Origin of the sequence: Pedococcus cremeus (assembly GCF_900111375.1) — a bacterium.
Lineage (GTDB): Bacteria > Actinomycetota > Actinomycetes > Actinomycetales > Dermatophilaceae > Pedococcus_A > Pedococcus_A cremeus.
Genome location: NZ_FOHB01000009.1, coordinates 57672 through 171293, shown reverse-complemented (window position 1 = coordinate 171293; position 113622 = coordinate 57672). Strand labels below are relative to the sequence as shown.

Annotated in this window: 110 protein-coding genes and 1 pseudogene (2 of these 111 running past the window's edge); 72 read left to right on the top strand and 39 right to left on the bottom strand. The window is 72.7% G+C overall.

The genetic code is table 11. The features are described 5' to 3' along the window. Positions 1 to 327 carry the beginning of an SGNH/GDSL hydrolase family protein gene (locus tag BMW78_RS17240; protein ID WP_091762246.1) on the bottom strand. The gene continues 804 nt to the left of window position 1, outside the view, so 327 of the gene's 1131 nt are visible here — the first part of the coding sequence; its start codon is at positions 325 to 327; its stop codon lies beyond the left edge, outside the window. Between the two features lie 161 nt (positions 328 to 488). On the opposite strand from BMW78_RS17240, the gene BMW78_RS17235 reads away from it, so the two are divergent. Continuing rightward, positions 489 to 1871, top strand: coding sequence for a cystathionine beta-synthase (locus BMW78_RS17235; protein WP_091762244.1), 1383 nt, complete (start codon positions 489 to 491; stop codon positions 1869 to 1871). Between the two features lie 33 nt (positions 1872 to 1904). Here BMW78_RS17235 and BMW78_RS17230 read toward each other — a convergent pair whose 3' ends face one another. Continuing rightward, positions 1905 to 2696 (bottom strand): helix-turn-helix domain-containing protein, encoded by a 792-nt coding sequence (locus BMW78_RS17230; protein ID WP_218144400.1) that lies wholly within the window; start codon positions 2694 to 2696, stop codon positions 1905 to 1907. A 70-nt stretch (positions 2697 to 2766) separates the two neighbouring features. Between BMW78_RS17230 and BMW78_RS17225 the strand changes: the two genes are divergently transcribed. After that, positions 2767 to 3294, top strand: a complete 528-nt coding sequence (locus BMW78_RS17225; RefSeq protein ID WP_091762240.1) for a VOC family protein — start codon at positions 2767 to 2769, stop codon at positions 3292 to 3294. Positions 3295 to 3298: 4 nt separating this feature from the next. Here BMW78_RS17225 and BMW78_RS17220 read toward each other — a convergent pair whose 3' ends face one another. Then, positions 3299 to 4189, bottom strand: a complete 891-nt coding sequence (locus BMW78_RS17220) for a cobalamin-binding protein (RefSeq protein WP_091762238.1) — start codon at positions 4187 to 4189, stop codon at positions 3299 to 3301. On the opposite strand from BMW78_RS17220, the gene BMW78_RS17215 reads away from it, so the two are divergent. Continuing rightward, complete coding sequence (locus tag BMW78_RS17215; RefSeq protein ID WP_091762236.1) at positions 4188 to 4697, top strand: GNAT family N-acetyltransferase; 510 nt, start codon at positions 4188 to 4190, stop codon at positions 4695 to 4697. The genes BMW78_RS17220 and BMW78_RS17215 overlap by 2 nt on opposite strands. A gap of 42 nt (positions 4698 to 4739) precedes the next feature. Here the strand turns inward: BMW78_RS17215 and BMW78_RS17210 are convergent, their stop codons facing one another. Further along, positions 4740 to 5324 carry a YceI family protein gene (locus BMW78_RS17210; protein WP_091762234.1) on the bottom strand — a complete coding sequence of 195 codons (585 nt, stop codon included), beginning with the start codon at positions 5322 to 5324 and terminating at the stop codon, positions 4740 to 4742. Between the two features lie 130 nt (positions 5325 to 5454). On the opposite strand from BMW78_RS17210, the gene BMW78_RS17205 reads away from it, so the two are divergent. The 4 genes and pseudogenes from BMW78_RS17205 (at position 5455) to BMW78_RS21420 (ending at position 7980) form a co-directional block, all read left to right on the top strand. Further along, on the top strand, positions 5455 to 5898 hold the full coding sequence (locus tag BMW78_RS17205) for a MarR family winged helix-turn-helix transcriptional regulator (RefSeq protein ID WP_091762305.1): 444 nt from the start codon (positions 5455 to 5457) through the stop codon (positions 5896 to 5898). 73 nt (positions 5899 to 5971) lie between these two features. Then, positions 5972 to 6496 (top strand): DnaJ family domain-containing protein, encoded by a 525-nt coding sequence (locus BMW78_RS17200; protein WP_091762232.1) that lies wholly within the window; start codon positions 5972 to 5974, stop codon positions 6494 to 6496. A gap of 172 nt (positions 6497 to 6668) precedes the next feature. Then, positions 6669 to 7538, top strand: a pseudogene (locus BMW78_RS21425) (DUF222 domain-containing protein); the annotation flags it as partial. 112 nt (positions 7539 to 7650) lie between these two features. Continuing rightward, a complete protein-coding gene (locus tag BMW78_RS21420) occupies positions 7651 to 7980 on the top strand; it encodes a hypothetical protein (protein WP_245735938.1) in 330 nt (109 codons plus the stop codon). A 20-nt stretch (positions 7981 to 8000) separates the two neighbouring features. On the opposite strand, the gene BMW78_RS17190 is transcribed toward BMW78_RS21420, so the two are convergent. Beyond that, entirely contained in the window at positions 8001 to 8492 is a 492-nt protein-coding gene (locus BMW78_RS17190; RefSeq protein ID WP_091762304.1) for a GNAT family N-acetyltransferase, read from the bottom strand. A gap of 118 nt (positions 8493 to 8610) precedes the next feature. Between BMW78_RS17190 and BMW78_RS17185 the strand changes: the two genes are divergently transcribed. Then, positions 8611 to 9066, top strand: a complete 456-nt coding sequence (locus BMW78_RS17185) for a lamin tail domain-containing protein (RefSeq protein ID WP_091762302.1) — start codon at positions 8611 to 8613, stop codon at positions 9064 to 9066. A 27-nt stretch (positions 9067 to 9093) separates the two neighbouring features. Here the strand turns inward: BMW78_RS17185 and msrA are convergent, their stop codons facing one another. Continuing rightward, positions 9094 to 9798, bottom strand: a complete 705-nt coding sequence (gene msrA, locus BMW78_RS17180; protein WP_425439066.1) for a peptide-methionine (S)-S-oxide reductase MsrA — start codon at positions 9796 to 9798, stop codon at positions 9094 to 9096. A gap of 38 nt (positions 9799 to 9836) precedes the next feature. Between msrA and yczE the strand changes: the two genes are divergently transcribed. The 9 genes from yczE (at position 9837) to BMW78_RS17135 (ending at position 18264) form a co-directional block, all read left to right on the top strand. Further along, a complete protein-coding gene (gene yczE, locus BMW78_RS17175; protein ID WP_091762228.1) occupies positions 9837 to 10475 on the top strand; it encodes a membrane protein YczE in 639 nt (212 codons plus the stop codon). A gap of 34 nt (positions 10476 to 10509) precedes the next feature. Continuing rightward, positions 10510 to 11514 (top strand): GNAT family N-acetyltransferase, encoded by a 1005-nt coding sequence (locus BMW78_RS17170; RefSeq protein ID WP_177180453.1) that lies wholly within the window; start codon positions 10510 to 10512, stop codon positions 11512 to 11514. 31 nt (positions 11515 to 11545) lie between these two features. Continuing rightward, a complete protein-coding gene (locus BMW78_RS17165; protein ID WP_091762224.1) occupies positions 11546 to 12736 on the top strand; it encodes a cystathionine gamma-synthase in 1191 nt (396 codons plus the stop codon). 18 nt (positions 12737 to 12754) lie between these two features. Next, positions 12755 to 14083 carry a glutamate mutase L gene (locus BMW78_RS17160; RefSeq protein ID WP_091762222.1) on the top strand — a complete coding sequence of 443 codons (1329 nt, stop codon included), beginning with the start codon at positions 12755 to 12757 and terminating at the stop codon, positions 14081 to 14083. 9 nt (positions 14084 to 14092) lie between these two features. Then, on the top strand, positions 14093 to 14506 hold the full coding sequence (locus BMW78_RS17155; RefSeq protein WP_091762221.1) for a VOC family protein: 414 nt from the start codon (positions 14093 to 14095) through the stop codon (positions 14504 to 14506). A gap of 105 nt (positions 14507 to 14611) precedes the next feature. Further along, positions 14612 to 15592, top strand: coding sequence for an ATP-binding cassette domain-containing protein (locus BMW78_RS17150; RefSeq protein WP_091762219.1), 981 nt, complete (start codon positions 14612 to 14614; stop codon positions 15590 to 15592). Beyond that, positions 15589 to 16440: an ABC transporter permease gene (locus tag BMW78_RS17145; RefSeq protein ID WP_091762217.1), complete on the top strand. Its 852-nt coding sequence runs from the start codon at positions 15589 to 15591 to the stop codon at positions 16438 to 16440. Before BMW78_RS17150 ends, BMW78_RS17145 begins: the two co-directional genes overlap by 4 nt. Before the next feature lie 52 nt (positions 16441 to 16492). Further along, the gene (gene ilvA, locus BMW78_RS17140; protein ID WP_177180452.1) at positions 16493 to 17716 is read left to right on the top strand and encodes a threonine ammonia-lyase; all 1224 of its coding nucleotides are present in this window, start codon (positions 16493 to 16495) and stop codon (positions 17714 to 17716) included. Then, entirely contained in the window at positions 17713 to 18264 is a 552-nt protein-coding gene (locus BMW78_RS17135; RefSeq protein WP_245735935.1) for a GNAT family N-acetyltransferase, read from the top strand. Before ilvA ends, BMW78_RS17135 begins: the two co-directional genes overlap by 4 nt. 99 nt (positions 18265 to 18363) lie before the next feature. On the opposite strand, the gene greA is transcribed toward BMW78_RS17135, so the two are convergent. After that, positions 18364 to 18855: a transcription elongation factor GreA gene (gene greA / locus BMW78_RS17130; RefSeq protein WP_091762214.1), complete on the bottom strand. Its 492-nt coding sequence runs from the start codon at positions 18853 to 18855 to the stop codon at positions 18364 to 18366. A gap of 232 nt (positions 18856 to 19087) precedes the next feature. Continuing rightward, positions 19088 to 19453, bottom strand: coding sequence for a DUF4307 domain-containing protein (locus BMW78_RS17125; protein WP_091762212.1), 366 nt, complete (start codon positions 19451 to 19453; stop codon positions 19088 to 19090). Positions 19454 to 19523: 70 nt separating this feature from the next. Between BMW78_RS17125 and mca the strand changes: the two genes are divergently transcribed. Genes mca through BMW78_RS17110 form a run of 3 tightly spaced genes read left to right on the top strand, consistent with a single transcriptional unit; the run spans position 19524 to position 21299 of the window. Beyond that, positions 19524 to 20456 (top strand): mycothiol conjugate amidase Mca, encoded by a 933-nt coding sequence (mca, locus tag BMW78_RS17120; RefSeq protein WP_091762211.1) that lies wholly within the window; start codon positions 19524 to 19526, stop codon positions 20454 to 20456. Further along, entirely contained in the window at positions 20453 to 20797 is a 345-nt protein-coding gene (locus BMW78_RS17115; protein WP_091762209.1) for a hypothetical protein, read from the top strand. The genes mca and BMW78_RS17115 overlap by 4 nt, the downstream gene beginning before the upstream one ends. 22 nt (positions 20798 to 20819) lie before the next feature. Continuing rightward, positions 20820 to 21299 (top strand): VOC family protein, encoded by a 480-nt coding sequence (locus BMW78_RS17110; protein ID WP_091762207.1) that lies wholly within the window; start codon positions 20820 to 20822, stop codon positions 21297 to 21299. Between the two features lies 1 nt (position 21300). Here the strand turns inward: BMW78_RS17110 and trhA are convergent, their stop codons facing one another. After that, on the bottom strand, positions 21301 to 21990 hold the full coding sequence (trhA, locus tag BMW78_RS17105; RefSeq protein WP_091762206.1) for a PAQR family membrane homeostasis protein TrhA: 690 nt from the start codon (positions 21988 to 21990) through the stop codon (positions 21301 to 21303). Positions 21991 to 22159: 169 nt separating this feature from the next. Between trhA and BMW78_RS17100 the strand changes: the two genes are divergently transcribed. The 3 genes from BMW78_RS17100 (at position 22160) to BMW78_RS21075 (ending at position 25565) form a co-directional block, all read left to right on the top strand. Then, entirely contained in the window at positions 22160 to 22921 is a 762-nt protein-coding gene (locus tag BMW78_RS17100; protein WP_091762204.1) for an isoprenyl transferase, read from the top strand. 283 nt (positions 22922 to 23204) lie between these two features. Continuing rightward, positions 23205 to 24578 (top strand): RNA 5'-3' helicase PhoH2, encoded by a 1374-nt coding sequence (gene phoH2 / locus BMW78_RS17095; RefSeq protein ID WP_091762202.1) that lies wholly within the window; start codon positions 23205 to 23207, stop codon positions 24576 to 24578. Positions 24579 to 24797: 219 nt separating this feature from the next. Further along, the gene (locus BMW78_RS21075; protein ID WP_245735934.1) at positions 24798 to 25565 is read left to right on the top strand and encodes an aggregation-promoting factor C-terminal-like domain-containing protein; all 768 of its coding nucleotides are present in this window, start codon (positions 24798 to 24800) and stop codon (positions 25563 to 25565) included. Between the two features lie 9 nt (positions 25566 to 25574). Here the strand turns inward: BMW78_RS21075 and BMW78_RS17085 are convergent, their stop codons facing one another. After that, complete coding sequence (locus BMW78_RS17085; RefSeq protein ID WP_091762200.1) at positions 25575 to 27008, bottom strand: class II fumarate hydratase; 1434 nt, start codon at positions 27006 to 27008, stop codon at positions 25575 to 25577. A gap of 37 nt (positions 27009 to 27045) precedes the next feature. Then, a complete protein-coding gene (gene coaA / locus BMW78_RS17080) occupies positions 27046 to 28014 on the bottom strand; it encodes a type I pantothenate kinase (RefSeq protein ID WP_245735933.1) in 969 nt (322 codons plus the stop codon). A gap of 85 nt (positions 28015 to 28099) precedes the next feature. On the opposite strand from coaA, the gene glmS reads away from it, so the two are divergent. From glmS to tsaD, 9 genes are all read left to right on the top strand, one after another. After that, the gene (gene glmS / locus BMW78_RS17075; RefSeq protein ID WP_091762198.1) at positions 28100 to 29959 is read left to right on the top strand and encodes a glutamine--fructose-6-phosphate transaminase (isomerizing); all 1860 of its coding nucleotides are present in this window, start codon (positions 28100 to 28102) and stop codon (positions 29957 to 29959) included. Further along, on the top strand, positions 29956 to 30306 hold the full coding sequence (locus tag BMW78_RS17070) for a holo-ACP synthase (RefSeq protein WP_091762196.1): 351 nt from the start codon (positions 29956 to 29958) through the stop codon (positions 30304 to 30306). Before glmS ends, BMW78_RS17070 begins: the two co-directional genes overlap by 4 nt. Positions 30307 to 30319: 13 nt before the next feature. Continuing rightward, the gene (locus BMW78_RS17065) at positions 30320 to 31789 is read left to right on the top strand and encodes a bifunctional ADP-dependent NAD(P)H-hydrate dehydratase/NAD(P)H-hydrate epimerase (RefSeq protein WP_091762194.1); all 1470 of its coding nucleotides are present in this window, start codon (positions 30320 to 30322) and stop codon (positions 31787 to 31789) included. Positions 31790 to 31864: 75 nt separating this feature from the next. Beyond that, positions 31865 to 33061 (top strand): alanine racemase, encoded by a 1197-nt coding sequence (gene alr / locus BMW78_RS17060; RefSeq protein ID WP_091762192.1) that lies wholly within the window; start codon positions 31865 to 31867, stop codon positions 33059 to 33061. Next, positions 33058 to 34236, top strand: a complete 1179-nt coding sequence (locus tag BMW78_RS17055) for an alpha/beta fold hydrolase (RefSeq protein ID WP_091762190.1) — start codon at positions 33058 to 33060, stop codon at positions 34234 to 34236. The genes alr and BMW78_RS17055 overlap by 4 nt, the downstream gene beginning before the upstream one ends. Continuing rightward, the gene (gene tsaE, locus BMW78_RS17050) at positions 34223 to 34705 is read left to right on the top strand and encodes a tRNA (adenosine(37)-N6)-threonylcarbamoyltransferase complex ATPase subunit type 1 TsaE (RefSeq protein ID WP_091762187.1); all 483 of its coding nucleotides are present in this window, start codon (positions 34223 to 34225) and stop codon (positions 34703 to 34705) included. Before BMW78_RS17055 ends, tsaE begins: the two co-directional genes overlap by 14 nt. 5 nt (positions 34706 to 34710) lie before the next feature. Then, a complete protein-coding gene (gene tsaB, locus BMW78_RS17045) occupies positions 34711 to 35412 on the top strand; it encodes a tRNA (adenosine(37)-N6)-threonylcarbamoyltransferase complex dimerization subunit type 1 TsaB (RefSeq protein ID WP_091762185.1) in 702 nt (233 codons plus the stop codon). 1 nt (position 35413) lies between these two features. After that, on the top strand, positions 35414 to 35869 hold the full coding sequence (rimI, locus tag BMW78_RS17040) for a ribosomal protein S18-alanine N-acetyltransferase (protein ID WP_245735932.1): 456 nt from the start codon (positions 35414 to 35416) through the stop codon (positions 35867 to 35869). Continuing rightward, on the top strand, positions 35866 to 36915 hold the full coding sequence (gene tsaD / locus BMW78_RS17035; protein ID WP_091762183.1) for a tRNA (adenosine(37)-N6)-threonylcarbamoyltransferase complex transferase subunit TsaD: 1050 nt from the start codon (positions 35866 to 35868) through the stop codon (positions 36913 to 36915). Before rimI ends, tsaD begins: the two co-directional genes overlap by 4 nt. Positions 36916 to 36954: 39 nt before the next feature. Here the strand turns inward: tsaD and BMW78_RS17030 are convergent, their stop codons facing one another. After that, positions 36955 to 38301: a glycoside hydrolase family 3 N-terminal domain-containing protein gene (locus BMW78_RS17030; protein WP_091762181.1), complete on the bottom strand. Its 1347-nt coding sequence runs from the start codon at positions 38299 to 38301 to the stop codon at positions 36955 to 36957. 54 nt (positions 38302 to 38355) lie between these two features. On the opposite strand from BMW78_RS17030, the gene BMW78_RS17025 reads away from it, so the two are divergent. Both BMW78_RS17025 and BMW78_RS17020 read left to right on the top strand, forming a co-directional pair. After that, a complete protein-coding gene (locus tag BMW78_RS17025; protein ID WP_245735931.1) occupies positions 38356 to 39372 on the top strand; it encodes a nucleoside hydrolase in 1017 nt (338 codons plus the stop codon). Continuing rightward, positions 39372 to 40205 carry a ribokinase gene (locus BMW78_RS17020; protein ID WP_091762179.1) on the top strand — a complete coding sequence of 278 codons (834 nt, stop codon included), beginning with the start codon at positions 39372 to 39374 and terminating at the stop codon, positions 40203 to 40205. Before BMW78_RS17025 ends, BMW78_RS17020 begins: the two co-directional genes overlap by 1 nt. Positions 40206 to 40217: 12 nt before the next feature. On the opposite strand, the gene BMW78_RS21245 is transcribed toward BMW78_RS17020, so the two are convergent. Next, positions 40218 to 40943: a VldE C-terminal domain-containing protein gene (locus BMW78_RS21245; RefSeq protein ID WP_091762177.1), complete on the bottom strand. Its 726-nt coding sequence runs from the start codon at positions 40941 to 40943 to the stop codon at positions 40218 to 40220. 161 nt (positions 40944 to 41104) lie between these two features. Beyond that, positions 41105 to 42337 (bottom strand): class I SAM-dependent methyltransferase, encoded by a 1233-nt coding sequence (locus BMW78_RS17010; protein ID WP_091762175.1) that lies wholly within the window; start codon positions 42335 to 42337, stop codon positions 41105 to 41107. A 251-nt stretch (positions 42338 to 42588) separates the two neighbouring features. Here BMW78_RS17010 and groES point away from each other — a divergent pair, with 251 nt between their 5' ends. After that, on the top strand, positions 42589 to 42885 hold the full coding sequence (groES, locus tag BMW78_RS17005) for a co-chaperone GroES (protein ID WP_091762173.1): 297 nt from the start codon (positions 42589 to 42591) through the stop codon (positions 42883 to 42885). A gap of 125 nt (positions 42886 to 43010) precedes the next feature. Continuing rightward, entirely contained in the window at positions 43011 to 44630 is a 1620-nt protein-coding gene (groL, locus tag BMW78_RS17000; protein ID WP_091762171.1) for a chaperonin GroEL, read from the top strand. 96 nt (positions 44631 to 44726) lie between these two features. Here groL and BMW78_RS16995 read toward each other — a convergent pair whose 3' ends face one another. Together BMW78_RS16995 and BMW78_RS16990 are read right to left on the bottom strand one after the other, a co-directional pair. Then, positions 44727 to 44951 (bottom strand): RNA-binding S4 domain-containing protein, encoded by a 225-nt coding sequence (locus BMW78_RS16995; protein WP_091762170.1) that lies wholly within the window; start codon positions 44949 to 44951, stop codon positions 44727 to 44729. A 26-nt stretch (positions 44952 to 44977) separates the two neighbouring features. Next, positions 44978 to 45274 (bottom strand): WhiB family transcriptional regulator, encoded by a 297-nt coding sequence (locus BMW78_RS16990; RefSeq protein WP_091762168.1) that lies wholly within the window; start codon positions 45272 to 45274, stop codon positions 44978 to 44980. A gap of 194 nt (positions 45275 to 45468) precedes the next feature. Between BMW78_RS16990 and guaB the strand changes: the two genes are divergently transcribed. The 5 genes from guaB (at position 45469) to BMW78_RS16965 (ending at position 52732) form a co-directional block, all read left to right on the top strand. Beyond that, on the top strand, positions 45469 to 46986 hold the full coding sequence (gene guaB / locus BMW78_RS16985) for an IMP dehydrogenase (RefSeq protein ID WP_091762166.1): 1518 nt from the start codon (positions 45469 to 45471) through the stop codon (positions 46984 to 46986). 346 nt (positions 46987 to 47332) lie between these two features. Continuing rightward, the gene (locus tag BMW78_RS16980; RefSeq protein WP_091762164.1) at positions 47333 to 48454 is read left to right on the top strand and encodes a GuaB3 family IMP dehydrogenase-related protein; all 1122 of its coding nucleotides are present in this window, start codon (positions 47333 to 47335) and stop codon (positions 48452 to 48454) included. 99 nt (positions 48455 to 48553) lie between these two features. Then, positions 48554 to 49357: a polyphosphate kinase 2 gene (gene ppk2, locus BMW78_RS16975; protein WP_091762162.1), complete on the top strand. Its 804-nt coding sequence runs from the start codon at positions 48554 to 48556 to the stop codon at positions 49355 to 49357. A gap of 73 nt (positions 49358 to 49430) precedes the next feature. Further along, positions 49431 to 51023, top strand: coding sequence for a succinic semialdehyde dehydrogenase (locus tag BMW78_RS16970; protein WP_091762160.1), 1593 nt, complete (start codon positions 49431 to 49433; stop codon positions 51021 to 51023). Continuing rightward, positions 51020 to 52732 carry a GMC oxidoreductase gene (locus BMW78_RS16965; protein WP_091762158.1) on the top strand — a complete coding sequence of 571 codons (1713 nt, stop codon included), beginning with the start codon at positions 51020 to 51022 and terminating at the stop codon, positions 52730 to 52732. Before BMW78_RS16970 ends, BMW78_RS16965 begins: the two co-directional genes overlap by 4 nt. 3 nt (positions 52733 to 52735) lie before the next feature. Here BMW78_RS16965 and BMW78_RS16960 read toward each other — a convergent pair whose 3' ends face one another. The 3 genes from BMW78_RS16960 to BMW78_RS16950 form a co-directional block, all read right to left on the bottom strand. Then, entirely contained in the window at positions 52736 to 53179 is a 444-nt protein-coding gene (locus tag BMW78_RS16960; protein ID WP_091762156.1) for an Hsp20/alpha crystallin family protein, read from the bottom strand. A 306-nt stretch (positions 53180 to 53485) separates the two neighbouring features. Further along, the gene (locus BMW78_RS16955) at positions 53486 to 55276 is read right to left on the bottom strand and encodes an ABC transporter ATP-binding protein (RefSeq protein WP_091762154.1); all 1791 of its coding nucleotides are present in this window, start codon (positions 55274 to 55276) and stop codon (positions 53486 to 53488) included. Position 55277: 1 nt separating this feature from the next. Continuing rightward, the gene (locus BMW78_RS16950) at positions 55278 to 56996 is read right to left on the bottom strand and encodes an ABC transporter transmembrane domain-containing protein (protein ID WP_091762292.1); all 1719 of its coding nucleotides are present in this window, start codon (positions 56994 to 56996) and stop codon (positions 55278 to 55280) included. Positions 56997 to 57067: 71 nt separating this feature from the next. Between BMW78_RS16950 and BMW78_RS16945 the strand changes: the two genes are divergently transcribed. From BMW78_RS16945 to BMW78_RS16900, 11 genes are all read left to right on the top strand, one after another. Further along, on the top strand, positions 57068 to 57940 hold the full coding sequence (locus tag BMW78_RS16945; RefSeq protein ID WP_091762290.1) for an SURF1 family protein: 873 nt from the start codon (positions 57068 to 57070) through the stop codon (positions 57938 to 57940). Further along, positions 57937 to 58275, top strand: coding sequence for a DUF3817 domain-containing protein (locus BMW78_RS16940; protein WP_281247097.1), 339 nt, complete (start codon positions 57937 to 57939; stop codon positions 58273 to 58275). Before BMW78_RS16945 ends, BMW78_RS16940 begins: the two co-directional genes overlap by 4 nt. A gap of 71 nt (positions 58276 to 58346) precedes the next feature. After that, positions 58347 to 59936 carry a glutamine-hydrolyzing GMP synthase gene (gene guaA / locus BMW78_RS16935; RefSeq protein ID WP_281247099.1) on the top strand — a complete coding sequence of 530 codons (1590 nt, stop codon included), beginning with the start codon at positions 58347 to 58349 and terminating at the stop codon, positions 59934 to 59936. Between the two features lie 22 nt (positions 59937 to 59958). Continuing rightward, positions 59959 to 60672, top strand: coding sequence for a lysophospholipid acyltransferase family protein (locus BMW78_RS16930; RefSeq protein ID WP_245735930.1), 714 nt, complete (start codon positions 59959 to 59961; stop codon positions 60670 to 60672). Between the two features lie 10 nt (positions 60673 to 60682). After that, the gene (locus tag BMW78_RS16925) at positions 60683 to 61387 is read left to right on the top strand and encodes a hypothetical protein (protein ID WP_143056315.1); all 705 of its coding nucleotides are present in this window, start codon (positions 60683 to 60685) and stop codon (positions 61385 to 61387) included. A gap of 23 nt (positions 61388 to 61410) precedes the next feature. After that, positions 61411 to 62370, top strand: coding sequence for a serine hydrolase (locus BMW78_RS16920; protein WP_143056314.1), 960 nt, complete (start codon positions 61411 to 61413; stop codon positions 62368 to 62370). A 244-nt stretch (positions 62371 to 62614) separates the two neighbouring features. Next, a complete protein-coding gene (locus tag BMW78_RS20910) occupies positions 62615 to 62773 on the top strand; it encodes a hypothetical protein (protein WP_177180450.1) in 159 nt (52 codons plus the stop codon). Positions 62774 to 62860: 87 nt separating this feature from the next. Then, the gene (locus BMW78_RS16915; protein WP_091762149.1) at positions 62861 to 63325 is read left to right on the top strand and encodes an HNH endonuclease; all 465 of its coding nucleotides are present in this window, start codon (positions 62861 to 62863) and stop codon (positions 63323 to 63325) included. Positions 63326 to 63650: 325 nt separating this feature from the next. After that, positions 63651 to 65969 (top strand): hypothetical protein, encoded by a 2319-nt coding sequence (locus BMW78_RS16910; RefSeq protein WP_091762147.1) that lies wholly within the window; start codon positions 63651 to 63653, stop codon positions 65967 to 65969. Positions 65970 to 66032: 63 nt separating this feature from the next. Further along, positions 66033 to 67346, top strand: coding sequence for a Mur ligase family protein (locus BMW78_RS16905; protein WP_091762145.1), 1314 nt, complete (start codon positions 66033 to 66035; stop codon positions 67344 to 67346). After that, the gene (locus BMW78_RS16900; protein WP_245735929.1) at positions 67343 to 68152 is read left to right on the top strand and encodes a type 1 glutamine amidotransferase; all 810 of its coding nucleotides are present in this window, start codon (positions 67343 to 67345) and stop codon (positions 68150 to 68152) included. Before BMW78_RS16905 ends, BMW78_RS16900 begins: the two co-directional genes overlap by 4 nt. On the opposite strand, the gene BMW78_RS16895 is transcribed toward BMW78_RS16900, so the two are convergent. Together BMW78_RS16895 and BMW78_RS16890 are read right to left on the bottom strand one after the other, a co-directional pair. After that, positions 68088 to 69323 (bottom strand): lysylphosphatidylglycerol synthase transmembrane domain-containing protein, encoded by a 1236-nt coding sequence (locus BMW78_RS16895; RefSeq protein ID WP_245735928.1) that lies wholly within the window; start codon positions 69321 to 69323, stop codon positions 68088 to 68090. The two genes, BMW78_RS16900 and BMW78_RS16895, sit on opposite strands and share 65 nt — an antisense overlap. Then, entirely contained in the window at positions 69320 to 70141 is an 822-nt protein-coding gene (locus tag BMW78_RS16890) for a PIG-L deacetylase family protein (protein ID WP_091762143.1), read from the bottom strand. Before BMW78_RS16890 ends, BMW78_RS16895 begins: the two co-directional genes overlap by 4 nt. Before the next feature lie 35 nt (positions 70142 to 70176). On the opposite strand from BMW78_RS16890, the gene BMW78_RS16885 reads away from it, so the two are divergent. Together BMW78_RS16885 and BMW78_RS16880 are read left to right on the top strand one after the other, a co-directional pair. Continuing rightward, positions 70177 to 71307: a glycosyltransferase family 4 protein gene (locus BMW78_RS16885; RefSeq protein WP_091762141.1), complete on the top strand. Its 1131-nt coding sequence runs from the start codon at positions 70177 to 70179 to the stop codon at positions 71305 to 71307. Beyond that, positions 71304 to 72026 (top strand): NUDIX hydrolase, encoded by a 723-nt coding sequence (locus BMW78_RS16880; protein ID WP_091762139.1) that lies wholly within the window; start codon positions 71304 to 71306, stop codon positions 72024 to 72026. Before BMW78_RS16885 ends, BMW78_RS16880 begins: the two co-directional genes overlap by 4 nt. A gap of 29 nt (positions 72027 to 72055) precedes the next feature. Here the strand turns inward: BMW78_RS16880 and BMW78_RS16875 are convergent, their stop codons facing one another. Then, positions 72056 to 72493: a hypothetical protein gene (locus tag BMW78_RS16875; protein WP_091762137.1), complete on the bottom strand. Its 438-nt coding sequence runs from the start codon at positions 72491 to 72493 to the stop codon at positions 72056 to 72058. 3 nt (positions 72494 to 72496) lie between these two features. Continuing rightward, on the bottom strand, positions 72497 to 73990 hold the full coding sequence (locus BMW78_RS16870; protein ID WP_177180449.1) for a PspC domain-containing protein: 1494 nt from the start codon (positions 73988 to 73990) through the stop codon (positions 72497 to 72499). 125 nt (positions 73991 to 74115) lie between these two features. On the opposite strand from BMW78_RS16870, the gene BMW78_RS16865 reads away from it, so the two are divergent. The 3 genes from BMW78_RS16865 to BMW78_RS16855 are packed head-to-tail and all read left to right on the top strand — an operon-like array spanning position 74116 to position 76537. Beyond that, complete coding sequence (locus BMW78_RS16865) at positions 74116 to 75513, top strand: ATP-binding protein (RefSeq protein ID WP_245735927.1); 1398 nt, start codon at positions 74116 to 74118, stop codon at positions 75511 to 75513. Next, entirely contained in the window at positions 75500 to 76177 is a 678-nt protein-coding gene (locus tag BMW78_RS16860) for a LuxR C-terminal-related transcriptional regulator (protein ID WP_091762133.1), read from the top strand. Before BMW78_RS16865 ends, BMW78_RS16860 begins: the two co-directional genes overlap by 14 nt. A 15-nt stretch (positions 76178 to 76192) precedes the next feature. After that, positions 76193 to 76537 carry a hypothetical protein gene (locus BMW78_RS16855; RefSeq protein ID WP_091762131.1) on the top strand — a complete coding sequence of 115 codons (345 nt, stop codon included), beginning with the start codon at positions 76193 to 76195 and terminating at the stop codon, positions 76535 to 76537. Positions 76538 to 76594: 57 nt separating this feature from the next. On the opposite strand, the gene BMW78_RS16850 is transcribed toward BMW78_RS16855, so the two are convergent. From BMW78_RS16850 to BMW78_RS16835, 4 genes are all read right to left on the bottom strand, one after another. Beyond that, complete coding sequence (locus BMW78_RS16850) at positions 76595 to 77680, bottom strand: DNA polymerase IV (RefSeq protein ID WP_091762129.1); 1086 nt, start codon at positions 77678 to 77680, stop codon at positions 76595 to 76597. Between the two features lie 20 nt (positions 77681 to 77700). Continuing rightward, positions 77701 to 78660, bottom strand: a complete 960-nt coding sequence (locus BMW78_RS16845) for a quinone oxidoreductase family protein (protein ID WP_091762127.1) — start codon at positions 78658 to 78660, stop codon at positions 77701 to 77703. Positions 78661 to 78726: 66 nt separating this feature from the next. Then, on the bottom strand, positions 78727 to 79554 hold the full coding sequence (locus BMW78_RS16840; RefSeq protein ID WP_091762125.1) for a uracil-DNA glycosylase: 828 nt from the start codon (positions 79552 to 79554) through the stop codon (positions 78727 to 78729). After that, entirely contained in the window at positions 79551 to 80837 is a 1287-nt protein-coding gene (locus BMW78_RS16835) for an MFS transporter (RefSeq protein ID WP_091762123.1), read from the bottom strand. Before BMW78_RS16835 ends, BMW78_RS16840 begins: the two co-directional genes overlap by 4 nt. 103 nt (positions 80838 to 80940) lie before the next feature. On the opposite strand from BMW78_RS16835, the gene BMW78_RS16830 reads away from it, so the two are divergent. Next, a complete protein-coding gene (locus BMW78_RS16830; RefSeq protein ID WP_143056313.1) occupies positions 80941 to 82227 on the top strand; it encodes an FUSC family protein in 1287 nt (428 codons plus the stop codon). 54 nt (positions 82228 to 82281) lie between these two features. Then, positions 82282 to 84729: a DNA helicase PcrA gene (gene pcrA, locus BMW78_RS16825; RefSeq protein ID WP_091762119.1), complete on the top strand. Its 2448-nt coding sequence runs from the start codon at positions 82282 to 82284 to the stop codon at positions 84727 to 84729. 105 nt (positions 84730 to 84834) lie between these two features. On the opposite strand, the gene BMW78_RS16820 is transcribed toward pcrA, so the two are convergent. Both BMW78_RS16820 and BMW78_RS16815 read right to left on the bottom strand, forming a co-directional pair. Then, positions 84835 to 85635, bottom strand: a complete 801-nt coding sequence (locus BMW78_RS16820) for a M23 family metallopeptidase (RefSeq protein WP_091762117.1) — start codon at positions 85633 to 85635, stop codon at positions 84835 to 84837. Positions 85636 to 85832: 197 nt separating this feature from the next. Then, positions 85833 to 86771 carry a lipase family alpha/beta hydrolase gene (locus tag BMW78_RS16815; protein WP_245735926.1) on the bottom strand — a complete coding sequence of 313 codons (939 nt, stop codon included), beginning with the start codon at positions 86769 to 86771 and terminating at the stop codon, positions 85833 to 85835. A 287-nt stretch (positions 86772 to 87058) separates the two neighbouring features. Between BMW78_RS16815 and icmB the strand changes: the two genes are divergently transcribed. Further along, positions 87059 to 87460: a coenzyme B12-dependent isobutyryl CoA mutase small subunit gene (gene icmB / locus BMW78_RS16810; protein ID WP_091762113.1), complete on the top strand. Its 402-nt coding sequence runs from the start codon at positions 87059 to 87061 to the stop codon at positions 87458 to 87460. A 55-nt stretch (positions 87461 to 87515) separates the two neighbouring features. Here the strand turns inward: icmB and BMW78_RS16805 are convergent, their stop codons facing one another. Beyond that, positions 87516 to 89408 carry a CocE/NonD family hydrolase gene (locus BMW78_RS16805; protein ID WP_091762111.1) on the bottom strand — a complete coding sequence of 631 codons (1893 nt, stop codon included), beginning with the start codon at positions 89406 to 89408 and terminating at the stop codon, positions 87516 to 87518. Positions 89409 to 89798: 390 nt separating this feature from the next. On the opposite strand from BMW78_RS16805, the gene BMW78_RS16795 reads away from it, so the two are divergent. Both BMW78_RS16795 and BMW78_RS16790 read left to right on the top strand, forming a co-directional pair. After that, positions 89799 to 91853 (top strand): M4 family metallopeptidase, encoded by a 2055-nt coding sequence (locus BMW78_RS16795; protein WP_091762107.1) that lies wholly within the window; start codon positions 89799 to 89801, stop codon positions 91851 to 91853. 187 nt (positions 91854 to 92040) lie between these two features. Further along, a complete protein-coding gene (locus BMW78_RS16790; RefSeq protein ID WP_091762105.1) occupies positions 92041 to 93567 on the top strand; it encodes a M4 family metallopeptidase in 1527 nt (508 codons plus the stop codon). 107 nt (positions 93568 to 93674) lie between these two features. On the opposite strand, the gene BMW78_RS16785 is transcribed toward BMW78_RS16790, so the two are convergent. Then, positions 93675 to 94106 (bottom strand): hypothetical protein, encoded by a 432-nt coding sequence (locus BMW78_RS16785; protein WP_091762103.1) that lies wholly within the window; start codon positions 94104 to 94106, stop codon positions 93675 to 93677. 63 nt (positions 94107 to 94169) lie between these two features. On the opposite strand from BMW78_RS16785, the gene BMW78_RS16780 reads away from it, so the two are divergent. From BMW78_RS16780 to sucD, 3 genes are all read left to right on the top strand, one after another. Beyond that, a complete protein-coding gene (locus BMW78_RS16780) occupies positions 94170 to 95204 on the top strand; it encodes a DUF3048 domain-containing protein (protein WP_143056312.1) in 1035 nt (344 codons plus the stop codon). A gap of 136 nt (positions 95205 to 95340) precedes the next feature. Next, complete coding sequence (gene sucC, locus BMW78_RS16775; RefSeq protein WP_091762100.1) at positions 95341 to 96516, top strand: ADP-forming succinate--CoA ligase subunit beta; 1176 nt, start codon at positions 95341 to 95343, stop codon at positions 96514 to 96516. 35 nt (positions 96517 to 96551) lie between these two features. After that, positions 96552 to 97445: a succinate--CoA ligase subunit alpha gene (gene sucD / locus BMW78_RS16770; protein WP_091762098.1), complete on the top strand. Its 894-nt coding sequence runs from the start codon at positions 96552 to 96554 to the stop codon at positions 97443 to 97445. 83 nt (positions 97446 to 97528) lie between these two features. On the opposite strand, the gene BMW78_RS16765 is transcribed toward sucD, so the two are convergent. Then, on the bottom strand, positions 97529 to 98950 hold the full coding sequence (locus BMW78_RS16765; RefSeq protein WP_091762096.1) for a hypothetical protein: 1422 nt from the start codon (positions 98948 to 98950) through the stop codon (positions 97529 to 97531). Continuing rightward, on the bottom strand, positions 98943 to 99443 hold the full coding sequence (locus BMW78_RS16760) for an RNA polymerase sigma factor (RefSeq protein ID WP_218144397.1): 501 nt from the start codon (positions 99441 to 99443) through the stop codon (positions 98943 to 98945). The genes BMW78_RS16765 and BMW78_RS16760 overlap by 8 nt, the downstream gene beginning before the upstream one ends. A 191-nt stretch (positions 99444 to 99634) precedes the next feature. Here BMW78_RS16760 and BMW78_RS16755 point away from each other — a divergent pair, with 191 nt between their 5' ends. Beyond that, the gene (locus tag BMW78_RS16755; protein ID WP_143056311.1) at positions 99635 to 100882 is read left to right on the top strand and encodes a cell division protein PerM; all 1248 of its coding nucleotides are present in this window, start codon (positions 99635 to 99637) and stop codon (positions 100880 to 100882) included. Between the two features lie 42 nt (positions 100883 to 100924). Here the strand turns inward: BMW78_RS16755 and BMW78_RS16750 are convergent, their stop codons facing one another. Next, a complete protein-coding gene (locus tag BMW78_RS16750; protein ID WP_091762090.1) occupies positions 100925 to 101485 on the bottom strand; it encodes a PadR family transcriptional regulator in 561 nt (186 codons plus the stop codon). A 94-nt stretch (positions 101486 to 101579) separates the two neighbouring features. Between BMW78_RS16750 and BMW78_RS16745 the strand changes: the two genes are divergently transcribed. From BMW78_RS16745 to purH, 4 genes are all read left to right on the top strand, one after another. Further along, a complete protein-coding gene (locus BMW78_RS16745; RefSeq protein WP_091762088.1) occupies positions 101580 to 102311 on the top strand; it encodes an alpha/beta hydrolase in 732 nt (243 codons plus the stop codon). A gap of 81 nt (positions 102312 to 102392) precedes the next feature. Continuing rightward, complete coding sequence (locus tag BMW78_RS16740; protein ID WP_091762086.1) at positions 102393 to 103373, top strand: LLM class F420-dependent oxidoreductase; 981 nt, start codon at positions 102393 to 102395, stop codon at positions 103371 to 103373. A gap of 89 nt (positions 103374 to 103462) precedes the next feature. Continuing rightward, positions 103463 to 104101, top strand: a complete 639-nt coding sequence (gene purN, locus BMW78_RS16735) for a phosphoribosylglycinamide formyltransferase (protein WP_091762084.1) — start codon at positions 103463 to 103465, stop codon at positions 104099 to 104101. Further along, on the top strand, positions 104098 to 105699 hold the full coding sequence (gene purH / locus BMW78_RS16730; protein WP_091762082.1) for a bifunctional phosphoribosylaminoimidazolecarboxamide formyltransferase/IMP cyclohydrolase: 1602 nt from the start codon (positions 104098 to 104100) through the stop codon (positions 105697 to 105699). Before purN ends, purH begins: the two co-directional genes overlap by 4 nt. A gap of 47 nt (positions 105700 to 105746) precedes the next feature. On the opposite strand, the gene BMW78_RS16725 is transcribed toward purH, so the two are convergent. The 5 genes from BMW78_RS16725 to uxaC form a co-directional block, all read right to left on the bottom strand. Next, complete coding sequence (locus BMW78_RS16725; protein ID WP_091762080.1) at positions 105747 to 106478, bottom strand: exonuclease domain-containing protein; 732 nt, start codon at positions 106476 to 106478, stop codon at positions 105747 to 105749. Continuing rightward, positions 106475 to 108337, bottom strand: a complete 1863-nt coding sequence (locus BMW78_RS16720) for a DUF294 nucleotidyltransferase-like domain-containing protein (protein ID WP_091762078.1) — start codon at positions 108335 to 108337, stop codon at positions 106475 to 106477. Before BMW78_RS16720 ends, BMW78_RS16725 begins: the two co-directional genes overlap by 4 nt. 78 nt (positions 108338 to 108415) lie before the next feature. Next, positions 108416 to 109552, bottom strand: coding sequence for a barbiturase (gene bar, locus BMW78_RS16715; protein WP_091762076.1), 1137 nt, complete (start codon positions 109550 to 109552; stop codon positions 108416 to 108418). Positions 109553 to 109618: 66 nt separating this feature from the next. Then, positions 109619 to 110560, bottom strand: coding sequence for a carbamate kinase (locus BMW78_RS16710; protein WP_091762074.1), 942 nt, complete (start codon positions 110558 to 110560; stop codon positions 109619 to 109621). A gap of 143 nt (positions 110561 to 110703) precedes the next feature. Beyond that, a complete protein-coding gene (gene uxaC, locus BMW78_RS16705) occupies positions 110704 to 112125 on the bottom strand; it encodes a glucuronate isomerase (protein ID WP_091762072.1) in 1422 nt (473 codons plus the stop codon). A gap of 261 nt (positions 112126 to 112386) precedes the next feature. Here uxaC and BMW78_RS16700 point away from each other — a divergent pair, with 261 nt between their 5' ends. Together BMW78_RS16700 and BMW78_RS16695 are read left to right on the top strand one after the other, a co-directional pair. Beyond that, positions 112387 to 113373, top strand: a complete 987-nt coding sequence (locus tag BMW78_RS16700; protein WP_091762070.1) for a LacI family DNA-binding transcriptional regulator — start codon at positions 112387 to 112389, stop codon at positions 113371 to 113373. 56 nt (positions 113374 to 113429) lie between these two features. Continuing rightward, positions 113430 to 113622, top strand: partial view of an extracellular solute-binding protein gene (locus BMW78_RS16695; protein ID WP_091762067.1) — the beginning only. It continues 1022 nt past the right edge of the window; 193 of the gene's 1215 nt are visible here — the first part of the coding sequence; the start codon lies at positions 113430 to 113432; its stop codon lies beyond the right edge, outside the window.

The following is a 113622-nucleotide window of genomic DNA, read 5'->3' as shown; positions in this document are numbered from 1 at the left end:
CAGCCGCACCGGGCGGCCGGTCAGCGCGGAGACCCCGGTCGCGATGATCGCGCCGACCGTCTGGAAGCGGTTGTCGGCACCCATCCCGGCCGCGGAGGAGTCGCCGAGCATGAGCAGCTCGACGGGTTCGCCGGCCCCGGCGCCGTAGAGGCCGTTGTCGTCCGGCGCGCCCTCGAAGTGCACCCCGACGATCCGTCGCGCGATCCGTGCCTCCGCCTTGAGCAGGCCGTAGCCGAGGGCCCCGAGCGCGCCGATCCCCGCTGCGACGCCGCCCCCGCCGTATGCCGCGGTGGCGGCGATCCTGCGCGCCCGTCGTGCCCGGCCCATCCCTGCTCCTCCTCCGTCGGGGTCACCACGGTAACGACCGTGACGGACAGGCGGTGCCCCGGGAGGTGGACGCCAGGAGTCCACCGGGGCTCCCGCAAGAGAGAGCGACCGCACGGCCGCCGACGGCATACCACTGTCCACCATCTGAGAGGATGGCGCGCGTGAAGTACGCAGAGCACATCGCCGACCTCGTCGGGAACACGCCCCTCGTCAAGCTCAACAACGTCACCCGGGACGCAGGCGTCGCCTGCACGGTCCTGGCCAAGGTGGAGTACGTGAACCCGGGCGGCTCCGTGAAGGACCGCATCGCCCTGCGCATGGTCGAGGCCGCGGAGGCCTCGGGCGAGCTCAAGCCCGGTGGCACCATCGTCGAGCCGACCTCCGGCAACACCGGTGTCGGCCTGGCGCTCGTGGCCCAGCGCAAGGGCTACAAGTGCGTCTTCGTGTGCCCCGACAAGGTCAGCCAGGACAAGCGTGACGTGCTCAAGGCCTACGGCGCCGAGGTCGTCGTGACCCCCACCGCCGTCGCTCCCGACCACCCCGACTCCTACTACTCGGTCTCCGACCGGCTGGTGAAGGAGATCGAGGGCGCCTGGAAGCCGAACCAGTACGCCAACCCAGAGGGCCCGAACTCGCACTACGCGAGCACCGGCCCGGAGATCTGGCAGGACACCGACGGCAAGGTGACCCACTTCGTCGCCGGCGTCGGCACGGGCGGCACGATCACCGGCACCGGCCGCTACCTGCGCGAGGTGTCCGAGGACCGCGAGGGCGGCCGGGTGCAGATCATCGGCGCCGACCCGGAGGGCTCGGTCTACTCCGGCGGGTCCGGCCGTCCCTACCTCGTCGAGGGCGTGGGCGAGGACTTCTGGCCCAGCGCCTACGACCCGTCGGTCGTCGACCAGGTGATCCCGGTCAGCGACGCCGACTCGTTCGCGATGACGCGCCGGCTGGCCCGCGAGGAGGGCCTGCTGGTCGGTGGCTCCTGCGGCATGGCGGTCGTCGCGGCGCTGCGCGCCGCCAAGGACCTGCCGGCCGACGCCGTCGTGGTCGTGCTGCTGCCCGACTCCGGTCGCGGGTACATGTCGAAGATCTTCAACGACGACTGGATGAGCTCCTACGGCTTCATGAAGTCGGCGGGCGAGGCCACGGTCGGCGAGGTGCTGCACAAGAAGGCCGGCGACCTGCCTGCCCTGGTGCACACCCACCCGACCGAGACGGTGCGCGACGCGATCGAGATCCTGCACGAGTACGGCGTCTCGCAGATGCCGGTGGTCAAGGCCGAGCCGCCCGTCATGGCCGGTGAGGTGGCCGGTGCGGTGAGCGAGCGGGCGCTGCTGGAGAAGCTCTTCGCCGGCAAGGCGCACCTGACCGACTCGGTCGAGCAGCACATGGAGGAGCCGCTGCCGCTGGTCGGCTCCGGCCAGCCGATCGCCGACGCGCGCCGTGAGCTCGAGACGGCCGACGCGATCATGGTGGTCGAGGACGGCAAGCCGGTGGGCGTGCTCACCCGCGCCGACCTGCTGGCGTCGCTCGTCGAGTGACGACGTTCAGCCGTTCTGGGGCGGCGGCCCGGCTCAGCTCTGGGCCGCCTCTCCCCGGTAGCGGCTGGGTGTGAGGCCCAGCACCGTGCGGAAGTCGCCGGCGAGGTGGGCCTGGTCGGCGTAGCCGAGCTCTGCCGCCAGCGCGGCCAGCTCGGTGTCCGGCTGCTCACGCAGCCGCTGGGCCGCCTCCTGCAGCCGACGCCGGCGGATCATCGCGGCGGGCGGCACCCCGATGTACCGCGACGCGAGGCGCTGCACCGTGCGCACCGACACCCCGAGGGCGTCCGCGACGTCGCCCACCCGCACCATGTCGGGGTCCTCGTCGACCAGCCGGGTGAGCGCGTTGGCCAGCTTGCCCTCGTCGTCCGGGGGCGCCAGGTGGCCCTGCACCCAGTCGGCGAACGCCTCCACCGCGCGGGCCCGGCGATCCTGCGGCTGGCCTTCGTGTGTCATCGCGGTCACGACGGATTCCTGCAGCTCGGGGAGCTCCATGGCGACGTAGGAGTCGCGCAGCGCGCCTGGTTCCACGCCCAGCTGGGGGACGGCGGCCGGCAGGAGCAGCGCGCCGACCGCCCAGCCGGAGCCGGTGAGGTCGCGGGACGAGCGGCGGGTGGTGGGCCCGGCCAGCCCCACCACGGACGGCTCGACCACGAGGTTGCAGGCAGGGAAGGCGATGACCTCCTGGCGTGACACACGTCCGGGCTCGACGTTCCACTCGGGGATCCAGAACCAGCGCACCAGCCCCGCGACCCGCTCCGGCGCCGGAAGCCGCGTGAAGGTGGGCAGCGAGGCGGGGTAGAGGATGCCGCGCCACTCGTCGCCCACACGCCCACCCTCTCCAACCTGGCGCGAATCTCCAAGAAGGTTGTCCGGCCGGCGTCCTAGCGTCGACGCCATGACCCAGAACCTCTCGACTCCAACCGCCAACGCCGCCCCCACCGCCGCGACGGGCGCGCACACCACCGACGGCGTCCCGCACGGCCTGACCAGCCTGACACCGTTCATCGTCGTGCCCCGTGCCCGGGACGCGATCGCCTTCTACCGCGACGTCTTCGGTGCCCGCGTCGTCGACGTGACCGAGATGGGCGGGGTCGTCGCCCACGCGGTGCTCGACTTCGGCAACGGCCACCTGCAGCTCGGCGAGCCCGTGCCCGACTACCACCTCGTGCCGCCGCCGTCGGGTGACGACGACTGCTACTCCCTCGGCCTGTACTGCGCCGACGTCGACGCCGTGGTCGCGAGCGCCGAGGCGGCCGGTGCCACCGTGCGGGAACCGCCGTCGACGTTCGTGTCCGGCGACCGGTTCGCGAGCATCCGTGACCCGTTCGGGGTCCGCTGGTCGGTGATGACCCGCGTCGAGGACCTGTCCGAGGAGGAGAGTGCCCGCCGGGTGGCCGAATGGGCGGCACAGCAGGGCAGCTGAGCGGCTACCGCAGCCGCAGGGCCATCGTCGGGTCCGACGGCTGCGCGACGTCGGGATGGAAGATCCCGGCCAGCGCCTCGACGCCGTCGACCAGCCGAGGCCCCGGACGTGCGAACGACGCGTTCGCGTCCACGGCCCAGACCGGTATGCCGTCGGGCAGCCTCCCGTCGTCGATCGCCTTCTGCGCCAACGCGGTTGCGTCGTCCAGGTGGTAGCCGCAGGGGGCGGCCACGATGACGTCGGGAGCGCTGTCGCGCACGGCGTCCCACGTGGTCCGCTCGGACTTCTGCCCGGCGACACCGAGGGCGTTGACCCCACCTGCTGCGGTCACCATCTCGGGCACCCAGTGCCCGGGCGCGAACGGCGGGTCGGTCCACTCCAGGACGAGTGCACGCGGCATACGTTGTCCGGCAACGACGCTCGCGACGCGGGCCAGCCGCTCGCGCAAGCCGGCGACGAGTGCATCGGCGCGCTCGCGCGTGCCGGTCGCCTCACCGAGGGTGGTGATGGAGGCCAGCACCTCGTCGATGGTGTGCGGGTCGATGGTGAGCACCTCGGCGCGGCAGCCGAGGTAGGCGAGGGCGTCGTCGACCTTGCCGACGTCGACGGCACAGACGGCGCAGAGGTCCTGGGTCACGACGAGGTCCGCGTCGAGCTCCGCGAGGGCGCCCGCGTCGAGGTGGTAGAGGTCCTCTCCGGCGTGCATGGCCCGGGTGACGAACGCGTCGATCTCGGTCGGCGTGAGCCCCTCGGGGATGGCCGTGGTCGACACGATCCGGCGGCTGCGCGCCTCCTGCGGGTGGTCGCACTCGAACGTCACGCCGACGACCTGGTCGCCCGCACCGATCGCGAACAGGATCTCGGTGGTCGAGGGGAGGAGGGACACTGTCCGCATGGAGCTGACCCTACGGGAGCTCGACACCGGCGACGAGGACCTCCTCCAGGCGCTGCTGGAGTCGGCACCCGACTACGCCGTGCGGGTCACGGGCTACCCGCCAGGACCCTCCGACGCGTTGAGCCTGCTCATGATGCGCCCGGAGTCGGTGCCGGAGTCGCACAAGGTCGTGCTCGGCGGCTTCGAGGGGGAGGGGCTGGTGGCGGTCGTCGACCTGCTGCGTGGCTACCCACAGCCTCACTGCGTCTTCATCGGGCTGCTGCTCGTGGACGGCTCGCGACAGGGCAACGGGGTCGGCGCCGCGGCCATGGCCGCCACCGAGCGGTATGCCGCGCAGTGGCCCGAGGCGCGCCGCTTCCGGCTCGCGGTGGTGGACACCAACGCGGCGGTGCTGGGGTTCTGGCGGCGCATGGGGTTCGAGCCGACGGGGGAGAGCCGGCCGTACCGGTACGACCACCTGGAGTCGACCACCCGGCTGTACGAGAGGGACCTGACGACCGCCGGCTGATGCTCGGGGGCCGCCGCCAGGCGCAACGGGCCCTGCGGCGGGTCAGGAACGCGGCTGCAGCACGGTCTCGACGTCGATGGTGATCGTGACGTCCTTGCTCACCAGGAGACCGCCGGCCTCGGGGGGCACATTCCAGGTGATGCCGAAGTCCTCCCGGTTGACCGTGGTGGTCGCCGAGAAGATGGCCCGGTCTGCACCCCACGGGTCCCGCACCTGACCCTCGAAGCTGGCGTCGAGGGCAACCTGCCTGGTGACTCCGTGGATGGTCAGCTCCCCGTGGACCACGCCTTGCGTGCCCGACCACTCAGTCCGGACGCTGCGGAAGGTGGCCTCCGGGAACCGCTCGACGTCGAAGAGGTCGGCTGAGCGAAGGTGGTCGTCACGGGTCTCGCTGCCGGAGGTGACGCTGGCCATGCCGATCACGACGTCGACCTGGGAGTCGGTCATGCGCTCGCCGACCCTGACGGTGCCGTGCACGTCGGTGAAGCGGCCGCGGACCTTGGTGACGATGAGGTGACGACCGGTGAACGAGACGTCGGCGTGGCCGGGATCGATCTCCCAGGTGCCGGCCGCCGGCAGGACGTGGCCGTCGATGGTCCGGGTTGCGGTGGTGGTGCTGGTGCTCATGTCAGTTCTCCTGTGGGTTGGGGTGGGCAGGTGACGCACTAAAGTGCGTGTACACACACATAATTGCAACCGCGAGTCGTCTCGTCAAGGTATGTGTGAGCGCACACACATACCGACTAGGCTTATGGGCATGACCGAGAACGCGCCCGACCGGGTGGCAGCGTGGGCGCTGCTCCTGCGGGTCCACGCGGCAGTCGTGCCGAAGCTCTCCCGAGAGCTGGCGGGCGTCGGCCTGCCGATCTCCTGGTACGACGTGCTCCTGGTGCTCAACGCTGCGCCCGACCGGCTGCTCCGGATGTCGGAGCTCGGCAGCCGGGCCGTGATCAGCCGCGAACAGGTCAGCCGCGTGGTCACCGAGCTGCAGAAGGCCGGGCTGGTCGAGCGCCGGCCGAACCCGGATGACAAGCGTTCTTCGTTCGCCGCCATCACACCGGCCGGAAGGGCACGGCTGCGCGCAGCGGCGCCGGCCTACCTCGCCGCGATCGAGCAACACTTCACCGGGCACCTCACGGACCGTGAGGTCGCGGTCATCGTCAAGGGGCTCGGCCGGGTGCTGGCCGCGGAGGAGGGCTGACCGAGGAGGGCTGGCCGGGGAGCGGGCGGTCTCGGCGAGGACGGAGCGGGGCGAGCCGCCTAGGCTCGACGACATGGACGGGTACGAGTCCTGGGTCGAGAAGCAGATCCGTGAGGCGCAGGAGCGCGGCGAGTTCGACAACCTGCCCGGCGCGGGCAAGCCGCTGCCCGGCCTGGAGTCGGAGGACCCCGACTGGTGGGTCAAGCAGCTCGTGCGTCGCGAGGGGCTCGACATGACTGGGGCGCTGCCGCCGGTCATGGCGCTGCGGAAGGAGGCCGCCGGTTTCCCGGAGTCGTTGCTCGACCTGCGCACCGAGGAGTCGGTGCGGGCAGTGCTCGAGGACTACAACCGCCGCGTGAAGCTCGACCGCCTGCGGCCGGCCGTGGGCCCGTTCCCGCCGATGCTCGCCAGGACGGTCGATGTGGACGACCTGGTCGCGCAGTGGCAGGTCCTGCGGGCGGAGCAGGCGGAAGCGGCACGACAGGCGGAAGCTGCACGACAGGCGGACGCCGCGAGGAGTCCCGTGAGTCCGGTGGCGGCCGCGCGCGGATCCGGGTCGTGGTGGCTACGGCTCCTCCGCATGGTTCGCGGCCACTGACCCCTCGGTGTCAGTGGGGGCTGTCAGACCCCTGCCCTAGTGTTGGACACATGTTCGAATCGGTGCCGGACGAGAGGCCGTTGACCACGGAGGACCTGCAGGTCTTTCTGCGCCGGCTGCCCACGCTCGACACCGCCGTTCCGGACACTGAGCGGGTCGACCAGCTCGGCCTGTGGAGGCGGTCAAGCACGCCTGCTCCGGCGCCCAGGCAACGGTGGCCGTGGCGTTCGACAGCTCCCAGCGCGAGGTGCAGGCCGCCGCCGGGGTGCCGGCCCGGCAACGGGGCCGGGGCGTGGCCGCGCAGGTGGCGCTGGCTCGGCGCGAGCCGCCGTCGCGGGGTTCACGGCACCTGGGGTTGGCCAAGGCCCTGCACACCGAGCTGCCAGGCACAGGGGAGCACCTGCGCCACGGGCGGGTCAGCGAGTGGCGCGCCACCATCGTGGCCCGCGAGACCGCGTGCCTGTCCGTCGAGGACCGCCTGGCGGTCGATGCCGCCCTCGCCGCGGACCTGCCCTTCCTCTCGGACCGGGAGGTCGAGGCCCGCGCCAAGGCGCTGGCGGTGCAGGTCGATGCGGGGTCGGTGGTGGCCCGGGCAGCCAAGGCCCGAGCGGACCGGCGGGTGTGGCTGCGCCCGGCCCCGGACACCATGACGTACCTGACCGCACTGCTGCCGGTCGAGCAGGGCGTGGCCGCGTATGCCGCCCTCAAGGCCGCCGCCGGCACGGCACGCGTCGCCGGTGGGGACACCGGTGGTGAGCCGGACACGCGCGGTGAGGGGCAGGTCATGGCCGACACCCTCGTCGAACGCCTCACCGGGCAGGTCACCGCAGCCGCGGTGCCGCTCGAGGTCCAGCTCGTCATGCCCGCCGAGACCCTGGTCGGTGAAGGCGACGAACCGGCGACTCTGCCCGGCGGGCACCCGGTGCCGGCTGCGTTCGCTCGCCACCTGGTCTCCGTGTGCGCGGACGCGTGCGAGAGGGCCGGCCTGGCTGTGGCGTTGCGGCGGCTGTTCACCAGCCCGGACGCCTCGCAGCTGGTCGCCATGGACTCCCGGCGCCGGGTCTTCGACGGCCAGCTGCGTCGGTTCCTCACCGTCCGCGACCAGGCGTGCCGCACCCCGGTGGTGCGACGCCCCGATCCGCCACGGCGACCATGTGATCCCCGACCACGCGGGCGGCCCCACCAGTGCCACCAACGGCCAAGGGCTGTGCCAGGCCTGCAACCAGGCCAAAGAAGCCCCCGGCTGGAGTGCCGCCACCGTCGAACCGGGACCCAGCCCCAGTCATCCCCACGCGCCAGCGCACCGCGTGCGCACCAGCACCCCCACCGGGCACACCTACGACTCCACCGCCCCACCGCTGCTGCCCACCCGCGGCGATCCACGCCCGCGAGGCCGTGGCCGGGTGAACCCCTGGCGCGACAACATCATCGCCCTCCCGTGGGTGGAGCGCTCACGGCTGCCCGACCTGCTCGACAGCGCCTAATCGAGGGCGGACCCGCCGCCCTAGCGAAGCGGCAGGAACATCACGTGCAGCCCGACCTTGCCGTGCCGGCGTGACTCGAACGCGCCCGGCACGGTGGCCAGCACCTCGAAGCCGAGGCTCTTCCAGAGTGCGACCGCTGCGGTGTTGGTCTCGACGACCGCGTTGAACTGGATGCCGTCGTAGCCCTGCTCGCGATGCCAGTCGACCACGTGCTCAGCCAGGGCGCGTCCGACGCCTTGGCCCCGGGAGCCCGGCGAGACCATGAAGCTCGCCGTGCCGATGTGCGAGCCGCGGGCGGGCCGGTTCGGGCCCATCTTGGCCGTGCCCAGCACCGTGCCGTCGTCGTCGACCGCGACGACCGTGCGCCCCGGAAGGTCCTCGAACCACCAGGCCCGTACCCCGTCGTCGTCGAGGTCCTCGGGGAAGGCGTAGGTCTCACCCTCCGCGACGATCTCGCGGAAGAACGGGGCGATGACAGGGAGGTCGGCGTCGGTCGCCTCGCGGATCAGCACGGCGCAACGGTACGACTTCACCCGTGGGACGTAGCAACCGCTTTGTCCGACTAGTCCGTTCGGGCATGAAGCACCTGAAGCCGCGACGAGGCCCATTCCGGTTCCTAAGTTCGTGGCCATGCGTCGTACTGCTGCTTCCCTCGCCCTTGCTTCCGCGCTCGCCGCCACCGCAGTCGTGCTGGCGCCGACGACCACCTCGGCGGCGACGCCGCCGGTGAAGATCTACAAGGTGCAGTACGACTCGCCGGGGTCCGACAGCGGCACCAACACCAGCCTCAACTCAGAGTGGGTCGTCATCAAGAACACGACCTCGACCAACCGCTCGCTGACCGGCTGGACGCTGCGTGACCGGACCGGCTACACCTACAAGTTCCCCACGTTCACGCTGAAGGCGGGCGCCACCGTCACCGTGCGCACCGGCAAGGGCACGGCCACCTCGACGCAGCGTTACTACAACCGCAGCTGGTACGTCTGGAACAACACCGGCGACACCGCCTACCTCAAGGACAGCAAGGGCTACCTGAAGCACTCGTGCTCGTGGAGCTCGGTCGGGACGGGCTCCAAGTACTGCTAATGGGGACCTGCCTGAGCCGTCCCGGACTCAGGCGCTGGGCGGCAGGATGTCCTGCTGTGACGGGACCTCGTCCTGCTTGAGCAGGCCGACAGGACAGGTCATCCCGTTCGGGCCGTGGTTGCAGTAGCCGCCGGGGTTCTTGTGCAGGTACTGCTGGTGGTAGTCCTCGGCGTAGTAGAAGGTGCCGGCGTCCTTCGCCGAGCGCAGCTCGGTCGTGATGGTGCCGAACCCGTTGTCGCTCAACACCTTCTGGAACGCGTCACGGGTGGCCCGAGCGGCCCGCTCCTGCTCGTCGGTGGTCCAGTAGATGGCCGACCGGTAGGCGGTGCCGATGTCGTTGCCCTGCCGGTTGCCCTGGGTGGGGTCGTGGTTCTCCCAGAACTCCTTGAGCAGCAGCTCCGGCGTCGTCTGCGTCGGGTCGTAGGCGACGAGCACCGTCTCGGCGTGCCCGGTCATGCCAGTGCAGGTCTCCTCGTACGTCGGGTTCGGCGTGAACCCGCCCATGTAGCCGGCGGCGGTGGTGACGACGCCGGGCAGTCGCCAGAAGATCCGCTCGGCGCCCCAGAAGCAGCCCATCGCGACGTACAGCACCTCGGTGCCCTCCGGCCACGGGCCCTCGAGCGGGGTGCCGAGCACCTCGTGCCTGGCGGGCACGGCGTACGGCCTGGTGGGGCGGCCCTTCAGGGCCGTCTCCTCGGTGGGCAGGGTGGTCTTGGCTCGCGATCCGAACAGCACCCCTCTATGGAAACACGCGCGGCTACGGTGCGCCCATGCCCCTTCCCGCCCGCCGCCTCCCGCGGCGCGTGACCCAGCTGTATGCCGGCCTGCTCGTCTTCGCGTTCGGCGAGGCCCTCATCGTGCGCGCCTCCCTCGGCGTCATCCCGTGGGACGTGCTCCACCAAGGCCTGGTGCAGCAGCTCGGCCTCACGATCGGGACGTGGTCGATCATCGTCGGCGCGGTCGTGCTGCTCCTCTGGATCCCGCTGCGCGAGCGGCCGGGGCTGGGCACCGTGAGCAACGTCATCGTCATCGGCGCCTCCCTCGACGTGTTCCTGCGGCTCCTGAGCGCGCCCGGTTCGATGTGGGTGCGCGGACTCTTCCTGGTGCTGGGCATCCTCATCAACGGCGTGGCCACGGCCGCCTACATCGGCGCTCGGTTGGGCCCCGGGCCCCGCGACGGCCTCATGACCGGCCTGGTGCGCACGCGCGGCTGGTCGGTGCGCATCGTGCGCACGGGCATCGAGGTGGCGGTGGTCGTCATCGGCTGGCTGCTCGGCGGCAACCTCGGCGTCGGCACCGTGCTCTTCGCGCTCGCCATCGGGCCGGTCGTCCACGTCGCGCTGCCGCTGCTCACCGTGCCGGAGGCGCCCGTGCCGCCGGACGAGCCGCTGCCCGACTCACCGCTCTGACGGCCCTTTACGACGACACGGCAGGATGGCCACCATGGTGTCCCTCCTGCCGGTGAGCGGCCTCGACGACTCCCAGCGCGACCTGTTCGCCGGCTACGTCGAGGTGTATGCCGCGTCGGGCCGCTCGCTGTTCGGCGACGACCACGCCGCGTGGGGTGCCGACGAGCTGAGGGTGCTCGAAGCCAAGCCGGACCGCCGCACCCTGAACGTCGCCGCAGTCGGGTCGGACGACACGGTCGTGGGCGCGGCCTCGGTGGTGCTGCGCCTGCGCGACAACCCTCGCGCGGGCTTCATCTCCCTCGCCGTGCACCCGGAGCACCGCCGCCGTGGCGTCGGTTCCCGGTTGCTGGCCTGGGTGGAGGAGCAGGCGCGGCAGGCCGGACGCTCGATCTTCATCGTGGAGACCGAGTGGCGGGACAGGGACACCGACTCGCATGGCGAGGGCTTCGCGGCCCGCCACGGCTACCAGCCCGTGCAGCACACGTTGCGCAGCACCCTCCGGCTTCCGCTCGACCGAGCGGCGCTTGCTGACCTGGAACGAGGCAGCGGCCACTACGCGCTCGAGACGAGCGTGGACGGCATACCGGACGCCTGGCTGGAGAACCGCGCGGAGCTGCAGCGACGGATGAGCACCGACGCGCCCCTGGGTGAGCTGCAGCTGGAGGAGGAGGACTGGGACGCCGAGCGGGTGCTCGACCAGTACGCCACCATCCTCGCCATGGGGCGACGGGTCGTCGAGACCGTGGCCCGGCACCTCCCGAGCGGCCGGCTGGTGGGGTACACGCAGGTGCAGGTCTCTCCGGAGACGCCCACCCTCGGGTACCAGCAGGACACGCTCGTCGTGAAGGAGCACCGCGGCCACGCCCTCGGCCTGCGGCTCAAGGCAGCCAACACCGCCGCCGTCATCGAGCACCTGCCGCAGGTCACCGCCATCCGCACCTGGAACGCCGACGACAACACCCACATGCTGGCGGTGAACCGACGGCTCGGGTACGAGGTCGACGCCCACCTGTGCGAGTGGCAGAAGGTGCTGGGCTGACGTCGGAGGGGCAGCCGTTAGCCTTGCCCGCATGAGCGAGCAGCAGAGCGGTCAGGGCGGTTTCTCGACCAGGGCGATCCACGCCGGGCAGGAGCCCGACGCGAGCACCGGCGCCGTCATCACCCCGATCTACCAGGTGTCGACCTACAAGCAGGACGGCATCGGCGGGTTCCGCGGCGGCTACGAGTACAGCCGCTCGGCCAACCCCACCCGCACCGCGCTCGAGGAGTGCTTCGCCGCCCTCGAGGGTGGCGCCCGCGGCTTCGCCTTCTCGTCGGGACTCGCGGGGCAGGACACCCTCCTGCGCGCCCTGCTCCAGCCGGGCCAGCACGTCGTCGTGCCGTCCGACGCCTACGGCGGCACCTACCGCCTGTTCAACAAGGTGCTCGTCCCGTGGGGCGTCGAGCACACGATCGCCCCGATGGGTGACGTCGACGCCGTGCGGGCCGCCATCCGCCCGGGGCAGACCAAGATCGTGTGGGTCGAGACCCCGACCAACCCGCTGCTCGGCATCGCCGACATCGAGGCGCTCGCCGCGGTCGCCCACGAGGCGGGGGCGCTGCTCGTCGTCGACAACACCTTCGCGTCGGCCTACCTCCAGCAGCCGCTCTCGCTGGGTGCCGACATCGTCTGCCACTCCACGACGAAGTACTCCGGCGGCCACAGCGACGTCGTCGGCGGCGCGGTCGTGGTCGGCCACGACATCGCGGTGCCGGGCTTCGAGGATGCCGCCGACCGGATCGCCTTCCACCAGAACTCGATGGGCGCCGTCGCCGGCCCGTTCGACGCGTGGCTGGTGCTGCGCGGTCTCAAGACGCTGGCCGTGCGCATGGAGCGCCACTGCGACAACGCCGAGAGGGTCGTCGAGTTCCTGCAGGCCCACCCGGCCGTCAGCGCCGTGCACTACCCGGGCCTGCCGAGCCACCCCGGCCACGAGGTCGCGAAGAAGCAGATGAAGCGCTTCGGCGGCATGATCTCCTTCCAGCTCAAGGCCGGCGAGGACGTCGCGGTGAAGGTCTGCGCCGAGACCCAGGTCTGGACCCTCGGCGAGTCGCTCGGTGGCGTCGAGTCCCTGATCGAGCACCCGGCCCGCATGACGCACGCGTCCGTGCGCGGCACCGAGCTCGAGGTCCCGGCCGACCTGATCCGCCTCTCGGTGGGCATCGAGGACGTCGACGACCTCGTCGCCGACCTGCAGCAGGCGCTCGACCGGCTCGCCTGACGGCCGGCGAGGCGCTCCATGGCACGGGTGCTCTGCGTCGACTTCGGGTCGACCTTCACCAAGGCCGCGCTCGTCGACCCCGCCACCGGTGACGTCCTCGCCACGCGCGAGGTGCCCACCACGATCGGCACCGACGTGCTCGACGGCTACCGCGGTATCCGGGCGTCCCTCGACGCCGCCGGTGCGCCCGCGCCGGAGCAGGTCCTCGCCTGCTCCAGCGCCGGCGGCGGCCTGCGCCTGGCCGTCGTCGGCTATGAGCGGGAGGTCACCGCGCAGGCCGGCTGGCGCGTCGGGCTGAGCGCCGGCGCCAAGGTCGTCCACGTCGCGTCGGGCCGCCTCTCCGGTCCCGACGTGCACGAGCTGCGTGCCGCGCGACCCGACATCGTGCTGCTCGTCGGCGGCACCGACGGTGGCAACGCCGACGTGCTGCTGCACAACGCCGAGCGCCTGGCCCACATGCGGGTGACCGCCCCGATCGTGGTGGCCGGCAACGCCGACGCCGCCGGCGAGGTGGCCGCCGTGCTCGGGGCGACGGGCCGCCGCTTCGAGGTCACCGACAACGTGCTGCCCCAGATCGGGGTCATCGCGCCGAAGGGCGCCCGGGCCGCGATCCGCGCCGCCTTCCTCCACCACGTGATCGGCGGCAAGCACCTGTCGAGGGGCACCGAGTTCGTCGACATGGTGCGGGCCCCCACCCCCGACGCCGTGCTCGCCGGCGTACAGGTGCTGGCCGACTCCGTCGAGGGCGACGTGCTCGTCGTCGACGTCGGCGGCGCCACCACCGACGTCTACTCCGCGCTCCAGCCGCAGGGCGAGGACGCCGGCCTGGCCAAGGACGTCGTGGCCCCGCTCTGGCAGTCGCGCACCGTCGAGGCCGACCTCGGCATGCGCTGGAGCGCCGAGGGGGTCCTCGAGGCGGCGCAGCGTGAGGCGCTGCCCGTCTCCGACGGGCTCCAGGGGTATGCCGCGCGCGTGAGCCGGGAGGTGGCCCACCTCCCGGCCGACCCGGTCGAGCAGGCCCTCGACCTCGAGCTGGCCCGGCTCTGCGCGGTGGTCGCCGTCCGGCGGCATGCGCGCCCGGCGTCACCCGGGGCCAGCCCACGACCGCTCGCCGACGTGGCCCACGTCATCGGCTCGGGGGGCGTGCTGCGCCACGCCGCGGAGCCGGACCAGCGGGCGGTGCTGCACGCCGTCACCGCCGACCACGCCGGTGGCTGGAGGGTGCCGAGGGAGGCGCCGGTCGCGACCGACACGGCATACCTGCTCTTCGCCGTGGGGCTCCTCGCGGAGGAGCACCCCGGTGCGGCGCGGGCGCTCGCCGCGCGCGTTGTCGGTGACGAGTCCTAGGTTGCCGGGATGAGCGACAACACAGTGCTACGCCCGGTTCTCGACCTCGTCGTGCTCGACTGCCCCGACGCGCTCGAGCTCGCCCGCTTCTACTCCACGATCCTCGGCTGGGACATCGAGGACGGCGCCGACCGCGGCTGGGCCAACCTGGTGCCGCCCGGCGGTGGGGTCACCCCGGAGCGCCCGGACGGGCGCGCCACCCTGGCCTTCCAGGGCATCGACGACTTCCAGGCCCCCACCTGGCCCGGCGGCGCCCACCCGCAGCAGTTCCACCTCGACTTCACCGTGCTCGACATCGACGAGACCGAGCCCCTCGTGCTGCGCGCCGGCGCCACGGTGCACGAGCACCAGCCGTCGGAGACCGGCGGCTTCAAGGTCTACCTCGACCCGGTCGGCCACCCGTTCTGCCTCTGCCGCGGCTGAGCAGCACCGACCGCCCCAGCTGATCGATCCGGGGCCCGCGCGACCCGGCGCGGGCCCCGAAATAATCGGTTGGGGCTGTCAGACCCCCCACCTACCCTCGAACCCATGTCAAGCAACGGCATGGCCATCGAGGCCGACAACCTGGTCAAGCACTTCGGCGACACGGTGGCCGTCGACGGGGTGAGCTTCTCCGTGCCGCGCGGCTCCGTGCTCGGGCTGCTCGGCCCCAACGGCGCCGGCAAGACCACCACCGTGCGGATGATGACGACCCTGACCCGCCCCACCCGCGGCACCGCCCGGGTCAACGGCCACGACGTCCTGCGCGAGCCCGACGCCGTGCGCCGCAGCATGGGCCTGACCGGCCAGGCCGCGACCGTCGACGAGCTCCTCACCGGCCGCGAGAACATCCGCATGATCGGCGCCCTCTACGGGCTGAGCCCGTCCTACGTGCGCAAGGCCGCCGACGACCTGCTCGAGCGCTTCTCCCTGAGCGACGCGGGCGACCGGATCGTGAAGAACTACTCGGGCGGCATGCGGCGCCGGCTGGACCTCGCGGTCAGCCTGGTGGCCACGCCGCCGGTGCTGTTCCTCGACGAGCCGACCACGGGGCTCGACCCCCGCAGCCGCGTCGAGCTGTGGGAGGTCCTTCGCGGGCTGGTCCGCGACGGCACGACGCTGCTGCTGACGACGCAGTACCTCGAGGAGGCCGACCAGCTCGCCGACCGGATCATCGTCATCGACCGCGGCACGGTCATCGCCGAGGGCACCGCGCTCGAGCTGAAGGACCAGAGCGGGCAGGCGGCCATCGTGCTGACCATCTCGAGGGCACAGGACCTGCCGCTCGCCGAGCAGATGCTGCGCGAGCACGTCGCCACGGTGCACGTCGACGAGGCGGCGCGGCAGCTCACCGCACCGGCCGACGGGCTGCGCGACATGACCAGGATCGCCGCCGTCTTCGAGCACAGCGAGATCGAGCTCGACGACCTCGGCCTCAAGCGGCCCAGCCTCGACGACGTGTTCCTGCACCTGACCGGCCACCGCGCCGAGGACGACCCCGAGCAGACCATGGAGGAGCGGGCGTCATGACCACCGACACCACCACCGCCGCGACCACGCAGGAGCTGCGCCGCCCCGAGCTGCGCCAGACCGGCCTGCTGCACCAGTCGTGGACGATCGTGCGGCGCAACCTGCGCCACATCCGGCGCCAGCCGGAGGCGCTCACCGACGTCACGATCCAGCCGATCATGTTCGTCGTCCTCTTCGCCTTCGTCTTCGGCGGCTCGATCCAGACCCAGGGCAGCAACTACCGCGAGTGGCTGCTGCCGGGGATCATGGCCCAGACCATGGCGTTCTCGTCCTTCGTCGTCGCCATCGGGCTCAACACCGACATCGACAAGGGCATCGTCGACCGGTTCCGCTCCCTGCCCATCTCCCGGGCGTCGGTGCTGATCGGCCGGAGCATCTCCAGCCTCATCCACTCCAGCATCGGCATCGTCGTCATGTCGCTGACCGGCCTGGCCATCGGCTGGCGCATCCACGACGGAGTGCTCGACGGGCTGCTCGCCTACGGCCTGCTGCTGCTGTTCGGGTTCGCGATGATCTGGATAGGCATCCTCGTCGGCTCGGCGATGCGCTCGATCGAGGCGGTCAACGGCCTGATGTTCACGACCATCTTCCCGATCACCTTCCTGGCCAACACCTTCGCGCCGACGGAGAACATGACGCCGTGGCTGCGCACGGTCGCGGAGTGGAACCCCGTCTCCTCGCTGGTGCAGGCCATGCGCGAGCTGTGGGGCAACGCCCCGGCGGCAGGTCCGGACGCTGCCCTTCCGCTGCGCCACCCCGAGCTGTTCGCCGCCGGCTGGTCGGTGCTCATCGCCGCCCTGGTCGCCCCGCTCGCGGTGCGGGCGTTCAACCGCCGCACGAGCGAGTAGGAGCAGTAGGAGCGGTGGCGGGGTGGCGGCCTCAGGCCGCTACCCTGCGCCCATGGCATCACCGTCGCTGTCCGTCACGCTGGACGACGTCCGCGCTGCGCAAGACCTGCTCAGCGGCGTCGTCCGCCCCACCCCGCTGGAGTACAGCCGGGCCCTGGCCGAGCGGGTCGGGGCCGAGGTCTTCCTCAAGTGCGAGAACCTCCAGCGCGCCGGGTCCTTCAAGATCCGCGGCGCCTACACCCGCATGTCGCGGCTGTCGGACGAGGAGAAGGCGAGGGGAGTGGTGGCGGCCAGCGCCGGCAACCACGCCCAAGGCGTCGCCCTCGCCGCCCAGCTGCTCGGGATCCGGGCCAAGGTCTACATGCCGCACGGCGCCCCGATGCCCAAGCTCGTGGCGACCCGCGCCTACGGCGCCGAGATCGAGCAGGTCGGCACCACCATCGACGAGTGCCTCGTCAAGGCCCGGGAGTGGGAGGCGGAGACGGGGGCGGTGCTGATCCACCCGTTCGACCACCCCGACATCGTGGCCGGGCAGGGCACCTGTGGCCTCGAGATCCTCGAGCAGTGCCCCGACGTGCGCACCATCGTCGTCAGCGCGGGCGGCGGCGGCCTCCTCGCCGGCATCGCCACCGTGGTGAAGGCGCTCAAGCCCGACGTCCGCATCGTCGGCGTCCAGGCGGAGCAGGCGGCGGCCTACCCGCTCTCGCTGGCCGCCGGGAAGCCCGTCGCCTTCGAGAACATGCAGACCATGGCCGACGGCATCGCGGTCGGCATGCCCGGCGACGTGCCCTACGGCCTCGTGCGCGAGCTGGTCGACGGCATGGAGACGGTCAGTGAGGAGGCGCTCTCACGCGCCCTGCTGTTCCTGCTCGAGCGCGCCAAGCTCGTGGTGGAGCCGGCGGGCGCCGCAGCGGTGGCCCACCTGCTCGGAACCGCGGGCCGGCACGTCGACGGCCCCGTCGTCGCCGTGCTCTCGGGCGGCAACATCGACCCCCTGCTGCTGCTGCGCATCATCCGGCACGGCATGGCCTCCGCCGGACGCTACCTGCAGTTCCGGGTGCGGGTGCCCGACAAGCCCGGGTCGCTGGCCCGCCTGCTCGCCGACCTCGCGTCGGCCGACGCCAACGTCCTCGAGGTCGAGCACGTCCGCACCGGCACGACGATCCGGGTCGACGAGGTGGAGATCGGCCTGCAGCTCGAGACCCGCGGCCACGAGCACTGCGAGGAGGTCCTGCGCGCGTTGCGGACCAAGGGCTACCAGCTCAAGTTCGGGTGACCCGTCAGGTGGACGGCGCCCCGCCGCGGACCCGGCTGGTCAGCCTCGCGGACGTACCCGTGCTGGCCGAGCTGGTACGGGCCAACCGCACGTTCATGGCGCCCTACGAGCCGCCGCGCAGCGAGGAGTACTTCACCGAGGCCGGGCAGCGGGCCCTGGTGCGGGGGCTGCTGACCCAGTACGCCCAGGACCGCACGGTGCCGCACGTCGTCCTCGACGAGGACGGCGCCGTGGTCGGCCGGATCACCCTCAACGAGGTGGTGCGCGGTCCGTTCCAGTCCTGCAACCTCGGCTACTGGGTCGCCGAGCAGGCAGGAGGCCGCGGCCTGGCGACCGCCGCGGTGCGGCACATGACCCAGCAGGTGGCGTTCGCGGACCTCGGCCTGCACCGCGTCCAGGCGGGCACGCTCGTCGACAACCTGCGCTCGCAGCGCGTGCTGGAGAAGAACGGCTTCGTCCGGTTCGGCCTGGCACAGCGTTACCTGCGGATCGCCGGGCAGTGGCGCGACCACGTGCTGTTCCAGCTCCTCAACCCCGTCGAGGACTGAGCCCCGCCGGGACTGGACCCCCTGAAGCCGGTCAGAACGGACCCGACGACGCGAGAAGGGCCGCCCCCCAGCGGGGAACGGCCCTTCTCGCGTCGGTCGTCAGCCCGCGTAGGGCTTGGCGTCCTTGATGGTGACCTCGATGGTCTTGCCGTTGGGGGTCTGATAGGAGACGGTGTCGCCGATCTTCTTGCCGTTGATGGCGGCGCCCATGGCGGACTTGTCGCTGTAGACCTCCAGGTCGGCGTCGGCGATCTCCCGCGAGCCCATGAGGAAGGTCAGGTCGTCGCCGAACATGTCGACGGTGACGACCATGCCTGGCTCGACGATGCCGTCGTCGGCAGGCTTCTCGCCGACCTTGGCGTTTTCGAGGAGCTGGGTCAGCTGGCGGATGCGGGCCTCCATCTTGCCCTGCTCCTCCTTGGCGGCGTGGTAGCCGCCGTTCTCCTTGAGGTCGCCCTCCTCGCGGGCCGCCTCGATCCGCTTGGCGATCTCGGTCCGGCCCTCACCGGAGAGCTGGTCCAGCTCAGCCTTGAGGCGGTCGTAGGCCTCCTGGGTGAGGTAGCTCTGTGCGGGGGTGGCGATGTCGCTCACGTGAAAACTCCTTGGTTGTCCTCGGTCTACGCCCGGCGAGACCGGGGGGTGGTACGCAAGACGGTCCGGACCCTGTCCCACAGGGGGCCTTGGGTCCAGACCGCTTCGTGAAGTGACAAGGGTATCAACGCCCTCGCGACAGGGTCCATTCCACACGGCGGACAGGACCCGCGGCCGGCCCGATCGTGGACGAACGGGTGATGCTCGCGGACCTGCGGTGCCAGCCCGTCGGCTAGGCCGGCGAGCAGCTGCGGACCGCCCCGGTGACCGCGCGGGTGGTGGTGCGCACCGTGACCTTCCGGTGCACGTCGCGCTCGGGCGAGGCGGGCACCTGCACCTCGACCGAGCCGACGACGCCGAAGCCCTGGTCGAGGGCGCGCACGAGGCAGGTGACGGCCTGTCCGTGTGGGCGGTGCACCTCGAACTGCACCTCCACGGTCCGGTCGTCGACCACCTTGTAGCTGGTGTCGGTCCAGGTGACCCGGCCCACCGTGTTGGCCAGGGCCAGCCAGGTCACCAGGGCCACGCCGAGGAGGCAGCCGACGATGCCGACGACCCACCACCGGCCGGTGCCCGGGGCAGGGCGGGGGAGGGGCATGCGGCGTGCCTTTCAGGTGAGAGGATGGCGATCGGCCCCATTGTCGACGATGCCCAGAAAGGGTGAGCAGGTGGCTGACCGGTTGCGCCTCATGGCGGTGCACGCGCACCCCGACGACGAGTCGAGCAAGGGCGCTGCGACGATGGCCAAGTACGTGGACGAGGGGCACGAGGTGCTCGTGGTCTCGTGCACCGGTGGCGAGCGCGGCGACATCCTCAACCCCAGGCTGGCCGACGACATCCACATCCAGCGCGACCTGCCGCGGGTGCGTCGCCAGGAGATGGCGCGGGCCCAGGAGATCCTCGGCGTGCAGCACAGCTGGCTCGGGTTCGTCGACAGCGGCCTGCCCGAGGGCGACCCGCTCCCGCCGCTGCCCGATGGCTGCTTCGCTCTCGAGCCGCTCGAGGTCACGACCGAGGCGCTGGTCCGCGAGATTCGCCGCTTCCGGCCGCACGTGATGACGACGTACGACGAGAACGGCGGCTACCCGCACCCCGACCACATCATGTGCCACACCGTCTCCATGTCGGCGTTCCAGGCGGCCGGCGACCCCGCGGCATACCCGCACACCGGCGAGGCGTGGCAGCCGCTGAAGATCTACTACAACCAGACCTTCAACCGCGACCGCATCGTCGCCTTCCACGAGGCGCTGCTCTCGCTCGAGGAGGAGAGCCCCTACCACGAGTGGCTCGAGAACTGGCAGGACCGCAAGCCGCGCACCGTGACCACCAGGGTCCACTGCGCCGACTGGTTCGACCGGCGCGACCAGGCCCTGCTGGCCCACGCGACCCAGATCGACCCCGACGGCAGCTTCTTCCGGGTCTCGCGCGAGCTGCAGCGGCGCGTGTGGCCGACCGAGGAGTACGAGGCGGCACTGTCGTACGTGCCGGTCGAGCCGGTCGAGGACGACCTGTTCGCGGGCCTGCGCGACGTCGACGCCGACGCCCTGGCCACCAAGAGCGGGCTGGAGCTCGCCTACGACGGACGGAAGGACCCCTCGTGAACGGTGACACCGTCTCCTCGGTCTCCCCGGGCATCGGCGCGTTCCTCGCGTTCTTCGCCCTCGCCATCGCCCTGTGGCTGCTCATGCGCAACATGAACTCCCGCATGCGGCGGATGTCCTACCGCGCCGAGGAGGCCCAGCGCGAGGCCGAGGCCGCTGCCGAGGCGAAGAGCACCGCGAAGAGCACCACGAAGAGCACGGCGAAGCGCAAGGTCAAGGCCAAGGGCGGTGCTGGGGGCGGCCGGCCGGCCGGGGAGGCCGACGGTCCCGGGGTCACCCCTGCGGTGGAGGACGAGGGCCCCAGCGACGACCAGACTGGCGACAGGCCCACCCAGCCCTAGCGCCTGTCCAGGAGGTCGCCAGATGAGCGGTCGCGTCGTCCACTTCGAGCTTCCCTTCGACGACGGGGCCCGGGCCCGGTCGTTCTACTCCGAGCTGTTCGGCTGGCAGCTGGAGGACGTCCCCGGGATGGACTACTCCCTCGTGGCGACCGGCCCCGTGGGTGAGCAGGGCTCGACCGAGCCGGGCTACATCAACGGGGGCATGACCGAACGTGGCGGGCCGGTCGAGCGCCCGGTCATCACCATCGACGTCGACGACATCGACGCGACCTTGGAGGAAGTGGCGAAGCGGGGCGGCGAGACCGTGGTGGGCCGCCAGCCGGTCGGGCCCATGGGGTGGACCGCCTACTTCCGCGACCCCGAGGGCAACGTCATGGGCCTGTGGCAGACCAACCCGCAGGGCGAGGGCTCGGGCTCGGGCGGAGCAGGCGAGGCGGCCTCGGGCGGAGCGGCCGACGCGGGGGCCGCGTCAGCCGCGGCGGACACCGACTACGACGTGTAGCTCAGGCGCCGTAGCTGTAGACGGTCATGGAGGCCGCCACGTAGTGGGCGATGAAGGCCGCCACCGTGAAGGCGTGGAAGATCTCGTGGAACCCGAACCACCGCGGGGAGGGGTTCGGCCGCTTGATGCCGTAGACGACGGCACCGAGGGTGTAGAGCAGGCCCCCCGCGGCGATGAGGGCCACGATGGCCGGGCCGCCGTGCTGCAGCAACGGGCCGAGGTAGAAGACGGCGACCCAGCCCAGTGCCACGTAGACCGGCGTGTAGAGCCAGCGGGGCGCGTGCACCCACAGGACCCGGAACAGCACGCCCGCGATGGCGCCGGCCCACACGATGGTGAGCATGGTGCGGCGCTGGCCGGGGGGCAGGAGCAGGGCGAACGGCGTGTAGCTGCCGGCGATGATGAGGAAGATGTTGGAGTGGTCGAGGCGCTTGAGCACCCCGGCCACCCTCGGAGACCAGTTCCCGCGGTGGTAGACCGCGGAGGTGCCGAAGAGCATCCAGGCGGTGACCGAGAAGACCGCCGCGGCGATGCGGGCGGTCGTGTTCGGGGCCAGGGTGATGAGCACGATGCCCGCGGCGACGGTCAGCGGCACCATGCCGGCGTGGAACCAGCCGCGCAGCTTGGGCTTGACGGCATCGACGACGGACTCGAGGGAGCCGCGCTCGTGGTATTCGGATGTCGTGGCCATGGAGGCAGCATAACCTACGCGACCGTAACCTACGCGAACGTAGGTTGAACACTGCCCTTCGGACGACCTCCGGCGTGCCTGCTCCGGGCTGCGCCCATGAAGGAGGGGTAGCGTGTGCAGAGCGGTCCGCGAACCGCGCCCTGCTGCACATTCCTTTCCGGGAGGCCCTGTGGGTCTGCACGACCTGCTGTATGCCGCGTACGAGCGGCGGCTGCGTCGCAGCCTCGCCCACGCGTCGCTGCCCCGCCACGTCGGGGTCATGCTCGACGGCAACCGGCGCTGGGCCCGCGAGCGGGGGGCGGCCACCAAGGAGGGGCACCAGGCGGGTGCCGACAACATCGCCAACTTCCTCGGCTGGTGCGAGGAGGCCGGCGTCGAGGTGGTCACGCTGTGGCTGCTCTCGACGGACAACCTCAACCGGCCCCCGGCCGAGCTCGCCCCGCTGCTGACCATCATCGAGAACGCCGTGGCGGACCTCGCCGAGACCCGCCGCTGGCGGATCAACCCGGTCGGCTCGCCCGACCTGCTCCCGGCCGAGACCGCGCGTCGCCTCAAGGAGAGCGCCGACGCCACCCGCGACGTGCAGGGCATGGTCGTCAACGTCGCGGTCGGCTACGGCGGACGCCAGGAGATCACCGACGCGGTGCGCTCCATGCTGGTCTCGCACGCCGCGAACGGCACGAGCATCGAGGAGCTCGCCGAGTCGCTCGAGGTCGAGCACATCGCCGAGCACCTCTACACCAAGGGTCAGCCCGACCCCGACCTGGTGATCCGCACCTCGGGCGAGCAGCGGCTGTCGGGCTTCCTGCTCTGGCAGAGCGCGCACAGCGAGTTCTACTTCTGCGAGGCCTACTGGCCCGACTTCCGGCACGTCGACTTCCTCCGGGCGCTGCGGGCCTACTCCGAGCGCAACCGCCGCTTCGGCGCCTGAGCAGGTCACGCCCGCCTGAACGGCCTCCCTCGTTCGGGTGAACTTCAGCGATGTCGCGGCGACACACCGCACGTCGTGACGCCGCGGAGGGGCCCTCTGGCTCTAGCGTCGGCTGTGACGTGGAGCACCCGTTCCGCGTTCGGGAGGCCCATCACATGGAGCGAGACGAGCTCCGAGCGGAGGGCCGGCACCGGCTCCACCGCACCGCGATGGCCCGGTCCCGGCACCTCGTTCGCGAGTAGGCGCACCGCGCCGGGGAGCGCGTTGTGCCAGATGGAGTGAGATGGCCTCGACATCGAGTGGCAAGACCACCACGCGCAGCACGTCGCCCACGGCAGCCCGGGCGCCCCGCAGGGGTGAGCCCCCGGCATACCGGACCTTCGTCCTCGACACCTCGGTGCTGCTCTCGGACCCCCGCGCGATGCTCCGCTTCGCCGAGCACGAGGTCGTGCTGCCGGTCGTGGTGGTCACCGAGCTGGAGGCCAAGCGGCACCACCCGGAGCTCGGCTACTTCGCCCGCACAGCCCTGCGCATGCTCGACGACCTGCGCATCAAGGAGGGCCGGCTCGACGCACCGGTCGCCGTCGGGGAAGACGGCGGCACGCTGCGGGTCGAGCTCAACCACACCGACCCGACGTGCCTGCCCGCCGGCTTCCGGCTCGGGGACAACGACACCCGGATCCTGTCGGTGGCCAAGAACCTCGCCAACGAGGGCCGCGACGTCACCATCGTCAGCAAGGACCTGCCGATGCGGGTCAAGGCGTCGGCCGTCGGCCTCACCGCCGAGGAGTACCGCGCGGAGCTCGCCGTCGACAGCGGCTGGACCGGCCTGGCCGAGCTCGACGTCACCGTGGAGGAGATGGACTCCCTCTACGAGCACGGCCGGCTCGAGCACGCGCAGGCGGCCGAGATGCCGTGCCACACCGGCCTGGTGATGCTCTCGCCGCGGGGGAGCGGCCTGGGTCGCGTGGGCGCCGACAAGCAGGTGCGGCTCGTCCGCGGCGACCGCGACGCCTTCGGCCTGCACGGCCGCAGCGCCGAGCAGCGGATCGCCCTCGACCTCCTGCTCGACCCTGACGTGGGCATCGTCAGCCTCGGCGGCCGGGCGGGCACCGGCAAGAGCGCGCTGGCGCTGTGCGCCGGGCTCGAGGCGGTCATGGAACGTCGACAGCAGCGCAAGGTGGTCGTCTTCCGGCCCCTGTATGCCGTGGGCGGCCAGGAGCTCGGGTACCTCCCGGGCAGCGAGGCGGAGAAGATGGGCCCCTGGGCCCAGGCCGTCTTCGACACCCTCGGGGCGCTGGTGTCCAACGAGGTGGTCGAGGAGATCATGGACCGCGGGATGCTCGAGGTGCTCCCGCTGACCCACATCCGTGGCCGGTCGCTGCACGACGCGTTCGTCATCGTCGACGAGGCCCAGTCGCTCGAGCGCAACGTCCTGCTCACCGTCCTCTCGCGGATCGGGCAGAACTCCAAGGTCGTGCTCACCCACGACGTCGCCCAGCGCGACAACCTCCGCGTCGGGCGGCACGACGGCGTGGCGGCCGTCATCGAGGCGCTCAAGGGGCACCCGCTGTTCGCCCACGTGACCCTCACCCGCAGTGAGCGCAGCCCCATCGCGGCCCTGGTCACCGACCTGCTCGAGGGCCTGGAGGTCTAGTCAGGACTAGTCCTTTCGGGCACGGCCGGGTGTGACGACGCGCACCCGGCCGTGCTCGTCCGCTGGAGTGTCCCTTTTCTCCCGCATTGGATGCGCTAACATCTCGGTTTCGTAACGCGCCGCCTAGTCACTCCGGGTGATGGGGGTGGTGTTCGCACGGCAACTGCACGGCAACTGAGGCCACCTCCCATGGTGGCCTCTGCGTTGGAGGAACCTGGAATGAGCAAGCCCTACGAGGGTCGGCACCGCGCTGCCCACAGCACCGGAGGCGCAGGACGCCACGGTGGCCCTGGCAGCACCAAGGGGGTCGTCGTCGCCAAGGCGGTCGGCCGTCCCGCCCTCACCGCGGGCTTCGCGCTCGCCGTCGTGGCCACCACGGCGGCCGGCTACCAGGCGAAGGGCGCCGACGCCGGGCACGCCGGGTACACCGTCTCCTCCGAGGCCGTCGAGCAGGCCAACGAGCTGGCCAACACCCAGATCGAGAACGACGCCCGCCTCGCCAGCGCCCGCAACGAGGCGAACGTGAGCATGGCCGCCGCGCAGGAGAAGAACCGGCGCGACGCCGTGGTCGCCGCTGCTGCGGCCGCCAAGGTCCGGCAGGAGGCTGCCGACCAGGCCGCCCGAGCCAAGCAGCGCGCCGCGCTGGAGGAGAAGCGCCAGGCCATCCTCGCCCGCGCCCAGGAGGACCCCAAGGCGGTGGCCCGCCTGCTCATGGCCGACTACGGCTGGGGTGATGGCCAGTTCGGCTGCCTGAACAGCCTCTGGATCGGCGAGAGCAACTGGAACTACAAGGCCACCAACTCCTCGTCGGGGGCCTACGGCATCGCCCAGGCGCTGCCCGCCTCCAAGATGGCCAGCGCCGGGCCCGACTGGCGCGACAACCCGGCCACCCAGATCAAGTGGGGCCTGGGCTACATCAAGAGCTCGTACGGCAGCCCCTGCAACGCCTGGGCGTTCTGGCAGAGCAAGTCGCCGCACTGGTACTGAGCGGGACGCTCATCCTCCCGGGCGCGTCATCCCCAGCACGTCGAGTGCCTCGTCGAGCTGCTGCTCGGTGAGCTCGCCCGAGGCCACGTGGCCGCGCTCGAGCACGACCTCCCGGATCGAGCGACGTTCCTTGACCGACTGCTTGGCCACGGCGGCGGCCGCCTCGTAGCCGATGTAGCGGTTCAGCGGGGTGACGATCGAGGGTGACCCCTCGGCGAGCTCGCGGCAGCGCTCCACGTCGGCCTCGATGCCGTCGACGCAGCGGTCGGCCAGCAGCCGGCTGGTGGCGCTGAGCAGGCGGGTCGACTCCAGCACGTTCTTGGCCATGACCGGCAGCATCACGTTGAGCTCGAAGCTGCCCGCCGCGCCGGCCGTCGTGATGGTGACGTCGTTGCCGATGACCTGGGCGCAGGCCATGAGGGTCGCCTCGCAGACCACCGGGTTGACCTTGCCGGGCATGATGCTCGAGCCGGGCTGCAGGTCGGGCAGCCGGATCTCGCCCAGGCCCGCTCGCGGGCCCGACGACATCCACCGCAGGTCGTTGCAGATCTTGGTCAGGCTGACGGCCACCACCTTCAGCGCCCCGCTGAGCTCGACCACGGCGTCCTGCGCCGACTGGGCCTCGAAGTGGTTCTCCGCCTCGCGGAACTCCACGCCGGTGCGCTCGCTGACCAGGGCAATGACGCGCTCGGCGAACCCCGGCGCGGCGTTGATGCCGGTGCCTGCCGCGGTGCCACCCAGTGGCAGCTCCGCCGTGGCCTGGGCGGCGACCATGACGCGCTGGAGCCCGAGCTCGACCTGCCGTCGGTAGCCGCCGAACTCCTGGCCCAGCGTGACCGGCACGGCGTCCATGAGGTGCGTCCGTCCCGACTTCACGACGTCGGCCAGCTCCTGCTCCTTGGCGGCGAGCGACTCGGCCAGCCGCACCAGGGCGGGTGCCAGCTGCTGGCGGACGGCCAGCGTGGCGGCGATGCGCAGGGCGCTGGGGAAGGTGTCGTTGCTCGACTGCCCGTAGTTGACGTGGTCGTTGGGGTGCACCGCCAGCCCGGTGGCCAGGTGGGCGAGCCGGCCGATGACCTCGTTGGCGTTCATGTTGGTGGAGGTGCCCGAGCCGGTCTGGAACACGTCGACGGGGAACTGGTCGTCGTGGCGGCCGTCGGCCACCTCGCGCGCAGCGGCCACGATGGCGTCGGCGCGCTCGCGGTCGAGCACGCCGAGCTCGGCGTTGACCTCGGCCGCGGCCCCCTTGAGCAGGGCGAGGGCGTGCACGACCCCGGGTGGCACCGGCTGGAACGAGATCGGGAAGTTGTCGACCGCCCGGGCCGTCTGGGCGCCCCAGAGGGCGTCGGCGGGCACCTGAACCTCACCCATCGAGTCGTGCTCGGTGCGGGTCGCGGGCTCGGTGGAGGCCGCGGTCGGGGTCGTCGTCTCCTGCTCGCTCATGCCCCCATGATGCTCTGGGGGCAGAAGGGTCGCCCGGTCAGAGCTTGCGCAGGCGCACCCGGCGCACGCTGTGGTCCTCGCCCTTGCCGAGCACCAGCGTGGCCCGGCCCCGCGTGGGCAGGACGTTCTCGCGCAGGTTGGGCTCGTTGATGCGCTCCCAGATGTCCGCCGCGGTGGCGCGCGCCTCCTCGTCGGAGAGCGCGGCATACCGGTGGAAGTAGGAGTGGGGGTCGGCGAACGCGGTCTCGCGGAGGCGCAGGAACCGGTCGACGTACCAACCCTTGATGTCGGGGGTGCGGGCGTCGACGTAGACGGAGAAGTCGAAGAAGTCGCTGACCGCGAGGCCGGTGCGGCCGTCGGGCTGCACGCGGGGGGCCTGCAGCACGTTGAGGCCCTCGACGATGAGCACGTCGGGCTGGCGGATGACGGTGCGCTCGCCGGGCACGATGTCGTAGGTGAGGTGCGAGTACACCGGTGCCGACACCTCGGCCCGCCCCGCCTTGACCTCGGCCACGAACCGGAGCAGCGCCCGGCGGTTGTACGACTCGGGGAAGCCCTTGCGCTGCAGCAGCTCGCGCCGCTCGAGCTCGGCGTTGGGGTAGAGGAAGCCGTCGGTGGTGATCAGGTCGACCCGGGGCGTGCCCGCCCAGCGGCGCAGCAGCTCGGCCAGGATGCGGGCCGTCGTCGACTTGCCGACCGCGACCGAGCCGGCGACGCCGATGATGAACGGCGTCTTGGCCGGGCTCTCGCCGAGGAAGTCGCTGGTGATGCGGTGAAGGCCCGCGGTCGCGCCGACGTAGAAGTTGAGCAGCCGCGAGAGGGGCAGGTAGACCTCCTCGACCTCGCTGAGGTCGATGCGGTCGCCGAGGCCCTGCAGGCGGGCGACGTCGTCGGCGGACAGGCTGAGCGGGTGGTTCCGGCGCAGGCGGGCCCAGGCGGCACGGTCGAGCTCGACGTACGGCGAGGGCATGGTCGCGGTGCCGGCGGGATGCGTCACACGCGCCATTCTTGCCCACCGCCCCACGCGGCGCAGACGCGGCGGCCCGTGCCGTGGGGCGGGTGTCGCCCCGGGTGCCATTAGGCTGGCGCCCATGTGTGGAATCGTTGGCTACGTCGGCCCGAGCGTCGACGGCAAGGCCCTGGACGTCGTCATGGAGGGCCTGGCCCGCCTCGAGTACCGCGGCTACGACTCGGCCGGGGTCGCCCTCGTCACGCAGGACGGCGTGGTCTCGGAGAAGCGGGCGGGCAAGCTCGCGAACCTCCGGGGCGCCCTCGAGGAGGAGCACCTGCCGCCCGCCACCACGGGCATCGGCCACACCCGCTGGGCCACCCACGGCGGCCCCACCGACGCCAACGCGCACCCGCACCGCGGCGGTGCCGACGACCGCCTGGCGCTGATCCACAACGGCATCATCGAGAACTTCCACTCGCTCAAGAAGGAGCTGGTGGAGCAGGGCGTGCAGTTCCGCTCCGAGACCGACACCGAGGTGGTCGCCCACCTCGTGGCCGCGGCATACGGGGAGAGCGGCGACCTCACCGAGGCCATGCGCACGGTGGTCAACCGGCTCGAGGGGGCCTTCACCCTGCTCGCCGTGCACGAGGACGCCCCCGGCGTCGTCGTCGGCGCCCGCCGCAACAGCCCGCTGGTGGTCGGCCTGGGCGAGGGCGAGAACTTCCTCGGCTCCGACGTCGCCGCGTTCATCGGGCACACCCGCAACGCGCTCGAGCTCGGCCAGGACCAGATCGTCACGATCACCCCCGAGGGCGCGACCGTCATCAACTTCGACGGCAGCCCGGCCGAGGGCAAGCACTACGAGGTCACCTGGGACGCCGCCGCGGCCGAGAAGGGTGGCTACGCGACCTTCATGGAGAAGGAGATCAACGAGCAGCCGCACGCCGTCGGCGACACGCTGCTCGGGCGCACCGACGACGAGGGTCGCCTCGTCCTCGACCAGACGGAGCTCTCCGAGGACGACCTGCGCTCGATCGACAAGATCGTCATCATCGCCTGCGGAACAGCCGCGTACGCCGGCATGGTCGCCAAGTACGCCATCGAGCACTGGACCCGGATCCCGGTCGAGGTCGAGCTCGCCCACGAGTTCCGCTACCGCGACCCGGTGATCGATGAGCAGACCCTGGTCGTCTCGATCAGCCAGTCGGGCGAGACGATGGACACCCTGATGGCGGTGCGCCACGCCCGCGAGCTCGGTGCCCGCACCCTGTCGATCTGCAACACGCACGGCTCGACCATCCCGCGTGAGTCCGACGCGGTGCTCTACACGCACGCCGGCCCGGAGATCGCGGTCGCCTCCACCAAGGCGTTCCTGGCGCAGATCACCGCCAGCTACGTCCTCGGCCTCTACCTCGCCCAGCTGCGCGGCGGCACCTACGCCGACGAGGCGCAGTCGGTGATGAAGGAGCTGCAGGGCATGCCGGCCAAGATCGAGGAGCTGCTCGGCCGGATGGGCCGGGTCAAGGAGATCGCCCGCTTCATGGCCGACACCCGCTCGGTGCTCTTCCTGGGCCGCCACGTCGGCTACCCGGTGGCCATGGAGGGCGCGCTCAAGCTCAAGGAGCTGGCCTACATCCACGCCGAGGGCTTCGCGGCCGGCGAGCTCAAGCACGGGCCCATCGCGCTCATCGACGCCGGACAGCCGGTCTTCATCGTGGTGCCCAGCCCGGACACGGCGCACGGCCTGCACGGCAAGGTGGTCTCCAACATCCAGGAGATCCGCGCGCGCGGCGCCCGCACCATCGTCATCGCCGAGGACGGCGACGAGGAGGTCGTGCCGTTCGCCGACGAGGTCATCCGCATCCCGCAGTCGTCCCCGCTGCTCGCGCCGCTGCTGAGCGTCGTGCCGCTGCAGGTCTTCGCGCTGCACCTGTCCACCGCCAAGGGCCTCGACGTCGACCAGCCGCGCAACCTCGCGAAGTCGGTCACGGTCGAGTGATCATCGGGGTCGGGATCGACGTCGTCGACGTCGAGCGCTTCGGGCAGACCCTGGAGCGCACCCCGAGCCTGCGGGAACGCCTGTTCACCGAGACCGAGCGCGAGCTGGTGCTCAACTCCCTGGCCGCACGGTTCGCGGCCAAGGAGGCCCTGGCCAAGGCGCTCGGCGCGCCGGTCGGCCTCCAGTGGCACGACTGCACGGTCCACCGTGGCGAGGACGGTCGCCCGCACCTGCAGGTGACGGGCACCGTCGCGGCGCGGGCCGAGGCGCTGGGCGTGCACGCCCTGCACGTGTCGCTGTCGCACGATGCCGGCATCGCGTCGGCCGTGGTCGTCGCCGAGGGCTGAGGAGGAGCAAGACGTGATCGAGGCCTGGAGCGCCGACGACGTGCGGGCGGCTGAGGCCGCCCTGATGGAGACGCTCCCCGAAGGTGAGCTGATGGCCCGCGCGGCCACCGGCCTCGCCGAGGTGGCCGCAGCCCGCCTCCAGGAGAGCGGCGGCAGCCGCGTGGTCGCGCTCGTCGGTCCCGGCAACAACGGCGGTGACGCGCTGTATGCCGCGGCGCAGCTCGCCGAGCACGGGTTCGCCGTCGCGGTGGTTCGGGCCGGCTGGCCGGTGCACGAGGGCGGCCTGGCGGCCGCCCGGGAGGCCGGGGTCATCGTGGTCGGCCCGGGGCAGGACGAAGGCGAGGACTGGCGGGCCCTGCTGGGCGAGGCCGACCTCGTGGTCGACGGCGTGCTCGGCATCGGCGGCCGGCCCGGGCTGCCTGAGCCGGCCCAGCCGTGGGTCGACGCGGTGCCCGACGACGCCTACGTGCTCGCGGTCGACCTGCCGTCGGGGCAGGACCCCGCCGGTGTGGCGGCCGTGCCCGACGCGGTGTTCGCCGACGAGACGGTGACGTTCGGCGTGGTCAAGCCGGTGCACCTGCTGCCCGCGACCGAGCCCGCGGTCGGACGGCTGACCGTCGTCGACATCGGCCTCGACGTCGACGCGCCGGCCGCCGTGCAGCGGGTCACCCGCGACGACGTGGCGCGCCTGTGGCCGGTGCCGACCGCGGGCGACGACAAGTACTCCCGCGGCGTGCTCGGCGTCGTGGCCGGGGGAGAGCAGTACACCGGGGCGGCCATCCTCTGCTGCACCGCGGCGGTGTGCAGCGGGGTGGGCATGGTCCGCTACGTCGGGCCGCCCACGCCCACCGGGCTGGTGCGTGCGACGGTGCCGGAGGCGGTGACCGGTGAGGGCCGGGTGCAGGCCTGGGTGGTCGGCCCCGGTCTGGACGCCGAGGCCACCGGGGAGTCGGGCGAGCGACAGCTGGATGTGGCAGCCCGGGCGCTCGCCTCCGACCTGCCCGTGCTGGTCGACGCGGGCGGGCTCGACCTGGTCTGGGGGCGGCGGATGGCCCCGACCCTGCTCACTCCGCACGCGGGAGAGCTGGCGCGGCTGCTCACGCGGCTCACCGAGCGCGAGGTCACCCGCGACCAGGTGCAGGCCGCCCCCGTCGACCACGCCCGAGAGGCGGCCGACGCCACCGGGGCGACCGTGCTGCTCAAGGGCGCCACGACCCTCGTGGTGCCGCCGACGTCGAGCGGCCTGGCGGTGCGCTCGCAGAACGACGCCCCGGCCTGGCTCGCCACGGCGGGCGCCGGCGACGTGCTGGCCGGTCTGGCCGGCACCCTGCTCGCCGCCGGCCTGGACCCCCTCGACGCGGGCAGCCTGGCCGCCCTCGTGCACGGGGTGGCCGCCGACGCCGCCAACCCCGGCGGGCCGGTGCGGGCGCTGGCCGTCGCCCACGGCATACCGGGCACCGTCGCGGCGCTGCTCGCGCGCTGAGACCCCGGCGCGACACCGCTGGGACACCGCCGACCCGGCGCGGCACCTTGCGGGTGGTCTGACAAACTGGGTCCGATGAGCGCCGACGCCCCGACCAGCACCATCGTCCCGGCACCGCCGGGGCTCCCAGCCTGTGCGCAGGTCGACCTCGACGCGATCAGCGACAACGTGACCACCCTGCGCGACCTGGCCGGGCGCGCCGAGGTCATGGCGGTGGTGAAGGCCGACGCCTACGGGCACGGCCTGCTGCCCGCAGCCCGCGCCGCCCTGCGTGGCGGGGCCACCTGGCTGGGCGTCGCCCAGCTGCCGGAGGCGGTGGAGCTGCGCCGCGCCGGTATCGACGTGCCGGTGCTGAGCTGGCTGCACGTCCCCGGCCAGGACCTCACCGAAGCCGTGCAGCTCGGCATCGACCTGTCGGTCTCGACCCAGTGGGCCCTCGACGCCGTCGCCACCACCGGCCGCCGGCTCGGGGCCACCGCGCGGATCCACCTCAAGGTCGACACCGGGCTGGGCCGCAACGGGGCCTGGGGCGACGAGCTCGACGCGCTCGCCGCCGCCATCGGCCCGCTGCAGGCGGAGGGAGTGCTCACCCTGGTCGGCGTCTTCTCGCACTTCGCCTACGCCGACGCGCCGCAGCACCCGACGGTGAGGGCCCAGCAGGAGCGCTTCGACGAGGTGCTGGCCGACCTGGCCCGGGCCGGGCTCGAGCCGCAGGTCCGCCACCTGGCGAACTCGGCGGCCACCCTCACGAACCCCTCCGCGCAGTACGACCTCGTGCGCCCCGGCCTCGCCGTCTACGGGCTCTCGCCGGTGCCGGACCTCGGGGCCCCGGAGGACTACGGCCTGCGCGAGGCGATGCGCCTGGTGGCGCACCTGTCGTCGGTCAAGCCGTGCCCGGCCGGCCAGGGCATCTCCTACGGCCACACGTACACCACCCCGGCCGACACCCTGCTGGGCCTGGTGCCGATGGGGTACGCCGACGGCATACCCCGCAACGCGAGCAGCGTCGGTCCGGCGCTGGCCGGCGGCCGGCGGCTCTCGATCGCCGGCCGGGTGTGCATGGACCAGTTCGTGCTCGACCTCGGGGCCGACTACGACGGCGCCGCCGGCGACGAGGTGGTGCTGTTCGGACGCGGCGCCGCGGGGGAGCCCACCGCGCAGGACTGGGCGGCTGCCACCGGCACCATCAACTACGAGATCGTCACCCGGGTCGGTGCCCGGGTGCCGCGGGTCTACCTCGGTGAAGGCTCGACGGCGGAGGGCTCGGCATGAGCCCCCGCCAGAACACCGTGCTCGGCCTCGGGCTGGGCCTCGCGGCCGCCGGTGCCGCGACGGCCGCCGGGGTCGCCGCCGAACGGGTGACCAAGACCCGCCGCAGGGCCCTGCTCACCCTGACACCGGAGGGCCTCTACGACCACAAGCCCGACAAGGAGCTCGTGGTCGTCGCCACCGACGGGGTGCCGCTGCACGTCGAGGTCGACGAGCCCGACCCGGCGGCCGCACACCCCGACCACCCCACCATCGTCTTCAGCCACGGCTACACGCTCAGCCTCAAGGCGTGGGTCCTGCAGCGTCGTGCGCTCGTCCAGGCCGGCTACCGCGTGGTGCTGTGGGACCAGCGCAGCCACGGGCAGTCCGAGCGGGGGTCGCGCGACTCGTGCACCATCGAACAGCTCGGCCGCGACCTGCACAGCGTCATCAGCGAGGTCGTGCCCGAGGGCCGGCTGGTGCTCGTCGGGCACTCCATGGGCGGCATGACCGTCATGGCGCTCGCCGACCAGTTCCCCGACCTCATCCGCGAGCGGGTCATCGCCGCGGCCTTCGTGGCCACCAGCGCCGGCGGCCGCAACATGGTGACCCTGGGGTTCGGCCAGTTCCTCGGCCGGGCGCTCGGGCGCCTGGGGCCGCGGCTGCTCGACCAGCTCGGCACCCGGCAGGAGTGGCTCAACAGCGTGCGCCACCTCGGCCGCGACCTCGAGGACTTCATCGTCGAGCGCTGGAGCTTCGCCTCGCCGGTCTCGCCCGCGGCGGTCCGCTACACCGGCGACATGATCTTCAGGACGCCGTTCACCGTGATGTCGGACTTCCTGCCCTCGATCGACCTCCACGACAAGCGCGACGCCCTGGCCCAGTTCCACGGCATCGAGACGCTCGTCGTCAACGGCACCCAGGACCTGCTGACCCCGCCCGACCACAGCGAGGAGATCGTCCGGCTCGTGCCGGGCGCCGAGCACGTGGTGATCAACGAGGCGGGCCACATCATCATGCTCGAGCACCCCGAGGTCGTCACGGGGCTGCTCCTGTCGCTGGTCGAGCGCGGGCTGCGGGCCGCCGACGAGGGCGTGCGCGTCGAGCGCAAGCCGCGGGTCCGCCGCACGCTGACCGACGTGGCCAAGCGCCGCAAGGTCGCCCGCGCCCGGGGAAGGGGACGCCATGAGGCACCCTGAGGTGGTGCTGCGCACCGCGGAGGAGACCCGCGCGTGGGGTGAACGGCTCGGCCGGCTGCTCCGCGCCGGCGACCTCGTCGTGCTCACCGGTGAGCTCGGTGCCGGCAAGACCACCCTGACCCAGGGCATCGCCGAGGGCCTCGGGGTGCGCGGGCCCATCACGTCGCCGACCTTCGTCATCGCCCGCGTGCACCCCTCCCTGGTGGGCGGCCCCGCGCTCGTGCACGTCGACGCCTACCGGCTCGGCGGCTTCGCCGAGCTCGACGACCTCGACCTCGACGCCTCCATCGAGGACTCCGTGACGATCGTCGAGTGGGGGCACGGGCTCGCCGAAGGCCTGGCCGAGGACCGCGTCGAGGTCACCCTCACCGGCGACGACGAGCGGCACGTCACCCTCACCGCTTCGGGCCCCCGCTGGGAGGACGAGCAGGCCCGCGAGCTGCTCGACGCGCTCGCCGACGTACCCTGAACGCCGTGCTCCTCCTCGCCATCGACACCTCGACGTCCGCCATCGCCGTCGCCCTGCACGACGGCCGGCGCGTGCTCGCCGAGCGCTCCACCATCGACGCCCGGCACCACACCGAGCACGTCGCCCCCAGCATCACCGCCGTCCTCGACGACGCCGGCCACAGCGCTGCCGACGTGACCGCGGTGGCGGTGGGGGTCGGGCCCGGCCCCTTCACCGGCCTGCGGGTCGGCATGGTGACCGCCACCGTCTTCGGGCACGCCCGCGGCATACCGGTGCACGGCGTCTGCAGCCTCGACGCCCTCGCCCACGAGGCGGTCGCCACCGGTGCCGTGCAGGGCGAGTTCGTGGTCGCCACCGACGCGCGCCGCAAGGAGGTCTACTGGGCCCGGTATGCCGCCGAGGCCGCCGACGGCGCCCCGCGCGCCCGCCGGCTCACCGACCCCGCCGTCGACTACCCGGCGACCGTGGCCGAGCAGCTGGACGGCGCGCCGGTCGTGGGCCGCGGCGCCGTGCTCTACCCCGAGCTCCTCGGCCCGCAGGCCGGGCCGCTCGACGTCAGCGCCGCGCACCTGGCGGCCGTCGCGCTGCAGGCTCTCGGCGAGGGCGCCGCCCTGCCGGTCGAGCCGCTCTACCTGCGGCGTCCGGACGCCGCGCCCTCGCACCCGCGCAAGCCGGTGACCCAGGCGGCGCCGCACGGGAGGGCCTGAGGTGGTGCTGCGCGAGCTGCGCTGGACCGACATCGACGAGCTCGCCGCCCTGGAACGCGAGCTGTTCCCGCACGACGCGTGGACCGAGCCGACCTGGTGGGCCGAGCTCGCCGGGCGCCCGCGCCGCGACTACGTCGTCGAGGAGGACCCCGACGGCATCGCGGCGTACGCCGGCCTCGACGTGGGCAGCGAGGTCGCCGACGTCATGACGATCGCCGTCGCCCCTCGCGCCCAGGGTCGCGGGCTCGGCCGGACGCTGCTGCAGGAGCTGGTCGACCGGGCGCGCCGCCGTGGCGCGGAGTACCTCATGCTGGAGGTCCGGGACGACAACGTGCCGGCGCGACGCCTCTACGAGCGAGCCGGTTTCGAGCACCTGACGACCCGCCGCCGCTACTACCAGCCGGGTGACGTGGACGCCCACATCCTGCGGCTGACCCTGAAGGAGGACCTCGCGTGAGTGCGGACCTGCCCCTCGTGCTGGGCATCGAGACCTCGTGCGACGAGACCGGAGTCGGGATCGTGCGCGGCGAGGAGCTCCTCGTCGACGCCATCGCCAGCAGCGTCGACGAGCACGCCCGCTTCGGCGGCGTCGTGCCCGAGGTGGCCAGCCGGGCCCACCTCGAGGCGATGGTGCCGACCCTCGAGCGCGCCTGCACCCAGGCCGGGGTGCGCCTCGCCGACCTCGACGCCATCTCGGTGACCTCCGGCCCCGGGCTGGCCGGCGCCCTGATGGTGGGGGTCGCGGCTGCCAAGTCGCTGGCCGTCGCCCTCGGGGTCCCGCTCTACGGCGTGAACCACCTGGCCTCCCACGTGGCCGTCGACATCGTCGAGCACGGCCCGCTGCCCGAGCCGACCCTGGCCCTGCTCGTCTCCGGCGGGCACTCCTCGCTGCTGCTGGTGCCCGACGTCACCCACGACGTGCAGTCGCTGGGCTCCTCCATCGACGACGCGGCCGGCGAGGCCTTCGACAAGGTGGCCCGGGTGCTCGGCCTGCCGTTCCCCGGGGGCCCGCACATCGACCGTGCCGCCCGTGAGGGCGACTCGGTCGCCATCGACTTCCCGCGGGGGCTCACCTCCGGGCGTGACATGGAGCGGCACCGCTTCGACTTCTCGTTCTCCGGCCTGAAGACGGCGGTGGCGCGCTGGGTGGAGGCCCGCGAGCGCTCCGGTGAGCCGGTGCCGGTGGGCGACGTCGCGGCCAGCTTCCAGGAGGCGGTGGTCGACGTGCTGACCCGCAAGGCGGTGCTCGCCTGCCGGGAGAACGGTGTGGAGCACCTGCAGATCGGTGGCGGGGTGGCCGCGAACTCGCGGCTGCGGGCGATGGCCCAGGAACGCTGCGACGCGGCGGGGATCAGCCTGCGGGTGCCGCGCCCGGGCCTGTGCACCGACAACGGTGCGATGGTGGCCGCGCTCGGGGCGCAGATGGTGCTCAAGGGCCGCGCGCCGTCGGAGCTGTCGCTGCCGGCGGACTCCTCGATGCCGGTGACCGCCGTCCAGGCCTGAGCCTGACGGGCGTCCGGAGCCGCCGTCCAGGCTTGGGCGTCAGCCGCCGCAGGAGGCGAGGCCGAGGCGCACCTTGAGCGCCAGCACGCGCTCGACCGAAGCGTTCACCTGCCGGGCGAAGGCCGGGCTGGCCTTCACCCGCGCCTGGATGGCTGCCCGCATCGTGGGGGCCTGGCCGGCGTCGGCGGTCAGCACGATGTCGCCGCCGGCGGCGATGAACCGGGTGGCGCGCTCGCCCACCGGCACCGCCGCCACCGCCTTCGCGGCGCCGACGTCGTCGGTGATGACCACGCCGTCGAACCCGAGGCGGCCGCGCAGCAGGTCGGTGACGACCGCCTTCGAGAACATGGCGCGGTTCTCCGGGTCGATCCGCGGGTACCTCGCCGACGACACCATCACCAGGGGCGCCCCCGCCCGTATGCCGTCGCGGAACGGCTCGAGGTAGGGGTCGGTCGCCGAGGTGGTCGAGTCGGTCGTGCCCGAGGCGGTGACGTCGGTGTTGCCGGTGACCCGGCCGAGGCCGGGGAAGTGCTTGACGGTGGGCGCGACGCCTGCGGCGAGGGAGCCGCGGACGAACGCCGCGGCATACCGGCCGTTGGCCTGCGGGTCGCCGGGCACGAAGTCGCGGCGGTAGCGGCCGATCGGGGCGTTGGCCGCGCCGAGGGAGGTCGGCACGGTGTCGGCGACCGGGGCGAGGTTGACGTTGACGCCTGCGCGGGTGAGCTCGCGCGACCAGGTGCGCACGTCCTGCGTCAGGGCCGTGGTGCCCAAGGTCGCCTGGGTGCGCGCGGAGGGGATGGCCGAGAAGCCGGCGCCCTTGAGCTGCTGGACCTGGCCACCCTCCTGGTCGGCGGCGACGAGGAGGCCGATGCCGCCGGTCGCGGCCCTGTCCCTGCCCGCCTCCGTCGCGGCCTGGAGGCGCTGCGAGGCCTGCCGCACGGTGCCCGACCCCTGCCAGCCGCCGAGGTAGATCACGCCGCCGAGGTGGTCGCGGGCCACCTGCTGGGCGAGCGTGCGGGAGCTGCCGGAGGGTTGCAGCCCGACCATGAGCAGCTGCCCGACCCGCTGCGAGGGGGTGAGCGAGGCGGCCAGCCGCTCGGCGCAGGAGGCGGTGTGCGTGGGGCTCGGTTTCGCGCTGGTCGTGGTCGTCGAGCTGGTGGGGCTCGCGGAGCGCGTCGGCGTGCTGGTGGAGGACGAGGCAGCCGGTGACGTCGACGTGGTGGCGGTGCTGCTCGGTGTGCTCTCGCTGGTTGCCCCCGGTTGTCCTCCTCCGCCGGTGCAGGCTGCGGCGAGGAGCACGACGGCGAGCGACGACGCCGCCAGCGCCCGGGACGGCTGGAACCGAGGGGTGCGGGCGCTGGTCGCAGGGCTGGTCGTCGCGGGCATCTGGTCGAACCTATCCCGCTCGTCGGCCCGGGCCGAACCCGTAGGCTCCCGGGCGTGGCAGCCAGCACCCGACCCGTGGTCCTCGACGTCGACACCGGAGTGGACGACGCCTGCGCCCTCCTCCTCGCCGCCCGGCACCCGGCACTGGACCTGCGGGCGGTGACCTGTGTCGGCGGCAACGCGCCCGTCGACGCGGTCGTCACCAACACCCTCACCGTGCTCGAGGCCGCCGGCCGGCTCGACGTGCCGGTCGCGCGCGGCGCCGCCCGCCCGCTGCTCGAGCACCCGGTCAACGCGGCCCACGTGCACGGCGCCGACGGCATGGGCGACCTCGACTGGGCGAAGTCGCAGGCCGCGCCGGACCCGCGCCACGCGGTCGAGCTGCTGCGCGACGTGCTGCTCGAGGCCGCGGCGAGCGGTGACCCCGACGACCTCGTCACCCTCGTCCCGCTCGCGCCGCTCACCAACGTGGCGCTGCTGCTGCGCACCTGGCCCGAGGCGGCTGCCGGCCTGCGCGAGGTGGTCTTCATGGGCGGTGCCGCCCACGTGGGCAACGCGACGGCCTCGGCGGAGTTCAACGTCTTCCACGACCCGGAGGCGGCCGCCGTGGTGCTCGACGCCGCCGGCGAGCTCGGCGTCAACGTCACGATGTACGGGCTCGACGTCTTCTACGACCCGCGCGTGACCCGCGACGAGGCCCGGGCGATGGTGGAACGCGGCGGCCGCGGCCCAGCCGAGCTCGGCGGCCGGCTCGTCGGGTTCCAGTGCGAGCGCTTCGACAGCACCGCGGCGACGATCGGCGACGCCGGCGCGGTCTGCGCCGTCATCGACCCCTCCGGGGTGCGCACCGAGCGGCTGCCGGTGCGGGTCGAGCTGGCCGGCACGTGGTCGCGTGGCCGCACGATCGTCGACCGGCGCGACTGGTCCGGCGACCTGGCACACGACCCGCACGGCGCCGCACCGTCGCTGGTGGACGTCTGCCTCGACGTCGACGCCGAGCGGTACGCCCGGCTCTGGGTCGACACCCTGACCGGTGCGCTGACGCCCAGCACCACGGGGGAGGAGCGCTGATGGGACGCGTCGTCGTGCTCGGCTCGCTGAACGTCGACCTCGTCACCGACGTGGAGCGCCACCCCCGGCCGGGGGAGACCGTCCTCGCCACCGGGCCGCTCGCCCGGTACGCCGGCGGCAAGGGTGCGAACCAGGCGCTCGCCGCCGCGGCGGCCGGGGCGAGCGTGGCCATGGTCGGGTGCGTCGGCGACGACGCCGACGGCCGCCGCTACCTCGAGCGGCTCCGCACCCGCGGGGTCGACACCTCGGCGGTGCGGCTCGTGCCCGATGTGCCGACCGGCCAGGCGTGGATCGCCGTCGACGCCGACAGCGAGAACACCATCGTCGTGGTCCCGGGCGCCAACGCCCACGTGGAGACCGAGGACCTGGCGGCGCTGGACTCCCTGGCCGAGGGCGACGTCCTGCTGGCCCAGCTCGAGGTGCCGCTGCCCGTGGTGGCCGCCGCCGCCCGGCGCGCCTCCGCGCGCGGCGTGCGCGTGGTCATCAACGCCGCGCCGTATGCCGCCCTGCCGCACGACGTCGCGGCGCTCGCCGACCCGCTCGTGGTCAACGAGCACGAGGCGCTCGCGCTGGCCGACTCGGGCATCGTTCCGACCTCGGTGCTGGTGACCTTCGGGGGTGAGGGCTGCTCGTGGGACGGCGAGCGCTTCGACGGCGAGGAGGTGGCGCTGGAGGAGGTCGTCGACACCACCGGAGCAGGCGACGCCTTCTGCGGCGCGCTGGTGGCGGCGCTGGCCTCCGGAGCAGGCCGGTCCGAGGCAGTGCGCGCCGCGAGCCGGGCGGGAGCCGAGGCGGTCCGGCGCCAGGGGGCGCAGCAGGACCCGCGGCTCTAGCCGGGAGGCCCCCTAGTTCACCGAGATGTGGACGTGGTCGTAGTGGTTGGCCGTGGCGCTGCCGCGGTCCTCCATCGGCTCCCAGCCCCCACCGCCGGGGTACCAGATGCGCTGCTTCCAGATGATGTACTTGATGTTCAGCGTGCCGGCCATGCCCTGCAGGTGTGCCGCGAGCGCGTCGCCGTCGGAGGTGCCGCACATGACGTCGACCGCGTGGCCGGTGCCGTGGTCGCCCGGGTCGCCCGCGCGGTAGCCGCCGATGTCGGTGAGCTGCGGGAACGAGCGCTTGACCTCGTTGATGACCGCCACCGCGTTGTCGGACATGCCGCTCAGGCCGATGCCGGCGCGGGAGTAGTTCGCCGACCGCGACGCCTTCTGCTGCTCGCGATGCGGCGCCGGGTCCGGCTTGGGGGCCGGCTTCGGCGTGGGCTTGGGAGCCGGCTTGGCCGTGGCGCTGAACCCGATGAGGCCGAAGTGCTCGTGGCCGTGGGGTCCCTCGGCGGCCGGGGCGGAAACGGCGACGGCCGGCGTCTCGGACGAGGTGGGCGCGGAGGCGAAGCCGGCGGCGGAGGGAAGCACCAGTGCGGTGACGACGCCGCTGGCGGTGGTGCCCAGGGCCAGCGACTTCAGCAGGGTCCGGCCGGGGCTCACGACGGTCTGCAGGCGGAGGCGTCGGGAGAGCGGGGCGGGGCGCGGCTGGCGATGGCGGCCGGCCCTGGTCTGGGGTGCGTCGGTCACGGCGGGGGTCCTCGGGACGTTCTGCGGTGCTGTCGGGCGGTGCGGCGTGGTCCGTGCTGTCGGGTCGTGCTGTCGGATCGGGTGCTGCGCGCGACCACCGTAGGGGATGGGCAGCGCTTCGTCACATTCCGGTAACGGCGTGGCGCCGGGAAGGAGAGGGGTCAGCGGGGCTGGACGACGACCACGACCTGCTGGCCGCGCACCCGGGTGATGACCACCACGGCCTCGGTGCGGCCCCGCGGGGGCAGCCGCAGCTGGCGGCGCAGCTGGTCGGCGTCGACCGTGACTCCGCGCTTCTTCACGGTGAGCCGGTCGACGCCGTGGTCCCGGAGCCAGGCGCGCAGGGCCTTGACGTTGAAGGGCATCGCCTCCTGCACGGCATACCGGCGGGCAAAGGGGACGTCGTGCGCGGTGCCGGCACTGACGTAGCCGACGCCCGGGTCGAGCTCGGCGCCGCCGGTCGCGGCGGTGAGCGCCCCGACGAGGCCGGCACGGATGACGGCGCGGTCGGGCTCGTAGAGCCAGGGGCCGAGGTCGGCGAGGCTGCCCAGTGCCGGCGGCTCGGGGTCGGCCTGCGCCTGCGTCACGAGGGCCGGCGTGCCGCCGCGGCCCAGCACGGCGGCGGTGCGGCCGGCGTCGCGAACCAGCGGACCCCACCAGACGACGCACTCCAGCACCTCGCCGTCCCAGGAGGTCCACTGGGCCTCCGCGCCTGCAGGCAGGGCGGCGTGCGGGAAGGCAGGGCTGAGCTTGGCGCCCGTGGCAGGGAGGGCCCTGGCCACCTCCTGCACCCGCTCCCACGACGGGGAGATGGCGTCGAGGCTGAACACGCGGCGGGTGCGGCCGCTCACGTCGGCGACGCCGGGGGTGCGGCGGGCCGGGTCCAGCCAGGCGCCCACCCCGCGGGCCCCCTCACCGGCGGGCGGGGTGAACTCCTCGGCCAGGCCCTGGGTGGCGCTGCACTCCGGCCAGTGCCGCAGGTTGACGGCGGCGATCGCGGCGGTGACCTCGTCGGCGTCGATGGCCCGCACCCGCAGGTCCAGTCCGGCCATCGCCATGGCGTCGGCGCCGATGCCGCAGCCGAGGTCGTAGACGGTGTGGATCCCGGATGACCGGAAGCGCTCGGCGTGCCGGGCCGCCACCTCGAGGCGGGTCGCCTGCTCGAGGCCGTCGCTGGTGAGCACCATGCCCTGGGCGAAGGGGCCGAACTTGGCGACGGCCTTGGCGCGCAGGCGGGTCTGGTTGATGGCGGCGGCCACGAGGTCGGGCTCGAACCCGGCGTCGCGCAGCCGCTGCTGGAGGCTCAGCTCGGATCCCGGCTCGTAGGGCGGCAGCGCCTGGAGGAGCCCCCACCCCTCGCCGGTCGTCAGGCGGCGCAGCAGGGCGAGGTCCATGGCGGGCATTGTGGCCCATCGAGCAGGCGTGCTCAGCCGTGGGCGAACCTTTGGCACTCGAGTTGACCGAGTGCTAACCGCGGTCCTAGATTTGCCGTTGGCACTCCGGTACGCCGAGTGCTAACGCAGTCAGACCATCGACTGCGGCCGCAGTCGAGGCTCATCGACCCCCGCGACGGCGACGGGCCACGACGGCACCAAGCAGTAGCCCAACTGTCCACTTCGACATTCCCAAAGGGGAGGTCAACATCGTGTCGGTTTCCATCAAGCCGCTCGAAGACCGCATCGTCGTCAAGTCCGTCGAGGCTGAGCAGACGACCGCGTCCGGTCTTGTCATCCCGGACACCGCGAAGGAGAAGCCCCAGGAGGGCGAGGTCCTCGCGGTCGGTCCCGGTCGCTGGAACGAGGACGGCGACGAGCGCATCCCGCTCGACGTCAAGGTCGGCGACCGTGTGCTCTACAGCAAGTACGGCGGCACCGAGGTCAAGCACGGCGGCGAGGAGTACCTGATCCTCTCGGCCCGCGACGTGCTCGCCATCATCGGCTGAGACCACAGCTTCAGCCCACGCCCCGGTGCGTGCCCGCTCCGGGCCCGTGCCGGGGCGTGCGCATTTTCCCCGTGTGCCGCTCGGCGGCACACCGATGACAACCCTCAAGGACGTGAAGGACTTTCATGGCTAAGACGCTGGAGTTCAACGACGACGCTCGCAAGTCACTCGAGCGCGGCGTCGACGCGCTCGCGAACGCCGTCAAGGTGACCCTGGGCCCCAAGGGCCGCAACGTGGTCATCGACAAGAAGTGGGGCGCTCCCACGATCACCAACGATGGCGTGACCATCGCCCGCGAGGTCGAGCTCGAGGACTCCTACGAGAACCTCGGCGCCCAGCTCGCCAAGGAGGTCGCGACCAAGACCAACGACGTCGCCGGTGACGGCACCACCACCGCGACGGTGCTCGCCCAGGCCATGGTCAAGGAGGGCCTGCGCAACGTCGCCGCAGGCGCCGCCCCGGCCGGCCTCAAGCGCGGCATCGACCAGGCCGTCCAGGCCGTCTCCGACCGGCTGCTCGAGAACGCCCGCGAGATCGAGGGCAAGGACGAGATCGCCCAGGTCGCCTCGCTGTCCGCCCAGGACGAGACCATCGGCTCCACCATCGCCGACGCGTTCGACAAGGTCGGCAAGGACGGCGTCATCACGGTCGAGGAGTCGTCCACCGCGACGACCGAGCTCGAGTTCACCGAGGGCATGCAGTTCGACAAGGGCTACATCTCCCCGTACTTCGTCTCGGACCCCGAGCGCATGGAGGCCGTGATCGAGGACGCCTACGTCCTCATCAACCAGGGCAAGATCTCGGCCATCGCCGAGGTGCTCCCGGTGCTCGAGAAGGTCGTCAAGGCGGGCAAGCCGCTCCTGGTCATCGCCGAGGACATCGACGGCGAGGCCCTCTCGACCCTGGTGGTCAACAAGATCCGCGGCACCTTCAACGTCGTCGCGGTCAAGGCCCCCGGCTTCGGCGACCGCCGCAAGGCGATGCTGCAGGACATGGCCGTGCTGACCGGCGGCCAGGTCATCTCCGAGGAGGTCGGGCTCAAGCTCGACCAGGCCGACCTCGACGTGCTGGGCCAGGCCCGCCGCGTCGTCGTCACCAAGGACACCACCACGATCATCGACGGCGCCGGCAAGCCCGACGAGGTCGAGGGCCGGGTGGGCCAGATCAAGGCCGAGATCGAGCGCACCGACTCCGACTGGGACCGCGAGAAGCTGCAGGAGCGCCTGGCCAAGCTGGCCGGCGGCGTCTGCGTCATCAAGGTCGGCGCCCACACCGAGGTCGAGCTCAAGGAGAAGAAGCACCGCATCGAGGACGCCATCTCGGCGACCCGCGCGGCCATCGAGGAGGGCATCGTCGCCGGTGGCGGCTCCGCCCTCGTCCACGCCTCCACCGTCATCGACTCCCTCGGCCTCGAGGGCGACGAGGCGACCGGCGCGCTCATCGTCAAGAAGGCCGCGGCCGAGCCGCTGCGCTGGATCGCCGAGAACGCCGGCATGGAGGGCTACGTCGCCGTCTCCAAGGTCGCCGACCTCGAGCCGGGCAACGGCCTCAACGCCGCCACCGGCCAGTACGTCGACCTGGTCAAGGCCGGCGTCATCGACCCGGTGAAGGTCACCCGCTCCGCCCTGCGCAACGCCGCGTCGATCGCGTCGATGGTCCTGACCACCGACACCCTCGTCGTGGAGAAGAAGGAAGACGAGGACGCCGGCGCCGGGTCCTCACATGGCCACGGTCACGGCCACTGAGCCGGACGGCACACGCCACCGAGCCGGACACGGCACACCGAAGGGGCGCCTCCCGTGGGAGGCGCCCCTTCGCGCGTGTGGGAGCCGGTTTGCCGCTCAGGCGCCGCTGACCACGAGGACGGACTCCCCGGCATACGACACGGTCATGCCCGGGCGCACCTGCTGGCCGCGACGCGACCAGACCTCGCCGTCGACGGTGACCTCGCCGGCCTCGATGACGGCACGGGCCATCGCACCGTCCTCCACCAGGCCCGCCAGCTTCAGCAGCTGGCCGAGCCGGATGGACTCGTCACGAATGGGGACCTCGGCGGGGCTGTTCACCCCGCCAGTCTAGGTCCGGCTGCTGGTCAGCTGGCCGCGGAGACGGGGCGGTGGCCGGCGTACCAGGCCTCCCGCTCGTCCTCGGTCATGGCGCCCCACACGCCGTAGGGCTCGCGGACGCGCAGGGCGTGCTCGCGGCACTGGACGAGCACCGGGCAGGCCAGGCAGACCTCTTTGGCCGCGGCGTCCCGCGAGCGGCGAGCCGAGCCCCGCTCACCCTCGGGATGGAAGAAGACGTCCGGGTTCACCTGGCGGCAGGACCCCTCCAGCTGCCAGTCCCAGAGGTCGGCGACGGGTCCGGGCAGTCTCGACAGCTCAGCCATTTCGATCCCCACCTCTTCCTGCGGCACGGTGCCGCATACCAGCGAACGTACCCCCCGCTGACCTGCACAAACAGCCTGAGGATGGTCAAAACTTCTTCAAGTCTGAACACATTTGGCACGGCTTTCCCACGGGTGCCGTCCCGCCCCTCGAGGCTCGTCACAGAGGCCCTCCCGGGCTGCCTTAGGATTGGCCAATGAGCAACGGATCGTCCTCTGTCCCGGCTCCGTTCGCCGAGATCGGCCTGACCTACGACGACGTCCTCCTCCTCCCGGGTCTGAGCGACGTGATCCCCAGCGAGGTCGACACCACCTCGCGCCTGACCCGCGAGATCAGCCTGCGGGTCCCGCTCGTGTCCGCCGCCATGGACACGGTCACCGAGGCCCGCATGGCGATCGCGATGGCCCGGCAGGGTGGGCTGGGCGTGCTGCACCGCAACCTCTCGATCGAGGACCAGGCCTACCAGGTCGACCTCGTCAAGCGCACCCAGACCGGCCGCATCCCGAACCCGGTCACCATCGGTCCCGACGCCACCCTCGAGCAGCTCGACCAGGTGTGCGGCGAGTACCGCGTCTCCGGCCTCCCGGTGGTCGACCACGACCAGCTGCTCCTCGGCATCATCACCAACCGCGACCTGCGGTTCGTGCCGGTCTCGGAGTGGGCCGACACCCCCGTGCGCGACGTCATGACGCCGATGCCGCTCATCACCGGGCCGGCCGACATCGACCGCGAGACCGCCACCCGCCTGCTGCGCCAGCACAAGCGGGAGCGCCTGCCACTGGTCGACGAGGGCGGCCGCCTCGCCGGGCTCATCACCGTCAAGGACTTCGTCCGCTCCGAGCAGTTCCCCAACGCCAGCAAGGACCCCCAGGGCCGGCTCCTCGTCGGCGCGGCCGTCGGCTTCTTCGGCGACTCCTGGAAGCGGGCCACCACCCTCATCGAGGCCGGTGTCGACGTGCTCGTCGTCGACACCGCCCACGGCCACGCCAGCCTGCTGCTCGAGATGGTCAAGCGCCTCAAGGCCGACAGCGCCACCTCCCACGTCCAGGTCGTCGGCGGCAACGTCGCCACCCGCGAGGGCGCCCAGGCACTCGTCGACGCCGGCGTCGACGCCGTGAAGGTCGGCGTCGGGCCCGGCTCCATCTGCACCACCCGCGTCGTGGCCGGCGTGGGTGTCCCGCAGGTCACGGCCATCTACGAGGCCGCGCAGGCCTGCAAGCCCGCTGGTGTGCCGGTGATCGGCGACGGCGGCCTCCAGTACTCCGGTGACATCGCCAAGGCCCTCGTCGCCGGCGCCGACACCGTGATGATCGGCTCGCTCCTCGCCGGCTGCGAGGAGAGCCCGGGCGACCTCGTGCTGGTCAACGGGAAGCAGTACAAGTCCTACCGCGGCATGGGCTCGCTCGGCGCGATGTCCTCCCGCGGCAAGAAGTCGTACTCCAAGGACCGCTACTTCCAGGCCGACGTCACCAGCGACGACCAGCTCGTGCCGGAGGGCATCGAGGGCCGGGTGGCCTACAAGGGCCAGGTCTCCGCGGTGGCCCGCCAGCTCATCGGCGGCCTGCACCAGTCGATGTTCTACGTCGGTGCCCCGACCATCCCCGACCTGCAGGCCAAGGGCCGCTTCGTGCGGATCACCCCGGCCGGCCTCAAGGAGAGCCACCCCCACGACATCCAGATGGTCGTCGAGGCACCGAACTACTCCGGACGCTGACCCCAGGTCCGTAGGGTGCAGGTCGGCCCGCTGGACGGGCCGACCCCCACGGTTACGCGTTCTGTCGGATGGCGTGGGCGACCTCCTGATCTAGCGTGGTGCCGTGCCCCTCACCGGGGGCGTCACCCGGGGGAGGGAGGCCCCGGCACCCAGCCTCGCCGCAGCGGTCATCGTGCCGCCCGGCGACCACACTGGCGTCCCGCCGCTGGCCGCCCCCTCACCCGGCGGCGGGACGTCAGTTTGGGTGTGCCGCGTGGGCGCTTGCACTGGGTATGCCGCATGGCTTCGTGCCCGCCCGCCTCGCCGCCGGTGCGGCGCGTGCTCAGTCGACCGATACGATCGGGCGGTGACTGAGATCGAGATCGGCCGTGGCAAGCGGGGCCGTCGGGCCTACTCCTTCGACGACATCGCGGTGGTGCCCTCGCGCCGCACCCGCGACCCCGAGGAGGTCTCGGTCGCCTGGCAGATCGACGCCTACCACTTCGACATCCCCGTCATCGCCGCGCCGATGGACTCGGTCATGTCGCCCGCCACCGCCATCGCGCTCGGCCAGCTCGGCGGCCTGCCTGTGCTCGACCTCGAGGGCCTGTGGACGCGCTACGAGGACCCGACCGCGCTGCTCGAGGAGATCTCCGGCCTCGACCCCGACCTCGCGACGTCGCGGATGCAGGAGATCTACTCCGCCGACATCCAGCCCGAGCTCATCACCGAGCGCCTGCGCCAGGTGCGCGAGGCCGGCGTCACCGTGGCCGGCGCGCTGAGCCCGCAGCGCACCCAGCAGCTGTGGAAGACGGTCGTGGACGCCGGCGTCGACCTGTTCGTCATCCGCGGCACCACGGTCTCCGCCGAGCACGTGTCCGGCCGGGCCGAGCCGCTGAACCTCAAGCGCTTCATCTACGAGCTCGACGTCCCGGTGGTCGTCGGTGGCGCCGCCTCCTACACCGCGGCCCTGCACCTGATGCGCACCGGGGCGGCCGGCGTGCTGGTCGGCTTCGGCGGGGGAGCGGCGCACACCACGCGGCGCACGCTCGGCATCCACGCCCCGATGGCCTCCGCGATCGCCGACGTGGCGGCCGCCCGCCGCGACTACCTCGACGAGTCCGGCGGCCGCTACGTGCACGTGATCGCCGACGGCGGCGTGGGCAGCAGCGGCGACATCGTCAAGGCCGTGGCCTGCGGCGCCGACGCCGTGATGCTCGGCGCCGCCCTGGCCCGGGCCACCGACGCCCCCGGCCGCGGCTACCACTGGGGCCCGGAGGCCCACCACCCGCAGCTGCCGCGGGGCGAGCGCGTCGGTGTCGGCGGCATCGCACCGCTGGAGGAGATCCTGTTCGGCCCGGGCCGTCTCGCCGACGGCACGACCAACATCGTCGGCGCCCTCAAGCGCGCCATGGCGACCACCGGCTACTCCGACCTCAAGGAGTTCCAGCGCGTCGAGGTCGTCGTCGCGCCCTACCAGCGCAGCTGAGGCGACCTCCGCAGCTGAGGCCACCACCGCAGCTGAGGCGGCCGGCGCAGCTGGGCCGACCCCACGGCATACGCGGGTGCGCCGTGGCACGATGACGCCATGGCCAAAGGGGAGCGGCTGCGGAAGTCGGTCTACGAGGCCGAGCTGTTCCGGTTGCAGGCCGAGCTGGTGAAGATGCAGGAGTGGGTCCGCGGCGAGGGCGAGCGGCTCGTGGTCGTCTTCGAGGGCCGGGACGCGGCGGGCAAGGGCTCGACCATCAAGCGCGTGACGCAGTACCTCAACCCCCGCGTGGCCCGCATCGTGGCGCTCCCCGTGCCCACCGAGCGCGAGCGCACCCAGTGGTACTTCCAGCGCTATGTCGAGCACCTGCCGGCAGCCGGCGAGATCGTGCTGTTCGACCGAAGCTGGTACAACCGCGCCGGCGTCGAGCGGGTGCTGGGCTACTGCACCCCCGAGGAGCACCAGCGGTTCCTGCGCCAGTGCCCGATCTTCGAGCGGATGCTGGTCGAGGATGGCATCCGGCTGCACAAGTACTGGTTCTCGGTCAGCGACGTCGAGCAGCAGCGGCGCTTCGAGTCGCGGCTGACCGACCCGATGCGCCGGTGGAAGCTCTCGACCACCGACCTGGAGTCGATCACGCGCTGGGAGGACTACTCGCGCGCCAAGGACGACATGTTCGTGCACACCGACATCCCGGAGGCGCGCTGGAACGTCGTCGAGAGCGACGACAAGCGGCGCTCGCGGATCAACATGATCGCCCACCTGCTATCGCAGGTGCCCTACGCGGACGTCGAGGCACCGATGCTCGACCTGCCCCAGCGGCCACCCTCGCGCGGGTACGTGCGCCCCGACCGTTCGCTTCAGCACGAGGTGCCCGACCACGTGGCGTCCCTGGAGCAGTAGTGCTCCTGTGTCAGGTGTCTCACCGGTAACTTACTGCTGGTAAAGAAGGTGGGGGCGGACCTACGCTTCCGTCATGGCCCCGGACATGCTGGCTGACCCGGAAACCGACCCCACCGCGACGTATGCCGTGGACCCGGCCCTCGCGCGCCGGCTCACCGGCCGCGTGGTCTGCTCCCCACGGGCGGAGCACCGGCTGACCCGCTCGCCGCTGACCGGGGCGCCGCTCGCCTCGCTGCCGCTGTCGACGCCGGACGACGTGCAGACCGCCGTGGAGGCGGCGCGCTCCGCCCAGCGGGCCTGGGCCCGCACGCCGATGAGCCACCGCCAGCGCATCCTGCTGCGCTACCACGACCTCGTGCTCGACCGGCAGGAGCAGCTGCTCGACCTCGTGCAGCTCGAGTCGGGCAAGACCCGCCTGCAGGCCTTCGAGGAGGTCGCCGACGTCGCCCTGGTGGCCCGCTACTACGCCCGCACGGCCGCCGGCCACCTGCGGCCGCGTCGCCGGGCCGGCCTCTTCCCGCTGCTGACCCAGACCACGGAGCTGCACCACCCCAAGGGCGTGGTCGGCATCGTCTCGCCGTGGAACTACCCGCTCACCCTGGCCGTCTCCGACGCCCTCCCGGCGCTCGCCGCGGGCAATGCCGTCGTGCTGCGCCCGGACCTCCAGGCGTCGCTGACCGCGCTCCAGGGGGTCGCCCTGCTGGTGGAGGCCGGGCTGCCCGAGGCCCTGCTGCAGGTCGTGCTCGGCGACGGACCGACCGTGGGCCAGGCGGTGGTCGACCGCACCGACTACGTCTGCTTCACCGGCTCCACCGCCGTGGGCCGCACCGTGGCCGCCTCCGCGGGGTCGCGCCTGGTGGGCATCAGCCTCGAGCTGGGGGGCAAGAACAGCATGTACGTCGCCGACGACGCCGACCTCGGCCGGGCCGTCAGGGGCGCGGTGCGGGGCTGCTTCTCCTCGGCGGGCCAGCTGTGCATCTCCAAGGAGCGCATCCTCGTGCACGAGTCGGTGGTGGAGGAGTTCACCGAGCGGTTCGTCGCGGCCACCAAGGCCATGCGCCTCGGGGTCGACCTCGACTTCGGCGCCGACATGGGCTCGCTGGTCTCGGCCGCCCAGCTCGAGCGGGTCAAGGCCCACGTCGAGGACGCCCGCGACAAGGGGGCAACGGTGCTCGCCGGCGGGCGGGCCCGGCCCGACGTCGGGCCGTTCGTCTACGAGCCGACCATCCTCACCGGGGTCACGGCCGCCATGGCGTGCCGCGACGAGGAGACCTTCGGGCCGGTCGTGACGATCTACCCGGTCTCGTCGGACGACGAGGCGGTCCGGATGGCCAACGACAGCGACTACGGCCTCAACGCCTCGGTCTTCACCCGCGACGTGCGCCGCGGCCGGCGGATCGCGGCGCGCATCAACGCCGGCACCGTCAACATCAACGAGCCCTACGGCGCGGCCTGGGGGAGCGTGGCGGCCCCCATGGGCGGCATGAAGGCCTCCGGGGTCTCCCGGCGGCACGGCTCCGAGGGGATCATGAAGTACACCGAGTCGCAGACCGTGGCGGCCCAGCGGCTGGTGCCGCTGGCGCCCTTCGCCGGCATGTCGGAGCAGACCTGGGTCAGGGGCATGACCGTGGCCCTGCGTGCGCTGAAGGCGGTGGGGCGGCCGTGACCACCTCGCGCACCCCTCACTACGACGTCGTCGTTGTCGGCTCCGGCTTCGGCGGCTCGGTCAGCGCCCTGCGGCTGGCCGAGAAGGGCTACCGGGTCCACGTCATCGAGTCGGGCCGGCGGTTCGCCGACGACGACTTCGCCAAGACCTCGTGGGACGTGCGCCGCTACTTCTGGGCACCGAGGCTGAAGTGCTTCGGCGTCCAGCGCATCCACCGGCTCCCCGACGTCGTGGTGCTGGCCGGCGCGGGAGTCGGCGGCGGCTCGCTCAACTACGCCAACACCCTCTACGTGCCGCCGACGCCGTTCTTCCAGGACCCGCAGTGGCGCGACATCACCGACTGGCAGTCCGAGCTGTCGCCGCACTACCGGGTGGCCTCGAGCATGCTCGGTGTCGTCACCAACCCGTGTGACGGACCCGTCGAGCGGATCATGCGCGAGACCGCCGAGGACCTCGGCGTGGGCGACACCTTCCGCAAGACGCCGGTCGGCGTCTTCTTCGGTATGCCGGGTGTCCGGGTCCCCGACCCGTACTTCGGCGGAGCGGGCCCGGAGCGCACCGGGTGCACGGAGTGCGGCAACTGCATGGTGGGCTGCCGGGTCGGCGCCAAGAACACCCTGGTGAAGAACTACCTGGCGCTCGCCGAGCGCCTGGGCGCGACGGTGGAGCCGCTGCGCACGGTGGTCGACGTGCGCCCGGAGCCGGGCGGCACGGCATACCGGGTCACCACGGAGGCGACCGGCGCCTGGCTGCGCAAGGACCGCCGCGGCGTCACCGCGGGGCAGGTCGTGTTCGCGGCCGGCGCCTGGGGCACCCAGCGGCTGCTGCACACCCTCAAGGACACCGGGTCGCTGCCGGGCCTGTCGGGCCGGCTGGGGCACCTGACCCGCACCAACTCCGAGGCGCTGGGCGGGGCCATGCTCGAGAAGGCGCCGCGCGACGTCGACCTGACCAAGGGCGTCGCCATCACCTCGTCGTTCCACCCCGCCCCGGACACGCACGTCGAGAACGTGCGCTACGGCAAGGGTTCCAACGCGATGGGCGCGCTCGCGACCATCCTCGTCGACGGCGGGGGCACCGTGCCGCGGCCGGTGAAGTTCCTCGTCGAGGCCGTGCGGCACCCGGTCGTCTTCCTCCGCTCGCTGTCGCTGTACCGCTGGAGCGAGCGCACCGTCATCGGGCTCGTCATGCAGACCCGCGACAACTCCCTGACCGTCTCGGGCCGGCGGGGCCTGCTCGGCGGGCGCACCCTGACCTCGCGGCAGGGGCACGGGGAGCCCAACCCCACCTGGATCCCGGCCGGGCACCGCTCGGTCGTCGCGCTGGCCAAGCGGCTCTCGCAGGCGACCGGGCTCCGCGCCTTCCCCGGCAGCTCGCTCGGCGAGGTCGTCGACGTGCCCATGACCGCCCACTTCCTCGGTGGCGCGGTGATCGGGGCCGACCCGGAGCACGGCGTCGTCGACCCCTACCACCGCGTGTGGGGCTACCCCGGCCTGCACGTGGTCGACGGCTCGGCGGTCTCGGCCAACCTCGGCGTCAACCCGTCACTGACCATCACCGCGCAGGCGGAGCGGGCCATGTCGCTGTGGCCCAACCGCGGCGAGCCCGACCCGCGCCCGGCGCAGGGGGAGGCCTACCAGCGGCTGGAGCCCGTGCTCGCGCAGCGGCCGGCCGTGCCCCGGTTCACCCACGAGAGCGCGCAGGCCTGAGGCTCAGCCGGTCACGGTTCCCTGGATCTGCTGCTGGCCGCCGCGGCTCTGCACCTCGATCTTGCGCGGCTTTGCCTGCTCCGAGACCGGGATCGTCATCGAGAGCACGCCGTTCTCGTAGTGGGCGTGGATCTGGTCGAGGTCCAGCCCTTCACCGAGGCTGAGCTGGCGCATGTAGCTGCCCGACGGACGCTCCTGGGCGATCCACTCCGCCTCCTCCTCGCCCCGCAGCGTCCGCTCGGCGCGGATGGTCAACGTGTTGCCGTCGACGTCCACGTCGATCGAGCCGGGGTCGACGCCCGGCAGGTCGATGTTGACGACGTAGTGGTCCCCGGCGCGATAGAGGTCCATCGGCATCCAGCGCGGCGCGCGGGTCGCGGTCTGGCCGCCCCACATCTGGGCGGTGAGCCGGTCCATCTCACGGAAGGGATCGAAGACGACAGCCATGGACAAACCACCTCCTGTGTCGAGAGCCCGTTCCCCCGAACGGGACACTTCCATTCTGTCCCGGTGAACGGAGATTTCAAGAGGTGAGTTCCGCTGTGGCACAGCGCAGTTGGCGCTTCCTGCGACGTTGGGATCGCGGGGAGGTAGGCGGCTGCCGGCATCCCCCTGCAGCGCCGGCAGCCACCGGGAGGACCTCCCGAGGGGGCCGGTGGTGGGTGCGGCTGGAGACGAGCCGGGGATAGAGCCTCCAGCCGCACCACCCGGCACAACGACCGCTGCGGCAGGGGGTTACGGGCCGTCAGGAAACTATTTCGCGTCCTGGGCCGCGGCCTCGGAACGTTCGTCCCGCCAGGAGTGCCAGAGGGCGGCATACGGGCCCTCGGCGGCGAGCAGCTCGTCGTGGGTGCCGACCTCGCTGACGAGCCCGTCCTCCACGACGGCGACCCGGTCGGCGTCGTGCGCCGTGTGCAGCCGGTGGGCGATCGCGACGACGGTGCGGCCCTCGACGACGGCCGCCAGCGAGCGCTCGAGGTGGCGCGCGGCGCGCGGGTCGAGCAGCGACGTCGCCTCGTCGAGCACCAGGGTGTGCGGGTCGGCCAGCACGAGGCGGGCGAGGGCCACCTGCTGGGCCTGGGCCTCGCTGAGGCGGTGGCCGCCGCTGCCGACCACGGTGTCGAGCCCGTCGGGCAGCGCCAGGGCCCACCGGTCGGCGTCGACCGCCGCCAGCGCCTCCAGCAGCGTGGTTCGGTCGGCGCCGGGCCGGGCCAGGAGGAGGTTGTCGGCGAGGGTGCCCACGAACACGTGGTGCTCCTGGGTGACGAGGGCGACCTGGCGGCGCAGGTCGGCGAGCTCGAGGTCGACCAGCGGCACCCCGCCGACGGCCACGACGCCCTCGCGCGGCCCGTCGATGCCGGCCATCAGGCGGCCGAGGGTCGACTTGCCCGCGCCCGAGGGGCCCACGATGGCCAGCCGCTCGCCAGGCCGGAGGTCGAGGCTGACGCCGCGCAGCACGTCGCGGCCGCCGCGGTAGGCGTAGTGCACGCCGTCGACGTCGAGCCGGTTGCCGTCGGGACGCTCGCCGGTGGCCACCCGGTCGGCGGGCACCTCGGCGACGCCGATCACCCGGGCCAGCGACGTCGCGCCCACCTGGATCTCGTCGAGCCACATGAGCACGTCGTCGAGCGGCCCGACCATCTGGTGGATGAAGAGCGTGACGGCCGTGGCGGCACCGGCGGTGACGTGGCCGTTCATGGCGAGGAAGCCGCCCCACAGCACCGAGCCGGCTACAGGCACGAAGTAGCCGAGCTCGACGAACGGGAACCACCGCAGCCGCAGGCCCAGGGTGTACCGCTCGGCCTCGAAGCAGTCACCGAGCGCCTCGTCGAACCGGCGCCGCCGGGCCGGTCCGAGCGAGAGCGCGTCGATGGTGCGGGCGCCGTCGACGGTCTCGGAGACCACGCCGTTGAGGCTGGCGTAGGTGGCCCGCTCCCACAGGTAGCCCTTACCGGCGAACCTCAGGTAGCGCCGGGTGGAGGACCAGTAGAACGGCAGGCCGAGGAGCATCGGCAGGGTGGCCAGCGGCGAGGTGAACAGGGCCGCCACGACCGTCATGACGATGGTGACCGAGGCGACGAAGATCGCCGGGATGCCGAAGCGCACGACGTGCGAGAGGGCCTCGACGTCGTTGGTCGTGCGGGCCACGAGGTCGCCGGTCCCGGCGCGCTCGACGGTCGACAGCGGCAGGTTCACGGCGCGGCCGATGAACTGCTCGCGCAGCTCGGCGAAGACGGTCTCGCCGAGCACCAGCGAGGCGCGCCGGGCCGCCCAGGTCAGCCCGGTCTGCAGCACCACCGCTGCGGCCAGCAGCAGGGCGAGGCGGTCCACCTCGGCCAGTGTCCCCTTGCCGCTGACCGTGTCGACGAGGCGCCCCACCAGCCACGGACCGGCGAGGGCGGCCAGCGCCGCGAGGGCGTGCAGCCCCACCACGACGGACAGGTAGCGGCGGTGCTGGCGCACCAGCCCACGGGTGTGCCGCACGACGCCGGCCGTGTCGGCGATCGGCAGGGTCCGCCGCGCGTGGTCGGTCACCATGCCCATGTCAGTCCTCCTCCCCGCGGATCACGATCGAGCGGTATGCCGCGTGGCCGGCGAGCAGCTCGTGGTGCGTGCCGGTGGCGGTCGCCACCCCGTCCTCGACGAGCACGACGTGGTCGGCCTCGCCGAGCACCAGCGGGCTGGCGGTCGTGACCACCGTGGTGCGGCTCCGCCGCGCATCCGCGAGGCGTGTCGCGATGCGGGCCTCGGTGTGGGCGTCCACCGCGCTGGTCGGCTCGACGAGCACGAGCACCTCGGGGTCGGCCAGCAGGGCGCGGGCGAGCGCCAGGCGCTGGCGCTGCCCACCGGAGTAGGAGCGGCCGCGCTCCTCGACGTGGCCGTCGAGGCCGTCGGGCACCGCCTCGAGCACGTCCATGGCGCTGGCGACCTCGAGCGCCGCGTGCACCTGCTGGTCGGAGTGCGCCACCCGGCCGGCGAGCAGCTCGTCGCGAAGCCGGCCGGTGAACAGCCGTGGGTCGGCCTCGCTGACGACGACGCGCTCGCGCACCTCGGCCAGCGAGAGGTCGTGCAGCCGGGTGCCGCCCCAGGTCGTCTCGTGGCGGCCGGAGCCGTGACGGCCCAGCCGGTCGGCGATCACCGCCGTCTCCTCCGGTCGGGCCGACACCAGCGCGGTCAGCGCACCGGCCCGCACCCTCACACCGGAGAGGGGGTCGACCAGGTCCTCCGCCGGGTCCGGCAGCGGCGCGGCGCCCCGGGTGCCGGGCTGCTGGTCGGGCTCGACCGCCAGGATGCGCAGCACCTTGCGGGCGGCGATGTGCGCCCGGATGAAGCGGTCGGTGAACTCGGTGACGGTGCGCAGCGGCATGGTGAGGAACGCGGCATACCCGTAGAAGGCCACGAGCTGGCCCGCGGTGATCCGGCCGTCGAGCGCGAACCGGGCGCCGATCCAGGTGACCAGCACGACGAAGATGCCGGGCAGGAGCACCTGGGCGGAGTCCAGGGACGCCTGCACGCCGGCCACCCGCACACCGACGCGGCGCACGTGCTGCGACTGGGCCTCGTAGCGGCGCAGGAAGGTCTGCTCGCCGCCGATGCCACGCAGCACCCGCAGGCCGCCCACGGTGTCGGCGCCGAGTGTGGTCAGCCGCCCGGTCTGCTCGCGCTGGTCGGCCTGACGCCGCTGCAGCGGGCGCACGACGAACGTCAGGAGGGAGAGCAGCACCGGTCCGCCGACCAGCACCAGCCAGCCGAGCGGCGGCGAGGCTGCGAGCAGGATCGAGCCGACGACGACGTAGCTGACGAGCGCGCCGGTGAAGCGGCCGGCCGCGTCGAAGAGGCCACCGATGCGCATGACGTCGCTCGCGAACACGGCGATGACCTCACCGGCCGGGATGGTGCGCGTGAGGGCGGGACCGGAGCGCTCGACGCCACGCGCGGTCAGCTGCGCGGTGCGGTAGGAGGCGCTCAGCCAGTTCTGCACCGCGAGGTAGTGGCGGGTCGCGCCGGCCGCCGCCGCGAGCGCGCCGAGGGCCAGGATGGCCAGCGCCCACCGGGCCAGGGCCGCCCAGTCGCCCGGCACGATGCCCTGGTCGATGCCGCGGCCGACGGCCGCCGGCATGAGGGCGAGCGCCACCATCCAGACCGTGCCCGCCACCAGCACCAGCAGCTGGATGGCGAGCTGCTGCCGCGCCAGCCACAGGAGGAACCGCAACGGCCCCCGCGTGTCGGGGCTGCCGGGGTCAGAGGTCAGTGGCGAGCGCATCAGGCTGCCCACGGTAGGAGGCGGTGAGGGCGGGGCGACACTGGTTTTCCCTGCTCGCGTAGCCTGTGGAGGTGTTGCGAACCGCCTTGAAGCCGCGCTGGCTCGGCCTGTTCGCACTGCTCGTCGTCATCCTCGTCTCGTTCACCTGGCTGGGGCTCTGGCAGCTCGACGTCGCGAGGTCCAAGGGCAGGGCCGAGGCCGTCGCCCACTCGGCCGGCCGACCGGTCGCCGACCTGACCACCGTGGTGCGTCCGCACCAGGCGTTCCCGGACGACGGGTCCGGGCGCCGGGTGCGGGCCACCGGCTCGTATGCCGCGGACGGGCAGGTGCTCGTCGCGCCCCGCCGGCTCGACGGCCGCACCGGCTACTGGGTCGTGGCGCCGTTCGTGCTCGACAGCGGAGGCACGCTGCCCGTGGTGCGGGGCTTCACGACCGAAGCCGCCGCCGTGCCGCCGCCTCCGGCCGGGCGGTTCACCGTCGTGGGCTCGCTGGCGCCGGGGGAGTCACCGGCCGACACACCCTCCGTGCCGAGCGGTGGCGGGACCGCTGCCGACCCCGTGCTCGGCTCGATCGACCTGTCCGTGCTGGTCAACCGGTGGCACGGCGACCTGTTCAACGCGTTCGCCTTCGCCCTCGAGGAGCGCGCGGCCGGGGACGCGAAGCTGGATCCCGCCCCGGTCGAGCGGGTGCCGCCGCCCGCGCCCGGTGAGACGGGGCTGTCGTGGCGCAACGCGGCATACGCGCTGCAGTGGTGGCTCTTCGCCGCGTTCGCGGCCTACATGTGGGTCAGGATGGTCCGCGACGACGCGGAGAACGACCGCCGCGAGGCGGCAGGGGAGACCGGCCCGAAGACTGACCCGGGCAGGAGCCCGGAGAAGGATCCCGGGAAGGACCCGGAGAAGGACCCCGAGAAGGACCCCCAGAAGGAGAAGAGCAGCACGTGAACGAGATCCGCGACCCTCAGGCCGCCCACAAGGCGCTGACGTTCTTCAAGGTGATGGCCTTCACCGTCGGCATCGGCCTGCTGGTGCTCGTCACCGAGATGGTCCTGCGCTACGGCTTCGACAACCACGCGCTCGACTGGTGGCCCCAGCCCCACGGCTTCATCTACATGGTCTACCTCGTGGCGACGGCCAACCTCGGCTTCAAGGTCGGCTGGGGCCTGGGGAAGATGGTGCTGGTCATGCTCGCCGGCTGTGTGCCGTTCCTCTCGTTCTGGGTGGAGCAAAAGGTGGCGCGAGAAGTCGAGGGTCGCCTCGAAGGTAGCCTTGCCCTGTGACTGATGCAGCAGCCACCGACGTGACCCAGGCCCAGGACGACGACCGCGTCGAGGCCACCGACGCCGACCGTGTGGAGGCACCCGAGATCGAGCTCCAGGCACGGCCCGTCCTGGTCGTCGACTTCGGTGCCCAGTACGCCCAGCTAATCGCCCGGCGGGTGCGCGAGGCCAACGTCTACAGCGAGGTCGTGCCGCACTCCATGCCCGTGGCCGAGATGCTCGCCAAGGACCCGGCCGCCATCGTGCTCTCCGGCGGACCGTCCTCGGTCTACGAGGAGGGTGCGCCGTCGCTCGACCCCGCGCTCCTCAAGGGAGGCGTCCCGGTCTTCGGCATGTGCTACGGCTTCCAGGCGATGGTCCAGGCACTCGGTGGCACCGTGGCCAAGACCGGTCTCGGCGAGTACGGCGCGACCCCGGCCCGGGTCACCGACACGGCATCCGTGCTCTTCAACGGCCAGCCCGACGAGCAGTCGGTGTGGATGAGCCACGGCGACTCGGTGACCGGGGCGCCGGAGGGCATGCGGGTGACCGCGTCGACCGCCGGTGCGCCGGTGGCGGCGTTCGAGGACGACGAGCGGCGGCTCTACGGCGTGCAGTGGCACCCCGAGGTCATGCACTCGACGTTCGGCCAGCGGGTGCTCGAGAACTTCCTGTGGCGCGGCGCCGGCATCGAGGGTGACTGGACCGCCGCCAACGTCGTCGACGAGCTCGTCGAGGCGATCCGCCAGCAGGTCGGTGAGTCGCGGGTGCTGTGCGCCCTCTCCGGCGGCGTCGACTCCTCGGTGGCCGCAGCCCTGGTGCAGAAGGCCGTTGGCGACCAGCTGACCTGCGTGTTCGTCGACCACGGCCTCCTGCGTGCCGGTGAGGCCGAGCAGGTCGAGAAGGACTTCGTCGACGCGACCGGCGTCGACCTCGTGGTGGTGGACGCCAAGGACCAGTTCCTGTCGGCGCTGGCGGGCGTCTCCGACCCCGAGGAGAAGCGCAAGATCATCGGCCGCGAGTTCATCCGCGTGTTCGAGCAGGCCGCTCGCGACATCGTCGGCGAGCACCGCGGCGACAACGACCACCCGGTCGAGTTCCTCGTGCAGGGCACGCTCTACCCCGACGTCGTCGAGTCCGGCGGCGGCACCGGTGCGGCGAACATCAAGTCGCACCACAACGTGGGTGGGCTCCCGGAGGACCTGCAGTTCAAGCTCGTCGAGCCGCTGCGCTCGCTGTTCAAGGACGAGGTGCGCCAGGTCGGGCTCGAGCTCGGCGTGCCCGAGGGAATCGTCTGGCGCCAGCCGTTCCCCGGTCCGGGCCTCGGCATCCGCATCGTCGGCGACGTCACCGCGGAGCGGCTCGAGGTGCTGCGCGCGGCCGACGCGATCGCCCGCGAGGAGCTGACCGCGGCCGGTCTCGACCGCGACATCTGGCAGTGCCCCGTGGTGCTGCTGGCCGACGTGCGGTCGGTGGGCGTGCAGGGCGACGGCCGCACCTACGGCCACCCGATCGTGCTGCGCCCGGTGTCGTCCGAGGACGCCATGACGGCCGACTGGACGCGCGTTCCCTATGACGTGCTGGCCAAGATCTCGACCCGCATCACCAACGAGGTGCGCGAGGTCAACCGCGTCGTGCTCGACGTCACCAGCAAGCCGCCGGGCACCATCGAGTGGGAGTGAGCCAGCCGGGGGGAGGGCCCTCGTGAGCGAGGGCGTGTTCAGCCGTGCGGTGATGCGTCACGTGCTGATCGGCCCGCCGCTCAAGCTGGCCACCCGCTTGCGGGTCGAGGGGCGCGAGCACGTGCCGCCGACCGGACCGCTCATCGTTGCCTCCAACCACCTGTCGTTCGTCGACTCGATGGTCATCCCGCTGGCGTCGAGGCGGCAGGTGCACTTCCTCGGCAAGGCGGAGTACTTCCAGGGCAAGGGCCTGCGGGGTTCTGGGGTCCGCTGGTTCCACTCGACCGCGGGCACCATCCCGGTCGACCGCAGCGACCCGCGGGCGGCCCTGAGGTCGCTCGAGCTGGGCGAGGAGGTGCTGCGCCGCGGCGAGGCGTTCGGCGTCTACCCCGAGGGCACGCGCTCGCCGGACGGCCGGCTGCACCGGGGCCGCACCGGCGTGGCCCGCATGGCCGTCAACAGCGGGGCGATGCTCCTGCCCTGCGCCGTGATCGGCACCGACAAGGTCCAGCCGCCCGGCTCCAACGGGCTGCGCCCCGCCAAGGTGACCGTGCGCTTCGGTCGGCCCGTCGACGTGGAGGGTCTGGCCCGGCGCTACGAGAAGGCGGCGCTGCTGCGCGCCGTCACCGACGCGACCATGGACGCCATCGCCGAGCTCAGCGGCCAGGAGCGGTCCGACCGCTACGCCAGCGACGTGAAGGCCGAGCTGGCGGCCCGTGGGTCCGTCACCGCCTGAAGGCAGCGGCATGGGCGTGTTGGAAGCCGGCGCAGGCGCTCCCGACCCTCGCGTGGTCCGCGCGGTGGCCGCCAACGCGGCCTGGTGCGAGGCGGTGTGCCGCGTCCACGGCATACCGGGGTCCGTCGGCGACGGCCTGTGGCGCGCCGGCGGTGAGCCACCACCGTTCTACCCGGACGCCGTGACACTGCGGCCGGGACTGGAAGCTGACCGCGTGGCCGAGGTCGTGCCCGCGCGGCCAGGTGCATCCGTGAAGGACGGCTTCGGTGACGTGGACCTGAGCGGTCACGGCTTCGAGGTGCTGTTCGAGGCCTCTTGGATCTGGCACCCGTCGGTGCCCGCGGGCGAGCCCGCCACCGGACCGGCGTGGTGCGCGGTCGAGGACGAGGCCGGGCTGGGCGCGTGGGCGGCGGCGAGCGGACAGGGCGCGACGTTCCTGCCCGCGCTCCTGTCGGACGAGTCGGTGCGGTTCCTCACGGCACGAGCCGATGGTGAGGTCGTGGGGCGGGCGGCCCTCTGCCTGGGAGCCGGTGTCGTCGGGGTGAGCAACGTCTGGGCCGCCGCCCCGGGCGTGTGGGAGTCGCTCGTCGCTGCGGCCGGGCAGTGGTTCCCGCGGCGTCCGGTCGCCGGCTACGAGCGCGGAGCCGACCTGGCGTCCGCCGTGGCGGCCGGATTCGAACCGGTCGGCCGGCTGCGCATCTGGCAGCGCCGCTGAGCGGACGGCTACCCTCGGTGCGCGTGCGGCACACCGTCTGGACCCACACCGTCTGGGTCACCGTGATGGCCCTGCTCGTCGCCGCGTGTGGCGGTGGCGGAGCCGGGCGAGCCGTCGGCACCTCCTCGGCGACATCCGCCTCGAGCGCTCCGTCGACGTCTCCGCCTGGTGCTGCGGGCGCCGCCACCACGAGCACCGGTGTCACGCCGAAGGCCGCCCGCACCGCCACGCCCACCGCGCGCCGGACCACGACACCTGCCCGGAGGACGACTGCCGTGAAGCCCTCGCCGAAGCCGAAGGCCGCCCCCGTCGGGCTCGTCGGCGAAACCCGCAACGCGCTGGCCTTCGCGCCGCTCAGCAACCCCGGCGCCGTGACCGTCGAGGGATCCGTGCCGAGCTACCGGGCCTGGTCGACCTCCAAGGTGCTCGTGGTCGCGGCCTTCCTCGACACGGTGGTCGACGGCGACCCTGGTCGGCTGACGTCGACCCAGCGCACCCAGATCCGGCGTGCCCTGACCGAGTCGCACATGGAGTCGACCATCGCGCTGCGCGAGCAGATCCCCCGCAGCCCGGGCCGGGCGATCACCGCCGTGCTCCGCTCCGTCGGTGACACGACGACCGTCGCCCCCGACCGGTCACAGGGGTCGATGCAGTGGACCGTGCGTCAGCAGGTCAGGTTCATGGCCGCCCTCCATGACCGACGCGTCGTCTCGAAGGCGGCCAGCGCGTACATCCTGAGGAGCATGCAGCCCATCGAGGCGCACCGGTGGGGCCTGGGCACGATCGGGGCGTCCGCCTTCAAGGGCGGCTGGCTGCGCAGCGACACCGAGACGCGACAGATGGGCATCGTCGACGGGTATGCCGTTGCCATCATCACCGCGGGTGTCGGGCCGGCCGTCGTGCAGACCGACGGCGACGCGGCGCACGTGCGGCAGATGAACCACCTGGCCGATGTGCTGAAGAGGCGCCTCGCCGTCGAGTGACCTGACGGGGGCTGTCCGGTTGCCTGTGGATGCGCCGGTTCGCTGTCGGTGGCCTCCAGTAGACTCGAACGCATGTTCGATCGGTTGGTGGAGGCGCAGCGGTTGCTGCGGGAGGAGTTCGAGTCCTCCCGCGCCCGGAGTGGTGCCGCCGGCCTGTCGGACGGCGAGCTGGTCGAGCGGGTGGAGGCCGCGCAGAGGGTGTCGAACATGGCGCAGGCGGTGCAGGCGCAGCGGGTGGCGCAGTATGCCGCCCGGGAGGACGTCCGACGCCCGCACCCTAGACCAGGCCCACGCAGACGCGCTGGCCGACCTGGTGCAGGGCAACGCCACCGTGACCACGACCCTCACCTTCGCCATCCCCGCCGTCGCCCCGGCACCGGCCGCCCACCGGGCCAGCAGCTGACCCCGCTCGGGATGCCTGGGGGTCAGCCGCCATCCGGCGATCAGAGCCCCGACGCTGGTGTGGACGTCCCGGTGTGGGACGTCACCGGTGTCCCTGTCCTGGGGGGACGCGTTGCCGGTCATCGAGGTCCCCGGTGTCGGGGAGGTGCCCGGCGAGGTGGTCCGCCAGGTCGCGGCCGCGTTCGGGACCAGGGCGGTGCTGGCCTTGTGTGACTGGCAGTCCGGCAGCCTGGCCTCAGAGACCTGTGACGCCTACACCCCACCGGCCTGGCTCAAGCGACGGGTGCGGGCCCGGGACGGCACGTGCCGGTTCTTCGGGTGCACCGTGCCTGCCGCCCGCTGCGACGTCGACCACGTCCTTGCCCACCCTCGCGGGCCGACCGAGGAACCGAACCTGATGTGCCTGTGCCGGCACCACCACCGCCTCAAGCAGCAGGAACGCTGGCGCGTCACCATGACCGAGGGCGCGGTGGTCACCTGGACCACCCCGGTCGGTGACCAGTTCACCACCTGGCCGGTGGACCACCTCGGCGTCCGCGACATGGCCTCCTGACCCGCGTCCCCCGAAGGGAACAGGTGGCCCTCACCCAAACGGTCAGACATCGCGGGGGTTCAGGACGTTTACGTGGTTTCTGTCCTACCTTGGGCTGAATCGGCGCCTGGACCGACGGTCAGCGGCGCACCGGACCCTTCTCGGAATCGAACGCCGCACTCCCACGACCGTGACTGCCTCCCATGCGCCTGTGCCCCCCATGCCTCCTGTAGCGGCGTCTTCTGCCGCGAGCGCGCCTCCACCCTGTGGCCCGGGTGCGCTGGCCGCTGCCGGGTCAGGCCCCCGGCCGGGCCTCGCCATCTCGCTTCGCCGCCGAGCTATCTCGGTGCTCCGCCGAGGCGCCGTCGGCACGGCAGCCACGGCCGTGCTGGCCGTGGTCGCCGCGGCCGCCGCCGCTCCGGCCGCTGCCGTGACGACGACCAGCGCCAAGACCGCCACGTCCAGCCCCACCGCCCCCGCCACAACCACCTCCACCACCAAGCCAACCGCCACCACCAAGCCAACCGCCACCACCTTGGCCAGCACGACGGCACCGGTGCTGTCGGTCGCGGTGCCATCCGGGCTCACGGTCGGCCGATCGGCGTCCGTCTCCGCGACGCTCAGTGGCGTGCCGGGTGGGCAGACGGTCCGCATCACCCTGGCCAGCGTCCCGGGCCTGACCTGTGCGGCCACGGAGTGGGTGGCAACCGGCACGGCCCGCACGAAGTGCCTCTTCACGCCACGAGCCGCCGGCGGCTACACGTTGGCCGTGACGGCGGTCCGCTCGGTGTCCGGAACGGTGCTGGGCACCTCGACGACCTCCCGCCGCGTGGCGGTCGCCGCGCCGGCCCTGTCCCTCGCGGTGCCGTCCGGGCTCGCGGTCGGACAGTCGGCAACGCTGTCCGCGACCCTGAGCGGTGTGCCGGCCGGACAGACGGTCAGCGTGACGCTGGCCAGCCTCCAGGGGCTGAGCTGCACCGCCACGGCGTGGGTCACGCCGGGCACAGCGCGCAAGACGTGTGTCTTCACGCCCCGCGCAGCCGGCGGGTACACCGTGGCAGCCACTGGCGTGCGCAGGGTGTCCGGCACGGTGGTGGGGACCTTGGCGACGTCCCGCCGGGTGACCGTCGCCGCGGCGCCGCGGCTCACGATCACCTCGCCGTCCCTGACCCACGTCGGCACCACCATGTCCGTCAGCAACACGCTCGCCGTCGTGCCGGTCGGCCAGAGCGCCAGCATCTCCATGACCGGCCTGACCTGTGGCAGCACCACGTGGGTGACGAAGGGGACCGCTCGGGCCACGTGCGCCTTCCGGCCCACGGCAGGCGGCGCGTACACGCTGCGGGCCCAGGGAGCCATGCTGCTCTCGGGACGGACGCTCGGCACCGCGACGACTGCCACCCGCGTGACAGCCATGGGGGTGACCGCGGTGGTGCCGGCCACGGTGCGCCGCGGTGAGAAGACCGTCCTGCGGTTCACCATCGGCGCCGGCTGGGCGCCGGGGACCGTGGTGACCCTGGCACCGGGTGTCGCGGGAGCCACCGGCTGCCCCGCCACCATCACGGTCCGCCTGTCGGTCGAACGCACGGCCGTTGCGAGCTGCACGGTCGTCCCGGAGCCCACCAGGACCATGCGGGTGGCGCCCGACGTGCGCGCCGGCACCACCGGGCACATGGCTGGAGCTGCCGTCAGCCGCGCCGTCCTCGACGGCCCCGCGCTCGACGCCGCTGCGGCCGAGGCGGCGTGGCGCCAGCAGTCGCAGGCGCTGTGGGACCTGGCCCTCGCCACGGTCGACAGCAGCCACGACGCCGCGTCCACCGGGTTCGAGATCATGCTCCGCGCGCACCAGGTGGGCTGGGACGACCCCGGCGTGGCAACCCTGGTCCAGCGGCTGCTCTCGCTCCGCAACCCCGACGGTGGATGGGGGACCGGCACCGCCTGGGACGCCTTCCAGGACGGGACGGTCAACCCGGCGGACACGAGCTACACCGTTTCCACCGCCGGGCACGCAGGCCCTGCCCTGCTCGGGGCATGGCAGCACGGCCTCGTGTCCGACGCAGACCTGCGGGCGGCCGTCGACTCGATCCTCACCACGCCGAGCTGGAAGGTCCCCGGAGGACTCTGCATCGCCTACTCGCGCTCGCCCAACGACACCACGGTCTGCGTCGCCAACGTCACGCTGGGCGCGGCTGCCTGGCTGAAGCAGGTCCGCGAGGCCACCGGTTGGTCCATCCCCCTGCTCGACGACCTCGTGGCGCAGGTGTCCGCCGCCGACCGCTACCTCTGGGACCCCGTGACGGGGTACTGGGCCTACTCCGACCTGCCCGCCTCGCTCGGAAAGCCCCAGGACGCACCCCACCAGGGCTACACCCTGCAGTCGGTCCTGGTCCTCGACCCGGTGCTGGGGAAGTCCGCGACCACCCAGTTCCTGGCCAACCCGTGGTGGGGCCAGCCGCGCGGCGGCCTGCTCGGTGACTTCGGCAACGGCATGTCCCAGGTCGCCTTCACCGACTGCACCGGGGCTGCGGCGTCCCCTGCCCTGCTCGAGGCGTTCACGGCGATCCAGAGCTATCCGGCAGACCAGATGACCCGCTTCCTGGCGTTGCAGGGAACGCTGTACGGGTTCCGCACCCTCGGGGTCTGCTTCACGGGGGAGACCTGGTAGGTCGTGTCCCTCTGGCGGGTGAGGGTGCTCTGGGCCCCTGATCCCACCGGCTAGGGTTGGTGCGTGCTGAGGACGACGGCAGCGGTTGTGGCAGGCAAGGCGGCGCGGGCCGCCTCGCGCCTTCGAGGCGGTGGTTCGGCCCTGCCGGGCCTGGTCGCCGAGAAGGTCGACCCCGGGTTCCTCTCCCACGCCCTGGCCGATGTGCCGCGGGGGATCGTCGTGGTCAGCGGCACCAATGGGAAGACCACGACCACCAAGATGCTGGTGGCCGTGCTGCGGGGCCACGGGCTGGGCGTGTTCACCAACCCGACCGGCAGCAACTTCACCCGCGGGGTCATCTCCTCGATGCTCGGCGAGCTCCCGATGGGTGGCCGGCTCAAGGCCGACATGGCGGTGCTCGAGCTCGACGAGGCCCACGCGCTGAAGTTCGCCGCCGCGGTCAGGCCCACCCACGCGCTGCTGCTCAACGTCGCCCGCGACCAGCTCGACCGGTTCGCCGAGATCGACCACACGGCCCAGCTGCTCGCCTCCCTCGCCGAGCAGACCACCACCGGTGTCGTGCTGAACATCGACGACTCGTTCATCTCGCGGATCCGCGACCGTGTGGCCGACGGCGTGGCGGTGCGCTACTTCGGCGTCGACGCCTCGATCGCCGACCGGCTCCCGGAGATCCAGGAACAGGACGTCCGGTTCGACGACGACTTCGTGCCGCCCAAGCCTGGCGCCGACGACGGCCTGCTCAAGCCGAGCGACGAGCGGACCTTCGAGGTGCTGTTCGGCGAGCCGGGGTCGGGCCAGCACGTCGGACCGCTCGAGCTCCAGCAGCGGGGCCTCGCCGCCATGATCAACGCGACGGCCGCCACCACGGCCGCACGCATGCTGCTCGGTGACGAGTTCGACGCTGCCCGGGCCGAGGCGGCCCTGCGGGCCGTGACCCCGCCCTTCGGCCGCGGTGAGGTCGTCATGGTCGACGGCCAGCCGCTCGAGCTGGTGCTCGTGAAGAACCCGGCCGGCTTCACCGTGGCGCTGGGCACCTACGGCAGCACGCCGGTGAGCACGATGATCGCGATCAACGACAACTACGCCGACGGCCGCGACGTCTCCTGGCTCTACGACGTCTCGTTCGAGAGCCTGCGCGAGCAGGGTGTCGCCATGACCAGCGGTGTGCGCGCCTACGACATGGCGCTGCGGCTGCAGTACGACGACGTCTCGGTCGACGCCATCGAACCAGACCTCGAGGAGGCCCTCGACGCCTTCCTGGCCGCCCACCACGGGCAGCCCATGCGGATCTTCTGCACCTACACGGCGATGATGAGCCTGCGCCGGGTGCTCGCCGCCCGCTACGACCTGCCCGACATCGGCGAGGAGGCCTCGTGAGCAACCTGCCCCTGCAGGACGTCGACGTCCACATCCCCGGTGAGCCCGAGGGCTCTGCCCGCGTGCCGAGCGCTGACCGCGCCGGCAAGGGCGTCATCAACCTCGTGCACCTCTACCCGCGCGAGATGAGCATCTACGGCGACCTGGGCAACACCCGGTGCCTGGCCGCCCGGATCCGACGGCACGGCTACAGCCCGGTGGTCCACCAGCACCACCCCGGCGCGCAGTTCCCGGCCGAGCCGCACCTCCTCGTCGGCGGCGGTGGGCAGGATTCCGGGCAGGTGCGGGTCGAGGCCGACCTCGAGCACATCGGCGACCGCCTCCGGGAGCTGGCCGAGGGTGGCACGCCGATGCTCATGATCTGCGGCATGTACCAGCTCTTCGGCAACGCCTTCATCACCGTCGAGGGACAGCGCCTGCCGGGCCTGGGCATCCTCGACGTCACGACGCAGGGCAACGCCAAGCGCATGATCGGCCCGGTCGTGCTCGACACCGAGTTCGGCGAGGTCGTGGGCTACGAGAACCACTCAGGCTCCACCACGCTCGGCGCCGGACAGGCACCGTTCGGCACGGTCCGGGCGGGCTTCGGCAACAACGGCAGCGACCGCACCGAGGGAGCCCGGATGAACAACGTCGTCGGGTCCTACCTGCACGGCCCGATCCTGCCCGCGAACCCCGCGCTCGCCGACGCTCTCATCGCCCTGGCTGCGGAGAAGGCCACCGGGCGGCCGTTCGAGCCGGTCAGCCAGGATGACGCGGTGGCCGACCAGGCCCGGATGCGCCAGGTCCGCCGTCTGGTGAAGTAGTCGCCGGCGACGCCGACGAGGCGGGGGTCTCGGTGGCGGCTGGCGCCTCCTTCTCCGAGTCGTCCTGCGGCGCCTCCTCCTCCGGGTGGTCCACCGGTGCCTCCTCCTCCGGGTGGTCCTCCGGCGGCTCCTTCTTGGGGCTTGCCAGCCACGCGAGCCAGCCGATGGCGCCGAGCGGGATCTCCATGAGGTGGGTGTAGACCGAGAACAGCACCACGGCCGCAGTCGCGTTGGCCGGGTGGGCCCCCCACGCGACGAGGGCCGCCGCCGTCGCCAGCTCGGTCACGCCGAGGCCGCCGGGCGTCACCCCCACCGCGGTGAGGAGCCGGCCGATCGCGTAGGCAGCGAAGGCCTGGCCGTAGAACATGTCCACGTCCGTGATGCGCAGGCACAGCACGAAGAGCACGAAGTAGACGGTGAAGTACCCGACCAGGCCCAGCGTCAGCTTCAGCCAGCCGGTGCGGACGATGTCGTTGATACGGGCCCGCAGGTCGATCACGAGGGCGCGCACGCTCATGGCGCTGCCGCGGCCGGACCGGTGGGTGAGCGGCCGGATCACCTTGTCGATGCCCTGGCCGACCACCAGGGCCGCCCGCTCGGAGGCGAGCACCGAGACGAACACGGCGATGATGGCGACCCCGCTGATGGTCGCCGCGAGCGCTGCGTCCGCGAGGGCCCTCGGGATGTTCTCCGCCCCGGAGAAGAGCCCCACGATGGCGATGACCGGCAGGACGATGCGGGCCATCACGTTCCAGACGCCGGTGACGATGGCCGAGGTCGAGATGTCGCGCCGGGAGAAGCCCCACGACCGGCAGATCGTGTAGGTGGCGGCGAGACCGGCCGCGCCGCCGCCGGGCAGGAGGTTGCCGACCGCCGAACCGGCGACGTTGACGATGAGCGCCTGGTAGTGGCGCAGGCCGTGCAGCGAGCCGGTGAGCGTGAACGTGTAGCTCCAGAGGCCCATCAGGACGAGGAGCATCAGCCCGGCGGCCGTGGCCAGCGGCACGCTGCCGAGCACGGTGAAGACCTCGGCCCAGCTGGTCTTGGCGAAGTAGGGGAGCCCCCACACGAGCAGGCTGGCCGCCAGGCCCAGGCCCAGCACCATCCGGGTCACCTGCCGCAGCCGCGAGGGTCGGTGAGGCACGGTCCGGGGCGCGGCGGGCGTGCTCACGGGAGCCCCTCGAAGACGTCGCGGGCGACCGGTGAGCCCGCCGGCCGGCTCGCGTCCACGAACCACTCGCGCCCGAACACCAGGTCGTACAGCGGCCGGGGGATGCGCAGGAAGGCGGCCAGCGTGCGGTCGGCGCCCCCGTCCGCGCTCGCCTGGGAGGCGTGGGCGCGCATGGAGGCGCGCTTCGCGGCGGCATACCTCCACACGCTCACGCGGTGGGTGATCTCGGACCGCGCGCTGAACGCCCGCTGGAACGAGGTGGGGTCGAACTCCGGGGGGAAGCGGTAGACCCGCGAGGCCAGCGCGATGGCGCGGCAGATGGTGTCGCGGGGCACGGTCGCCTGGAGCATCCGCGGGGTGCCCGCCCGTTCGGCGGCGAGCGCGGCCACCCGGTGCACCTTGACGTGGTCACGGTGGCCGTAGCCGCCGTTGCGGTCGTAGCCGAGGAGCACGTCGGCGCGCTCCTCGCGCAGGATGGCGGCGAGCCGGTCGGCGGCCTCCTCGTCGGTGGCCCGCACGAACCGGACCCGGCCCGGCGGGTCGGGGTCCAGCTCGGGCCCCAGGCCGCTGTCGGCGTAGCCGAGGTGCTCCACGCGAGCCACCCCGAGCCGCGCGGCGGAGGCGCGCAGCTCGGCGAGGCGACGCTGCCCGAGCTGGCCGTCGGCGGCATACGTGCTCGACGCCAGCCCGAGGTCGCCGTCGGTCGCCACCACGAGCACCACCCGGTGACCCTCCGCCGCGGCGCGCGCCATCGTGCCCGACGTGAGCAGCGCCTCGTCGTCGGGGTGGGCGTGGAAGGCGATCAGGGTATGGCTCATCACCGGCCATCCTGTCGCATGGCAGGCTCTGGTCCGTGAAGGTGGCGCTGCTGTCGGACTGTTACCTGCCCCGGCTGGGCGGGATCGAGGTCCAGGTCCACGACCTGGCCACGCAGCTGCGTGCCCGCGGCCACGACGTCGACGTCTTCACCGCGACACCCGGCACCCACGGTGAGCGGCACGGGTTCGTCGAGGTGGTCGACGGCACCACGGTGCACCGCATGGCGCTCCGGCTGCCGTGGGAGCTGCCGGTGAACCCGCTCGCCCCGCCGGAGGTGCGCCGGCGGCTGCGCGAGGGAGGCTTCGACGTCGCCCACGTCCACATGGGCGTGGTCAGCCCGTTCGCCACCGACATGGCCGACGCCGCGCTCGCCGTCGGCGTGCCGACGGCTATCACCTGGCACTGCCTCGTCGAGCGCTCGCGCCCGCTGTTCCGGTTCACCGGCCACGCCCGCCGCTGGCACCGCAGGGGTGCCGTGCTCAGCGCCGTCTCCCGGGTGACCGCGGAGTCCGTGCGCGGCATCGTCGGAGGCGACCCGCAGGTGGCGGTGCTGCCCAACGGCATCGACGTCTCGCGCTGGGAGCCGCCCCACCCTCGTGTGACACCCCCCGGCGAGCCGGTCCGCGTCGTGGCGGCGATGCGGTTCGCCGCCCGCAAACGGCCGGTCGCCGTGCTCGAGGTGGCGCGCAAGGCCCGCGAGATCGTGCCCGCCGACGTGGCCTTCACCCTCGACCTCATGGGGGAGGGGCCCGAGCGCCGCCGCCTCGAGCGGTATGCCGCCGCGCACGACATGGCGTCGTGGGTGCGCCTTCCCGGCCGCGTCTCGCGCGACGAGCTGCGGCGGCGCTACTGGGAGTCCGACCTCTACCTCACGCCGGCGCGCCTCGAGGCCTTCGGCATCGCAGCCCTGGAGGCGCGCACCGCCGGGCTGCCGGTGCTGGCGCGCACCGGGACCGGCGTCGCCGACTTCGTGGAGGACGGCGTTCACGGAGTGCTCGCCCCTGACGACGACGCGCTCGCCGAGGCGCTCGCCCACCTGGTGGTCGACACCCGGCTGCGCGCGACCATCGCCCGCCACAGCGCCACGACCCCGCCGCCGCAGTCGTGGTCGGCGGTGCTCGACCTGGTCGAGGCGGAGTACCAGCGAGCCGGGGCACGCCCGTGAGTGGGCACCCGCACCCGCCCACCCCGGCCCTCCACGTCGTGGGCGTCGACGACGAGGGCCGGGCCGTCGCGTCGTTCCGGCTGGCCCACGGCGCCGACCCCGTCGCCGTGCTCCTCGAGCAGGGCTGGGTGGCGCGCCAGGTCTGCGGGGTCGACACGGTCTCCGACCCCGACCACACCCTGACCCTCCGGTATGCCGTGCGGCCGGCCTCCGAGGCCGACGCCCCACAGGCGCGGCCCGCCGTGCCGACCGACCAGGGGTTGGTGAGGGAACCGGGGGAGCAGGTGCATCCCTACCAGCGTGCAGCCGCCTACGGCCTCGTGACCAGCGCTCGCGGCATCCTGCTCACCCAGCTCTCGGAGTCGACCAACGCGGCCGGCCGATGGACCCTGCCCGGCGGCGGCATCGACCCCGGGGAGTCGCCGCTCGAGGCGCTGCACCGCGAGGTCTGGGAGGAGAGCGGCCAGTCCGTCGAGGAGCCGGCCGTCCTCGACATCCACACCCAGCACTGGGTGGGTCGCGCCCCCAGCGGGCGGCTCGAGGACTTCCACGCCGTGCGGATCATCTTCACCGCCCACTGCCCGGCGCCCACCGACCCGGTGGTGCACGACGTGGGCGGGTCGACCGCGGCCGTGCGCTGGGTGCGGCGCGAGGAGGTCAGCGGCTACCGGCTGACCCGGTCCTTCGCGCCGCACCTGCAGGCCTGGCTCGACCTCTAGCGCGGCTGGTCCCTGCGACGGCTGGTCTGTCAGCGACGGCGCCGGCGGGAGGTCAGCAGCCCGAGGCCGCCGAGCAGCACCAGCACGAGGCCGGCGATGACGATGCCGAGCGGGCCGACGTTGCCCCAGTCGATCGTCCAGTGGGCGATCTCCTGGGCGAAGGCCGCTGCGGCGATCACCAGGCAGACCAGGCCGAGGATGACAGGCGCGACGTACGGCCCGCGGACGACCGGGGGAGCCTGTGGCGACACCGGCGGGGCCAGCGTCTGGGTGAGCTGGGGTTCCCTGCCGTGCGGCTCGGCCGGCCGGGGTCCGCCCAGGGGGAGCGCCTCGGTGGGCTCCTGCGTGCGCTGGGGCTCGGGGTGGAGGGTCATGTCGGTGGTCTCGTCCGGCTCGAGGCGGTCAGGGCGGTCAGGGCGGTCGGGGGTGTCAGGGCGGTCGGGGGTGTCGGGGGTGTTGGTGCTCACGGGTCACTCCTTGCCGATGATGATCTGGCCGAGGCCGACCTTGGCGGTGACGACGAGGTCGGTGGGGCCGGAGCCGATGACCTCGGTGCTGCTGAGGTTGCGGCCGCTGTTGCCGTCGGAGGTCCACTGGCCGTTCTGGAGGTCCCACCCGTCGGCCTCCTTGATCTCGCCGACGTTGACGTTGCTGCGGATCTCCACGGTCAGGTCGTCGGGCACGTAGATGCGCAGCTCGCCGGCGCCGATGCTGGCGCTGACCTTGCCGGGTGTGGCCGGGTTCGTGGGGTAGTCGCCGAGGCGGAGGTTGGCCGAGCCCGCGCCGAGCGAGAAGCTCTCGGAGCTGGTCGTGCCGAGCGGACGCCACTCCCGGTCGCCGACCCCGCCGCCGATCTGCAGGCCCGGCACGAGGGAGGCGAACCACGTCGTGATCGCCAGCACCACGGCGATGAAGCCGGTGAAGCCCGCTCGGAAGCCGGCCAGGCCCATGGCGAGCACGGCGATGCCGAAGACGGCCAGGGCCGAGGCGAGGCCGAGGACCCGCTCGTCACCCGACCAGTTGAACGTCCCGTGGGCCCACACGGTCAGGCCGTAGGCGCACAGCGCCAGGCCCGAGACGAGCACGGCCGCAAGGAAACCGGCGCTGCGGTGCCGGGGGCGCGGCGGCTGCGGCGGCCGGGCAGCCGGCACCGGTGGCGGGGCGTACATCCCGGGACCGCCGGGACCGCCGGGGCCCATGGGTGCGCCGGGGCCGACCGGGCCGCCCGGGCGGGCAGAGGTGCTGCCGGGAGCGACGGGTCCGGCTGCGCCGGGCGGCACGGGTGTGCCGGTGCCGGTGCCGGGAACGTTGGGGGCGTAGGGCATCGGGCCCGAGGCAGGCTGGCCCACCGGGGGCTGCGCAGCGGCGTCGCCGCCACCCCAGGCCGACGCCTTCTGGCCCACGTCCTGGCCCCACGCCGCGGCCTGCGCCCCGGCCTGCTGGCCCCACTGACCGGCCTGCTGGCCCCAGGCGGCGACCTGCTGCCGGGTGGCCTCGTCGTGACGGCTGCGGTTGGCCAGCCAGATCACGACGCCGACGGCGATGACGAGCCACCACAGCCACCACAGCCCCCAGCCGTTGCCGTCGAAGACGCCGGTGCCGCCGACCAGCGACAGCGCGATGAGCACGAGGATCGCGATGCCCCAGAAGTCGCCGTGCCGCAGGCCCCGCTCGGCCACGATCTCCTCGCGGTCGTTGGGGATGAAGGCCCACGCGATGAGGTAGAGCGTCACCCCGATGCCGCCGAGCAGGATCAGCACGACGAGGGCGGCCCGGATGACCAGCGGGTCCACGCCCAGCCGGTTCGCGATGCCCGAGCACACGCCGGCGAGCCACTTGTCCTCGGTGTCACGGCGGACGTCGATCCCGCGGAGCCAGCTGAAGAAGCGGTCGAGCCCTGAGCTCGAGTTCGGCTGGGAGCCCGGATGCGGTGGGCCAGCAATCTGGCCAGGGTTCTGCGTCATGGCAGCCATGCTTCCCGGGGCCGGTGCCCCTCACCATGAGGGTCGACCCTGACCCCACCCTGAAGAAGGGCCCTCCGCCCCTGAATGGGCGCGATGGGCAGGTCCGGGTGGGCCAAGATGGGCACATGCCGACTCCCTACGAGCGCACCCCGGGTGCCGTCGAGACCGGTGCCGCCGCGCGCCGGCCTCCGCGCCGGATGCACCGACCCGTCGAGGGCCGGATCATCGCGGGTGTCTGCGCCGGGCTCGCCGAGCACCTCGGCTGGTCCGCTCGGATGGTGCGCGTCGGCTTCGTCCTCCTGAGCCTGCCCGGAGGCGCCGGGCTGGTCGCCTACCTCTTCCTCTGGGCGCTCACACCGCAGTCGGTCGGCGGCGCGGTCGAGCGCGACGACGGCCGGGTGCCCGTCGACCCCGCGCGGCCGGAGGGCCCGGCCCGGCCGGTCGACCAGGCCGCCGCGGTCGTCGGCGGTGCCTCCGACGAGGAGCAGCGCACGGCGGCGCGCACCCTGCTGGTCGGGGGTGGGCTGCTCATCGTGGGCCTGGTGGTCGTGGCCCAGAACGCCGGGTTCAACCTGCGGCTGGGCTTCCTCGTCCCCCTCCTCGTCATCGCCGTCGGTGCCGTGATCGCCTGGTCGCAGCTCGACGACGCCCAGCGCGGCCGCTGGCTCGGCACCCCCGACGGACCCCGGCGCTTCAGCGTCGCCCGGCTCGCCTTCGGCGGGTTCCTCGCCCTCACCGGCCTGGTCATCGTCGCCACCCGTGGGCGGTCCCTGACGGCGGTCTGGGACATCGGCCTCGCGTCGCTCGCCGTCGTCGCGGGCATCGTGCTCATCGCCGCGCCGTGGGGCCTGCGGCTGTGGAGCGACCTGAGGCGCGAGCAGGCCGAGCGGGCCCGCGCCACCGAGCGAGCCGACATCGCGGCCCACCTGCACGACTCGGTGCTCCAGACGCTGGCGCTGATCCAGCGCCGCGCCGACGACCCCGCCGCCGTGGCCCAGCTCGCGCGGGCCCAGGAGCGCGAGCTCCGCTCCTGGCTGTATGCCGGCCCGTCGGGGTCCGACGCCACCCTCGCCTCCGCGGTCGCGGAGGTGGCGCACGAGGTGGAGGACGTCCACGGCACACCGATCGAGCTGGTCGCCACCGGCGACCGCCCGCTCGACGACGGCGGCACCGCGCTGGTGCGGGCCGTGCGAGAGTCGCTGCTCAACGCGGTGCGGCACGGCCGCCCGCCGGTGTCCGTCTACGTCGAGATCGGCCCGTCGGGTGTCGAGGCGTTCGTGCGCGACCACGGCGAAGGGTTCGAGGTCGACGACATCCCCGAGGACCGGCTCGGTGTGCGGCAGTCCATCCTCGGTCGCATGGAACGCCACGGCGGCTCGGCGCGGGTGCGTCGCCTCGAGCAGGGCACCGAGGTGTCGCTCGCACTGCCGCCACTCCCCACGAACGGCGCCGCCGCCCCTGCAGGATCCGTCCCGACTCACGACACCACACCCCCAGCGGAGGCCTCCCATGCAACCCCGTGACCCGCGCGTCGAGGTCGTCCTCGTCGACGACCACCGGATGTTCCGCTCAGGCGTGCGGGCCGAGATCGGCGACCTCGTCGACATCGTCGGCGAAGCGCCCAACGTCGACGCGGCCATCGAGGTCATCACGCGCACCCGGCCCGCCGTGGTGCTGCTCGACGTGCACCTGCCCGGCGGGAACGGCAACGGGGGAGTCGACGTGCTGTACGGCTGTCGCGGCCTCGAGACCGCGAGCGGCCAACCGGTGCGGTTCCTCGCCCTCTCGGTCTCCGACGCAGCCGAGGACGTCATCGCGGTGATCCGCGCCGGCGCCCGCGGCTACGTCACCAAGACCATCAGCGCGAACGACCTCACCTCGGCGATCCGCCGGGTGGCCGACGGCGACGCGGTGTTCTCGCCGCGGCTGGCGGGTTTCGTCCTCGACGCGTTCGGCGCGGCGGCCGGCGAGATCGCCGAGGTGGACGAGGAGCTCGACCGGCTGAGTGCCCGCGAGCGCGAGGTGATGCGCCTCATCGCGCGCGGCTACCAGTACAAGGAAGTCGCCAAGGAGCTCTTCATCTCCGTGAAAACCGTTGAGACACACGTCTCCTCGGTGTTGCGCAAGCTGCAGCTCTCGTCGCGCCACGAGCTGACGGCCTGGGCGATGGGTCGCCGCCTGCTGTGAACTAGGCTGCCGGTCATGGACTTCGTCAAGGACCTGTTCGTCCTCCTCCACCTGGTCGGCATGGCGGCCATCGTCGGCGGCTGGATCGCGGTGGCCCGAGCGCCCAAGGTGATCCCTCCGATCCTGTGGGGTGCTCGCGCGCAGGTGCTGACCGGCCTGATCCTCGTCGGGCTGCTCGAGGCGACCGACGAGACGGTCAACAACGCCAAGATCGGCGTGAAGCTCGTCGTCGCGCTCGCGGTGGCCGCCTGCGCCGAGATCGGCAACGCCCGCCAGAAGCGCGACGAGGCGAACCCCATGCTGGTCAACGCGGCCGGTGGCCTGGCGCTGCTCAACACCGCCATCGCGGTGCTCTGGTAGGAGTCCTCGGACCGGCAGTCCCGGCCGCGGCCGCCAGGAAGTCTGCACGTCAGGACGTCAGCCCGCCGCCCGCGGGTCGCGCGCCGTCCTGCGCGTCTGGTCGTCGTAGCCGCCCTCGGGCGGCACCATCTCGGCCCGCACCCCGAGCAGCCGGATGGGCCGGTCGTCGTGGAGCGCCCGCAGCAGGTCGAGGGCGGTGTCGCCGATGAGGCCCGGGTCGTAGGTCGGCTCGGCCAGCTTGCGGCTGCGGGCGACGGTGAAGAACGGCGCGAAGCGCACCTTGAGGTGCACCCGCATGCACGGACGGCCTTCTGCCGCAATGTCCTTGACGACCTGCTCGGCGAGCGACCCGATCGCCGTGGCGATCTCGGCGGGGTCGCTGAGGTTCTGCTGGTAGGTGACCTCGCGGCCGTGCGCCCGGGGGATGTAGGGGGTGTCGTCGACCGTGGCGCTGCTGACCCCGCGCCCGAGGCGGCCGTAGTAGGGACCCATGCTCGGTCCGAACTCCGCGGCAAGCCGGTCGGGGTCGGCCGCCGCCAGGTCACGCACGGTCTCGACGCCCAGGCCGGCCAGCCGCGCGCCGATCCGGCTGCCCACCCCCCAGAGCGCCGTCGTCGGCCGCTCGCCCATCACCTCGAACCAGTTGTCGCGGGTGAGCCGGAAGACGCCCTGCGGCTTCCCGAAGTCGGTGGCGATCTTGGCGCGGATCTTGGTGTCCCCGATGCCCACCGAGCAGTGCAGGTCGGTGGCGGCCAGCACGTCGGCCTGGATGCGCCGGGCACACGCCTCCGGGTCGTCGGTGTCCACGCCGACGAACGCCTCGTCCCACCCGAGCACCTCGACCACGGCGCCCGGCTGGGCCCGCAGCGTGTCCATCACCTGCTGCGACGCCGCCTCGTAGAGCGGCGCGTCGACCGGCAGCAGCACCGCCTCAGGGCACTTGCGCACGGCGACCTTGAGCGGCATGCCCGAGCGCACCCCGAACTCGCGCGCCTCGTAGGACGCCGTGGAGACGACGGCACGCTCGGTGGGGTCGCCGCGGCCGCCGACGATCACCGGCCGGCCGCGCAGCTCGGGGCGCCGCAGCAGCTCGACAGCAGCGATGAACTGGTCGAGGTCGACGTGGAGCACCCAGGGCGACATGGGCCCATCCTGCCGGGACGTCAGGGGATCAGCAGCAGCTTTCCGGTCGTGCGGCGTCCCTCGAGGTCGTCGTAGGCGCGGGCCGCCTCGTCCAGCGGGTAGCGGCCGCCGACCTCCAGGTGGAGCCGCCCCTCCGCGAGGTCACCGAGCACCGAGCGGGCGCGCGCCAGCAGCTCCTCGCGCGTGGCGATGTAGTGGCCGAGCGTCGGCCGGGTCAGGAAGAGGGAGCCGCCGCGGTTGAGCCGCTGGATGTCGAACGGCGGGACCTGGCCGCTGGCCGCACCGAAGAGCACCATCATCCCGCGCGCCCGCAGCGAGGCGAGCGAGGCGTCGAAGGTCGCCTTGCCCACGCCGTCGTACGCGACGTCGACCCCCGCTCCACCGTTGGCCTCGCGGACCGCGGCGGCGAGGTCGTCGACCTGGGAGTAGTCGATCGTCGCCGTCGCGCCGAGCCGGCGCGCGATCTCGAGCTTGTCCGGCGACCCGGCGGTCGCGATGACCCGGCCGCCCTTCGCGGTGACCATCTGCACGAGCAGCTGGCCGACGCCGCCCGCCGCGGCGTGCACGAGGGCCACCGTGCCCGGCCCCACGGCATACGTGTCGGTCACGAGGTAGTGGGCGGTCATGCCCTGCAGCATCGCGGCGGCCGCGACGTCGAGGTCGAGCCCGTCCGGCACGGGCACCAGGTCGTCGACCGACCGGTTGACGACCGTGCCGGCGGCGCCGAGGCCCTGGCCCCACGCCACCCGGTCGCCCACCGAGAGCCCGGAGACGCCCTCGCCCACCGCCGTCACCGTGCCCGCGCCCTCGGAGCACGACACGAACGGCGTCTCGATCGGGTAGACGCCCTCGCGCTGGTAGACGTCGATGAAGTTGACGCCCACCGCGGCCACCTCCACCTGCACCTCACCTGGGCCCGGGTCGGGCACCTCCACGTCCTCGACCGTCAGGACCGAGGAGTCACCGTTGCGGGGAACCATCAGGGCGCGCGCAGTCGTCGTCACGCGCTCGACTGTATGCCGCGTGGCCGGCCCACGCTCGGCCGGTCAGAGGCGGGCGATGACCTCGTCGAGCATCGCCTCGGTGAGTTTGCCGGTGAAGGTGTTCTGCTGGCTGACGTGGTAGCTGCCGACGAGGTTCACCTCTCGCCCCTCGTCGGTGACGAGACGTGCCTGCGCGCCGTGGCCGAACCGGGGCTTGGGCCGCGGCACGTCCCAGCCGACGCGCCGCGCGCTCGCGAGTGCGGCGTCCCAGCCGATGGAGCCCAGGGCGAGCATCGACCGCAGCCGGGGCGCGGCCAGCTGCAGCTCGCGGTCGAGCCAGTGGCCGCAGGTCTGCCGCTCGGTGGTGCTCGGCTTGTTGGCCGGCGGGGCGCAGCGCACCGCGGCGACGATCCGTATGCCGTGCAGCTCCAGCCCGTCGCCGCTCGCCCAGCTGCGCGGCTGGCTCGCGTACCCGCCGCGGTGCAGCGCGGCATACAGCCAGTCGCCGCTGCGGTCGCCGGTGAACATGCGCCCGGTGCGGTTGGTGCCGTTGGCCGCCGGGGCCAGGCCGACGACGAGCACCTCGCCGTCGGGGTCGCCGAAGCCGGGCCCGGGCCGGCCCCAGTACGGCTGGTCGGCGAAGGAGGCACGCCGGCCGTGCACCGCGACCTCCTCCCGCCAGGCGACGAGGCGCGGGCAGGCCCGGCACACCGAGACGCGGGCGTCGAGCTCGTCGGTGCCGGCGGCGCCTGCTGCCAGCCGCTCCACCTGGGCGGGGGTGCTGGCGACCGGGGTGTCGGCGGTGGCCGGGTCGCCCGGCCAGCCGGTGCCCGGCGGCACGGGGGAGGGGAAGGGATCTCCTGTGACCGGGTGGGGCAGCGGCACGCTCACGGCTGGGACCCCGGGGTCGCGGGGAGGCCGGGTGACGTCGCACCACCGGCAGGCGCGACGGGTGGTGCGGTCAGGCTGCGGACGCCGGGGAAGCTGAGGGCGAAGAGGGTGGTGAGCACCATGACGACCCCGCAGGCGATGAGCGCCGGGTGCGGTCCGAAGGACTCGGCAGCCGGGCCGGCCATGACGAGGCCGAGCGGACCCAGCATCAGCGAGCCCAGGGCGTCGTAGGAGCTCACCCGCGACAGGGCCGCGGGCGGGATCTCCCGCTGCATGGTGGTCTGCCAGAGCACGGTGAAGAGGTCGAAGCACACGCCCAGCACGAACGCGCTCGCGACGACCAGCCACAGGGGTGCGCTGCCGCCGAGGAGGAGGTAGGGCGGGGCCGCCCCGAAGCTCAGGAGCGTCACGGCGAGGATGGGGCGACGGGGCCGGATCCGCATCGCGATGAGCACCCCCACGATGAGCCCGATGGCCTCGCCGGTGAGGACCGCGGTCCACGCCTTCGGGCCGCCGAGCTCCTGCCGGGCGACGACCGGGCCGAGCACGAGGTGGGCGGCCTGCCACACCATCACGAGCACCGAGAACTGCACGACGACGACCCAGAGCCACTGGCGGCTGCGGAACTCCTGCCAACCGTCTCGCAGGTCGCCGAGGATCGTGCCGGACACCGCCTCGTCGGCCCGGGCTCGCGGCAGGGCCAGGAGGGAGACCAGGAGGCCGCCCACGGCAAACAGTGCAGCGGCCATGAGCAGGGCCCAGCCGCCACCCACCGCGACGACGACGACACCACCGGCGACCAGGCCGGCCACGCGGGCGATGTTGCCGCCGAGCCCCAACAGGGCGTTGCCCTGCTGGAGGTGGGCGGCGGGCACGACGTCGGGCACGATGCCGGTGAGGGCCGGCCAGACCATCGCGGTGGCGGTGCCCGACACCGCAGCGGCGCCGGCCAGGGCCCAGGTCGGCGCCTGCTCGCCCAGGATCATCAGTCCCAGGCCGACGTGGGCCACGGCGTTGACCCACTCCGCGGCCTGCAGCACGCGGTGGCGCGGGTACCGGTCGGCGATGACCCCGCCGGCGAGCGTGAACACCACGACGGCGACCGACTCGGCTGCGAGCACCAGCGACAGGGTCGTGGGCGTGGCACCGGGCAGGTCGAGGATACCGAACGCCAGGGCCACCGGGGCAAAGGCGATCCCGAGCATCGAGAGGGTGCGTGCCGAGAACAGGAACGCGAAACGGCGGTCGCGGAGGATCCCCACGTCGCTGCGGTAGTCGTGCACGACCCCACGCTACGGGTGGCTGCAACCGGAATTCGGCCACCGCCGGCCCGGTCCGGCCACCGCAGCCGTGCGCAGCCCGGCCGCCCGTGCCACCCTGCTGCCCGTGGCGGACCGGCGTCAGCGGTGGCAGTCAGCGGCGGAGCGCGCCGCCGACCTGGCCTGGCCGACCCGCCCGCGCACCTGGCGCGACCTGCCGACCCGGCTGCGCGGCACCCTCTCGGAGGTGCTGCGGCTGACGACCGCCGCGGTGCTCTCCTGGCTGCTCGCGTGGCAGGTGACGGGCACGAAGTACGACCTCACCAGCTCGCTGACCGCACTCCTCGTGCTGCAGGCCTCGGCCTACTCGACGGTGCGGATGGGACTGCTGCGGGTGGGCGCGGTGCTGACGGGCGTGCTCGTCGCCGTCGGCTTCTCGACCCTGGCGGGCCTCACCTGGTGGAGCCTCGGCGCGGTGATCGCCGCGTCGCTGCTGCTGGCCAAGGTCTTCCGGCTGGGCGCGCAGGCTCTGGAGGTGCCCATCAGCGCGATGCTCATCCTCGGCGTCAGCGCCCCCGACCTCGTGGCCGAGGCGCGGGTGGCGCACACCCTGGTGGGTGCGGCGGTCGGGGTGCTCTTCAACTTCGTGCTGCCCGGGGCGGTGCCCAACCGCAGGGCCGGCAACGAGGTGCTGCGGGTGGCGTATGCCGCCGCCGAGTGCCTCGACGGCGCCTCCCGGACGCTCGCCGCGGGCCAGGTGACGCGGCGCGACCTCTCCGAGTGGGCGGAGCGGGCCCGGTCGGTCTCCGGCCCCCTCGCGGTCGCCTCCCGGGCGGTCAGCCAGGTCGAGGAGTCGCGCAAGCTCAACCCGCGCGCGCTCGGCACCCGCAGCGTCGAACCCGTGCTGCGCAGCGGCCTCGACCGGCTCGAGGGTTGTGTCATCGCCATCCGCGCCCTCTTCGTCGTGCTCATGCAGGAGCTCCCCGACGAGACGCCGTCGGCCGAGCAGCGTCCCGACCGTCCCGGCTCACCCGCCTACGACGAGGACGCACGCAGGGCGTTCGCCGTGGTGCTCGACGACATCGCCGACTGCCTGCGCGGGTTCGGCCAGCTCGTCCGGGCCGAGGCCGAGGGCAACCTCGAGGAGGCCGAGCGGGCCATGGCGTCGAGCCTGGAGATCCTGCGCGAGACCCGGGCCATCCTCACCGAGCTGCTGATGAGCCGGCCGAGCAGCGACGCCGGCCTGTGGCTGCTGCGCGGCTCCATCCTCGCCGCGGTCGAGCAGGTGCTGGTGGAGCTCGACCTCGAGCGCCGCTTCCGGCAGCGCGAGGAGTGGCAGCGCAGCTCGGCCCTGACGCTGCCGCGCCTGACGGGGCTCGAGGTGCGCCTGCCCCGGAGCCGCCGCGCCCGGTGACGACTGGGCAGCGTGGGGTCGGTGTCGCCCCGGCAACGTAGGCTTGGGCCCAACATGAGCACGCTCTTCGACGACCTGCCCTTCCCCCGCCCGACCTCCTCCACCGAGGCCGCCCGCGACGCCGAGGTGGACGCCGCAGGCGTGCCCACCTGGGCCGCCGCAGCAGCGGCCGGTGAGGGGCCCGACGGTCCCGGCGCGCGGCACACCGACCCCGAGGAGCTGCTCACCGGGCTGAACCCACAGCAGCGCGAGGCGGTGCTCCACGAGGGGAGCCCGCTGCTCATCGTCGCCGGCGCGGGGTCGGGCAAGACCCGTGTGCTCACCAACCGCATCGCCTACCTGCTGGGCGCCCGCGGGGTGCAGCCGGGCCAGGTGCTGGCCATCACCTTCACCAACAAGGCGGCCGCCGAGATGCGCGAGCGGGTCGCGGCCCTGGTCGGGCCCCGCGCGCGCTCGATGTGGGTCATGACGTTCCACTCGGCGTGCGTGCGCATCCTGCGTCGCGAGGCCGCCAAGCTCGGCATGAAGTCGACCTTCTCCATCTACGACGCGGCCGACAGCCAGCGCCTCATGGCGATGGTCATGCGCGACATGGACCTCGACCCCAAGCGCTACCCGCCCCGCTCGTTCAGCCACCAGGTGAGCAACCTCAAGAACGAGCTGGTCGACGAGGAGACCTTCGCCTCGCGCGTGGCCGAGGGCACCCACCAGGAGCGGATGCTCGCCGAGGCCTACGCGAGCTACCAGCGCCGCCTGCGGCAGGCCAACGCGCTCGACTTCGATGACCTCATCATGACCACGGTCAACATCCTCCAGGCCTTCCCCGACGTCGCCGAGCACTACCGCCGCCGGTTCCGGCACGTCCTCGTCGACGAGTACCAGGACACCAACCACGCGCAGTACCAGCTCGTGCGCGAGCTGGTCGGGGGCTACGACGCCGGGGTGCCGGGCGGTCGCCAGTCCGGTGGAAGCGGTCCCGACGGCCCGACGGTGCCACCTGCCGAGCTCGTGGTGGTCGGCGACGCCGACCAGTCGATCTACGCCTTCCGCGGCGCCACGATCCGCAACATCGTCGAGTTCGAGGAGGACTACCCGGACGCCCGGACCATCCTGCTCGAGCAGAACTACCGCTCGACCCAGACGATCCTGCAGGCGGCCAACGCGGTCATCGCCAAGAACCCCGAGCGGCGCAAGAAGAACCTGTGGAGCGACTCCGGTGACGGCGCCCGCATCGTCGGCTACGTCGGCGACTCAGAGCACGACGAGGCCGCGTTCGTGGCGCGGCAGATCGACACCCTCGGCGACCAGTACGGCGTGAAGCCCAAGGACGTCGCGGTGTTCTACCGCACCAACGCGCAGTCCCGTGCGCTGGAGGAGGTCTTCGTCCGGGTCGGCCTGCCCTACAAGGTGGTCGGCGGCACGAGGTTCTACGAGCGGCGGGAGGTCAAGGACGCGCTGGCCTACCTGCGGGTGATCTCCAACCCCACTGACACGGTCAACCTGCGCCGCATCCTCAACGTGCCCAAGCGCGGCATCGGCGACCGCGCCGAGGCCTGCGTCGCCGCGCTCGCCGAGCGGGAGCGCATCCCCTTCATCGCGGCCCTCGGGCGGCCCGAGGACGCCCCTGCCATCGCGACGCGCTCGGTCACCGCGATCAAGGGCTTCACGAGCCTCCTCGAGGAGCTGCGCGAGGTCGCCGAGCGCGACGACACCGGCGTGGGCGACCTCCTCGAGGCGATCGTCGAGAAGACCGGCTACCTCGCCGAGCTGCGGGCCAGCCACGACCCGCAGGACGAGACCCGCATCGAGAACCTCGCCGAGCTGGTCGCGGTCGCCCGCGAGTTCGACGAGAACCGTGCCGAGACCGGCGAGGTCGCCACGCTCGAGGACTTCCTCGAGCAGGTCTCGCTCGTGGCCGACGCCGACGAGATCCCCGACAGCGAGGAGGCGGAGGACCTGGGCGTCGTCACCCTGATGACCCTGCACACCGCCAAGGGCCTGGAGTTCCCGGTGGTTTTCCTCACCGGCATGGAGGACGGCACCTTCCCGCACATGCGGGCGCTCGCCGACAACCGCGAGCTCGAGGAGGAGCGCCGGCTCGCCTACGTCGGCATCACCCGCGCCCGCGAGCGGCTGCACATCTCGCGGGCGGCGGTGCGCTCGGCCTGGGGCGCCCCGCAGTACAACCCCGCCAGCCGCTTCCTCGACGAGATCCCCGAGCACCTCGTCGACTGGCAGCGCACCGGCGACGCCCAGGTGGCCTCCCGCGGGTCGGCCCCGGCGGTGGCCCGCCTGGCGGCCCGGCCCGGGGTCCGCTCACCCGGCAACCGCAAGGTCATCAACCTCGACGCCGGCGACCGGGTCACCCACGACTCCTTCGGCCTCGGCACCGTCGTGCGCGTCGAGGGCGAGGGCGACAAGGCGATGGCCCACGTCGACTTCGGCGCCGACACCGGGGTCAAGCGGCTGCTGCTGCGCTACGCCCCGCTCGAGAAGCTGTAGGACTCGAGAAACTGTAGGACGCGAGAGCGCCCCTCGGGCCGGGGGTCCGAGGGGCGCTCTTCCGTGCGCTGAGCGCGGGTCTGTCAGCTGTGGGGGTCCGTTGCCCTACTGGATGCCGTGCGCGTGCAGCCACGGCGCCGGGTCGATGGCCCCGCCGCCGTCGGGGTGGATCTCCAGGTGCAGGTGCGGCCCGGTGGAGTGACCCGTGTTGCCGCTGCGGGCCACCAGGTCGCCGGCCTCGACCTGCTGGCCGACGGTCACGTTGAAGGAGTCGAGGTGGGCGTAGTACGAGACGGTGCCGTCCCAGTACTCGATCTCGACCTTGTTGCCGTAGCCGCTCTCCTGGCCCACGAAGGTCACGGTGCCCTTGGACATCGCGACGACCGGCGTGCCGACCGGGCAGCCGAAGTCGTTGCCCTGGTGCATCCGGCCCCAGCGCATCCCGTACCCCGAGGTGAAGGCGGCACCGGCGATGGGGGAGACCCACCGGCGCTCGGCCTTGCGCTTGGCCTCGGCCGCGGCAAGGGCCTTGGCCTTCGCCGCAGCGGCGGCCTTCTTCGCGGCGGCGGCCTTCTGCTGCTTCAGCAGTGCGGTGCGCGCCTGGTCACGCGAGGCGCGCTGCTCCTCGACGACGCGGGACTGCGAGGCAGCCATCTTCAGCTCGAACGACTGGCGCGCCTCGAGACGGTCCGAGCGCGCCAGGGCGGCCGACTCGGCCTTCGCCCGGGCCTGCGCACCGGTCAGGTCGAGCCCGATCGGGGCGGACTCCGCCATCGACGCGCCGGTCGCCGTCAGCACCAGCGTCGCGGCCGCGGCGGTGGGCAGGACGAAGCCGGGGCGGAAGGACTGCGGGATGCGGCGACCGTTGCTGGAGCCGCGGTGGCGGCCCTCGTAACGAGAACTCACAGGAGGGTTTACCTTCACGTGCAGGGGACACGGGAAAGGCGAGACTAGTGCGTTACCTAGTCGTTATGCAAAGCGCCCCACGCTGTTCGCCGCGCGGTTTCCCCCTTTTTGGGGTACATCGTCTCCACCGTTCGGATGAGGCAGCCCTCCGCGGGAGTGACGAGGGACATGGCCCGAGGGGGCCATTGCAGGCCTGGTCAGCGGCGCCGGCTCCTGGCAGGCGCCGGCAGGGGAGTGACCCCCGAGGTGACCGTGTGACCTTCGGAGTCGAGGTGCGCGAGCGTCGTCGAGATGCCGTGCACGACGCTGCCGAGGATGGGCAGCGACATGTGGCCCACGCCGTGCAGGTCGATGTTCTGGACGCTGAGGTCGGGGTGCTCGAGGGCGGCGTTGCGCTGGGGGAAGATCATCTGGTCGAGGTCCGACCAGTAGGCGACGAAGCGGGTCCGGCACCCGCTGACCGGCTGGGCCAGCTCTCGCATCAGGGCGCTGCCCGGCCGCAGCTGCCGGGTCAGCTCGCTGTGCCAGCCGTATGCCGTGAACGTCCCCTGGTGTGGTGTGCCGAGCGTGACGAGGCTGTGCACCCGCTCGTCGCCGCCGAGCCGGGTCACGTAGTAGCGGGCGATGAGGCCGCCGAGGCTGTGGCCGACCACGTGGATCCGCTCGTAGCCGGTCTCGGCGACGAGCGCCTCGACCTCCTCGGCCAGTCGCGCCGCCGCAGCCCGAACGTCGGACGTGAGCGGCGAGTAGTTCATGGTCGTGACCCGGCCGAAGCCGCGCCGGCGCAGGCCGAGGCGCAGCAGCGTGAAGATGGAGTGGTTGTCGACCATGCCGTGCACCAGCAGGATCGGCGTGCCTGCCGCCTCGACGTCGGAGATGACCAGGCCGCGCTGCACGGGGGGCAGGTGCTCGACGCGGTAGCCGTGCTGGCTGTCGGCGCCGTGGCGCATCAGCAGGCCCGACGGGTAGAGCGCCAGGTGGGTGGTCAGCCAGGCCGCCTCCACGGCGGCGCCCACGAGGCCGGTCGGCGTCGCGAGCGCCCGGACCGCGCCGCCCACGACGTCGTCGGTGGCTGTCGCGGCGCCCCCGAGTGTCCGGACGGCCCGAGCTGCGGCGTCGGCCGCACGGGCCCACACGGCCTGGACCGGACCGCGTGCGGGCTGCGGCTCCTCGGCGCCGGCCCGTCGACTGCGCGCGGAGGCCACCGGGGAGGGCCGCATCGTTGCGGCCGCCGGCCGGCGTGTGCGAGGAGGGCACAGGCTCTGCGACATGGTGCTGCCGACCGTAGCCGGTCCGCACCGGATGCACGCGGGCAGATGGTAACAATTCGGACGTGTCGCCCCTTGGGCCCACGGCCGCTCCCTGACGTGGCGCCCCTCACCCCCGCTCCCTCCGGAGGCCGCTGGACGGCTAGTCTGCGCCCATGACTGAGACCCCAGTGCGTGTCGTGGTGGCCAAGCCCGGTCTCGATGGCCACGACCGCGGCGCCAAGGTTGTCGCCCGCGCACTTCGCGACGCGGGCATGGAGGTCGTCTACACCGGCCTGCACCAGACGCCGGAGCAGATCGTCGAGGCCGCCATCCAGGAGGACGCCGACGCCGTCGGCCTGTCGGTGCTCTCCGGGGCCCACATGACCCTCTTCGCGAAGGTCGTCGAGCTGCTGAAGCAGCGCGACGCCAGCGACATCGTCGTCTTCGGCGGCGGCATCATCCCCGAGGGCGACATCCCCGAGCTCGAGAAGCTCGGCGTGGCGAAGGTCTTCACCCCGGGCGCGACGACCACCGAGATCGTCGAGTGGGTGCGGTCCTCGGTCAGCACCGACTGACCGAGGACGCCCACCGTCCCCGTCGGGGGCGAGTGTCTCGTCGGGCGCAGCCGGGTCAGGGGACCACGGGCAGGCTGAACGCGGCCGGCCGCAGCGGGTCGGCGCGCACCGTCACCGGCTGCACGGCATACGCGTTCTTGTAGGCGGCGTCCGTGCTCGCGAGCACGAGCCGGATGCGGTGCCCGGCCTCGACGCGGTGGACCACCGCCGGGAGCTCGAGGTGCACCGGCTGCGTCACGTCGGCGACGCGGACCGGGCTGATGAGCTTGTGCACGAGCGTCTGGCTCCCGTCGGGGGCGACGTCGTACATCTTCGCGAAGACCTGCAGCTGGCCCGCCGGGCCGGTCGCCTGGGTCGCCGCCACCGCGGGTGACTCGAAGCGCACGTCGAGCGTCGGCGAGCCGACGATGGTCGTGGCGCTGGTCAGGGCCGGCGTCGTCCAGGCCCCGAACGTGCCGGGGGTGTCGTAGGGCGTCGTCACGCCGTCGGGGAGGTCGACGGCGCCCTCGAGGGCCGAGACCTCCGAGTAGGACGCGAAGGCGCCGGCGCCGGGGTTGGACCAGCTCTTCGAGCCGGGCAGCACCGCGGCCTTCGAGGACACCAGCTCGTCGGCGGCCGAGAGGTACCACGTCTGCCGGGTGCCCACCGGGTAGGAGCTCGCGCTGCCGTAAGCGGGCGCGGCGCTGCCGGTGTAGTCCACCCAGTCGCGGAAGTAGGCGAACTCGGGCCCGGTGGGCGCCGAGGTGCCCTTGAGGTAGTGGTCGAACCAGTCCTTGATGCGCTGGCCGAGGTAGGTGCCCTCGATGTCGGCGCCGGTGAGGTCGAGCTCGCCGGGTGCCGCTCCGCTGCGCCCGTTCGTGCCGCCGGAGTGTCCCCACGACTGCCACGCCATGGCGACGTCGACCCCGCGCTGCTTCAGCCCGCGGTAGGTGGCGACGGCCTCCTGCAGGTTGAACAGGGTGTCGTTCTCGCCCTGGATGAGGAACGTCGGCACGCGCACGTCGTCGAGGTAGTGCGCCACCGAGACGCGGTCGGTGAGCCGGTAGGTGTCCTCGGTGGGGAAGCCGAGCGTGTCGAGGGTGGCCTTGGCCTTGCACGCCTCGAGCACGAAGTTGGGGCAGCCCACGTTGCGGGTGGGGTCGATGGTGGCGCCGGTGAGGCCGTCGGCGATGCCCACGCCGAAGAAGAGGGAGACCCAGCCGATCTTCTCCGTGCCCGGGTTGGAGCTCGCGTAGGTCGTGCCGGTGGTGAAGCTGGTGTTGTTGGGGGCGAGGGAGTACCGCAGGTCGTTCCAGGTGATCAGTGGCACCAGGGTGTCGACGCGCGGGTCGACGGCGGCGGTGGCGAACTGGATCTGGCCACCGTAGGAGCCGCCGATCATGCCGACGCGGGGGTCGTGGGTGGCCGCGTCGTCGAGCGTGGTGAAGTCGACGGTCAGCGTGCCAGGCCCGGCGGGCACGCCGCCGAGGTCGGCCGAGTCGTATGCCGCGGACGAGCCGCCGCCGAGGAACGTCACCAGCGACCTGGCGGCGATGCCGTCGACGCCCGGGTCGTCGAGGCTGATCTTGCAGCCGCTGTCGGGGAAGCCGAGACCGGTGTAGGAGAGCACCGTGTAGCCCCGCTGGGCGAAGGCCCGGCCGATGCCGGCCTGGTCGGCCTTGCTGCCGCCGAACCCGTTGGTCGTGAGGATCGCGGGCACCCGGTGGTCCGGGCCGGCCGAGTGCGGCCGGTAGAGGTCCGCGTCGATGGTGCAGGTCTGCGGCTGGCCGAGGTCGTTCCTGCCGGCGGGCACGGTGAAGGACAGGCCGGTGAAGGTGTCGACGGCGTCGAGGGCAGGCGCACTGCCCTTCGGCGAGGCTGCCACGGGCTGGGCGGCGACGAGCCCGACGCCGGTCAGGGTGGCGAGCGCCGCGAGGGCGAGGCGCAGCCGCGAGGACGGACGGGTCATGTCAGGGACCTCCCAGGGGCAGGGGCTGTCGACGGTGACGGCCCTCTGGCACGACAACGACGTCACGGGCGACGGGTTACGCGGGGAGGCCGCAGTCCGGTGCATGAGACGTGGCGACCACGGCGTGGACCCCGCACGCTCAGCCGGGTGGGCCGGGTGACCGGCTCTTTGCCGCCGCATGACCGGAGAGGTCCGAAAAGCCTTGTCTGCCTTGTGTTTCCTCGCTTTTGGCAAAGTCTTCGCCACGGCCATTGACCGGCGACCGCGCCGTCGGTTGGGTCATCCCGACGCCGAGCCCGCGGTGCACCCCGCCGAGTCATGAGGGGCCCGACGTTCCTCGAGGCCCGCCACACCAGGCGACGGGCCCACCCACCCTGAGGAGAACCACCCGTGATTCGACTGTCCACCGGCGCTGCCTTCGGCGTCGCCCTGGCCGCGGCTGTCGCGGCGCCCCTGTCTAGCGCAGCGGCGGCGCCGTCCTCCGCGCCCTCACCCGGCACCCGGCCCGCCGTCGCCGCGGAGCAGGCGCAGGCCGACCACCAGCGCCAGGCCATGGGGATGTCCAGCGACGAGAAGCTGACCGTCCGCGACGTCGTCGTCGACGCGGACGGCACCCGCCACGTCCGCTACGACCGCACCTACAAGGGCCTGCGCGTCCTCGGCGGCGACTTCGTGGTGCGCAAGAGCGCCACCGGCGCCACCGAGCACGTGCAGTGGAACGGTAGCGGCAAGGCGGCGGTCGCCTCGACGTCGCCGTCCGTCGCGGAGGCCACCGCCGAGCGTTCCGCAGCCCGCCGCGCGGGTTACACCCCGAAGAGGAACGACGGGGAGCTCGTCGTCTGGGCCGGGGAGAAGACCCCGCGCCTGGCGTGGGACGTCGTCACCGAGGGCGTCCGGGCCGACCAGACCCCCAGCCGGCTGCACACCATCGTCGACGCGGAGAGCGGCGCCGTCATCACGGCATACGACGAGGTGAAGAACGGCACCGGCAACTCGATGTACTCGGGCACGGTCACCCTCAACACGACCTCGTCGGGCTCGAGCTGGCTGCTCAAGGACACCAACGGCAACTACACGACCGACCTGAACGGCGCCACCAGCGGCACCGGCACCCAGTTCACCGACGCCGACAACGTCTGGGGCAACGGCTCGACGTCGTCGCGGCAGACCGCTGGCGTCGACGCGGAGTACGGCGCCGAGAAGACCTTCGCGTTCTACAAGAACGTGCTGGGGCGCAACGGCATCTGGAACAACGGGACCGGCGCGCGCAGCCGGACGCACTACGGCAACGCCTACAACAACGCGTTCTGGGACGGCACCCAGATGACCTACGGCGACGGGGCCAACAACGCCAAGCCGCTGACATCCATCGACGTCGCCGCGCACGAGATGAGCCACGGCGTCACCGAGAACACCGCCAACCTCAACTACTCCGGCGACGCGGGCGGCCTGAACGAGGCGACCTCCGACATCTTCGGCACCGCCGTCGAGTGGTACGCCAACAGCTCCGCCGACCCGGGTGACTACCTCATCGGCGAGAAGATCGACATCAACGGCAACGGGACCCCGCTGCGCTACATGGACAAGCCGAGCAAGGACGGTGCCAGCCAGGACTGCTGGACCACCGGCACAGCCGGACTCGACCCGCACTACTCCTCAGGGCCGCTGAACCACTGGTTCTACCTCGCCTCGGAGGGCTCGGACGCCAAGACGATCAACGGCGTCAGCTACAACAGCCCGACCTGCAACGGGTCGACGGTGACCGGCGCCGGCCGGGACGCCATCGAGAAGGTCTGGTACCGCACCCTGTCGACGAAGCTGACCTCCGGGAGCACCTACGCCAACGCCCGGGAGGGCGCGATCGCCTCGGCGAAGGAGCTGTACGGCGCCTCCAGCGCCACCTGCACCGCGGTGGAGAAGGCCTTCAGCGCCATCGCCGTTCCGGCCGGCTCGGAGACCTGCGGTGGCTCGACCCCGCCGCCGTCGGGGACCAACCTGCTCCTCAACCCCGGTTTCGAGTCGGGCGCCGTGAGCTGGACGGGCACGTCCGGCCCCATCACCAACAACAGCGGCCGCCCGGCCCGCACCGGCTCGTGGAAGATGTGGCTCGGCGGCAACGGCACCACCGCGACCGAGACCGAGCAGCAGAGTGTGAGCATCCCGTCGACCGCCACCTCGGCGACGCTCAGCTTCTGGATCCGCATCGACACCTCGGAGTCGGGCAGCACCGCCTACGACACCGCCAAGGTCCAGGTCGTCGACGGGTCGACGACGAGCACGCTGGCGACCTACTCCAACGCGAACGCCAACAGCACCTACGTGCAGAAGTCGTTCGACGTCACCGCCTACAAGGGCAAGACCATCGCGGTGAAGTTCCTCATGAACGAGGACTCCTCGCTGCAGACGTCGTTCGTCGTCGACGACACCGCCCTCACCGTCGGTTGAGCGCGCCGGGCCGGCAGCCACGCCGTGCTGCCGGCCCGGTCGCGTTCGCCCGTCCGGTTCGTCTGGACTTGTCCAAGGTTCAACCAAGATTCCGCTTCGACCATTGATCGGACCCACACCCGGGGGTGAGGGTCGCCCCACCCGTCGCGCCCACCCGGTGCGGCCCTGCTCGCAAGGAGCCCTGTTCGTGAACCGACTCTCCGCCGGCGTCGCCTTCGGTGCCGTCATCGCTGCAGCCCTGGCCGCCCCGGCCGCGACCGCCCAGGCCCGCCCGTCGCACGGCGACGTGCCGCCCGCCGTCACCGCCGAGCAGGCCCGCGTGGCCGACGCCGCCAAGGCGCTCGGCCTCTCGAGTGGACAGGCCCTGCAGGTCAAGTCCGTCGTGACCGACGCCGACGGCTCGCGCCACGTGCGCTACGAGCGCACCTTCCGGGGCCTGCGCGTCATCGGTGGTGACCTCGTCGTCGACCGCGATGCCCGCGGCACCACCAAGAAGGTCTACTGGAACTCCTCCCGCAGCGTCGACGTCGCCTCGACGACCCCGAAGCTGCGCGCGCCGAGCGGCTCCAGCGAGCTGGTCGTGTATGCCGCCGAGGGCTCGCCCAGGCTCGCCTGGGACACCGTGAAGCAGGGCGTGAAGGCCGACCAGACGCCGAGCCGCCTGCACACGGTCACCGATGCCGTCACGGGCGCGAAGCTGGACTCCTGGGACGACATCGTCAACGGCACCGGCAACTCGATGTACTCGGGCACCGTGACCGTCGGCAGCACGCTCTCGGGCGGCTCCTACCTGCTCAAGGACACCGTCGGCAACTACACGACGGACCTCAACGGCGCCACGACCGGCACCGGCACGCAGTTCACCGACGCCGACGACATCTGGGGCAGCGGGACCATCAGCTCCCGCCAGACCGCGGCCGTCGACGCGCAGTACGGCGCCGAGATGACGTTCGACTACTACAAGAACGTCCAGGGCCGGAACGGCATCTGGGACAACGGCACCGGCGCACGCAGCCGCGTCCACTACGGCAACGCCTACAACAACGCGTTCTGGGACGGCACCCAGATGACCTACGGCGACGGGGCCAACAACGCCAAGCCGCTGACGTCCATCGACGTCGCGGCCCACGAGATGAGCCACGGCGTCACCGAGAACACCGCGGGGCTGGTCTACCGCGGCGACGCCGGTGGCCTCAACGAGTCGACCTCCGACATCTTCGGCACGGCCGTCGAGTGGTACGCGAACTCCTCGGCCGACCCGGGCGACTACCTCATCGGCGAGAAGATCGACATCAACGGCAACGGCACCCCGCTGCGCTACATGGACAAGCCGAGCAAGGACGGCCGCTCGCAGGACTGCTGGACCTCGAGCACCAAGAACCTCGACCCGCACTACTCCTCGGGTCCGCTGAACCACTGGTTCTACCTGGCCTCCGAGGGCTCGGGCGCCAAGACCATCAACGGCGTGAGCTACAACAGCCCGACCTGCAACGGCTCGACCGTGGCCGGCGCGGGTCGCGACGCGGCGGCGAAGATCTGGTACCGCACCCTGGCCACCAAGCTGACCTCGCGCAGCGACTACAAGGCCGCTCGTGAGGGCGCCATCGCCTCGGCCAAGGAGCTGTACGGCACCGGGTCCGCGCAGTGCGTCGCGGTCCAGAGCGCCTTCGCGGCCATCGCGGTGCCGGCCGGCACCCAGACCTGCACCAACTAGCACCGCCCACGGCAGCGCCCCCGGTGCCGTGACCGGGGGCGCTGCGCTGTCTGCAGGCTGCAGGCTGCAGGCTGCAGGCAGCGCAGGGAACAGATGTGCCGCCGGGGTCACCGGCACACGGTGCGCGCACCGGTGGTCCCGAACAGGTCCTGGAACAGGTGGGTGACGACCGCGTTGCCGTCGACCGCCTCGAGGTCGCCGAGCCGGGTGGAGCCGCGCGGCGTCTGCAGGACGACGACCAGGTCGTCGGGGTTGGCGTAGGTCGTCGCGGCCGAGCCCTCGACGCGCGAGGCCAGGGTGGTCAGGTCCTGCAGGGCCGGCCGGTCGAGGGTGCACGGTGCTCCTGCGCCCCGCCCGGTGGCGGACGCCCGGCCGGACTCCTCGACCACCACCCGCTGGTCGAGGCCCGCGACACCGCCCTTGCGCAGCAGGGTGACGGGGAAGGTCTCGCCGGCCGGAGCGTCCGACCCTGAACCGCAGGCGGCGGCCAGGAGGACGGCAGCCAACGGGGAGGCGAAACGCACGGGGGACAGGCGCACTCGCCCATCCTGCCCAGCGCGTCCGGGCCTCGCACCCCAGGGGACGCACCTATCGTGAGCGCCATGAGCAGCCCGGTGTGGGGCATGAACCGGCGCACGACCCGGGCGGTGCTGGCCGCCTTCGCCGCCGTGGTCGCCGTGGCGGTCGTAGGCCTCGGGCTGCGGTCCTGCTCCGCCGGACCCGCGACCACCGCGACCACGTCGCCCACCGCTTCGCGGACCGCCTCGCCGTCGACGACCGCGCGCACCGGGCCGCTCAGCGGCCGGGCGCTGGCGGTCAAGATCGACAACACCGAGAGGTCCCACCCGCACATCGGCATGGCGCAGGCCGACGTCGTCTACGTCGAACCGGTCGAGGGCGGCCTGACCCGGCTGCTCGCGGTCTTCTCGAGCGCGATGCCGAAGGAGGTCGGGCCGGTGCGCAGCGCCCGCGAGTCCGACCTCGCGATCCTCGGCAACTACGGACCGGTGGCCTTCGCCTACTCCGGCGCGTCCCACTACACCGAACGCCTGCTGGCCAAAGGGCGCGAGTTCAACCTCAGCTACGGCGCCTCCACCCAGGGCTTCCGCCGCGAGCCGTCACGGCCGGCGCCCTACAACGTCATCGGCGACCCGAAGGTGCTCCTCGCCCGGGCCAAGGGGAGCGTGGTTCCCAAGGACCCCGGCTTCGTCTTCGGCGCCGCGCCGGCCGGGGGTGCGAAGGCCACCGAGGTGGCGACCCGGTGGCCGGCCTCGCGCGTCTCGTTCACCTGGGACCCCCGCCGCAAGGAGTACCTCCTCACCACCGACGGCAGGCCGGACGTCGACCCCAAGGGGAGGCAGTACGGCGCGGCAACCGTGGTCGTGCAGGAGGTGCCGACCCACTCGTCACAGAACAGGGACGTGCGGGGAGCCCCCACACCGGTCGTCACCCTGACCGGCAAGGGCCGGGTCACGGTGCTGCGGGGCGGGCAGACGTGGCGGGGCACCTGGTCGCGCACGTCCCTCACCGCGCCGACCTCCTTCACCGGCTCGTCCGGGAAGCCGCTCACCATGGCCCCCGCCGGCACCGTCTGGGTGCTCTTCGTGGCCCCCGGGCAGGCGGTCACGGTCCGCTGAGCCGCACCCCGCGGCATACCCGTCGGTAGCGTGAGATTGGTCGCTGTCGGCGACCCGGACGGGCGTCCGCGTGCGGCGGAGGACTAGTCTCGGTCGACGGACCACCCCCTTCGCAGACGAGGACGGATAGACACCCGTGGATCTCTTCGAGTACCAAGCGCGCGACATCTTCGAGGCGCACGGAGTGCCGGTGCTGGCCGGCAAGACCGCGACCACTCCCGAGGAGGCCCGCGCGGCCGCCGAGGAGATCGGCCCCAAGAGCGGCGGCGTCACCGTCGTCAAGGCCCAGGTCAAGACCGGCGGCCGCGGCAAGGCCGGCGGCGTCAAGGTCGCCAAGACCGCCGACGAGGCCGAGCAGCACGCCCGGGCCATCCTCGGCATGGACATCAAGGGCCACACCGTGGGCATCGTGATGATCGCCCAGGGCGCCCGCATCGCCGAGGAGTACTACTTCTCGCTGCTGCTCGACCGGGCCAACCGCTCCTACCTCGCGATGTGCAGCAAGGAGGGCGGCATGGAGATCGAGCAGCTCGCGGTCGAGCGCCCCGAGGCCCTCGCGAAGGTCGCGGTCGACCCCAACGCCGGCATCGACGACGCCAAGGCGCAGGAGATCGTCGACGCGGCCGGCTTCGACGCCGAGACCGGCGCGAAGATCGTGCCCGTCCTGAAGTCGCTCTGGGAGGTCTACCGCGACGAAGACGCCACCCTGGTCGAGGTCAACCCGCTGGTGAAGACCGAGGACGGCGACATCATCGCCCTCGACGGCAAGGTCACCCTCGACGCCAACGCCGACTTCCGCCACCCCGACCACGCGGCCCTCGAGGACAAGTCGGCCACCGACCCGCTCGAGGCGATGGCCAAGGAGAAGGACCTCAACTACGTCAAGCTCGACGGCTCCGTCGGCATCATCGGCAACGGCGCGGGCCTGGTCATGTCCACCCTCGACGTCGTCGCCTACGCCGGTGAGGAGTTCGGCGGCCAGAAGCCGGCCAACTTCCTCGACATCGGTGGCGGCGCCTCCGCCGAGGTCATGGCCAACGGCCTGCACATCATCCTCGGCGACCCGCAGGTGAAGTCGGTGTTCGTCAACGTCTTCGGCGGGATCACCGCCTGCGACGCGGTGGCCAACGGCATCGTCGGCGCGCTGGAGAAGCTGGGTGGCGAGGAGAACAAGCCGCTCGTCGTGCGCCTGGACGGCAACAACGTCGAGGAGGGCCGGCGCATCCTCGCCGAGTTCAACCACCCGCACGTGATCATCGAAGAGACCATGGACGGCGCCGCCCGCAAGGCCGCCGAGCTGGCCTCCAAGTAAGCCCCGGCGAAGCGACAAGAGAGCGACTCACAGCAATGGCAATCTTTCTCGACGAGAACTCCAAGGTCATCGTCCAGGGCATGACCGGCTCCGAGGGCATGAAGCACACCCAGCGCATGCTCAAGTCCGGCACCGACATCGTCGGTGGCGTCAACCCCCGCAAGGCCGGCCAGCAGGTCGACTTCGAGGGAGGAACCACCGTCCCCGTCTTCGGGACCGTCGCCGAGGCGATGAAGGAGACCGGCGCCAACGTGTCGGTCATCTTCGTGCCTCCGGCGTTCGCCAAGTCGGCCGTCATCGAGGCGATCGACGCCGAGATCCCGCTCGCCGTCGTCATCACCGAGGGCATCGCGGTCAAGGACACCGCCGAGTTCTTCGCCTACTCGCAGGAGAAGGGCACCACCCGCATCGTCGGCCCGAACTGCCCCGGCCTGATCAGCCCCGGGAAGTCCAACGCCGGCATCATCCCCGCCGACATCGCCGGTGGCGGCCGCATCGGCCTGGTCTCCAAGTCGGGCACGCTGACCTACCAGATGATGTACGAGCTCAAGGAGTTCGGCTTCTCCACCGCGGTCGGCATTGGCGGTGACCCGATCATCGGCACCACCCACATCGACTGCCTCGAGGCGTTCCAGAACGACCCCGAGACCGACGCCATCGTCATGATCGGTGAGATCGGTGGCGACGCCGAGGAGCGGGCCGCGGCCTACATCAAGGACAACGTGACCAAGCCGGTCGTCGGCTACGTCGCGGGCTTCACCGCCCCCGAGGGCAAGACGATGGGCCACGCCGGCGCCATCGTCTCCGGCTCCTCGGGCACGGCCGCTGCCAAGCAGGAGGCCCTCGAGGCCGCCGGCGTCAAGGTCGGCAAGACGCCGTCGGCAACCGCCCAGCTCATGCGCGAGATCATGCAGGGCCTGAAGAAGTAACCTCTGCCGCAAGGCGTTTCGCGAGGCCGTCACCCCAGTTGGGTGACGGCCTCGCGTCGTTGATGGGTATGCCGCGTGCGCGCCTACCGCTGCCGGGCCAGCACGAGGAGCCGGTCAAGCTCCGGGAAGCCCAGCTTCGGGTTCGGGACCTTCGTCAGCACGATGGTCGTCATGGCGCCCGGGGTCTGCTGGGCCGTGACCCCGACCCACTCGGTGAGCGTCGGCGAGCCGTCCTTGAACACGGTGTCGAGGCGCCAGGTGCCCTCGGTCGGGCCCGGCGTCGCCTTCACCGTGCCGTTGCCGAAGGTGCAGCCCTTGCCGTACAGCGCCTTCGCCTCGGCCAGCCGGGCCTGCACGAAGGACTGCTGCTGCGCGCTGCTCGTGGAGTCGTCGAGCCGCACCCGCTGCTTGCCGATGTAGTTGGCCTGGCCACTGCCGCTGCGGATCGAGACGATCCCGTAGCGGCCGCCCACGCCGGCCTGGAACTGGTCGGTCTCGCACTGGGCGATCGACGCCGAGCCCTCCTGGGCGCCGAGGCCGGCGTAGGTGCGGGCGCCCTGGGTGAGCTCCTGGGACGACCACTGCGAGGCCGGCACGAAGAGGCTCGAGGAGACAGCCGGCTGGGAGCCGACGACCGGCATGTCCTCACCGCTCGGCTGTGCGGTCGTGCCGGTGGGGCCCGAAGGGGTGGAGGTGGTGCCGCTGCCGTACCGCTCGAGCCGCGCGGTGGCGATGGCCGCGAGGCGCTCGACCTCGGCCCGCTCGAACTCGGTCTTCGGGTGGTCCGGTTCCGTCACCGTGAGCACGGCCACCTCGTTGCCGGCGTGGGTCACGGCATACCAACCGGAGCCGGCGTCGCCGGCGGTGTAGGTGTAGAGGCGGGGCCAGCCGGTGGTCTGGACGCCCTTGACGGCGAACTGGCCCTGCCGGCACGCGCCGATGGACCGCGCCATGGCATCGGCCACCTTCTGGGCCTCAGTCGATGATCCGGCCGTCCAGCGGGTCTGGCCTCCCTGGATGTTGCCTGCCCCCGAGAGGAGTGTCTCGGCCTCGCGAGGCGTCCCGCCGTTCGGGCCCAGACACAGGTCGGCCTCGTAGCTGGTGACCGTCTGCACCTCGAAGGCGGTCGACCAGCCGAGCGCCAGCTTCCACTCCTTGCCGAGCGGCAGGGCGCCGGGCTCGGCCAGGTAGGGCGAGACGGCCTGCCGGTCCAGCGGGGTGGTCGGGGCGGTGGTGGGCGCGGTCGTCGTCCCGGTCGCGGGCGGCACGGGGTGGGTGGCGTTGTCGCCGCCCAGGGCCGAGAAGCCGATGACCGCGGCGACCAGTGCTGCTGCCGCGGCGCCGGCGGTCCAGCCGAGCATGGTCCGGCGGCGCCGGGCGCGGCCGCGGGCCTTGACGAACCGCACGTCGGCCAGGGGGAGGGCGTCGACGTCGGTCTTGAGCGAGCCCAGGGCCTCCCGGACGTAGTCGTCGTCGGCTGGAGTCCAGGTGTCGGTCTCAGCCATGGTGGGACTCCTCGTGGCGCAGGGCCGCGGCCAGCTGGGCGCGGCCGCGGTGCAGGCGGGCCTTGACGGTGCCTGCGGGGGTGTTGGTCTCGTGGGCGATCTGCTCGATGCTCAGGTCCCCGATGTAGTGGAGGGTGACGGCTTCCCGCACGGGGTCGGGGAGGGTGCGCAGGGCGGCGACCACGGCCACCCGGTCCTCCGTCGGTGGACCGGTCGCGGTGCTGCTGCTCTCGCCGTGCCGCTCGTAGGCGCGTTCCTGGCTGCCCTGCTTGCGCCAGGCCGAGATCGCCAGCCGCCGCGCCACGGTGCGCACCCAGGAGAGGGGGTCGTCGTAGGCGTGGACGGTGGGCCACTGCTGCCACGCCCGGGCGTACGCCTCCTGCGTGCAGTCCTGGGCCAGGGTGAGGTCGCCCGTCGACGCGTAGACGAGGTGGACAACCCGGCGTGCCGTGCCCCGGTAGAACGCGTCGAAGTCAGCCTCGGTGCCCTGCATCGGCATCGCCTGTTCGCCGCCTCTTCCGTGGTCCGGTGGTTGGTCCGGTGGTGGTCCGGTGGTGGTGGTGTGCTGTCACCCGTGCAGACGCCGCTGCCCGCGAGCCGGTTGCGCCTTTCCTGCCATTTTCTCGCCCGGGCTCGGCGTTGCAGCCGGGGAGCGCCGTCGTCCTCGGCGACCATGGAGCCCTGATGAGTGTCATGGATCTGCTGCGTGGTGTCCCGTCCCAGACGAGTGGGGGAGGGACACCCGACGGGCAGACCCCGTGGCACCGGCCGCTCCTCGCCGGTGCCGGCACGGCCCTCGCCTCCGCCCTCGTCGTCGTGCTGCCCGCGCTGGTGGCCTGGGTGGCCAGCCCGCAGAGCACCGTCGCGTGGACCGACGCCCTGGGCGTGGGTGCGAGCCTGTGGCTGCTCGCCGGTGGTTCGTGGCTGCGGGCCGGCACGGCCAGCATCGCGTTCGTCCCCCTCCTGCTGACGGCCGGCGTCGTGGCGGCTGCCGCGTGGGGTGCGCTGCGCAGCGGCAGGGAGGTGGTCGAGGGCCACCGGACGGCGGGGCACCGGTGGGGCCTGCTGCCGCCGCTGCTGGTGCGGGTCCTGGGCCTGTGGGCCGGCGGGTATGCCGCGTGCGCGGCCCTGTGGGCGGCCGCCGCCTCCGCGTCCTCGCTCCGGCCCCAGGTGCTCGGGCTCGTGCTGCCGCTGGTGGTCGTGCCGGCCGCCGCGGTGGTCATCGCTGCCGGGAGGCTCGTCGCCCGCGACCGTGCGCTCGCCGGTCCCCGCTGGCGACGCCCCGACTTCCTGCCCGACGTGGTGCGACGCGCCGTGCGCCCTGCCGCGGTCGGTGTCGGTGCTCTCCTCGCCACCGGCACGGCCGTCGTGGTGCTCGTGGTGGTGCTCCGCTTCGGCCAGATCAGCCACCTGCATGACGAGCTTGCCGCCGGGGTCGTGGGAGGCGTCGTGCTGACCCTCGCGCAGGTGCTGTGCCTGCCGAACCTCGGCCTGTGGGCGCTGTCCTTCCTCGCCGGCACCGGGTTCTCCGTCGTCGAGGGCGCCTCCACCACGTGGACCGGGTCGCGCTCGGCCCTGATGCCCATGGTGCCGGTGCTGGGTGCTCTGCCCGACCCCGGCGCGTTCCCGGGGTGGCTGCCGGTGCTGGCCCTGGTGCCCGTCGCCGTCGGAGCCCTCGTGGGCTGGCGCTCGCTGCGGTCGCTCGCCCTGCTCTCGACCACCCGCACCAAGCTGCTCGTGACCGGCACCGCGGTGGCGCTCACCGCCGGGGCCATCGGCCTGCTCGACCTGCTGGCCGGCAGCTCGCTCGGCTCCCAGCGGCTGTCGCACATGGGTGCCCCAGCCGGTGCGATGACCGTGGCCCTGCTCCTCGAGCTCGCGCTCGGCGCGGGCCTCGTGCTGGTCTGGGACCGCTGGCGCCTGCGCCGCTGAGCCGCCCTGGCCTCCGCAGGGGCTCCCGACCGGGTCCGCCCGTCAGCCCAGCCGCTGCAGCATCCAGTCGCACCACTCGACGGCTGCCCGCCGGGTGCGCACGCCGCCCTCGAGGGTGAGCACGCTGGCGAACAGCGGGTGGGACCGGTCCTGCGCCTCCGGCTGCCCGGCGATCGACGACAGCTCCGCCTGGTAGGCGTGCAGCGCCTCCTCGTGACCCGCCCGGGCCTGCCGCACGAGGCCCCGGGCCGTCTCGGGCTCCACGGTCCACACCGACCACAGCCGCAACGTCTCGAGGTCGCGCACCGGCTGGGGCTGGGCTTCCTCGCCCACCCACGCCCGGAGGGCCGCCATGCCGGCCGGCGTGACGGCATACCGCTTGGTGGGGCGGGGTCCTGCCCCGTCGACGACCTGGTGCACCACCAGTCCGGCCCGCTCGAGCCGGGCCAGCTCGGGGTAGATCTGGCTGTGCCGGGCGCTCCAGAAGTACCCCACGGGTCGCTGCATGCGCCGGGCCAGGTCGTAGCCGGTGCTCGGGGCCCGGGCGAGCAGGCCGAGGAGCGCGCAGCCGAGGTGGGAGGGGGTGGACGACGTCGCGGGCATATGTCAATCTTGACATATGCGGAGGCGGGCGGGGGTGGTGACGGCACTGGCCGTCGCGGTGTTGCTGGGGGCATGCGGGGGAGGTGGGGAGCGGGTGGCGGCGACACCGTCGCGCACACCGCAGCCGCTGCCGCTGAGCACCCCCGCCTCGATCGCGCAGCGCTGCCTGGTGCCGGTCGAGGGCGGTCTCACCAGCTTCGCCGGACCGGAGGGCAGCACGATGACCGGTGCGGTGCTGGGGGACGGCGCCGACGTCGCGGTCCTGCTGCACCAGACCTCGGCCGCCGGGTTCTGCGGGTTCGCGACGTATGCCGACTGGGTCGCGTCGAAGGGCGTCAGGGCCGTGCTCGTCGACCTGTGCGGCTGGGGGCGCTCGGCCTGCAAGGGCGGCTTCGCCGCCGACGCCGAGGCGCAGGTGCGGCTGCTGGTCGACTGGGCGCGCGAGCACGGCGCCCGCCGGGTCACCGTCGTAGACGCCTCGATGGGCGGGGCGATCGCGCTCGGCGTCGGGCAGCGGGCCGGCGCCGACGCCGTCGTCGACCTCTCGGGGCCGGCCGTCTGGCAGGGCATACCCACTGCGGGGGAGGCGGCGAAGGAGACCACCGTGCCCCTGCTCCTCGCGGTGGCTCCCGGCGACCGGGGGATGGACCCGCCCGCGCTGCGGGCGGCGGTGAAGGCCGCACCGGCGCAGCACAAGCGGTTCATCTCGACCAAGGGCAGCCACGGCTGGGACATGCTGGGCGGCGGCGCGCTCACCGAGCCGGTGTGGTCACCGCTCGCCCACGACGTGCTGGCCTGGGTCAAGGGCGACTACCGAACGGGCTGACGGGCGAGGTATTTTCGCCGCCGGGCTGGTCGCGCCCGTGCTCGAGATGCTGATCGCCGGGGTGCGTGTGACCGTGACGTCATGACGCGATTCGGGTACACCCTCATGACGGAGCAGTCCGGACCCCGTGACCTCGTGCGCTACGCCGTCGCCGCCGAGCAGGCCGGCTTCGACTTCGAGGTCTCCAGCGACCACTACTCGCCGTGGCTCACCGAGCAGGGCCACGCGCCCTACGCGTGGAGCGTGCTGGGCGCTGTGGCGCAGGCCACCGAGCGCGTCGGCCTGATGACCTACGTGACCTGTCCGACGATGCGCTACCACCCGGCGGTCGTGGCGCAGAAGTCCGCGACGATGCAGCTGCTGAGTGAGGGACGCTTCACCCTCGGCGTCGGCAGCGGCGAGAACCTCAACGAGCACGTGGTCGGCGAGGGCTGGCCCATGGTCGACGTGCGGCAGAACATGCTGGCCGAGGCGGTGCACCTCATCCGCGACCTGCACACGGGCGAGCTCGTCACCTGGGAGGGCGACTACTTCCGCGTCGACTCCGCCCGCGTCTGGGACGTCCCCGAGGACGGCGTGCCGATCGGCATCGCCGTCTCGGGGGAGAAGTCGATCGAGCAGTTCGCGCCGCTCGGCGACCACCTCATCGCCGTCGAGCCCAACGCCGACCTCGTCAAGGGCTGGCAGGCCACCCGCAGCGACGACGGGTCGTCGTCGAGGACCATCGGCCAGATCCCGATCTGCTGGGGCCGCGACAAGGACGCCGCCGTGCAGAAGGCCCACGAGCAGTTCCGCTGGTTCGCCGGCGGGTGGGCCGTCAACGCCGACCTGCCGACGCCGGCCGGCTTCTCGGGCGCGACCCAGCTCATCACCCCCGACCAGGTCGCCGAGCAGATCCCCTGCGGCCCCGACCTCGACGGCATCGTCGAGGCGGTCCGGCCCTACTGGGAGGCCGGGTTCACCGACATCGCCCTGGTGCAGGTCGGCGACGAGGGACAGGACGAGTTCCTCGCCGAGGCGGCGAAGGACGTGCTCGAGGCGCTGCGCTCCGCCGCTCCCTGACAGGCCGGTATGCCGCGTGGCCGGCGGGCTGGCGCCCGCGGAGCGGACGCGGCGAAGGGGGTGTGCTGCCGGGGCGATATCGTCGCAGCGTGACCGCGCCCGACGCCGCCACCGCAGCGCCAGCCCCCGGCAGCGCCGGCATCGTCGTCCTCGTCTCCGGGAGCGGCACCAACCTCCAGGCCCTCATCGACGCGGCCGCCGACCCGGCCTACGGCGTGCGCATCCTGGCCGTGGGCGCCGACCGGGCGGGCATCACCGGCCTGCACCGCGCCGCTGCCGCCGGAATCCCCACGTTCGTGTGCCGGGTGCAGGACTACCCGGACCGGGGCGCCTGGGACGCCGCGCTCGCCGACCTCATCGGGGTGCACGAGCCCGCCCTGGTGGTCTCGGCCGGCTTCATGAAGATCCTCGGCCCGGCCGTGCTCGGGCGCTTCACCGTCGTCAACACCCACCCGGCCCTGCTGCCCGCCTTCCCCGGCGCGCACGCGGTGCGTGACGCGATCGCCTACGGCGCCAAGGTCACCGGGTGCACCGTGCACGTGGTCGACGCCGGCGTCGACACCGGGCCGGTCATCGCGCAGACCGCTGTCGAGGTCCGTGACGACGACACCGAGGAGTCGCTCCACGAGCGCATCAAGACCGTCGAGCGCCACCTGCTCGTCGACGTCGTGGGCCGTGCGGCCCGCGAAGGAGTCACCGTCACCGACCGAAAGGCCACGATCCCGTGAGCGAGCAGACCACGACGTCCGAGGAGCGCCGCCCGATCAGGCGGGCCCTGGTCTCCGTCTACGACAAGACCGGCCTCGACGAGCTGGCCGCCGGCCTGCACGAGGCGGGCGTCGCCATCGTGTCCACCGGCTCCACCGCGCAGCGCATCGCCTCGTCCGGGGTCCCGGTCACCCCGGTGGAGGAGCTGACCGGCTTCCCCGAGTGCCTCGACGGCCGCGTGAAGACGCTCCACCCGCGCGTGCACGCCGGCATCCTCGCCGACACCCGCAACCCCGACCACCTGCGCCAGCTCGACGAGCTCAGCGTCGAGGGCTTCGACCTCGTGGTCGTCAACCTCTACCCGTTCACCGACACCGTGATGTCGGGTGCCTCGCAGGACGAGTGCGTCGAGCAGATCGACATCGGCGGCCCCACCATGGTGCGGGCGGCCGCCAAGAACCACGCCAGCGTCGCCATCGTCACCAGCCCAGCGGCATACGGCTCGGTGCTAGACGCCGTGCGCGGCGGCGGGTTCACCCTGGCGCAGCGGCAGCGGCTGGCAGCGGAGGCGTTCGTCCACACCGCGACCTACGACGTCAACGTCGCCTCGTGGATGGGCAACGTCGTCACCGACACCTCCGAGGGCAGCGGGTTCCAAGCCTGGGTCGGGGCGACCTGGGAGAAGTCCGCGGTGCTGCGCTACGGCGAGAACCCGCACCAGCGGGCGGCGCTGTACACCTCCACCTTCGTCCCGCAGCCCGGGCTGGCGCAGGCCGAGCAGCTGCACGGCAAGGAGATGTCCTACAACAACTACGTCGACGCCGACGCCGCGGTGCGCGCCGCCTACGACCACGGTGACCAGCCGACGGTGGCGATCATCAAGCACGCCAACCCCTGCGGGATCGCGGTCGGCGAGACGATCGAGGCCGCCTACGCCAAGGCCCACGCGTGCGACCCGGTCTCGGCGTTCGGCGGGATCATCGCCACCAACCGGCCGGTGACCGCCGCGATGGCCGAGGCCGTGAAGGACGTCTTCACCGAGGTCGTCGTGGCCCCGGCGTTCGACGACGACGCGCTCGCGATCCTCAAGGGCAAGAAGAACATCCGGCTGCTGACCTGCGCGGCCCCGGCTCGCGAGGGCGTGGAGACGCGGCCCATCTCGGGCGGCCTGCTGATGCAGTCGCGCGACACCGTCGACGCCGAGGTCGAGGGCGGCGGCGACGACCCCTCGCGCTGGACACTCGTCTCGGGCGAGGCCGCCGACGAGACCACGCTGGCCGACCTCGCGTTCGCCTGGAAGGCGATCCGCGCCGTGAAGTCGAACGCGATCCTGCTCGCCCACGACGGCGCCTCGGTCGGGGTCGGGATGGGCCAGGTCAACCGGGTCGACTCCTGCCACCTCGCCGTCTCCCGCGCCGGCGAGGAGCGGGCACGTGGGTCGGTGGCGGCCTCCGACGCGTTCTTCCCGTTCGCCGACGGCCTGCAGGTGCTGCTCGACGCCGGTGTGCGCGCGGTCGTGGCTCCCGGCGGGTCGATGCGCGACCAGGAGGTCGTCGACGCCGCGAAGGCGGCCGGCGTGACGATGTACTTCACGGGCACGCGGCACTTCGCCCACTGAGCCGGCGCTCGGGCCCGGTCCACGCCGGGCTCGAGCCAGGCTCCGCCTCAGCCGCCCTTGGTGAGCTGGCGGAGCGTGACCGGACGGCCGCGACCGAGCTCGGCCACCTGCGCGAGGTAGAGCTCGGCGCAGGCCAGGGCGTCCGTGAGGGCGTCGTGCGACCGGTACCGCGGCAGGCCGTGGCGCTCGCGGGCGGCCGGCAGGCGCAGGCCGCCCTGCGGCGGCTCGCGGTCCCAGCCGGTCTGCCAGCCGGCGGTGACCAGCCGGTGCTCCAGCGCCATGGTGTCGACCGCGAGGGTGGGCAGCGGCTGCCCGTGCACCCGGCGGCAGGCGACGTCGAGGAAGCCCTGCTCGATCGCCGCGTGGTGGGCCAGCAGCACGCGGCCGGTGAGCGCCTCGAGCAGCAGGTCGAGCGCGTCCGTGAGCTCGGCCCCGGCGGCCACCGCGTCGTCGGTCAGCCCGTGCACCGTGGCGCTCTGCCCGACGCCCTCCTGTCCGAGACCGCCGGATCCGCGGACGACCACCTGCCCGGCGCCGCCCAGCACGATGCTGGTGCCGTCGACGGGCACGAAGCCCAGGCTCACGATCCGGTCGTGGTCCGGGTCGAGGCCGGTGGTCTCGAGGTCGACGGCCAGCAGCCGCAGGCTGGTGTGGTCGGCGCCCAGGGGCGGGAACGGCTGGGCGAGGTAGCGGCGCAGCGCTCCCTCCGGCAGGGCGCCCCGGGGCGAGGCGGCCAGCTGCCGGGCCCGCCGGTGGTCGGGGGAGCGGCGCAGGATCATGAGAGGTAGTGCAGCGGGTAGGTGCGGGCCAGCACCGCCTGCGCCTGCTTGACCACCTGGAAGGCGTCACGCAGGTGCCGCTTGTCGAAGGGGCTCAGCTCCTCGGGGCTGACGAAGTTGTCCGGGGTCCGCCCGGCGCGCACCTGCCCGGCCTGGTGCCGCAGCCGCACCTGCCCGAGGAACTCCATCGCGCCGGCGAGGTCGGCGGCCGACTCCGCGCTGAGCCGCCCCGCGGAGGCGACGGCGCGCAGCCTGGACTGGGTGCCGACGTGGGGGCTGCCGATCGCCAGGGCGTGCACGCGGGCGAGGTCGACGACGAGGCCGAGCCCCTTGCGCTTGAGGTTCAGGGTGTCGACGTGGTCACCGGCGCCCTCGAGCACGAAGCCGCGGAAGAACCCCAGTGGGGGATGGTTCGCGACGGCGTTCCCGGCGAGGTGGGCGAGGAACCGCTTCTGCCCGGGCGTGCGGGCGAGCACGTCGTCCTGCAGCTCGGTGAAGAGCTCGGCCGACCCGCCAACCGGGCGCATGTCGAAGAAGATGCTGCCCGCCAGCACGGCCTCGGGGTCGGGCGTCGTCATCCAGCCGCCGAAGGTCCGCTTCCACTCCTGCAGCCCCTGCCGCCAGCGCGGGTTGGTGGCCATCACCTCGCCGCTGCAGTAGGCGTAGCCACACGCCGCCAGCCCGTCGCTGACCCGGCGGGCCAGCTCCTCGAACCACCGCTGGTCGCCGGGGGTCGCGTCGTCGGAGAGGAGCAGCGCGTTGTCCTGGTCGCTCGCCAGTCCCTGCTCGTGCCGGGCCTGCGAGCCGAGCACCACCCAGCACCACGGTGCCGGCGCCGGGCCGAGCCGGGCGGCGGTGAGGTCGAGCAGGCGTCGCGCGGTGGCGTCAGCGATGGCCGTGGCCACCCGTCCCACGTCGTCGGCCGAGGCGTCCTGCTCCACCATCTGCCGGACCACCTGCGGCAGGCGCTTGCTCAGCCGCACGACCTCGTCGATGGTGGCCGCCCGGCGCAGGTCGCCCACGAGGTAGATCGGGTTGGCCTGCTCGAGGCGGATCAGGTCGGTGCTCGTGACCACCCCCAGCAGGTGGCCGTCGTCGACGACGGGCAGGTGGTGGATCGCACGGCCCACCATCTCCATGAGCACCTCGAACGCGAGGTCGTCGGGAGAGGCGGTCACCGGGTCGGTCGTCATCACCGTCGCGACCGGGTCGTCGCCGTCACGGCCGTCGGCGACCACCCGGTTGCGCAGGTCTCGGTCGGTGACGATGCCGGCGAGCCGGCCGTCGCGCAGCAGCAGCAGCGAGGACACCCCGTTGCTCCGCATGGTCTCGGCCGCCTCGCGGATGCTGACGCCGCAGTCGGCGGTCACCGGTGGGCGGGTCACCAGCTCGCGGGCGGCGACCCGGAGGCCGGCGAAGCGGCGCCCGGCGATCTGCGCGGCGAACTGCGCCTGCTGGGTGCGCTGCCGGTGGCGGCGGTCGAAGAACGCCTTGAACGCCGCCTGCTCGCGGCACAGCTGGAGGAACGCGTCGGCCGGGACCGCGATGACGAGCGAGTCCTCGAGGGCGGTGAACTCGTAGGACGAGGGCGTCTCCTGCAGCAGCGGCGACATCGCGAACGACGTGCCGCTCTCGGACCGCTCGACGAGCTCACCGTCGCGGTCGCGGATGTCGACCGCGCCGGAGCGCAGCACGTACATGACGTCGGTGTGCTGGCCGACGGCGAGCAGCACGCTGCCGCGGCGGAAGTAGCGGACCTGGAGGACGGGGAGGAGCCGTTCGAGCACCGGGCGGGGCAGCGTGTCGTAGGGCGCGTGCTCCGCGAGGAAGTCGCGGATCTCGACCAGTTCGGTGTCCATGACCCGCGCATCATGGCACGGACACGGCGACGGGCACCCGAGGACTTCGGCCCCGGGTGCCCGTCGGACTGGTGTGGGTCAGCGGCTCCAGCGGTAGCCGGTCGGCTCGCCCTCGCCCACGTCGACGATCGCGGCCACGGGGCCGCCGCCGTCGGGACCCTGGTGCGCGGCGGAGACCGACACGAAGACCGCGGGGTCGCCGGTCACGGCAGCGGTGACGCCACCGACGCACGACTTGATCTGGCGGTGCCAGTGCACGTCGGAGTCGTCGAGCATGGCGTTGCGGCGACCGTGGACGGTGCCGTCCTGGCTGACCTCGCACTTGAGGAACACGTTGACCAGGCGGCCCTGCAGGTCGGTCCAGTGCGGGCGCTCGGGCAGGTCGAGCCCGGCGTCCTTGATGGCCGCCCAGATGCCGTCCTGGTCGAGGGCGTCCTCCATGACCGAGTGGCCGATGCGGTAGCGGCCGCCGATGCCGCGGGTGTTGCCGACCACGACGATCTGGGCCTGGTCGAGCTCGACGCCCGAGGAACACGAGGCGACCGAGGAGTACAGGTCGCGGTTGTGCATGACGTCCGCGTCCGTCGGCATCTCGATCTCACCCAGGGCGACGGCGATGCCGAGGCCGGTGGTGCCGTTGGAGAGGTCCATGGACTCGTGGGTGTGCTCGGTCCAGACCTTCATCCCGCGGGACTTGGCGTCGCGGATGGTGTGGATGGTGAGCAGCGGGGTCTTGGTCTGCACGTAGTGCACGTCGGCCGGGTCGGTGATGCCGGCGCGCTCCATGGCGACCTTCACACCGTCGGCGACCTTCTTGACCATGGCGACGTACCCGATCTCCTCGGGCTTGATCGGCTCGCTCATGGCGAAGCCGACGGTCAGGCGCAGGTCGTCGGACTTCTCCGCCTTCTCCGCGGGCACGGTCGCGAAGATCGTGGCGTGGGGGCTGATCACGCCGTCGGTGCCGCCGGACCACACGATCGGCACCTGGCGCACCTGCTCCTCCGGGGCGCCCTTGGCGATGAGGACCTCACGGAACGCGCGGTCCGCGATGATGCGGGTGTAGTCGTTGACGCCGCCGTTGCCCTCCGTCTTGCCGATGATGGCGATGACGCGGTCGGCCTCCATGACCCCGTCGTCGATGAGCTTGGCCAGCTCGGAGGCGTCGGCGACGCTGTGGATCGGGACCTTGCGTACCTCAATGGGCTCGGGCACGTGACTCACCTTTCTGGTTCTCTTCGGGCTGTGGGAAGGCTTCGTGGCACAGGGACGTGCGGGGTCTCAGACGTTCTCGATGACGGTGCCGACGGCGCCGGGCGACTCGATGGCCTCGGTGATGCGGTCGAGGGCAGTGATGACGCTCCGCTTGCCGCCGCTGCGGACGAACCGCAGCGCGGCCTCGACCTTGGGGCCCATGGAACCGGACGCGAAGTGGCCCTGCGCGGCATACCCCTCCATCTCGTCGAGCGTGACGTGGCCGAGTGCACGGGCGTCCGGGGTGCCCCAGCCGATCACGGCGTTCTCGACGTCGGTGGCGATGACGAGCGCGTCGGCGTGGATGGAGCGGGCGAGGACCGCGGCGGTGAGGTCCTTGTCGATGACCGCCTCGACGCCGCGCACCCTGCCGTCCTCGGTGCGGATCACGGGGATGCCGCCACCGCCGGCGGCGACGACGACGTAGCCGGCGTCCATGAGCGTCAGCAGCGTGTGGGTCTCGAGCACCTCGAGCGGCTCGGGCGAGGCGACGACCCGGCGCCACCCCTTCTCGCCGCGGTCCTCCCAGGTCTGGCCGTGCTCGATGAGCACCTGCGCCTGCTCGTGGGGCAGGAAGCGGCCGATCGGCTTGGTGGGCCTGGCGAAGCCGGGGTCGTCGGCGTCCACGAGGGTGCGGCTGATGAGCGCCGCGCAGCGCCGGTCGACGCCCCGCTCGGCCAGCGCGTACTCGAGCGTGTCGAGGATGGTGAAGCCGATGGTCCCCTGCGTCTGGGCGCCGCACCAGTCGAGCGGCACGGGCGGCACGACGTGGGCGGCGAGCTCGTTCTTGACGAGCACGTTGCCCACCTGGGGGCCGTTGCCGTGCGTGAGCACGACGTCGTGGCCGGCCGCGACCAGCCCGGCGATGTGCTCCATGGCGCGCGCGATCGCGTGGCGCTGCTCCTTGGGGGCAGCGCTGCCGTCCGGGCCGGTCATGGCGTTGCCGCCGAGCGCGACGAGCACCCTCATGCACACCTCCATTGGTCTAGGGCGCGAGCCTAGGGATCCGCGGGGGAGGTCCGCGTTGTCACCTCCTGCCCAAGGAACCCCTGCTCCGCTGGAGATGTATGCCGTGCGGCCGGTTTCCTGCCGGTGGTGGGGGAGGGTGGGACTCAGGCCCGGGGGGCGTAGGCCTGCTTCGGGATCCGGTAGGCCAGGTCGACCGCCGTCTCCACGGCCTCGTCCTCGCTGAGCCGGTGCTCCGCGACGAGCCGGGCGAGGTAGCCGGCGTCGATGCGGCGCGACAGGTCGTGCCGGGCCGGGATCGAGGCGAACGCCCGGGTGTCGTCGACGAAGCCGGAGGTGTTGTAGAAGCCGGCGGTCTCGGTGGCCAGCTCGCGGAAGCGGCGCATGCCGTCCGGGCTGTCGAGGAACCACCACGGGGCGCCGAGCCGCACGGAGGGGTAGACCCCGGCCAGCGGCGCGAGCTCGCGGCTGTAGACCGTCTCGTCGACCGTGAAGAGGATGAGGCGGAAGCGGGGGTCGGTGCCGTAGTCCTCCAGGAGGGGGCGCAGCCCCCGGGTGAACTCCGCCGCCACGGGAATGTCGAAGCCCTTGTCGGCGCCGTGGGCGGCGAAGACGTCGCCGTGGTGGTTGCGCAGCACGCCCGGGTGCAGCTGCATGACCAGCCCGTCGTCACGGGACATCCCGGCCATGACGTGCAGCATGTGGGCGGCGAAGGAGGCCGCCTCCGGCTCGGTCACCTGGCCGGACCAGGCCCGGTCGTAGATGCGCGTGGCCTCAGCCCGGTCGAGGGGCGTCGTGTCGGCGGTGAGGTGCCCGTGGTCCGTGGCCAGGCCGCCGGCCGCCACGAACGCCCGGCGCCGGGCGCGCAGGGCCTCGAGGAACCCGTCGTAGCGCGAGGTGTCGACGTCGGCGAGCTGCCCGAGCGCCTTGGCGTCGCGCTGCCAGTCGGGGCCGTCGAGGTGCACGAGCGCGTCGGGCCGGAAGGTCGGCACGACCCGCTCGCCCAGGCCCTGCTCGGCGAGCCGGGCGTGCTCGGCCAGCGGCGAGGTGGCCGGGTCGGTCGTCGAGAGGAGCTCGATCCGGAAGCGGTCGAGGAGCTGCTGCGGCCGGAAGTCCGGTTCGGCGATGCGGGCCGCCACGGCGGCATACAGGCTGTCCGCCGTCTCGGCGGAGGGCCGCTCGTCGACGCCGAAGACCTCGACCAGCTCGTGCTCCAGCCAGTAGCGCGACGGCGTGCCGCGGAACAGGTGCCAGTTCTCGCACAGGCGACGCCAGATCGCGCGGCCGTCCTGCTCGACCGGGCCGCCGTCGGTGCGGGGGACGCCGAGGTCCTCGGGGGCGATGCCCTGCGAGACCAGCATCCGGGTGACGTAGTGGTCCGGCGTGATGAGGAGCGCGGCGGGGTCCGGGAAGGCGGCGTTGTCGGCGAAGACCGAGGCCTCGACATGGCCGTGCATGCAGACCAGCGGCAGGTCCCTCGTCTGCCCGTAGATCGTGCGGGCGACCGACCGCAGGGCGGGCTCAGCGGGGAGCGCGCGGTCGGGGTGGAGCGTGAGGGGCGAGGGCATGACAACTCCTGTCGGCAGAGGTGGGCCCCGGGCTGCCGGCAGCGGCGACGGAGCACGCGCTGCAAAGGGTTGCACGGCGCGAGGTCCACCGCAAGCCCCGTTTCCTGGGAGGCTAGTTCGTTGCTGCACAGCGGTTTTGTTGGTCGGTGGGGGTGTAGCCGCGAATTTGAGATTCTCCGGGTGAGACCATTGACAACGCTCTGCAATCGGTTTCAGACTGCCACCCAACCTACTGAACTCAAGGACGAGGGAGGACCGGTGATGGCGGTGACCATCCGCGACGTGGCCAAGGCTGCTGGCGTCTCCGCCTCGACGGTCTCGCGGGCGCTCTCGATGCCCGACATCGTCGACGCGGCCACCCGGGAGCGCGTCCTGCGCGTCGCCGACCACCTCGGCTACCGGCCGAACCGGGCCGCCCGGGGCCTCATCACCGGGCGCACCGGCAACATCGGCCTCATCCTCCCGGACCTCGCCAACCCGTTCTTCCCCTCGGTGGTCAAGGGCATCCAGCGCCAGGCGCACGAGGCCGACTACCAGGTCTTCGTGGCCGACACCGACGAGGACGCCTCGGCCGAGCTCGGGTTGGTGCGCTCCCTGGCCAAGCAGGTCGACGGCATCATCCTCTGCTCGCCGCGCATGAAGCCGGCCGAGCTGCGTGAGGCCGCCGGTCTCGCCCCGATCGTCCTGGTCAACCGCAAGGCGGGCACCATCCCCTCGGTCGCCATGGACAACGCCGACGGCATGCGGCAGGTCGTCGACCACCTCGTGGGTCTCGGGCACCGGCGCATCGGCTTCGTCGCCGGACCCCGCTCGAGCTGGTCCACTCGCGAGCGTCTCCGTGGCCTGCGCGCCGCGTCGACCCGCGCCGGCGTCGAGCTGGTCGAGGTCGGCAACTTCGCCCCCACCTTCGACGGGGGCATCGCGGCGGCCGAGGGCGTCCTCATCGCCGGCGTCACGGCCGTCGTGGCCTACAACGACCTGGTCGCGATGGGTCTCGTGAGCGCCCTGCGCGACCGCGGTGTCGACGTGCCCAGCCAGCTGAGCGTCGTCGGCATCGACAACATCCAGATGTCGGCGATGGGCCACCCCACGCTCACGACCCTCGGGATCCCCAAGGAGAAGGCGGGACGCAGGGCCGTCGACCTCCTGCTCCACCTGCTGGCCGACCCGTCCGGGACGGCCACCTACGAACGCGAGCTGCCGACCGAGCTGCTCGTCCGGCAGAGCACCGCGCCTGCCCGACCCTGACGACCGAGCCACCAAGGCCGACGCCGCACCGTGCGGCGCTGAAGAAGGGAAGCCCCATGCGCCTCAACCCGCGCACCACCGTCGTCGCCTCGAGCGCACTGCTCGCCGGCCTGCTCGCAGGCTGTGGCGCGCCCAGCTCCCCAGCCGCCCAGGCCGGCGGCTCCGGGGAGGTGCCCCAGAAGCCGTCCAAGCCCGTCACCCTGAACGTGCTGGACGTCGCGGGCAACCTCCAGCTGACCCAGGGCATGA

Bases quoted from the DNA above. Each gene is read 5' to 3' on its own strand.
- BMW78_RS17225 (WP_091762240.1), top strand. From the start codon at position 2,767: ATGACCCAGAACCTCTCGACTCCAACCGCCAACGCCGCCCCCACCGCC.
- BMW78_RS17215 (WP_091762236.1), top strand. From the start codon at position 4,188: ATGGAGCTGACCCTACGGGAGCTCGACACCGGCGACGAGGACCTCCTC.
- BMW78_RS17220 (WP_091762238.1), bottom strand. From the start codon at position 4,189: ATGCGGACAGTGTCCCTCCTCCCCTCGACCACCGAGATCCTGTTCGCG.
- BMW78_RS17210 (WP_091762234.1), bottom strand. From the start codon at position 5,324: ATGAGCACCAGCACCACCACCGCAACCCGGACCATCGACGGCCACGTC.
- BMW78_RS17205 (WP_091762305.1), top strand. From the start codon at position 5,455: ATGACCGAGAACGCGCCCGACCGGGTGGCAGCGTGGGCGCTGCTCCTG.
- BMW78_RS17200 (WP_091762232.1), top strand. From the start codon at position 5,972: ATGGACGGGTACGAGTCCTGGGTCGAGAAGCAGATCCGTGAGGCGCAG.
- BMW78_RS17185 (WP_091762302.1), top strand. From the start codon at position 8,611: ATGCGTCGTACTGCTGCTTCCCTCGCCCTTGCTTCCGCGCTCGCCGCC.
- yczE (WP_091762228.1), top strand. From the start codon at position 9,837: ATGCCCCTTCCCGCCCGCCGCCTCCCGCGGCGCGTGACCCAGCTGTAT.
- BMW78_RS17170 (WP_177180453.1), top strand. From the start codon at position 10,510: ATGGTGTCCCTCCTGCCGGTGAGCGGCCTCGACGACTCCCAGCGCGAC.
- BMW78_RS17165 (WP_091762224.1), top strand. From the start codon at position 11,546: ATGAGCGAGCAGCAGAGCGGTCAGGGCGGTTTCTCGACCAGGGCGATC.
- BMW78_RS17160 (WP_091762222.1), top strand. From the start codon at position 12,755: ATGGCACGGGTGCTCTGCGTCGACTTCGGGTCGACCTTCACCAAGGCC.
- BMW78_RS17155 (WP_091762221.1), top strand. From the start codon at position 14,093: ATGAGCGACAACACAGTGCTACGCCCGGTTCTCGACCTCGTCGTGCTC.
- BMW78_RS17150 (WP_091762219.1), top strand. From the start codon at position 14,612: ATGTCAAGCAACGGCATGGCCATCGAGGCCGACAACCTGGTCAAGCAC.
- BMW78_RS17145 (WP_091762217.1), top strand. From the start codon at position 15,589: ATGACCACCGACACCACCACCGCCGCGACCACGCAGGAGCTGCGCCGC.
- ilvA (WP_177180452.1), top strand. From the start codon at position 16,493: ATGGCATCACCGTCGCTGTCCGTCACGCTGGACGACGTCCGCGCTGCG.
- BMW78_RS17125 (WP_091762212.1), bottom strand. From the start codon at position 19,453: ATGCCCCTCCCCCGCCCTGCCCCGGGCACCGGCCGGTGGTGGGTCGTC.
- BMW78_RS17110 (WP_091762207.1), top strand. From the start codon at position 20,820: ATGAGCGGTCGCGTCGTCCACTTCGAGCTTCCCTTCGACGACGGGGCC.
- trhA (WP_091762206.1), bottom strand. From the start codon at position 21,990: ATGGCCACGACATCCGAATACCACGAGCGCGGCTCCCTCGAGTCCGTC.
- phoH2 (WP_091762202.1), top strand. From the start codon at position 23,205: ATGGCCTCGACATCGAGTGGCAAGACCACCACGCGCAGCACGTCGCCC.
- BMW78_RS21075 (WP_245735934.1), top strand. From the start codon at position 24,798: ATGAGCAAGCCCTACGAGGGTCGGCACCGCGCTGCCCACAGCACCGGA.
- BMW78_RS17085 (WP_091762200.1), bottom strand. From the start codon at position 27,008: ATGAGCGAGCAGGAGACGACGACCCCGACCGCGGCCTCCACCGAGCCC.
- coaA (WP_245735933.1), bottom strand. From the start codon at position 28,014: ATGGCGCGTGTGACGCATCCCGCCGGCACCGCGACCATGCCCTCGCCG.
- glmS (WP_091762198.1), top strand. From the start codon at position 28,100: ATGTGTGGAATCGTTGGCTACGTCGGCCCGAGCGTCGACGGCAAGGCC.
- alr (WP_091762192.1), top strand. From the start codon at position 31,865: ATGAGCGCCGACGCCCCGACCAGCACCATCGTCCCGGCACCGCCGGGG.
- BMW78_RS17055 (WP_091762190.1), top strand. From the start codon at position 33,058: ATGAGCCCCCGCCAGAACACCGTGCTCGGCCTCGGGCTGGGCCTCGCG.
- tsaE (WP_091762187.1), top strand. From the start codon at position 34,223: ATGAGGCACCCTGAGGTGGTGCTGCGCACCGCGGAGGAGACCCGCGCG.
- BMW78_RS17030 (WP_091762181.1), bottom strand. From the start codon at position 38,301: ATGCCCGCGACGACCAGCCCTGCGACCAGCGCCCGCACCCCTCGGTTC.
- BMW78_RS17020 (WP_091762179.1), top strand. From the start codon at position 39,372: ATGGGACGCGTCGTCGTGCTCGGCTCGCTGAACGTCGACCTCGTCACC.
- BMW78_RS17010 (WP_091762175.1), bottom strand. From the start codon at position 42,337: ATGGACCTCGCCCTGCTGCGCCGCCTGACGACCGGCGAGGGGTGGGGG.
- groL (WP_091762171.1), top strand. From the start codon at position 43,011: ATGGCTAAGACGCTGGAGTTCAACGACGACGCTCGCAAGTCACTCGAG.
- BMW78_RS16990 (WP_091762168.1), bottom strand. From the start codon at position 45,274: ATGGCTGAGCTGTCGAGACTGCCCGGACCCGTCGCCGACCTCTGGGAC.
- guaB (WP_091762166.1), top strand. From the start codon at position 45,469: ATGAGCAACGGATCGTCCTCTGTCCCGGCTCCGTTCGCCGAGATCGGC.
- ppk2 (WP_091762162.1), top strand. From the start codon at position 48,554: ATGGCCAAAGGGGAGCGGCTGCGGAAGTCGGTCTACGAGGCCGAGCTG.
- BMW78_RS16970 (WP_091762160.1), top strand. From the start codon at position 49,431: ATGGCCCCGGACATGCTGGCTGACCCGGAAACCGACCCCACCGCGACG.
- BMW78_RS16960 (WP_091762156.1), bottom strand. From the start codon at position 53,179: ATGGCTGTCGTCTTCGATCCCTTCCGTGAGATGGACCGGCTCACCGCC.
- BMW78_RS16955 (WP_091762154.1), bottom strand. From the start codon at position 55,276: ATGGGCATGGTGACCGACCACGCGCGGCGGACCCTGCCGATCGCCGAC.
- BMW78_RS16950 (WP_091762292.1), bottom strand. From the start codon at position 56,996: ATGCGCTCGCCACTGACCTCTGACCCCGGCAGCCCCGACACGCGGGGG.
- BMW78_RS16925 (WP_143056315.1), top strand. From the start codon at position 60,683: ATGGGCGTGTTGGAAGCCGGCGCAGGCGCTCCCGACCCTCGCGTGGTC.
- BMW78_RS20910 (WP_177180450.1), top strand. From the start codon at position 62,615: ATGCCGCCCGGGAGGACGTCCGACGCCCGCACCCTAGACCAGGCCCAC.
- BMW78_RS16890 (WP_091762143.1), bottom strand. From the start codon at position 70,141: ATGAGCCATACCCTGATCGCCTTCCACGCCCACCCCGACGACGAGGCG.
- BMW78_RS16870 (WP_177180449.1), bottom strand. From the start codon at position 73,990: ATGACGCAGAACCCTGGCCAGATTGCTGGCCCACCGCATCCGGGCTCC.
- BMW78_RS16865 (WP_245735927.1), top strand. From the start codon at position 74,116: ATGCCGACTCCCTACGAGCGCACCCCGGGTGCCGTCGAGACCGGTGCC.
- BMW78_RS16860 (WP_091762133.1), top strand. From the start codon at position 75,500: ATGCAACCCCGTGACCCGCGCGTCGAGGTCGTCCTCGTCGACGACCAC.
- BMW78_RS16855 (WP_091762131.1), top strand. From the start codon at position 76,193: ATGGACTTCGTCAAGGACCTGTTCGTCCTCCTCCACCTGGTCGGCATG.
- BMW78_RS16850 (WP_091762129.1), bottom strand. From the start codon at position 77,680: ATGTCGCCCTGGGTGCTCCACGTCGACCTCGACCAGTTCATCGCTGCT.
- BMW78_RS16845 (WP_091762127.1), bottom strand. From the start codon at position 78,660: ATGGTTCCCCGCAACGGTGACTCCTCGGTCCTGACGGTCGAGGACGTG.
- pcrA (WP_091762119.1), top strand. From the start codon at position 82,282: ATGAGCACGCTCTTCGACGACCTGCCCTTCCCCCGCCCGACCTCCTCC.
- icmB (WP_091762113.1), top strand. From the start codon at position 87,059: ATGACTGAGACCCCAGTGCGTGTCGTGGTGGCCAAGCCCGGTCTCGAT.
- BMW78_RS16805 (WP_091762111.1), bottom strand. From the start codon at position 89,408: ATGACCCGTCCGTCCTCGCGGCTGCGCCTCGCCCTCGCGGCGCTCGCC.
- BMW78_RS16780 (WP_143056312.1), top strand. From the start codon at position 94,170: ATGAGCAGCCCGGTGTGGGGCATGAACCGGCGCACGACCCGGGCGGTG.
- sucD (WP_091762098.1), top strand. From the start codon at position 96,552: ATGGCAATCTTTCTCGACGAGAACTCCAAGGTCATCGTCCAGGGCATG.
- BMW78_RS16765 (WP_091762096.1), bottom strand. From the start codon at position 98,950: ATGGCTGAGACCGACACCTGGACTCCAGCCGACGACGACTACGTCCGG.
- BMW78_RS16760 (WP_218144397.1), bottom strand. From the start codon at position 99,443: ATGCAGGGCACCGAGGCTGACTTCGACGCGTTCTACCGGGGCACGGCA.
- BMW78_RS16755 (WP_143056311.1), top strand. From the start codon at position 99,635: ATGAGTGTCATGGATCTGCTGCGTGGTGTCCCGTCCCAGACGAGTGGG.
- BMW78_RS16750 (WP_091762090.1), bottom strand. From the start codon at position 101,485: ATGCCCGCGACGTCGTCCACCCCCTCCCACCTCGGCTGCGCGCTCCTC.
- BMW78_RS16740 (WP_091762086.1), top strand. From the start codon at position 102,393: ATGACGCGATTCGGGTACACCCTCATGACGGAGCAGTCCGGACCCCGT.
- BMW78_RS16725 (WP_091762080.1), bottom strand. From the start codon at position 106,478: ATGATCCTGCGCCGCTCCCCCGACCACCGGCGGGCCCGGCAGCTGGCC.
- BMW78_RS16720 (WP_091762078.1), bottom strand. From the start codon at position 108,337: ATGGACACCGAACTGGTCGAGATCCGCGACTTCCTCGCGGAGCACGCG.
- BMW78_RS16710 (WP_091762074.1), bottom strand. From the start codon at position 110,560: ATGAGGGTGCTCGTCGCGCTCGGCGGCAACGCCATGACCGGCCCGGAC.
- uxaC (WP_091762072.1), bottom strand. From the start codon at position 112,125: ATGCCCTCGCCCCTCACGCTCCACCCCGACCGCGCGCTCCCCGCTGAG.
- BMW78_RS16700 (WP_091762070.1), top strand. From the start codon at position 112,387: ATGGCGGTGACCATCCGCGACGTGGCCAAGGCTGCTGGCGTCTCCGCC.